Annotated in this window: 96 protein-coding genes and 3 pseudogenes (2 of these 99 running past the window's edge); 58 read left to right on the top strand and 41 right to left on the bottom strand. The window is 71.7% G+C overall.

All coding sequences use genetic code 11. The features are described 5' to 3' along the window. Window positions 1-524, top strand: partial view of a UDP-N-acetylmuramate dehydrogenase gene (locus tag ACLQ27_RS10500; protein ID WP_425866516.1) — the 3' portion only. Its footprint begins 559 nt before the window's first position; only the last 524 of its 1,083 coding nucleotides appear in the window; its start codon lies off the left edge, out of view; the stop codon is at window positions 522-524. A 99-nt stretch (window positions 525-623) separates the two neighbouring features. Here ACLQ27_RS10500 and ACLQ27_RS10495 read toward each other — a convergent pair whose 3' ends face one another. Beyond that, a complete protein-coding gene (locus tag ACLQ27_RS10495) occupies window positions 624-1,424 on the bottom strand; it encodes a class I SAM-dependent methyltransferase (RefSeq protein ID WP_234582338.1) in 801 nt (266 codons plus the stop codon). Between the two features lie 16 nt (window positions 1,425-1,440). Continuing rightward, on the bottom strand, window positions 1,441-2,205 hold the full coding sequence (locus ACLQ27_RS10490; RefSeq protein WP_357494720.1) for an SDR family oxidoreductase: 765 nt from the start codon (window positions 2,203-2,205) through the stop codon (window positions 1,441-1,443). A 207-nt stretch (window positions 2,206-2,412) separates the two neighbouring features. Here ACLQ27_RS10490 and mshA point away from each other — a divergent pair, with 207 nt between their 5' ends. The 3 genes and pseudogenes from mshA to ACLQ27_RS10475 all read left to right on the top strand — a co-directional run. Next, window positions 2,413-3,777 carry a D-inositol-3-phosphate glycosyltransferase gene (gene mshA, locus ACLQ27_RS10485; protein ID WP_425866514.1) on the top strand — a complete coding sequence of 455 codons (1,365 nt, stop codon included), beginning with the start codon at window positions 2,413-2,415 and terminating at the stop codon, window positions 3,775-3,777. A gap of 213 nt (window positions 3,778-3,990) precedes the next feature. After that, the gene (locus tag ACLQ27_RS10480; protein ID WP_425866512.1) at window positions 3,991-4,512 is read left to right on the top strand and encodes a YbjN domain-containing protein; all 522 of its coding nucleotides are present in this window, start codon (window positions 3,991-3,993) and stop codon (window positions 4,510-4,512) included. A 1,043-nt stretch (window positions 4,513-5,555) separates the two neighbouring features. Further along, a pseudogene (locus tag ACLQ27_RS10475) lies at window positions 5,556-5,981 on the top strand (hypothetical protein); the annotation flags it as partial. A 370-nt stretch (window positions 5,982-6,351) separates the two neighbouring features. Here the strand turns inward: ACLQ27_RS10475 and ACLQ27_RS10470 are convergent. Then, window positions 6,352-7,641, bottom strand: coding sequence for an MFS transporter (locus ACLQ27_RS10470; protein WP_425866511.1), 1,290 nt, complete (start codon window positions 7,639-7,641; stop codon window positions 6,352-6,354). 149 nt (window positions 7,642-7,790) lie between these two features. Next, window positions 7,791-9,074, bottom strand: coding sequence for an MDR family MFS transporter (locus ACLQ27_RS10465; RefSeq protein WP_357494712.1), 1,284 nt, complete (start codon window positions 9,072-9,074; stop codon window positions 7,791-7,793). Window positions 9,075-9,227: 153 nt separating this feature from the next. Here ACLQ27_RS10465 and ACLQ27_RS10460 point away from each other — a divergent pair, with 153 nt between their 5' ends. Next, the gene (locus tag ACLQ27_RS10460) at window positions 9,228-9,995 is read left to right on the top strand and encodes a phosphoglyceromutase (RefSeq protein WP_007465667.1); all 768 of its coding nucleotides are present in this window, start codon (window positions 9,228-9,230) and stop codon (window positions 9,993-9,995) included. 50 nt (window positions 9,996-10,045) lie between these two features. On the opposite strand, the gene phoU is transcribed toward ACLQ27_RS10460, so the two are convergent. After that, the gene (phoU, locus tag ACLQ27_RS10455; RefSeq protein ID WP_234582346.1) at window positions 10,046-10,699 is read right to left on the bottom strand and encodes a phosphate signaling complex protein PhoU; all 654 of its coding nucleotides are present in this window, start codon (window positions 10,697-10,699) and stop codon (window positions 10,046-10,048) included. Between the two features lie 224 nt (window positions 10,700-10,923). On the opposite strand from phoU, the gene ACLQ27_RS10450 reads away from it, so the two are divergent. Together ACLQ27_RS10450 and ACLQ27_RS10445 are read left to right on the top strand one after the other, a co-directional pair. Beyond that, window positions 10,924-12,183, top strand: coding sequence for a sensor histidine kinase (locus ACLQ27_RS10450; protein WP_425866826.1), 1,260 nt, complete (start codon window positions 10,924-10,926; stop codon window positions 12,181-12,183). A gap of 23 nt (window positions 12,184-12,206) precedes the next feature. Next, entirely contained in the window at window positions 12,207-12,890 is a 684-nt protein-coding gene (locus ACLQ27_RS10445) for a response regulator transcription factor (RefSeq protein WP_139587906.1), read from the top strand. A gap of 62 nt (window positions 12,891-12,952) precedes the next feature. Here the strand turns inward: ACLQ27_RS10445 and ACLQ27_RS10440 are convergent, their stop codons facing one another. Next, complete coding sequence (locus tag ACLQ27_RS10440; RefSeq protein WP_425866508.1) at window positions 12,953-13,606, bottom strand: NADPH-dependent F420 reductase; 654 nt, start codon at window positions 13,604-13,606, stop codon at window positions 12,953-12,955. A gap of 444 nt (window positions 13,607-14,050) precedes the next feature. Here ACLQ27_RS10440 and ACLQ27_RS10435 point away from each other — a divergent pair, with 444 nt between their 5' ends. After that, complete coding sequence (locus ACLQ27_RS10435; protein WP_425866506.1) at window positions 14,051-14,629, top strand: TetR/AcrR family transcriptional regulator; 579 nt, start codon at window positions 14,051-14,053, stop codon at window positions 14,627-14,629. A gap of 12 nt (window positions 14,630-14,641) precedes the next feature. Here the strand turns inward: ACLQ27_RS10435 and ACLQ27_RS10430 are convergent, their stop codons facing one another. Genes ACLQ27_RS10430 through ACLQ27_RS10420 form a run of 3 tightly spaced genes read right to left on the bottom strand, consistent with a single transcriptional unit; the run spans window position 14,642 to window position 16,054 of the window. Further along, window positions 14,642-15,022 (bottom strand): type II toxin-antitoxin system death-on-curing family toxin, encoded by a 381-nt coding sequence (locus ACLQ27_RS10430; protein ID WP_357494703.1) that lies wholly within the window; start codon window positions 15,020-15,022, stop codon window positions 14,642-14,644. Next, complete coding sequence (locus ACLQ27_RS10425; protein WP_074314830.1) at window positions 15,022-15,222, bottom strand: hypothetical protein; 201 nt, start codon at window positions 15,220-15,222, stop codon at window positions 15,022-15,024. The genes ACLQ27_RS10430 and ACLQ27_RS10425 overlap by 1 nt, the downstream gene beginning before the upstream one ends. Before the next feature lie 34 nt (window positions 15,223-15,256). Beyond that, complete coding sequence (locus ACLQ27_RS10420; RefSeq protein WP_357494969.1) at window positions 15,257-16,054, bottom strand: hypothetical protein; 798 nt, start codon at window positions 16,052-16,054, stop codon at window positions 15,257-15,259. An 80-nt stretch (window positions 16,055-16,134) separates the two neighbouring features. Here ACLQ27_RS10420 and ACLQ27_RS10415 point away from each other — a divergent pair, with 80 nt between their 5' ends. Together ACLQ27_RS10415 and ACLQ27_RS10410 are read left to right on the top strand one after the other, a co-directional pair. Continuing rightward, window positions 16,135-17,079: a Ppx/GppA phosphatase family protein gene (locus ACLQ27_RS10415; protein WP_234582352.1), complete on the top strand. Its 945-nt coding sequence runs from the start codon at window positions 16,135-16,137 to the stop codon at window positions 17,077-17,079. Between the two features lie 76 nt (window positions 17,080-17,155). Beyond that, complete coding sequence (locus ACLQ27_RS10410) at window positions 17,156-17,962, top strand: sugar phosphate isomerase/epimerase family protein (RefSeq protein ID WP_234582353.1); 807 nt, start codon at window positions 17,156-17,158, stop codon at window positions 17,960-17,962. A gap of 18 nt (window positions 17,963-17,980) precedes the next feature. Here ACLQ27_RS10410 and ACLQ27_RS10405 read toward each other — a convergent pair whose 3' ends face one another. Genes ACLQ27_RS10405 through ACLQ27_RS10395 form a run of 3 tightly spaced genes read right to left on the bottom strand, consistent with a single transcriptional unit; the run spans window position 17,981 to window position 20,112 of the window. After that, complete coding sequence (locus ACLQ27_RS10405; RefSeq protein WP_234582354.1) at window positions 17,981-18,568, bottom strand: CGNR zinc finger domain-containing protein; 588 nt, start codon at window positions 18,566-18,568, stop codon at window positions 17,981-17,983. A gap of 19 nt (window positions 18,569-18,587) precedes the next feature. Continuing rightward, window positions 18,588-19,754: a glutathionylspermidine synthase family protein gene (locus ACLQ27_RS10400; RefSeq protein ID WP_357575039.1), complete on the bottom strand. Its 1,167-nt coding sequence runs from the start codon at window positions 19,752-19,754 to the stop codon at window positions 18,588-18,590. 1 nt (window position 19,755) lies between these two features. After that, the gene (locus tag ACLQ27_RS10395) at window positions 19,756-20,112 is read right to left on the bottom strand and encodes a hypothetical protein (protein WP_234582356.1); all 357 of its coding nucleotides are present in this window, start codon (window positions 20,110-20,112) and stop codon (window positions 19,756-19,758) included. Here ACLQ27_RS10395 and ACLQ27_RS10390 point away from each other — a divergent pair. From ACLQ27_RS10390 to ACLQ27_RS10375, 4 genes are all read left to right on the top strand, one after another. Further along, window positions 20,111-21,031, top strand: a complete 921-nt coding sequence (locus tag ACLQ27_RS10390; RefSeq protein WP_234582357.1) for a proline dehydrogenase family protein — start codon at window positions 20,111-20,113, stop codon at window positions 21,029-21,031. The genes ACLQ27_RS10395 and ACLQ27_RS10390 overlap by 2 nt on opposite strands. 42 nt (window positions 21,032-21,073) lie before the next feature. Further along, window positions 21,074-21,874 carry an alpha/beta fold hydrolase gene (locus ACLQ27_RS10385; RefSeq protein WP_425866502.1) on the top strand — a complete coding sequence of 267 codons (801 nt, stop codon included), beginning with the start codon at window positions 21,074-21,076 and terminating at the stop codon, window positions 21,872-21,874. After that, entirely contained in the window at window positions 21,867-22,442 is a 576-nt protein-coding gene (locus ACLQ27_RS10380; protein WP_425866500.1) for a TetR/AcrR family transcriptional regulator, read from the top strand. Before ACLQ27_RS10385 ends, ACLQ27_RS10380 begins: the two co-directional genes overlap by 8 nt. A gap of 62 nt (window positions 22,443-22,504) precedes the next feature. Next, complete coding sequence (locus tag ACLQ27_RS10375; RefSeq protein WP_425866498.1) at window positions 22,505-23,794, top strand: hypothetical protein; 1,290 nt, start codon at window positions 22,505-22,507, stop codon at window positions 23,792-23,794. 142 nt (window positions 23,795-23,936) lie between these two features. Here the strand turns inward: ACLQ27_RS10375 and ACLQ27_RS10370 are convergent, their stop codons facing one another. Continuing rightward, window positions 23,937-28,457 carry a LamG-like jellyroll fold domain-containing protein gene (locus tag ACLQ27_RS10370; RefSeq protein WP_425866497.1) on the bottom strand — a complete coding sequence of 1,507 codons (4,521 nt, stop codon included), beginning with the start codon at window positions 28,455-28,457 and terminating at the stop codon, window positions 23,937-23,939. A 427-nt stretch (window positions 28,458-28,884) separates the two neighbouring features. Between ACLQ27_RS10370 and ACLQ27_RS10365 the strand changes: the two genes are divergently transcribed. The 9 genes and pseudogenes from ACLQ27_RS10365 to ACLQ27_RS10325 all read left to right on the top strand — a co-directional run bounded on the left by ACLQ27_RS10365 (window position 28,885) and on the right by ACLQ27_RS10325 (window position 42,903). Then, window positions 28,885-35,715, top strand: a complete 6,831-nt coding sequence (locus tag ACLQ27_RS10365; RefSeq protein ID WP_425866495.1) for a polymorphic toxin-type HINT domain-containing protein — start codon at window positions 28,885-28,887, stop codon at window positions 35,713-35,715. Beyond that, complete coding sequence (locus tag ACLQ27_RS10360; RefSeq protein ID WP_357494687.1) at window positions 35,709-36,101, top strand: DUF6188 family protein; 393 nt, start codon at window positions 35,709-35,711, stop codon at window positions 36,099-36,101. The genes ACLQ27_RS10365 and ACLQ27_RS10360 overlap by 7 nt, the downstream gene beginning before the upstream one ends. A 164-nt stretch (window positions 36,102-36,265) precedes the next feature. Then, window positions 36,266-37,648, top strand: coding sequence for an efflux RND transporter periplasmic adaptor subunit (locus ACLQ27_RS10355; protein WP_425866492.1), 1,383 nt, complete (start codon window positions 36,266-36,268; stop codon window positions 37,646-37,648). Then, window positions 37,645-38,484: pseudogene (locus tag ACLQ27_RS10350) on the top strand (ABC transporter ATP-binding protein); the annotation flags it as partial. The gene ACLQ27_RS10355 and the pseudogene ACLQ27_RS10350, both read left to right, overlap by 4 nt. A 116-nt stretch (window positions 38,485-38,600) precedes the next feature. After that, window positions 38,601-39,785 (top strand): ABC transporter permease, encoded by a 1,185-nt coding sequence (locus ACLQ27_RS10345; protein WP_357494683.1) that lies wholly within the window; start codon window positions 38,601-38,603, stop codon window positions 39,783-39,785. 200 nt (window positions 39,786-39,985) lie between these two features. After that, a complete protein-coding gene (locus tag ACLQ27_RS10340; protein ID WP_007465625.1) occupies window positions 39,986-40,195 on the top strand; it encodes a helix-turn-helix domain-containing protein in 210 nt (69 codons plus the stop codon). 214 nt (window positions 40,196-40,409) lie between these two features. Beyond that, window positions 40,410-40,511: a 30S ribosomal protein bS22 gene (locus ACLQ27_RS10335; protein ID WP_007465623.1), complete on the top strand. Its 102-nt coding sequence runs from the start codon at window positions 40,410-40,412 to the stop codon at window positions 40,509-40,511. A 122-nt stretch (window positions 40,512-40,633) separates the two neighbouring features. Beyond that, the gene (locus ACLQ27_RS10330; RefSeq protein ID WP_425866490.1) at window positions 40,634-41,707 is read left to right on the top strand and encodes an NAD-dependent epimerase/dehydratase family protein; all 1,074 of its coding nucleotides are present in this window, start codon (window positions 40,634-40,636) and stop codon (window positions 41,705-41,707) included. 338 nt (window positions 41,708-42,045) lie between these two features. Continuing rightward, entirely contained in the window at window positions 42,046-42,903 is an 858-nt protein-coding gene (locus ACLQ27_RS10325) for a lysophospholipid acyltransferase family protein (RefSeq protein WP_425866823.1), read from the top strand. Between the two features lies 1 nt (window position 42,904). Here the strand turns inward: ACLQ27_RS10325 and ACLQ27_RS10320 are convergent, their stop codons facing one another. The 3 genes from ACLQ27_RS10320 to ACLQ27_RS10310 form a co-directional block, all read right to left on the bottom strand. Continuing rightward, window positions 42,905-43,780, bottom strand: coding sequence for an HAD family hydrolase (locus ACLQ27_RS10320; protein WP_357494679.1), 876 nt, complete (start codon window positions 43,778-43,780; stop codon window positions 42,905-42,907). Between the two features lie 134 nt (window positions 43,781-43,914). Beyond that, complete coding sequence (locus ACLQ27_RS10315; RefSeq protein ID WP_425866488.1) at window positions 43,915-44,802, bottom strand: DUF5667 domain-containing protein; 888 nt, start codon at window positions 44,800-44,802, stop codon at window positions 43,915-43,917. A 281-nt stretch (window positions 44,803-45,083) separates the two neighbouring features. Further along, complete coding sequence (locus ACLQ27_RS10310) at window positions 45,084-46,040, bottom strand: ECF subfamily RNA polymerase sigma factor, BldN family (protein ID WP_234582369.1); 957 nt, start codon at window positions 46,038-46,040, stop codon at window positions 45,084-45,086. A 575-nt stretch (window positions 46,041-46,615) separates the two neighbouring features. Here ACLQ27_RS10310 and ACLQ27_RS10305 point away from each other — a divergent pair. The 3 genes from ACLQ27_RS10305 to ACLQ27_RS10295 are packed head-to-tail and all read left to right on the top strand — an operon-like array spanning window position 46,616 to window position 49,153. Further along, window positions 46,616-48,223 carry an AMP-binding protein gene (locus tag ACLQ27_RS10305; protein WP_425866486.1) on the top strand — a complete coding sequence of 536 codons (1,608 nt, stop codon included), beginning with the start codon at window positions 46,616-46,618 and terminating at the stop codon, window positions 48,221-48,223. Next, a complete protein-coding gene (locus ACLQ27_RS10300) occupies window positions 48,213-48,467 on the top strand; it encodes a glutaredoxin family protein (protein ID WP_234582371.1) in 255 nt (84 codons plus the stop codon). Before ACLQ27_RS10305 ends, ACLQ27_RS10300 begins: the two co-directional genes overlap by 11 nt. Before the next feature lie 20 nt (window positions 48,468-48,487). After that, window positions 48,488-49,153: an HAD family hydrolase gene (locus ACLQ27_RS10295; RefSeq protein ID WP_357575985.1), complete on the top strand. Its 666-nt coding sequence runs from the start codon at window positions 48,488-48,490 to the stop codon at window positions 49,151-49,153. Here ACLQ27_RS10295 and ACLQ27_RS10290 read toward each other — a convergent pair. Next, window positions 49,134-49,787, bottom strand: coding sequence for a response regulator transcription factor (locus ACLQ27_RS10290; protein ID WP_357494671.1), 654 nt, complete (start codon window positions 49,785-49,787; stop codon window positions 49,134-49,136). The two genes, ACLQ27_RS10295 and ACLQ27_RS10290, sit on opposite strands and share 20 nt — an antisense overlap. 40 nt (window positions 49,788-49,827) lie before the next feature. Beyond that, complete coding sequence (locus tag ACLQ27_RS10285) at window positions 49,828-51,123, bottom strand: sensor histidine kinase (protein WP_425866484.1); 1,296 nt, start codon at window positions 51,121-51,123, stop codon at window positions 49,828-49,830. Between the two features lie 386 nt (window positions 51,124-51,509). Here ACLQ27_RS10285 and ACLQ27_RS10280 point away from each other — a divergent pair, with 386 nt between their 5' ends. From ACLQ27_RS10280 to hemB, 5 genes are read left to right on the top strand one after another with little or no spacing between them, the layout of a single operon-like run. Beyond that, on the top strand, window positions 51,510-52,280 hold the full coding sequence (locus tag ACLQ27_RS10280) for a redox-sensing transcriptional repressor Rex (RefSeq protein WP_234582375.1): 771 nt from the start codon (window positions 51,510-51,512) through the stop codon (window positions 52,278-52,280). Then, window positions 52,277-53,653, top strand: a complete 1,377-nt coding sequence (locus ACLQ27_RS10275) for a glutamyl-tRNA reductase (RefSeq protein WP_234582376.1) — start codon at window positions 52,277-52,279, stop codon at window positions 53,651-53,653. The genes ACLQ27_RS10280 and ACLQ27_RS10275 overlap by 4 nt, the downstream gene beginning before the upstream one ends. After that, a complete protein-coding gene (gene hemC, locus ACLQ27_RS10270; protein WP_234582377.1) occupies window positions 53,650-54,618 on the top strand; it encodes a hydroxymethylbilane synthase in 969 nt (322 codons plus the stop codon). Before ACLQ27_RS10275 ends, hemC begins: the two co-directional genes overlap by 4 nt. Then, the gene (locus ACLQ27_RS10265) at window positions 54,615-56,195 is read left to right on the top strand and encodes a uroporphyrinogen-III synthase (RefSeq protein ID WP_357494666.1); all 1,581 of its coding nucleotides are present in this window, start codon (window positions 54,615-54,617) and stop codon (window positions 56,193-56,195) included. The genes hemC and ACLQ27_RS10265 overlap by 4 nt, the downstream gene beginning before the upstream one ends. Window positions 56,196-56,217: 22 nt before the next feature. Further along, window positions 56,218-57,201 (top strand): porphobilinogen synthase, encoded by a 984-nt coding sequence (gene hemB, locus ACLQ27_RS10260; RefSeq protein ID WP_425866481.1) that lies wholly within the window; start codon window positions 56,218-56,220, stop codon window positions 57,199-57,201. Here the strand turns inward: hemB and ACLQ27_RS10255 are convergent. Both ACLQ27_RS10255 and ACLQ27_RS10250 read right to left on the bottom strand, forming a co-directional pair. Further along, window positions 57,152-58,678, bottom strand: coding sequence for a DHA2 family efflux MFS transporter permease subunit (locus tag ACLQ27_RS10255; RefSeq protein WP_425866479.1), 1,527 nt, complete (start codon window positions 58,676-58,678; stop codon window positions 57,152-57,154). The two genes, hemB and ACLQ27_RS10255, sit on opposite strands and share 50 nt — an antisense overlap. A gap of 9 nt (window positions 58,679-58,687) precedes the next feature. Beyond that, window positions 58,688-59,263 carry an NADPH-dependent FMN reductase gene (locus ACLQ27_RS10250; protein ID WP_425866477.1) on the bottom strand — a complete coding sequence of 192 codons (576 nt, stop codon included), beginning with the start codon at window positions 59,261-59,263 and terminating at the stop codon, window positions 58,688-58,690. A 56-nt stretch (window positions 59,264-59,319) separates the two neighbouring features. On the opposite strand from ACLQ27_RS10250, the gene ACLQ27_RS10245 reads away from it, so the two are divergent. Together ACLQ27_RS10245 and ACLQ27_RS10240 are read left to right on the top strand one after the other, a co-directional pair. After that, window positions 59,320-59,667, top strand: coding sequence for a MerR family transcriptional regulator (locus tag ACLQ27_RS10245; protein WP_425866475.1), 348 nt, complete (start codon window positions 59,320-59,322; stop codon window positions 59,665-59,667). 477 nt (window positions 59,668-60,144) lie between these two features. Continuing rightward, window positions 60,145-60,648 carry a helix-turn-helix domain-containing protein gene (locus tag ACLQ27_RS10240; RefSeq protein WP_234582383.1) on the top strand — a complete coding sequence of 168 codons (504 nt, stop codon included), beginning with the start codon at window positions 60,145-60,147 and terminating at the stop codon, window positions 60,646-60,648. Between the two features lie 57 nt (window positions 60,649-60,705). Here ACLQ27_RS10240 and ACLQ27_RS10235 read toward each other — a convergent pair whose 3' ends face one another. The 3 genes and pseudogenes from ACLQ27_RS10235 to ACLQ27_RS10225 all read right to left on the bottom strand — a co-directional run bounded on the left by ACLQ27_RS10235 (window position 60,706) and on the right by ACLQ27_RS10225 (window position 66,604). Beyond that, window positions 60,706-63,984, bottom strand: coding sequence for a lamin tail domain-containing protein (locus ACLQ27_RS10235; protein WP_425866473.1), 3,279 nt, complete (start codon window positions 63,982-63,984; stop codon window positions 60,706-60,708). Between the two features lie 92 nt (window positions 63,985-64,076). Beyond that, window positions 64,077-65,093, bottom strand: coding sequence for a GNAT family N-acetyltransferase (locus ACLQ27_RS10230; RefSeq protein WP_357494966.1), 1,017 nt, complete (start codon window positions 65,091-65,093; stop codon window positions 64,077-64,079). Between the two features lie 72 nt (window positions 65,094-65,165). Further along, window positions 65,166-66,604, bottom strand: a pseudogene (locus ACLQ27_RS10225) (lytic transglycosylase domain-containing protein). Between the two features lie 282 nt (window positions 66,605-66,886). On the opposite strand from ACLQ27_RS10225, the gene ACLQ27_RS10220 reads away from it, so the two are divergent. Together ACLQ27_RS10220 and ACLQ27_RS10215 are read left to right on the top strand one after the other, a co-directional pair. After that, complete coding sequence (locus ACLQ27_RS10220) at window positions 66,887-67,099, top strand: FmdB family zinc ribbon protein (RefSeq protein WP_234582386.1); 213 nt, start codon at window positions 66,887-66,889, stop codon at window positions 67,097-67,099. 151 nt (window positions 67,100-67,250) lie between these two features. Further along, entirely contained in the window at window positions 67,251-70,097 is a 2,847-nt protein-coding gene (locus ACLQ27_RS10215) for an ATP-binding protein (RefSeq protein ID WP_357494655.1), read from the top strand. Between the two features lie 88 nt (window positions 70,098-70,185). Here ACLQ27_RS10215 and ACLQ27_RS10210 read toward each other — a convergent pair whose 3' ends face one another. After that, the gene (locus tag ACLQ27_RS10210) at window positions 70,186-70,722 is read right to left on the bottom strand and encodes a phospholipase (protein ID WP_425866470.1); all 537 of its coding nucleotides are present in this window, start codon (window positions 70,720-70,722) and stop codon (window positions 70,186-70,188) included. A 178-nt stretch (window positions 70,723-70,900) separates the two neighbouring features. After that, complete coding sequence (locus tag ACLQ27_RS10205; protein ID WP_357575994.1) at window positions 70,901-72,550, bottom strand: glycoside hydrolase family 10 protein; 1,650 nt, start codon at window positions 72,548-72,550, stop codon at window positions 70,901-70,903. 196 nt (window positions 72,551-72,746) lie between these two features. Between ACLQ27_RS10205 and ACLQ27_RS10200 the strand changes: the two genes are divergently transcribed. Next, window positions 72,747-74,243: an amino acid permease gene (locus tag ACLQ27_RS10200; protein ID WP_357494649.1), complete on the top strand. Its 1,497-nt coding sequence runs from the start codon at window positions 72,747-72,749 to the stop codon at window positions 74,241-74,243. Between the two features lie 42 nt (window positions 74,244-74,285). Here the strand turns inward: ACLQ27_RS10200 and ACLQ27_RS10195 are convergent, their stop codons facing one another. Genes ACLQ27_RS10195 through ACLQ27_RS10175 form a run of 5 tightly spaced genes read right to left on the bottom strand, consistent with a single transcriptional unit; the run spans window position 74,286 to window position 80,051 of the window. Continuing rightward, window positions 74,286-75,311 carry a glycoside hydrolase family 43 protein gene (locus tag ACLQ27_RS10195; protein ID WP_425866468.1) on the bottom strand — a complete coding sequence of 342 codons (1,026 nt, stop codon included), beginning with the start codon at window positions 75,309-75,311 and terminating at the stop codon, window positions 74,286-74,288. Next, window positions 75,308-76,165 (bottom strand): carbohydrate ABC transporter permease, encoded by an 858-nt coding sequence (locus ACLQ27_RS10190; RefSeq protein ID WP_425866466.1) that lies wholly within the window; start codon window positions 76,163-76,165, stop codon window positions 75,308-75,310. Before ACLQ27_RS10190 ends, ACLQ27_RS10195 begins: the two co-directional genes overlap by 4 nt. Window positions 76,166-76,175: 10 nt before the next feature. Further along, on the bottom strand, window positions 76,176-77,141 hold the full coding sequence (locus ACLQ27_RS10185; protein WP_357494643.1) for a carbohydrate ABC transporter permease: 966 nt from the start codon (window positions 77,139-77,141) through the stop codon (window positions 76,176-76,178). 6 nt (window positions 77,142-77,147) lie between these two features. Continuing rightward, window positions 77,148-78,476 carry an ABC transporter substrate-binding protein gene (locus tag ACLQ27_RS10180; protein ID WP_357494641.1) on the bottom strand — a complete coding sequence of 443 codons (1,329 nt, stop codon included), beginning with the start codon at window positions 78,474-78,476 and terminating at the stop codon, window positions 77,148-77,150. Window positions 78,477-78,536: 60 nt separating this feature from the next. Beyond that, the gene (locus ACLQ27_RS10175; protein ID WP_425866463.1) at window positions 78,537-80,051 is read right to left on the bottom strand and encodes an alpha-N-arabinofuranosidase; all 1,515 of its coding nucleotides are present in this window, start codon (window positions 80,049-80,051) and stop codon (window positions 78,537-78,539) included. A gap of 147 nt (window positions 80,052-80,198) precedes the next feature. Between ACLQ27_RS10175 and ACLQ27_RS10170 the strand changes: the two genes are divergently transcribed. Continuing rightward, the gene (locus ACLQ27_RS10170; RefSeq protein WP_425866461.1) at window positions 80,199-81,206 is read left to right on the top strand and encodes a LacI family DNA-binding transcriptional regulator; all 1,008 of its coding nucleotides are present in this window, start codon (window positions 80,199-80,201) and stop codon (window positions 81,204-81,206) included. 30 nt (window positions 81,207-81,236) lie between these two features. Here the strand turns inward: ACLQ27_RS10170 and ACLQ27_RS10165 are convergent, their stop codons facing one another. The 3 genes from ACLQ27_RS10165 to ACLQ27_RS10155 all read right to left on the bottom strand — a co-directional run bounded on the left by ACLQ27_RS10165 (window position 81,237) and on the right by ACLQ27_RS10155 (window position 84,168). Further along, complete coding sequence (locus ACLQ27_RS10165) at window positions 81,237-81,962, bottom strand: methyltransferase domain-containing protein (protein ID WP_357494635.1); 726 nt, start codon at window positions 81,960-81,962, stop codon at window positions 81,237-81,239. Between the two features lie 221 nt (window positions 81,963-82,183). Further along, a complete protein-coding gene (locus tag ACLQ27_RS10160) occupies window positions 82,184-82,492 on the bottom strand; it encodes a hypothetical protein (RefSeq protein ID WP_234582398.1) in 309 nt (102 codons plus the stop codon). A 38-nt stretch (window positions 82,493-82,530) separates the two neighbouring features. Further along, complete coding sequence (locus ACLQ27_RS10155; protein ID WP_425866459.1) at window positions 82,531-84,168, bottom strand: ABC-F family ATP-binding cassette domain-containing protein; 1,638 nt, start codon at window positions 84,166-84,168, stop codon at window positions 82,531-82,533. A gap of 62 nt (window positions 84,169-84,230) precedes the next feature. Here ACLQ27_RS10155 and ACLQ27_RS10150 point away from each other — a divergent pair, with 62 nt between their 5' ends. The 3 genes from ACLQ27_RS10150 (at window position 84,231) to ACLQ27_RS10140 (ending at window position 85,835) form a co-directional block, all read left to right on the top strand. Continuing rightward, window positions 84,231-85,001: an ROK family protein gene (locus ACLQ27_RS10150; RefSeq protein ID WP_357494631.1), complete on the top strand. Its 771-nt coding sequence runs from the start codon at window positions 84,231-84,233 to the stop codon at window positions 84,999-85,001. 89 nt (window positions 85,002-85,090) lie between these two features. Continuing rightward, a complete protein-coding gene (locus ACLQ27_RS10145; protein WP_357494629.1) occupies window positions 85,091-85,459 on the top strand; it encodes a tetratricopeptide repeat protein in 369 nt (122 codons plus the stop codon). Window positions 85,460-85,580: 121 nt separating this feature from the next. Next, window positions 85,581-85,835 (top strand): Smr/MutS family protein, encoded by a 255-nt coding sequence (locus tag ACLQ27_RS10140; protein ID WP_088987488.1) that lies wholly within the window; start codon window positions 85,581-85,583, stop codon window positions 85,833-85,835. Between the two features lie 25 nt (window positions 85,836-85,860). Here ACLQ27_RS10140 and ACLQ27_RS10135 read toward each other — a convergent pair whose 3' ends face one another. Both ACLQ27_RS10135 and ACLQ27_RS10130 read right to left on the bottom strand, forming a co-directional pair. Further along, on the bottom strand, window positions 85,861-86,439 hold the full coding sequence (locus ACLQ27_RS10135; protein WP_425866456.1) for an AAA family ATPase: 579 nt from the start codon (window positions 86,437-86,439) through the stop codon (window positions 85,861-85,863). 99 nt (window positions 86,440-86,538) lie between these two features. Next, entirely contained in the window at window positions 86,539-87,762 is a 1,224-nt protein-coding gene (locus ACLQ27_RS10130) for a helix-turn-helix domain-containing protein (RefSeq protein ID WP_425866454.1), read from the bottom strand. A gap of 276 nt (window positions 87,763-88,038) precedes the next feature. Here ACLQ27_RS10130 and ACLQ27_RS10125 point away from each other — a divergent pair, with 276 nt between their 5' ends. Next, on the top strand, window positions 88,039-88,287 hold the full coding sequence (locus tag ACLQ27_RS10125; protein ID WP_357494617.1) for a hypothetical protein: 249 nt from the start codon (window positions 88,039-88,041) through the stop codon (window positions 88,285-88,287). Between the two features lie 54 nt (window positions 88,288-88,341). On the opposite strand, the gene ACLQ27_RS10120 is transcribed toward ACLQ27_RS10125, so the two are convergent. Both ACLQ27_RS10120 and ACLQ27_RS10115 read right to left on the bottom strand, forming a co-directional pair. Then, window positions 88,342-88,683: a hypothetical protein gene (locus ACLQ27_RS10120; RefSeq protein WP_234582410.1), complete on the bottom strand. Its 342-nt coding sequence runs from the start codon at window positions 88,681-88,683 to the stop codon at window positions 88,342-88,344. Continuing rightward, the gene (locus ACLQ27_RS10115) at window positions 88,683-89,498 is read right to left on the bottom strand and encodes a hypothetical protein (protein WP_425866451.1); all 816 of its coding nucleotides are present in this window, start codon (window positions 89,496-89,498) and stop codon (window positions 88,683-88,685) included. Before ACLQ27_RS10115 ends, ACLQ27_RS10120 begins: the two co-directional genes overlap by 1 nt. Before the next feature lie 279 nt (window positions 89,499-89,777). Between ACLQ27_RS10115 and ACLQ27_RS10110 the strand changes: the two genes are divergently transcribed. Further along, on the top strand, window positions 89,778-90,797 hold the full coding sequence (locus ACLQ27_RS10110; protein ID WP_357494962.1) for a hypothetical protein: 1,020 nt from the start codon (window positions 89,778-89,780) through the stop codon (window positions 90,795-90,797). A gap of 41 nt (window positions 90,798-90,838) precedes the next feature. Further along, on the top strand, window positions 90,839-91,780 hold the full coding sequence (locus ACLQ27_RS10105; protein ID WP_234582412.1) for a threonine/serine dehydratase: 942 nt from the start codon (window positions 90,839-90,841) through the stop codon (window positions 91,778-91,780). A 93-nt stretch (window positions 91,781-91,873) separates the two neighbouring features. Here the strand turns inward: ACLQ27_RS10105 and ACLQ27_RS10100 are convergent, their stop codons facing one another. Next, complete coding sequence (locus ACLQ27_RS10100; RefSeq protein ID WP_425866449.1) at window positions 91,874-94,294, bottom strand: M28 family peptidase; 2,421 nt, start codon at window positions 94,292-94,294, stop codon at window positions 91,874-91,876. Window positions 94,295-94,622: 328 nt separating this feature from the next. On the opposite strand from ACLQ27_RS10100, the gene ACLQ27_RS10095 reads away from it, so the two are divergent. From ACLQ27_RS10095 to ACLQ27_RS10065, 7 genes are all read left to right on the top strand, one after another. Continuing rightward, window positions 94,623-95,822, top strand: coding sequence for a PP2C family protein-serine/threonine phosphatase (locus tag ACLQ27_RS10095; RefSeq protein WP_357494609.1), 1,200 nt, complete (start codon window positions 94,623-94,625; stop codon window positions 95,820-95,822). Then, the gene (locus ACLQ27_RS10090; RefSeq protein ID WP_425866447.1) at window positions 95,819-97,552 is read left to right on the top strand and encodes a sensor histidine kinase; all 1,734 of its coding nucleotides are present in this window, start codon (window positions 95,819-95,821) and stop codon (window positions 97,550-97,552) included. Before ACLQ27_RS10095 ends, ACLQ27_RS10090 begins: the two co-directional genes overlap by 4 nt. Next, window positions 97,549-98,001: a response regulator gene (locus ACLQ27_RS10085; RefSeq protein ID WP_234582416.1), complete on the top strand. Its 453-nt coding sequence runs from the start codon at window positions 97,549-97,551 to the stop codon at window positions 97,999-98,001. The genes ACLQ27_RS10090 and ACLQ27_RS10085 overlap by 4 nt, the downstream gene beginning before the upstream one ends. Further along, window positions 97,994-98,803, top strand: a complete 810-nt coding sequence (locus ACLQ27_RS10080; protein WP_425866445.1) for an inositol monophosphatase family protein — start codon at window positions 97,994-97,996, stop codon at window positions 98,801-98,803. Before ACLQ27_RS10085 ends, ACLQ27_RS10080 begins: the two co-directional genes overlap by 8 nt. Before the next feature lie 190 nt (window positions 98,804-98,993). Further along, window positions 98,994-100,007, top strand: a complete 1,014-nt coding sequence (locus ACLQ27_RS10075) for a coiled-coil domain-containing protein (protein ID WP_234582418.1) — start codon at window positions 98,994-98,996, stop codon at window positions 100,005-100,007. Window positions 100,008-100,043: 36 nt separating this feature from the next. Further along, window positions 100,044-101,606, top strand: a complete 1,563-nt coding sequence (locus ACLQ27_RS10070) for a fused MFS/spermidine synthase (RefSeq protein WP_357494604.1) — start codon at window positions 100,044-100,046, stop codon at window positions 101,604-101,606. Window positions 101,607-101,677: 71 nt separating this feature from the next. Beyond that, window positions 101,678-103,321: a serine/threonine-protein kinase gene (locus ACLQ27_RS10065; RefSeq protein ID WP_357494602.1), complete on the top strand. Its 1,644-nt coding sequence runs from the start codon at window positions 101,678-101,680 to the stop codon at window positions 103,319-103,321. Between the two features lie 39 nt (window positions 103,322-103,360). Here the strand turns inward: ACLQ27_RS10065 and ACLQ27_RS10060 are convergent, their stop codons facing one another. Both ACLQ27_RS10060 and ACLQ27_RS10055 read right to left on the bottom strand, forming a co-directional pair. Continuing rightward, window positions 103,361-104,029: a potassium channel family protein gene (locus tag ACLQ27_RS10060; RefSeq protein WP_357494600.1), complete on the bottom strand. Its 669-nt coding sequence runs from the start codon at window positions 104,027-104,029 to the stop codon at window positions 103,361-103,363. Window positions 104,030-104,046: 17 nt separating this feature from the next. Next, window positions 104,047-105,381, bottom strand: a complete 1,335-nt coding sequence (locus tag ACLQ27_RS10055; RefSeq protein ID WP_357494598.1) for a TrkH family potassium uptake protein — start codon at window positions 105,379-105,381, stop codon at window positions 104,047-104,049. A gap of 142 nt (window positions 105,382-105,523) precedes the next feature. Between ACLQ27_RS10055 and ACLQ27_RS10050 the strand changes: the two genes are divergently transcribed. The 7 genes from ACLQ27_RS10050 (at window position 105,524) to ACLQ27_RS10020 (ending at window position 111,796) form a co-directional block, all read left to right on the top strand. Continuing rightward, window positions 105,524-106,636, top strand: a complete 1,113-nt coding sequence (locus ACLQ27_RS10050; RefSeq protein WP_357494596.1) for a glycerophosphodiester phosphodiesterase — start codon at window positions 105,524-105,526, stop codon at window positions 106,634-106,636. Window positions 106,637-106,722: 86 nt separating this feature from the next. Beyond that, entirely contained in the window at window positions 106,723-106,911 is a 189-nt protein-coding gene (locus tag ACLQ27_RS10045; protein WP_425866441.1) for a hypothetical protein, read from the top strand. Window positions 106,912-107,134: 223 nt separating this feature from the next. After that, on the top strand, window positions 107,135-108,334 hold the full coding sequence (locus ACLQ27_RS10040; protein WP_234582424.1) for a substrate-binding domain-containing protein: 1,200 nt from the start codon (window positions 107,135-107,137) through the stop codon (window positions 108,332-108,334). Between the two features lie 3 nt (window positions 108,335-108,337). Beyond that, complete coding sequence (locus ACLQ27_RS10035) at window positions 108,338-109,081, top strand: ABC transporter ATP-binding protein (RefSeq protein ID WP_139586386.1); 744 nt, start codon at window positions 108,338-108,340, stop codon at window positions 109,079-109,081. After that, window positions 109,081-109,803, top strand: coding sequence for an ABC transporter ATP-binding protein (locus tag ACLQ27_RS10030; protein ID WP_234582437.1), 723 nt, complete (start codon window positions 109,081-109,083; stop codon window positions 109,801-109,803). Before ACLQ27_RS10035 ends, ACLQ27_RS10030 begins: the two co-directional genes overlap by 1 nt. After that, on the top strand, window positions 109,800-110,690 hold the full coding sequence (locus ACLQ27_RS10025) for a branched-chain amino acid ABC transporter permease (RefSeq protein ID WP_234582425.1): 891 nt from the start codon (window positions 109,800-109,802) through the stop codon (window positions 110,688-110,690). The genes ACLQ27_RS10030 and ACLQ27_RS10025 overlap by 4 nt, the downstream gene beginning before the upstream one ends. Continuing rightward, window positions 110,687-111,796, top strand: a complete 1,110-nt coding sequence (locus ACLQ27_RS10020; RefSeq protein ID WP_357494593.1) for a branched-chain amino acid ABC transporter permease — start codon at window positions 110,687-110,689, stop codon at window positions 111,794-111,796. Before ACLQ27_RS10025 ends, ACLQ27_RS10020 begins: the two co-directional genes overlap by 4 nt. 126 nt (window positions 111,797-111,922) lie before the next feature. Here ACLQ27_RS10020 and ACLQ27_RS10015 read toward each other — a convergent pair whose 3' ends face one another. Next, entirely contained in the window at window positions 111,923-112,741 is an 819-nt protein-coding gene (locus ACLQ27_RS10015; RefSeq protein WP_357494589.1) for a hypothetical protein, read from the bottom strand. Between the two features lie 142 nt (window positions 112,742-112,883). Here ACLQ27_RS10015 and ACLQ27_RS10010 point away from each other — a divergent pair, with 142 nt between their 5' ends. After that, window positions 112,884-114,479: the 5' portion of a BTAD domain-containing putative transcriptional regulator gene (locus ACLQ27_RS10010; protein WP_357576012.1), read on the top strand. 138 nt of this gene lie beyond the right edge of the window; 1,596 of the gene's 1,734 nt are visible here — the first part of the coding sequence; its start codon is at window positions 112,884-112,886; the stop codon falls past the right edge of the window.

The following is a 114,479-nucleotide window of genomic DNA, read 5'->3' as shown; positions in this document are numbered from 1 at the left end:
CGGTCGACTTCCGGCTCACCCGCTCGCCGCTGTCCGGCCCGGTGCGCTACGCCGAGCTGGCCCGGGCGCTCGGAGTCGAGGTGGGCGAGCGGGTGCCACTGGCCGACGCGCGGGCTGCGGTGCTGCGGCTGCGCGCGGGCAAGGGCATGGTGCTCGACGCCGCCGATCCCGACACCCGCTCGGTCGGCTCCTTCTTCACCAACCCGGTGCTCGACCGGGCGACGTACGAGCAGCTCCTGGAACGCTCCACCGACCTGGGCGAGCCCCCGTCCTGGCCCGGGGCGGACGGCCTGGTCAAGGTGAGCGCGGCCTGGCTGATCGACAAGGCCGGCTTCACCAAGGGCCACCCCGGCGAGGGTGGGGTGGCCATCTCCAGCAAGCACACCCTGGCCCTGACCAACCGCAGCGGCACCGCCAGGACCAGCGACCTGCTGGCTCTCGCCGGCACCATCCGCGACACCGTGCACAACCGCCTCGGCGTAACCCTGCACCCCGAGCCGGTCCTGATCAACTGCGCCCTGTAACCCCCCACCCCCCACACCGCTCCGCGATCTTGCAGTTTCTGTCGTGGCATAACGGATGTAATCGGGCAAAACGGCGACCGAAAGTGCAAGATCGCGGGGTCAGGGGTGCGTGCGCGGGAGGGGCCAGGAGAGGGTCAGCTCGCCGTGCCGCCAGCGGTGCGGGCCGTCGCGCACGGGCCAGCCGTCGTCCCGCAGCCTGCCCACGGCCCGCAACCAGCGCTGGCGGGGGCCGAAGGTGGCGTACGGGGCTGCGGCCTGCCAGGCGTCGTCCAGGGCCCGGATCAGGTCGTGCACCGCCTCACCCGGGACGTTGCGGTGGATCAGCGCCTTGGGCAGCCGCTCGGCCAACTCGGCGGGACTCCCCAGCGTGGTGAGCTTCGCGGCCAGGGTCAACGTCCGCGGCCCGTCCGCGTCGACCAGCAGCCAGCTCGCCAGCCGGCCCAGCTCGTCGCAGGTGCCCTCGACGAGCGCCCCACCCGGAGCGAGCGCTGCGGTCATCGTGCGCCAGGCGTCGGCCACCTCGCTCTCGTCGTACTGGCGCAGGACGTTGAACGCGCGGACCAGCACCGGCCGGAGCCCGGCCAACTCGAAACCACCCCGGGCGAAGGTCAGGCCCGGCGGGTCGGCGGCCGGGGTCGCGGCGGCCACCCGCGCCGGGTCGATCTCCAGCCCGACCAGGCGTACGTCCCGACGGACCCCGGCGGCCAGCCGGGCCCGCAACTCCACGGCGGTCACCGGCGTGGCGCCGTACCCGAGGTCCACCACCAGCGGATCGACCGCCGCCCGCAGCCGGTCGGCGCAGGTAGCGACGATCCAGTTGTCCACCCGGCGCAGCCGGTTCGGGTTGGTCGTGCCCCGGGTGACCACGCCGAGCGGCCGGCGTCGTGGAGCCCCGCTCATGGGTCCGGTCCCCGACTCAGGAGACCCGGTGCACCTTGTGCTGCGCCGCCTGCGCCCGCGGCCGGACCACCAGTCGGTCGATGTTGACGTGTTCGGGGCGGGTGGCGCACCAGGCGATGCAGTCGGCGACGTCCTCGGCGACCAGCGGCCCCGGCACCCCGGCGTAGACGGCGGCCGCCCGATCGGCGTCGCCCTCGAAGCGGACCAGCCCGAACTCCTCGGTCTTCACCATTCCGGGGTCGATCTCGATGACCCGCAGCGGCCTGCCGCACAGCTCCAGGCGGAGCGTGCCGGCGATGGCGGTCTGCGCGTGCTTCGCCGCGGTGTAGCCGCCGCCGCCCTCGTACACGGTCAGGCCGGCGGTGGAGGAGACCACCACGATGGTGCCGGAACCGGACGCCTCCAGCGCCGGCAGCAGCGCCTGGGTGACCCGCAGGGTGCCGAGCACGTTCACGTCGTACATCCACTGCCAGTCGGCTACCGAGCCGGACTCCACCGGGTCCAGCCCGCGCGCTCCGCCTGCGTTGTTCACCAGGAGGGTGACCGGCCCGGGCGCACCGGCGGCGGCCTCGGCCAACCCGGCCACCGACTCGTCCGAGGTGACGTCGCAGGTCACCGCGGTGGCCTGCCCGCCGGCGGCGGTGATCTCGGCGACCAGGCCGGCGAGCCGTTCGGCGCGGCGGGCGGCGGCGAGCACGTGGAAACCCTCGGCGGCGAGCCGGCGGGCGGTGGCTGCTCCGATCCCGCTGGACGCTCCGGTGACGATGGCGACAGAGGTCATCTCGTCATTGTCGCCCCGGTCGTCCGAAGCCCTGCGATCGGGCACGGGGCTCCGTCGCGCGGGCCGCCGGTTGATGAGGTCCGTCACCCCGGCCGGCCGCGCCGACGCATTTCCGTAGCCCGATGGGGAAGATGACATCCGGCGTACAGGTTGACCGAGAAGCGCCGGTCGTGCGAGACGGCATTAACCGTGACTGAAGGAGCGGACGTGGCGGAACTGCACACCGGTGTCGGTCGTCAGCGAGGTGCCCGACCGTGGCCCCGGCCCCGCCGCATCGCCACCCTGTCGGTGCACACCTCTCCGCTGCACCAGCCCGGCACGGGCGACGCCGGCGGGATGAACGTCTACATCCTGGAGGTCGCCCGGCGGCTCGCCGAGGCCGACGTCGAGGTGGAGATCTTCACCCGGGCCACCTCGGGTGATCTCCCCCCGGTGGTCGAGATGGCCCCCGGCGTGCAGGTCCGGCACATCACCTCCGGTCCCCTGGAAGGGCTGACCAAGGAGGAGCTGCCCGGCCAGCTCTGCGCCTTCACCGCCGGGGTGCTGCGTGCCGAGGCGTCCCGCCCACCCGGGCACTACGACCTGATCCACTCCCACTACTGGTTGTCGGGGCAGGTCGGTTGGCTGGCCAAGGAGCGCTGGGGAGTGCCGCTCGTGCACACCGCGCACACCCTGGCGAAGGTCAAGAACGCCCAGCTCGCCGCCGACGACCGACCGGAACCGAAGGCTCGGGTGATCGGCGAGGAGCAGGTCGTCGCCGAGGCCGACCGGCTGGTCGCCAACACCAGGGTGGAGGCCCGCGACCTCGTCGAGCGGTACGACGCCGCCCCCGACCAGGTTTCCGTCGTACAGCCGGGCGTCGACCTGGCCCGGTTCCGGCCCGCGTCGGGCGACCGGTTCGTGGCCGCCCGCGCCGCCCGCCGCCGGCTGGGTCTGCCGGTCGACGGGTACGTGGTGGCCTTCGTCGGTCGGATCCAACCACTCAAGGCGCCGGACGTGCTCATCCGCGCGATCGCCGCATTGCGTCAGCGTGATCCGGTCCTGGCCGACGAGGTGACAGTGGTGATCTGCGGCGGGCCCAGCGGCAGTGGGCTGGACCGGCCGACCGCCCTGATCGAGTTGGCCGCGACGCTCGGAGTCGCCGACCGGGTCCGTTTCCTGCCGCCGCGCACCGGCGACGACCTGCCGGCCCTGTACCGGGCCGCCGATCTGGTCGCGGTGCCGTCGCACAACGAATCCTTCGGGCTCGTCGCCCTGGAGGCGCAGGCCTGCGGTACGCCGGTGCTGGCCGCCGCCGTCGGCGGGTTGGTCACGGCCGTGCGCGACCACGCCAGTGGGGTGCTCATCGACGGGCACGACCCGGTGGACTGGGCCCGCGCCCTGGGCCGCCTCCTGCCGGACCGTGCCCTGCGGGCCAGGTTGTCCCGCGGCGCCGCGCAGCACGCCCGGCACTTCTCCTGGGACCGCACGGTCTCGGGCCTGCTCGACGTCTACGGCGAGGCGATCGCCGCCCGCCGGGCCCGCCTCGCCGCCGACCTGGCCGGAGGCCCAGCCCTCTCCTGCTCCTGGTGACGCCGCCCCGACCGCTCCGGTGGTGACCCGCGCGCCGACCGTGCCGGTAGTGACTCGCGCCCCCCCTGCCGGTGGTGACGCACGCGTCGGTCGGGCCGGTGTGTGACCGAGGGCCGCTCGGGCGGGTGGTGATGCTGCGCCGACTGTGGCGGTGGTGACCGTGGGCCGGTCGTCAGCGGGTGCGTGGGCCGGGTCGGTCGTAGAGTGGGTCCGGTGAGCCCGAAGAGCGATCTTGCGACCCTGATCGAGTCGGTCTGTGCCGAACGTGAGCTGGCCTGGGAGTCGACCGGCCCCGGCTCGTACGCGGTCACCCTGCCGGGCAGCCACAAGCTCAAGACGATCTGCAACCTGATCATCGGTGAGCACGCGCTGCGGATCGAGGCGTTCGTGATGCGCCAGCCCGACGAGCGGCGCGAGGAGCTGTGGGCCTGGCTGTTGCAGCGCAACGCCCGGATGTACGGGGTCTCGTTCTCCACCGACGCGGTCGGAGACGTGTACCTGACCGGGCGGGTCAACCCGGCCGGTGTGGACGCGGACGAGCTGGACCGGCTGCTCGGTTCGGTGCTGACCTACTCCGACGAGTCCTTCGACATCATGCTGGAGATCGGCTTCGGCAGCTCGATCCGGCGCGAGTACGAGTGGCGGGTCAAGCGCGGCGAGTCGACAGCGAACCTCGCCGCCTTCGCCCACCTCTTCGAGCCGTCCGGCGCGGGGCCCGACACCGACCCCGTCTGACGGCCGCCGGCCCGTCCACGCCTGGCCTGCGAGCGCATCGCAGAACCATGATCACGCTCGAGCGGGGAAGTAGTGGCCTCGCTCATGCACCGATGCCACTCGATCCTGGATCCAGCGCGATCATGGCGCGGGTCCAACGCGATCATGACGCGGCGGCGCCGCCGATGCGCGGCGCGTCGGCCTGCGCTGTGGTCTGACCGCTTCGGTTCGAGCCGGTTCGTCGCTGGAGGTTCGGACTGCTCCTGACGGGTATGCCGCACCGCGCGGTGCGGCAGAGGGACCCCCGCGCGCCGATGACGGAGTGTCGAGGAGCGGAGCGTTTCATGGCTCAGCGGAACAGCTCAGGTCGCGGCGGGACTGCGACCAGGACCAAACGGCAGGCCGGCAACCAGAGCCCGGCTACTCCCGGGGTCTCCGAGTCGGAGATCTCCCGGATGCGGGTGGACGACATCCGCGGGCAGTTGCGCAAACGCGGGGTCTCTGGGATCTCCGCGTTGCGCAAGCCTGACCTGGTGAAACAGTTGGTGCGCTCGATGCGTTCCGACGCCGGTGGGGCGGGACGACGCAGCACCGGACCGGCAGGTCGGGCCGCCGGCACCAGGGCGTCGGCCGGTCGGGCCGCCGCGACGAAGAAGTCGGCGTCGCGGGCCGCACCGAGTCGCGCGAAGGCGGCGCCCGCGAACAAGAGCGCTCCCGCGAAGCGGGCCGCGGCGAAGAAGACGACAGCGGCGAAGAGGACGAGCGCCGCGAAGAAGACGACGGCTGCGAAGCGGACCAGCGCCGCGAGCAGGTCGACCGCGGCGAAGCGGACGACCAGCGCACGGACGTCGACGGCGGCCCGTAAGACGGCCGCGGCGAAGAAGACGACAGCGGCCAGGTCGACCGCCGCACGCAGGACGTCGACGACCGCGCGTACCGCGCCAGCGCGAAAGGCGCCCGCGAAGAAGGCGCCGTCGCGACCGGCCGCCAAGCGGGCCACTGCGAAGGCCGCGCCGGCGAAGCGGGCGGCACCGGCCAAGCGGGCCACGGCGAAGCGGGCGGCGCCGGCGAAGCGGGCCACGGCCAGCCGACCGTCGACCGGTGGCACGACGGCCGGTGGGATCCGGACCGGACGGGGCAGCGGACGGTCGGTCCGCAGCTCGCAGGTGATCTCGTCGACGGCCGACCGGCCGGAGCGGCCGGGGCGGAGCCTGATCACCGCGAATCACGAGGTGATCCGACGTTGGGCGATGGAGCGCGGCGCGAAGCCGGCGACCATCGCGGGCACCGAGCGGGACGGTCGGGCCGGAGTGTTGACCTTCAACATCCCCGGATACCGGGAAAGTAGCCGGATTCGCGAGATCACCTGGGATGACTGGTTCTACACGTTCGATCTGCGCCGGCTCAACCTGATCTATCAGGAGCAGATGCGTGACGGCCGGCAGAGCAACTTCTTCCGGACGGAGTCACCCGATCGTGAGGACGGCTGAGGTGTTTGCGGGAATGCCCGACGGGTACCCGGCTGTTGCCAGAGACCGAGGCGCGAGCTGGGGATACTCGTCAGTTGTGACCGGCGAGACAGCCCATCTGGGTTGAATCCAGAATCCGGCCGAACTAGCTTTATTGCACCGCGCCACGCTTGGAAACGTTCGGGGGAGCGGCGGATCGATCAGATCCGCGCACCAGGCGAGGTGCGAGGGGACGGGTGGATCAACCGTTGGGGGACGGTGCCCACCTGTTTGGACCGGCGGCGCGAGCGGGCGATGCTTACGGGGGTGAGTGTTGCCCGCCGCCGCCGGCCCCACCGGCGAGCGCCCACCGTGACCTTCGGGTCATGGTGGGCGCTTTGCCGTCGGACGGTCAGCCGGTCTGGACGCGGTCCCCGCGCGGCGCCGGCTCCCGGTCGGCGGCCCGGCGCAACGTGTCGACGTGCCGGTCGCGGGGCGGCCCGGCCAGCAGGTGCCCCAGCGCGGCCAGCAGGCCCAGCCCGCCCACGATCAGCCAGTGCCGGTCGCCGAGGTGCTGCAAGCTCACCCCGCCCAGTGTGGGTGCGACGAACGCCGCGGCCGGGAACGTCAGGTAGAAGACCGACTGGTACCGCGCGCGCAGCTGCGGTGGTGCCAGGTCCGCGTTGATCTGCGCGTTGGGCGGCGCGGCGAGCATCGAACCGACCGTCCAGACCACCGCCGCGCCGAGGTAGACGCCAAGGCCGTCGGCGACGGTGAGCACGCCGAAGCCGACCGCCAGCAGGGCCGTGGAGACGGCCAGTACGACGTCCTTGCGGTGCCTGTCGATCAGTCGGGGCACGAACAGTTGCCCCAGCACGATCAGCGCGCCCCCGAGTGCCACCACCACCCCGTACGCGGACGGTCCCAGACCGTCGGCGCGCATCGCCAGCGGCATGATCGTCGACGTCTGCAGGGTGAGGACGGCCAGCACGAAGGTGAGCCCGACGAAGATCAGGAAGTTCCGGTCGGTGAGCGCGGTGTGCAGCCCCTGTCGACGGGAGCGGCCGACCCCCTGCTGGTCAGCGGGTGGGAGGGGCGTGGCCGGGCCGGCCCGGCGCAGGGTCTCCGGCACCTTCCAGGCGATGACGGCGGCAGCGGTCAGCGTGGCGGCGGCGTCGACCAGGAACAGCGCGGTGAAGCTCGCCTCGGCAAGCACCCCGGCGAGCAGCGACGCGACGGCCATGCCCAGGTTGAACGCCCAGAACTGGAGGTTGAACGCGCGTGAGCGGCGTTGCGCGGGCACCACGTCGACGATCGCCGCCACGAAGGCGGGGCTGGGCATCGAGTGCACCACGCCGACCAGCGCAGACAGCGCCGCGATCAGCAGCAGGGGCCGGCTGAAGGCCAGTGCCACCATCAGGGCGGCGGTGGCCAGGTGGGCGGCGAGCAGGGTGGCCCGGCGACCCCACCGGTCGGCCAGTACCCCGCCGAGCAGCGCGCCGGCCGCCCCGCCGGCCCCGTACGCCCCGACCACGGTGCCGGCCACCGATTCGCTGGCTCCCCGGGCGTCGGTGAGGTAGAGCGACAGGAAGAGCATGGCGAACGCGCCGGCGCGGTTGATCAGCAATCCCGCCCAGAGGTACCAGAAGGTGGCGGGTAGGCCGCCCGCGGTGTCGTGCCACCAGCGCCGCAGGGCGTGCATCCGGCCTCCCGACAGTTCAGTTTCTTAACCGTTTCTCCTGGACGGTAGGAAGTCGGGCCGGGTTGCGCCAGTCGGTTTCCTGATCATGAGCCGTTCGTCTCAGCGGTCACACCGGGCTCAGGCTGTCACCTCAGCGGTCACGCCGGGGCTCAGGCTGTCGCCTCGGCGGGCTGCGCCGTTGCGGCGCGAGTGCCGACCGGCGTGGACGCTTCGGCGGCGTGGCGTAGCGCGACGGCACGCCGCTCCCGGGCGGGACCGGACGCGAGGTGGGCCACCGCCGTCAGCACGCCGATCACGGCGCAGCCGAACCAGAGCGCGGCGTTGCCGACGTGCTCGCGCACCAGGCCGCCGAGGATCGGCGCGCTCGCCCCGGCGATCTGCCAGGAGAGCCCGAACACGCCCTGGTAGCGACCGCGCAGCTCGGCCGGGGAGAGCTCGGCGATCAGCGTGGAGTTGGAGGGCGAGTTCAGCATCTCGCCGACCGTCCAGATCAGCACCGTCAGCCCGTAGAACCAGGCGCTGCCGGCGAACGCGGTCAGCCCGAACCCCACACCCATCACCACGGCGGCGAGGGCGAGCACCTGCGAGCGGTTCCGACCCCGGATCAGTCGGGGCACGAAGAGTTGGCCGACGACGATGAGCAGGCCGTTGAGCGCGATCACCGAGCCGTAGGTGGCCGGGCTCAGGCCGGAGTCGCCCATGGCGATCGGCAGCATCGAGATGTGCTGGAGGAAGACCATCGCGGCGAACAGGTTCAGAGCCACGAAGCCGAGGTAGACCCGGTCGCTGAGGATGGTGCGCAGCGCGCCGCGCGGGGCCGTGGTCGCCGCGACGGTGAATCCGCCGTGGCGCGTCTCCGGCACCCGGACGAAGATGATCAGCGCGGTGATCAGCATCGTGCCCGCGTCGACCACGAACAGCAGCAGGTAGTCGGCCTGAGCGGCGAGACCGGCGAGGATGGCGGCGCAGGCGAAGCCCAGGTTGATGGCCCAGTAGTTGAGCGAGAAGGCGCGCAGGCGGTCCTTGGCCGGCACCACGTCGATCATCATGGCGCCGAACGCCGGCCGGGCCGCCTCGGCGAACATGCCCAGCAGCAGCGCACCCAGCGCCACCGCCCAGAGGTCACGGGCCAGCCCGAGGGCGAGCATCATGGCCGCCGCGCCGACATGCGCGGTGAGCAGCGTCGGTCGGCGACCCCACCGGTCGGCCAGGGTGCCGCCGGCGGTGGTGCCGACCGCGCCGCCGACACCCCACAGGCCGAGCACCAGGCCGGCCTGGGAGGGGGAGAAGCCGCGTTCCTGGGTCAGGTAGATGGCGAGGAAGACGAGGACGAACGAGCCGAGCCGGTTGATCAGGGTGCCCGACCACAGGTACCAGAAGGTGGCCGGCAGGCCGCCGGTGGTGTCCCGGAACCAGCTCCGCATCGTCCGCACGTGGTGCCCCCGCTTGCAAGTAATGACCGATGTGACTACAGCGCCTTACAACCCTAGTGGCGGCCGGATTCGCAGGTCATCCGCTTTTTCACGTGGTGGTCGTCACGACGGGTGCCCGCGTGTCCGGTACGGGGTTGAGGCAGGATGATCGGCATGACTGCGAGCGAGGGGCCCACCGTCGGGACGCTGGTCCTGCTGCGGCACGGCGAAAGTGACTGGAACGCCAAGAACCTCTTCACCGGCTGGGTGGACGTCGACCTGACCGAGAAGGGCGAGGGCGAGGCGCGGCGCGGCGGCGAGCTGCTGCGCGAGCACAGCCTGCTGCCGGACGTCGTGCACACCAGCGTGATGCGCCGGGCGATCCGCACCGCCGAGTTGGCGCTGAACGCCGCCGACCGGCACTGGATCGCGGTGCGCCGGTCGTGGCGGCTCAACGAGCGGCACTACGGCGCCCTACAGGGCAAGAACAAGAAGCAGACCCTTGACGAGTACGGCGAGGAGCAGTTCATGCTCTGGCGCCGCTCGTACGACACGCCGCCGCCGCCGATCGCGGACGACGACGAGTGGTCGCAGGTGGGCGACCCGCGCTACGCGCTGCTGCCGACCGAGCTGATGCCGCGTACCGAGTGCCTCAAGGACGTCGTCGAGCGGATGCTGCCCTACTGGTACGACTCGATCGTGCCGGACATCCTGGCCGGCCGGACGGTGCTGGTGGCGGCGCACGGCAACTCGCTGCGCGCCCTGGTCAAGCACCTCGACCAGATCTCCGACGAGGCGATCGCCAAGCTGAACATCCCGACCGGCATCCCGCTGCGCTACGACCTCGACCCGCAGCTGCGCCCGCTCACCCTGGGCGGCACCTACCTCGACCCGACGGCAGCGAAGGAAGCCGCCGCCGCGGTCGCCAACCAGGGCCGCTGAGCACAGGAAAAGGGGCCCCCGCGCGGTGCGGGGGCCCCTTTTCGTGTACGTCAGCTGGCGGCCGGGCTGTTCTCCCCCGTGATCAGGTAGATCACGTGCTCGCCGGCGTTCACCGCGTGGTCGGCGAAACGCTCGTAGAAGCGGCCCAGCAGGGTGGCGTCGATGGCGGTCTCCACCCCGTACGGCCAGTCGTCGCCGAGCAGCACCGAGAACAGGCTCTTGTGCAGCTCGTCCATGGCGTCGTCGTCCCGGTCCAACTCGCCGGCCAGGTCGACGTCGGGCTTGGCCAGCACCGAACCGATCTTCACCGCCATCCGGTCGGCGATGTCGGCCATCTCGGTGAAGATCGACCGCAGCTCGGCAGGTACGGCGGGCGAGGGGTGCCGCCGCAGCGCCGTCTTCGCCACGTGGTCGGCCAGGTCGCCCATCCGCTCCAGGTCGGCCGCCACGTGCAGCGCGGTGATCATGGCACGCAGGTCGGAGGCGACCGGCGCCTGCCGGGCGAGCAGGTCACACACCCGCTCCTCGACGTGCCGGTAGAGGTCGTCGATCTCGGCGTCCCGCTCGATGACCGTCTCGGCGGCCTGCCGGTCGGCGGTGAGCAGGGCCCGGGTGGCCTGGCGCATGGCAGCGCGGACGCCCTCCGCCATGTCCACCAGCAGTTGGCTGACGATCTGGAGGTCGGCCCGGAACTCGTCGCGCATCATCACGTCCTGTGGTCGGTCGCCGCCGGCGGGTGCCGGCGCAGGGGTTGAGCAGGTGCGACGCCAACGGTAGGGCGGCTGAACGGATCCCGGATGAACGACGGTGAACGACGCCAGACGTGGGGGTGAACACTTTCCGAAGTGCGGGTGGTTCGTCCCGTTCTGTGTGGTAGCCAGGTTAACAATGACCCTACGATCGCCGGGTGGAGTGGGCGGTGGCGGTCGTGGTGGCCGTGGCGTTGGCGACCGGACTGGTCGTCGGCCTCCTGCTGCCCCGGTTCCTGCCGGCGCGCGGTCGCTCCACGTCGACGGGCAGCGCGAGCTCCCGCTGGAGCAGGGGGAGGCCCGCGATAGCCGACGAGCAGCAGGCCGGGCTCGGCCGCCGGACGATCGATTCGCTCCGGGCCGGTGTCGTGGTACTGGACGACGACGACGTCCCCGTGCTGATCAACCCGGCCGCCCGTGCGATGGGTCTGCTGCGTACCGGCAGCACCCCGGGCTCGATCGCCGCGCACCCGTTGATCCGTACGCTCGCCGGCCAGGTGCGGCGCACCGGCGTGCGGCGCGAGATCGAGCTGGACCTGCCGCGGGGTCGCGACAGCGCGGGGGAGAACCCGCTGGGCGTGCACCTGCGGGCCATGGGCCTCGGGAACGGCTTCATCGCCGTGGAGGCGGTCGACGTGACCGAGTCGCACCGGCTGACCCGGGTCCGACGTGACTTCGTGGCGAACGTGAGCCACGAGCTCAAGACCCCGATCGGCGCGCTCCAACTGCTCGCCGAGGCGCTGCTGGACGCCACCGAGCCGGCCGACGCCGCGGTGCCCGACCTCTCCGAGGATCTGGTCGCCGCCCGCCGGTTCGCCGAACGGATCCAGCACGAGTCGACCCGGCTGGGCCGGCTGGTGCAGGAGTTGCTGGAGCTGACCCGGCTCCAGGGCGCCGAACCGCAGCCGCCACCGGAGCCCGTCGCGCTCGACTGGGTGATCGCCGAGGTGGTCGACCGCACCCGCACGACGGCTGCCGCCCGGGGGGTCGAGGTGACTGTCGACGGCGAGCGCGGTCTCACCGCGTACGGCAGCGACAGTCAGCTCGCCACGGCGGTGGCGAACCTGGTGGAGAACGCCATCAACTACTCGGGCGAGGACACCACGGTGCGGGTCACCCTCCGCGGTGACGGCGAACATGTCGAGGTCGCGGTCGCTGACCAGGGCATCGGCATCGCCCCGACGGACGTGGACCGGATCTTCGAGCGGTTCTACCGGGCCGACCAGGCCCGCTCGCGTTCGACAGGTGGCACCGGGCTCGGCCTGGCCATCGTGAAACACATCGCGAGCAACCATGGCGGTCGGGTGGAGGTGTCGAGCACTCTTGGGGGTGGATCGACGTTCACCCTACGGTTGCCCGCCAGTCCACCTGACGACCTGCTGGCGACACTGCCGCCGGTTGGGATCGAGGCCGGTCCGGCCGAGCTACGGCAGGTCTGACAGCAATGGAAAGGAAATCCCCGTTGAGCCGCGTTCTGGTGGTCGAGGACGAGGAGTCGTTCTCCGACGCCCTGTCGTACATGCTCCGTAAGGAGGGCTTCGAGGTTTCGGTCGCCGCGACCGGTACCGATGCCCTCACCGAGTTCGACCGAACCGGCGCCGACATCGTGCTGCTCGACCTGATGTTGCCCGAGATGTCCGGGACCGAGGTGTGCCGGCAGCTCCGGCAGCGCTCGGCCGTGCCGATCATCATGGTCACCGCGCGGGACAGCGAGATCGACAAGGTGGTCGGCCTGGAGATCGGCGCCGACGACTACGTCACCAAGCCGTACTCTCCCCGGGAGCTGGTCGCGCGGATCCGCGCGGTGCTGCGCCGGCAGAGCCCGGAGGTGGCCGACGCGGGCGCCCCGACGCTGGCCGCCGGCCCGGTCCGGATGGACATCGAGCGGCACGTGGTGACCGTCGAGGGCGGGGCCGTGCAGCTGCCGCTCAAGGAGTTCGAGTTGCTGGAGCTGCTGCTGCGCAACGCGGGCCGGGTGCTGACCCGCGGTCAGCTCATCGACCGGGTCTGGGGCGCCGACTACGTGGGCGACACCAAGACGCTTGACGTGCACGTCAAGCGGCTGCGCTCCAAGATCGAGCCGGAGCCGTCGGCGCCGCGCTTCATCGTCACGGTGCGGGGCCTGGGGTACAAGTTCGAGCCGTGATCGGCCGATCCGAAGGGGGCCCACGCTCGGCGTGGGCCCCCTTTCGGCAGGTCCGGGTCCGTTCAGCGGACGATCTTGATGTTGAAGTTGGCGGTGTCGAGCCGGCCGTAGAGCCGCAACCAGAGCGGCATGAGCATCTCGGTGCCCCGGGCGGTGGAGAGGTCGCCGAGGTCGATCACGTCGGTGTGGCCGAAGTTGACGAGCAGCCCGGTGACGATCCGCTTGGCCTCCGCGTCGTCGCCGGAGACGAAGACCGTGTGCGCGCCGTCGGCGAGCTGGCGCGGGCGCACCATCAGCTCGGCGGTCAGCGTGTTGAGCGACTTGACCACCCTGGCCTGCGGGAACTCCCGCTGGATCTGCTCGGCGAGGGAGTTGGTGTCCTGCACCGTCAGGGTGGGTGGGAAGCCCGCACTGAAGTCGAGCGGGTTGGCGATGTCGAGCAGGACCTTGCCAGCCAGGTTCGCCGCGCCGGCCGCGGTGAGCGCCGGCAGGGAGCCGCTGCCACTGGTGGCGTTGACCACCAGTTCGGCGTCCGCGGCCGCATCCGCGTGGGTCGCCAGGCCCACCTCGGGGTGCTCGGCGGTCCAGGCGGCGTAGTCGCCGGCCAGGGTGGTCGCGACGTCGCGGGTGCCGATGGTGACCTGGTGGCCCAACTCCGCCGCGCGGGCGCTGATGGTCCTGCCGACCGAGCCGGTGCCGAGAACTGCGATGCGCATGTCGATCGATCCTCCACTCGGGCGCGGTGGCCTCGCGCCGACTGCCGGTAGGCTAACAGACAGGTCTGTCTACTGCTGCCCCTCGGGAGGCGACAGGGCAGGTGTCTCTCATTGCCTGTAGAGCTGCCCCAGAAATGGGGCGGCCGGGCGCGGCCGAACGTGGGCTGGGCGGGGGGCCGGGCGCGGCCGGGCGCGGGCCGAACGTGGGCTGGGCGGGGGCCGGACGCGGGCTGGGCGAGGGCCGGACGCGAGGCCGGGCGCGGGGGCGAACGCGGCGCGGCACCGGTGGCTCACTCCGACGGCTCCTCCCATTGGCGCCGCCCCGCACATGGGGCAGCTCGACAGGAGTCGACGACACCACCGGGCCCTGCCGCGGGACGACGTGCGGCAGCAGACGGAGCTGTCTGTAGAATCGGCCGTCACCAGCACGTCGAGGGAGTGCCGATGCCTGCCCACCGCACGCCGGCCGGCTCGGCCCGGGACCGGATCCTGGAGACCGCGTTCCGGCTCTTCTACGCCCATGGTCCGCGCGGTGTGGGGGTGGACACGGTCATCGCCGAGTCGGGCGTGGCGAAGGCGACGCTCTACAAGCACTTCCCGCGCAAGGACGACCTGGTGCTGGCGTACCTCGACCGCGTCGACCAGGCGTGGTTCGGTGCGCTGCGCGCCGCCGCCCGGGATGCCGGCGACGAGCCGCGCGACCAGTTGGTCGGGATGTTCGACGCGCTCGCCAGCGCCTGCCGGCGGGACGGCTACCACGGTTGCGCGTTCATCAACACGGCCGCCGAGTCGCCGGCCGGCGGCCCGGTGCACGCCCGGACGATCGAGCACAAGACGGTGGTCCGGGCCTGGGTGACGGAGCTGGCCCGGCAGGCCGGCGCGGCCGAGCCGGAGCTGCTCGCCCGGCAGCTCACCCTGCTGCTCGACGGCGGGCTCGCCAGTGGTGTGCTGGACGGCGACCCGGCGATCGCCGACGCGGCCCGCCGCAGCGCCCGCACCCTCGTCGACGCGGCACTGCGCTGACGGGCGCTCAGCTCAGAACAGCTTGCGCAGCGCCGTCGCGATGTCGGCCACCTCGGTCAGGCGGCTCTCCGCCACGCTGATGACCAGGTCGTACGCGATGTCCTGGTCGGTCTCGTCGAGCTGGGCGATGGTGACGGCGCGGTTCTGGAGCAGGAAGGCGATCGTCACGATCCAACTGATCCGCTTGTTGCCGTCCACGAACGGATGGTTGTTGGCCAGCGAGTGCAGCAGCGCCGCCGCCTTGGTCCACGGGTCGGGGTAGGCGTCCTCGCCGAACACACTGGTCTTCGGTCGAGCCACCGCCGACTCCACCAGGCCGGCGTCCCTGATCCCGACACCGAGCTTGCGGGCGATGGCGGCCACGTCGGCGAGGGTGGGATAGCGGACCGTCATCACTCCGCCAGGCGGGCGAGCAGTGTGGCGTGACGTTCAATGATCTCGTCGGCCAGGTCGCCGAACTCCTTGGCGTTCCGCCGTGCGAGGTAGTCGTCGATGGCGGTTACCACGACGGCGTGCATGGATCGGGCTTCCTCGTCCGCGACAAGACGGAGTCGACGTTCGCGTTCGTCGTCCAGCCGGAGGGTCATCGCCATGCTCAGATGGTAGCAAGTGTGCTACCAAGATCGGCTAGAGATTGTCGGCGGGGTGCGGGGCGACCAGGCCCTGCTGCACCCGGGCCGCGCACAGCTCGGCCAGCCGCTCGTACGCGGCCGCGCCGATCAGCGCGGTCAGCTCCGGCCCGTACGACAGGTACATCGGCTCGGCGCCCACGTGGGCGTCCGTCGAGGAGGTGCACCACCAGTCCAGATCGTGCCCGCCGGCGCCCCAGCCGCGCCTGTCGAACTCGGACAGCGTGGAGACCAGCACCTTGGAGTTGTCGGGTCGCTTGACCCAGTCCTGGTCCCGCCGGATCGGCAGCTGCCAGCAGACGTCCGGCTTGTATTCCAGCGGGTGCACCCCGTCGCGCAGCGCCTGGGCGTGCAGCGCGCACCCTCCACCGCCGGCGAAGTCGGCGTCGTTGAGGAAGACGCACGGCCCGTCGGCGCCCTGGGTGGCGGTGCGGCGGGCCGGGTTCTTGCCGTCGATCGTGTCCTCGTCGGTCCAGTTCTTGAAACCGCGCCGGTAGTGCTGCCAGGTCGACGGGGTGAGCTGTTTGACGGCGTTGCGGACACGCTTTTCGTCGTCCGAGTCGGTGAAGAACGCCCCGTGCGAGCAGCAGCCGTCGGCGGACCGACCGGCGATGATGCCGTGGCAACCGCGACCGAAGATGCAGGTCCAGCGGGAGAGCAGCCAGGTCAGGTCGGCCCGGATCAGGTGGGTCTCGTCGGCCGGGTCGGCGAACTCGATCCACTCCCGGGGAAAGTCCAGCGGCACCTCGCGGCTGCGCGGGTCGCCCGGGTCGTCCACCAGCACGCGGAGCTCCATCGTCACTCGGACCAGCGTACGCGCGGTGCCGTCCGTGGGCCGACGAGCCGCACGAACGTGTTGCACCTAGGGTCTTCACCATGCGACTGGGTGTCCTCGACGTCGGATCCAACACGGTGCACCTGCTGGTGGTCGACGCGCACCACGGCGCGCACCCCTGGCCGGCGCACTCGGAGAAGGTCGTCCTGCGTCTCGCCGAGCAGATCGGCCCGGACGGCGCGTTGACCGAGGCCGGCTCGGACAGCCTGGTCAAGGCGGTCGGCATGGCCAAGGCGGCGGCCACCGGGTTGGAGGCGGACGACCTGATCGCGTTCGCCACGTCCGCCGTCCGCGACGCCACCAACGCGGCCGACGTGCTCGCCCGGGTCCGCGACGAGACAGGCGTACGCCTGGAGGTGCTCTCCGGCGCGGACGAGGCGCGGATGACGTTCCTGGCGGTGCGGCGCTGGTTCGGCTGGTCGGCGGGGCGTCTGCTGGTGCTCGACATCGGTGGCGGCTCCCTGGAGATCGCCGCCGGCATCGACGAGGACCCGGACGTCGCGATCTCGCTGCCGCTCGGCGCCGGCCGGCTGACCCGGGAGCGGCTGCGGGTCGACCCGGACAGCGCGACGCCGCCGTCCGCCGAGACCGTCGACAAGCTGCGGGAGTACGTGGACGGGCGGCTGGACAAGGTCGTCGACCAGCTGACCGAGGTGGGCTGGGGTCGGGCGGTGGCCACCTCGAAGACGTTCCGCACCCTGGCCCGACTGGCCGGCGCGGCGCCGTCCGGGGCCGGGCTCTGGACGCGGCGCAGCCTGACCCGTGGCGGTCTGCGGCAGGTCATCGGCTTCATCCGGCACATTCCACCGACCCAGTTGATGGAGCTGGAGGGGGTCAGCGCCGGTCGGGCCCACCAGTTGCTGGCGGGCGCGGTGGTCGCCGAGGCGGTGATGCGCCGGCTCGACCTGGACACGCTGGACATCTGCCCGTGGGCCCTGCGGGAGGGGGTCATCCTCCGTCGACTCGATCAACTGGAGCCGATCTGACCAGGGTGCCGGGTTACGAGTGGTTTGCCAGTGCTCGTCCTGATGGCCCCGCGACAGCCGGGCTACGCTGGCTGATGTGACTTCCCGCGTTCCGGTGCTCCTGTCCAGCTCGTCGGTCTTCCCCGAGCCGACCGCGGCGGCGTTCCAACTGGCCGCGGCGCTCGGCTACGACGGCGTCGAGGTGATGGTCTGGACCGACGTCGTCAGCCAGGACGCGGGCGCGCTGCGCGGCCTTTCGGCGCACTACGACGTGCCGGTGCTGTCGGTGCACGCGCCCTGCCTGCTGGTCACCCAGCGGGTGTGGAGCCCCGACCCGTGGCAGCGACTGCGCCGGGCCGCCGAGCTGGCCGAGACGCTGGGAGCGCCGACGGTGGTGGTGCACCCGCCGTTCTCCTGGCAGCGGGACTACGCGCGCAACTTCGCCGAGGGGCTGGCCACTGTCGCGGACCGGTTCAACGGCCTGCGCTTCGCGGTGGAGAACATGTACCCGGTGCGGATGGCGGGTCGGCAGTTCGTCCCGTACGTCCCCGGGTGGGATCCCACCGACACCGGCTACCCGTCGTACACGCTGGATCTGTCGCACTGCGCGGCCTCGCACAGCGACCCGCTGGAGATGGCCGACCGGATGGGCGCGGGTCTGGCCCACGTGCACCTCGGCGACGGCACCGGCGAGGGCCGCGACGAGCATCTGGTGCCCGGACGCGGCACCCAGCCCTGCGGGGAGCTGCTCTCCTCGCTGGCGGCGCGGGGCTTCACCGGCTCGGTGGCCGTCGAGGTGGCGACCCGGGGCGCGAAGAGCCGCGCGGTGCGCGAGGCGGACCTGCGCGCCGCGCTGGAGTTCGCCCGCCAGCACCTGCCCGCCCAGTCACCTGTCGACGTCTGACCCCGCCCGGGCCCGGCGTCAGCTGACCGGGGTCAGCGACTCGGTGGTCGAGGTCGGCTGCGGGGCGACCGGCAGCTGCTCACCGATGGCGGCCCGCTTGCGGGCCCGGTGTGCCGCCACGTGCGAGCGGGTGGCGCAGCGCTCCGAGCAGAACCGCCGGCAGCAGTTGGACGACGTGTCCAGGTAGACGTTGCCGCACCGCTCGTCGGCGCACACCCCGAAGCGGGCGCTGCCGTACTCGCAGAGCCAGACCGACAGCCCCCAGACCGCGCCGGCCAGGTATTCGGCGCTGACCGATGCGCCCCGGCTGGTCACGTGCATGTGCCAGTCGCTGGAGTCGTGCCCGGAGATGCGCGGCTGGACCGGGAACGCCTCGAGCAGCGCGTTCAGCTCGGTCACCGCCTGGGCGTCGCGCCCCGAGGTGCCGTACTCGAAGACGTCGCGGAGCCGCTTCTGCGCCCGCCGGAAGATCGCGACGTCACGATCGGCGACCTCGTCGCGCATCCAGGCGTTGTCGTCGGGGAAGAGGGCCCGCAGGTCGTCGAGGTCGTCCAGGCGGGCGTTGACCAGGTCAACGCCGGTCCGGGCGTACGCGTCGAAGTTCACGCCCCCAACGGTAGACGACTCACGGGGTGCGCGCCGCGTCGATGTAGTGCGGCAGGAACCGCGCGTAACCGTCGGTGATCAGACTCGCGCTCTCCCGGACGCCCACCCCGGCCGACTCGCCGTCGACGATCCAGCTGCCCAGCACCACCCGATTGCCGGCGAACTGCGGCAGCGCCCGGAACTCCTGGTAGCACCAGCCCTCGTCGCCGTAGATCCCCGGATTGGTGATCTCCTCGGCGGCGGTCACGATGCGTACCGAGCCGCCCTCCCGGCCGAGCAGCGGCTTGGCCACGTACTCGGGCATGCCCCGCGGCGAGTCGAGGTACGCCGGGAGCAGGTACTCGTGGTCGGGGTACAACTCCCAGAGGATCGCGAGCAGCGCCTTGTTGGACAGCAGCAGCTTCCACGCCGGCTCGATCCAGGTGGTCGGGGTGCCCGGGGCCAGGGCGGGCGGCCCGTACGGCTCGGCCAGCATCCACTCCCAGGGGTAGAGCTTGAAGCAGGTGGTCACCGGGCGGTCGGCGGCGTCGACGAAGCGCCGGCCGTCCCAGCCGATCTCCTGGATGGGTTGCAGCTCGACGCTCAGGCCGGCCTGCCGGGCGGTCTCGGCGAGGTAGCCGGCCGTCATGTGGTCCTCGCCCGACTCCTCCTCGTTCGACCAGAGCACGTGCACCACTGGGTCGTGCAGCCCAGCGCCGATCTTGGCCCAGGCACCGACCAGTCGCTCGTGCAGGCTGTTCCACTGGTCCAGCTCGGGGCGAGTCTGCTCCAGCCAGTACCACTGGATGATGCTCGCCTCGACAAGCGCCGTAGGTGTGTCGGCGTTGTACTCCAGCATCTTCGGCGGCCAGGTGCCGTCGTACGCCAGGTCGAAGCGCCCGTAGAGGGTGGGTGGCGCCTCGCGCAGCGACCGGGCCACCGCGTCGGCCGCCCAGGCGGGAATGCCGAACTCGGCGTACCGGCGCTGCGCCACCACGTGCTCGGCGGCGGCCACCGACATCCGGTGCAGCTCCTCCGTGGCCTCCTCCAGCCGCAGCACCTCGTCGAGGTCGAAGGCGTACGCGGCGGTCTCGTCCCAGTACGACATGATCCCGCCGTCGGGCAGCTCGGTGTCGACGTAGACCAGCCCCTGCGCGCGGATGGTGGCGTCCCAGTCGGGCCGGGGTGGCACGGATTCGCGGCGCACGTCAGCCGCCGCAGGAGGCGAGGTGGGTGCCGAATCCGCCGCGCTCGGGCAGGGCGGCCGTCGTCGGCTCTCCGGCGGTCCGCCCCGCGGCGGGCGCGGTGACCCGCATCGCCAGCGCGACCGTGTCGCCGCCGCCGACCGGCCCGAGGGCACAGTCGTCATCGTCGTCGTCCGAGGTCATGTTGCAGCCGGAGAGGGCGAGCGCGAGAGCGGTGAGCGCGCCGAGCTGCACGGAGGCCGACCGGAGTCGGCGGCGGGGGCGTTGGTCCACGGCATCGTTGTAGTCGATCGACGCCAGTACCGCAGCCCCGGCCGCCCCTCGGCGGGGGTCCTGGCAGGGGCGATACGCTCGGCTCATGCTCCGTTCCGTCATCCTCGCCGCCTCCCGGTCATCCCAGGTCGAGCGGCTCGTCGCGACCGCCCCGTACACCCGGGACGTCGTTCGCCGGTTCGTCGCCGGCGCCGCCACCGACGACGCGTTGCGCGCGACCCGCGGGCTCGTCGACGACGGTCTGGCCGTCACCCTCGACCATCTGGGCGAGGACACCGTCACCCCCGAGCAGGCCACGGCCACCCGGGACGAGTATCTGAAGCTGCTGAAGATGCTCTCCGGGGCCGGGCTGACGCCGGCCGCCGAGGTGAGCGTGAAGCTCTCCGCGCTCGGCCAGATGTTCGACGAGCAGTTGGCGTACGACAACGTGCGGGCGATCTGCGCGGCCGCCGACGCGGCGGGCACCACCGTCACCCTGGACATGGAGGACCACACCACCACCGACTCGACGTTGGAGGTGCTGGCCAAGCTGCGCAAGGACTTCCCGTCGACAGGCGCGGTGCTCCAGGCGTACCTGCGGCGGACCGAGTCGGACTGCCGGGAGTTGTCCTCCGCCGGGTCGCGGGTGCGTCTGTGCAAGGGCGCGTACCGGGAGCCGGAGTCGGTGGCGTACCAGTCGGCCCGCGAGGTGGACAAGTCCTACGTCCGCTGCCTCAACATCCTGATGTCCGGCGACGGCTACCCGATGCTGGCGACCCACGACCCGCGGATGATCGCGATCGGCGAGGACCGGGCACGCTGGTTCGACCGGGGGCCGGATCGCTTCGAGTTCCAGATGCTCTACGGCATCCGGCCCGAGGAGCAGGCCCGGCTGGCCGGCGAGGGCTACACGGTGCGCACCTACGTGCCGTACGGCGACGAGTGGTACGGCTACCTGATGCGTCGGCTCGCCGAGCGTCCGGCGAACCTGGTCTTCTTCGGCCGGGCCCTGATCTCCAAGAAGTAGGAGCCGCTTGACGCGCTTGGCTAATTGCCTTAGCTTCAAGCTATGACAGTTAGCCAGGTGCGGCGCGACGGCGGACACATCGCGTACGAGGTGCACGGCGACGGCCCGCCCGTCGTCCTCGCCCACGGCATGGGCGAGAACAGGGCGAGCTTCCGACACCTCGTGCCGCTGCTCGTGGCCGCCGGTCACCGGGTCGCCTCGGTCGACGTACGCGGGCACGGGGAGTCCAGCGTCGGCTGGCCCACGTACGCCCCGGCGGAGGTCGGCGCCGACCTGCTGGCCGTCGTCCGTGACCTCGACGCCGGGCCGGCCGTGCTGGTCGGCAGCTCGTCCGCCGCCGCGTTGGTGGTCTTCGCCGCGACCGACGCGCCCGAGCTGGTCTCCGGCATCGTGCAGATCGGCGCGTTCGTCGGTCAGCCCAAACTCAACCCGCTGCTGCGGCTGGCGATGGGAGCCGTGCTGCGCAGTCCACGACTGTTCGGGATGTTCCACAACACGCTCTTCCCCGTGCACCGGCCGGCCGACGACGCGGCGTACCGTCGGTCGATGGTGGCCAACCTGCGCGAGCCCGGCCGGATGGCCGCGACCCGCGGTGTGATCGCGCCGGTCGAGCCGCACTGGACCGCCCGCGCGCCGCAGGTACGCCAACCGGTGCTGGTGCTGATGGGCGCGAAGGACCCGGACTTCCCCGACCCGGGGGCCGAGGCGAGGGCGGCCCGCCGGCTGTTCCGCGTCGCCGAGGCCCGGATGATCGAGGAGGCCGGGCACTACCCGCACGCCGACCGGCCGCGGGCCACCGCCGACGAGCTGGTGGGCTTCCTGGCGGTGTGTGCCGGTGCCTAGGGCCGGGCTCAACCAGCAGACAGTGGTGCGCGAGGCCGCCCGGCTGGCCGACGAGGTCGGCTACCACCAGCTCACCCTCGCCGCGCTCGCCAGCCGGCTCGGAGTCGCGCTGCCCAGCCTCTACAAGCACATCAAAGGGGCGGACGCGCTGAGCCAGAAGCTCGCCGCGCTGGCCAGCGCCGAGCTGGCCACCGAGCTGACCACGGCGGCCGCCGGCCGCTCGGGTGGGGACGCGCTGCGGGCGATGGCGGACGCCTACCGCGCGTACGCCCACCGGCACCCCGGGCGCTACCCCGCCACCCAGCGGGTGCCCGACCCGTCCGACCCGGAACACGTCGAGGCGGGCGAACGCGCGGTAGGCGCCATCTTCGCGGTGCTGCGCGGCTACGGACTCACCGGCGACGACGCGGTGGACGCGACCCGGGCGCTGCGCAGCGCCCTGCACGGTTTCGTCGCCCTGGAGGCCGCCGGTGGCTTCGGCCTGCCGCGCGAGGTCGACAGGTCGTACCACCAGTTGGTCGCCGGCCTGGACACCGCATTCCGCTCCTGGCCGGCTCGGGGAGCCTGACCCGGTCCGATCGGCCCGGGTCGGCCTCGCCCGATCCGCCCTTTGGTCGTACCCTTCGGCGGGTGACTGACGGGGTGCAGCAGCCGGCACCGCGGCGGCTCTGGCCGCTGTGGACCGTGCTCGTCGTGATGGTCCTGCTGCTGGGCTGCGGCCTTCCGGCGGCGTTGATCGTCGGTGCGGTCCGCGAGGCCGGCGGCCGGGCCACGATCAGCCGGGCCGGCGCCGCCGCGACCGACGACCCGGCCACCGCCGTCGCCCGTGCTCTGTCCGACCGGATGACAGCGCAACTCCAGCGGCAGTCCACGGCGCTGCTCGGCGGCGACCGGGCCGGCTTCCTCGCCGTCGCCGACCCCGCCGCGCATTCCGACCTGCGCCGTCGCTTCGCCGCGCTGCGCGCCCTGAAGGTGACGGTGTGGCGGGCCGAGCCGAGCGGCCTGCCCGTACCTGTCGTCGGTAAGCCGGGCGAGTGGCGGCTCCTGGTGCGCTTCCAATACTGCTTCGTCGCGCCCGGCTGCCGACCGAGCCCCGTGCTGATCGGCACCCGCTGGCGGGAGAACGGCGACCAGCCCCGACTGATCGCGCTGGAGGAGTCGAAGTCCGCCGAGACCGGCACCCGACCATGGGAGATCAGCGAGCTGGCCGTGGCGGTCGGCGCCCGGACCATCGTCGCCACCACGCCGGCGCTGCGCGGCAAACTGGCCGGCCTGCTGACCCAGGCGGAGGCCGCCGCCGCTGTCGCCGACACCTACGCGGTGACCGGCTCGCGGCCGGACCGCTACCGGGTCTTCTACGCCGGTCGGACGGAGTGGCAGCGCTGGTACGGCGGCGGACGCCCACAGTGGACCGGCGGCTACGCGGTGACCGTGGGCGGCGGCCACCACGAGGTGGTGCTCAATGCCGACGGATTGACCAGCAGCGGCACCGACGACCTGCTCCGGCACGAGCTGACCCACGCCGCCTCGCTGCCGGAGCGCGGCTACCCGGGCAAGACGACCTGGTGGCTCGTCGAGGGGCTGGCCGAGTTCGCCGGCTCGGGCGGCCAGCCGGTCGACAGGTACGAGGGGCTCGCCGAGGTGCGCAAGCTGGTCCGGGGCGGTTGGGACGGCCGGCTGGAGGGCGTCACGCCCGCCGACGACGCGCCCGCCGAGCGGGTCGGTGGCAGCTACGGCGTCGGCTACCTCGCGGTCCGCCACCTCGTCGACAGGTTCGGACCGGAGCGGCTGCTCGCCTTCTTCAAGGCTGTGGTGCACGAGCGCAAGACCGCCGACGTCGCCGCCGAGCAGGCGTTCGGCGAGCAGTGGTCGACACTGCACGACGAGTGCGTCGCGTACGTCCGCGCCACCAGCGCCTGAAAGGCTGCCGGTGGCCAGGGACCCGGTCACCAGCACGTGGCGCGGCGTGCCCGGCTGACCTGTTCCCGGGGACTGGCGGGCGGCTGGGCGCCCGGACGGCGGCGGGCGGGCCCCGGAGGAGCCGCCCGCCGCCGTGCTCAGCTCACCAGGCGGAGGAGATCTGGCTACGGGCGCCGAGCATGCCACCCGCGATTCCCGGATACATCCACAGGATCCCGGTCGAGTTCTCCCGGGCGATCACGTCCGCCTTGCCGTCCCGGTTGAAGTCGGTCAGACCGAAGGAGGTGTAGCCGGCCCAGCCGATACCGACCTGGGTGATCGTGTCCGGTCCCAAGTCGTAGAGCTTCAGCAGGCCCGTGCTCGCCTGCCGAGCGTAGATGTCCGGCGTGGCGTCCCCGACGACGTTGGCGACGCCGAACCCGGTGAAGTCGGTGCTCCAGCCGTTGCCGATGTCCGCTCGCGTGCCACCGCCGCCCTTGAGGTCACCCGGGTAGACCCACAGGTCGTTCGTCGATCCAGCGGTGAAGATGTCCTGGTAGCCGTCCCGGTTGTAGTCGCCCACGCCGAACGGGCGGTAGTTGCACCACTGGATCCCCAGGAAGGTGGGGGTGGGACTCAGGTCGTCCGCCGTGCCCAGGAAGACCTTGAGCTCGCAACTGACGTTGTCCCTGGCCACGATGTCCTGGTACCCGTCATGGTCCCAGTCGGCGATGCCGAAGGCGGTGAACTGGTTCCACCCGTTCGAGACCAGGCGCGGCTTGGACAGCTGCTCGGAGCGCGGCGGGGAGCCATCGTTCGGCGGGGTCAGCTTCCGGTACTTCCACAGGTTGCCGTCCACATCGCTGGCGTAGATCTCGGTTTCCAACTGACCGGTGCCGGGTGGGGTCCACGTGGTCGCCCCGACCGGCGTGAGGGAGCCGTTCTTGGCGCTGTTGCTCGCCCCGACCTGGGTGGGGGTGAGGGCCCGCTTCCACACCTGGAGGTTGCTGAGCATCCCGGCGTAGTGCGCGGTCGCCACGCCCTGGTACTTGTAGCGGCCGACCACGAACTTGCCGGTGCTCGGCCACGTGGGCGTCGCGGTGTACTGGGCGTTGCCCTTCAGGACTCCGTTGACATAAAGCGAGATGATCCTCGTGTCGGCGTTGTAGCTGGCCACCAGGTGCGTCCACACACCCAACGCCGTCCCGGCCGGCGTCACCACCTGGGTGTACGACCAACCGCTGTCCGCGTTGCCCAGGCCGAACCGCCAGGTGTTGTCGCTCGCGTTGTTCCAGAGCAGGAAGCGCGACGCGTTCGCTCCGTCCTCGCTGGCGATGACGCCACCGGCCGCCGTCGGCTTGGCCCAGACCGAGAGGGTGAACGACTTGCTCGTGTCGATCAGCCGCTCGGGACTGGTCAGTGCCGTCTTGTTGGTGTAATCGACCTGGGTCGCGGTGGAGTCGGTGTTCAGCACGACGACCTGCGGGAACAGCTCACCCTGACGCCACTTCGCGCTCACGCCGGGCTTGGTCGGCGAAGGTTCGGTCACCTCGACCCCGAGCGACTTGCCGCCGGAGATGTCGGTGGCCGTGCTGAGCACCCCGTCTCCCGCTTCGTCGAACTTGTCGTCGAACTGCCAGGTGTGATCGGAGGTGATCAGCGTCTGCTTGGGCTGGGCGGTGATGGTGGCGCTGCCGGCCTGGAGGTTGGTGACCAGCCAGGCCGTGGTGGCCGCACCGGCACCGACGGTCCACAGGTCGGGGGTGCCGTCACGGTTGATGTCCCCGGCGCGCAGGCTGAGCGCGACACCGGTGTTCCAGCCGCCGGCCGCGAGGGTACGCGCGGTGTAGGTGAGCTGGCCGGTGTCCTCGTTGTAGGCCAGGTCGGACCACAGGTAGAGTGCGCCGGTGGTCCGGTTCCGGAGGAACATCGCCGTGCCGGTACCGGTCTGGGCGGTGGCGATGGTCCAGTTGTTCCAGTCCGCGCCGCCGGTCGGGGTCGCCGCACCGGTCGAGGTCGCTCCGAAGAACAGGCTGGTCCCCGGGAAGCTGGGGTAGTAGGTGAGCTGGTAGCCGTTGGTGGCGTCCCCACTGGTACCGATCAGGTCCGGGAAGCCCGACCCGGTGCCCCGAGCCTCACCGGCGTTGGCCAGCTGGATCGGCGACCGGCCGTACTCGTCGAGGAGGTACTCGCTCATCAGGCTGGTCTGAACGCCGCCGCGCTCCGGCATCAGGACGGAACCGTCGCCGTTGCCGGCGAAGATGCCCCCGCCGCCGGCGTTGGTCCCCGTGGGGTAGTAGACCAGCACGTCCTGGAGGCCGCCGCCGGTGAATCGACCGGTGATGACCTGGCCTCCGTTGAAGTCGGTGGGTGAGTTGTTGCCGGTGACGCCGTTACCTCGCGCGCCCATGTTGCTGATGCTCGGGTTGAGCCCGGCTGAACCGCTGTTCTCCGCCAGCCACAGGCCGGCCGTGAGGTTGTTGACCGAGCCGACGGTGAGCAGGTCGGCCCAGCCGTCACCGGTCAGGTCGCCGTCCGGTGCGATGGTGGTCGGCGGGTCGGCGTTGAACGGCAGCGTCGCGGTCTCGCCGAAGTTCTTGCCTGCCGCGGTCACGCTGGTCACGGAGATCGTGTTGGTGAAGCGGGTGGGCGTGACCTGGATGTTGGCGTTGCCACTCGCGTCGGGGGTGACGGCCTGCGGGGGTGCCGCATTGAGCTGGTAGACGTAGCTGGTGGGGGCGGTGCCGCTGGACGGCGCCTTGACCGGGATGGTGATCGGCTGCCCGATGGTCGCCGGTTGGGTCAGTTCGGGGATGTTGGGCGGCCCGGCCCGGGTGGCGTCGAAGGCGAACCGGCAGGTGGTCGACCAGTTGCTGGCGGTGCGGAAGTCGGTCGTCTGCACTTTCCAGGCGAAGGTCGCGAACTTGCTCGTACCCGCGACGGCCGCCAGTGTGGCTCGGGGCACGATGAACACCGCCGTGGTGCCGGAGGAGTACGTGAGCAGGCTCGGGTTGGTGCTGGCGATGGCCGTCTGAGCGGGATCGCCGTCCTTCCACACCTTGAAGGTGACCCCGAGGGTGCCCTTGTCGGCATCCGAGACCGGCGCGTACAGCGACACCGCCGTGTCACCGACCACCGTGGGGTTGGCGGCGGTGCACGCGGTGGTCGGGGAGGTGCTGAGGCCGGTCGGCGCGGCGGGCGCGTGGTTGTACCGGATAGTCAGGGTAGGGCTGGTCTCGAGGAATTCCTTCCAGCTCTGGGCGTCGCTGGCCTCGTTGGCGGCGACCATCCACAGGGTGCGCGTCGACTTCTTGGCGCTGACGTCGGCCCTGATCTGGTTGGTGATGTCGAAGGAGACGCCGGCGGCGTCGCAGCCGCTGTAGCCGTACGCGAAGCTCTTGCTCGCGATGGCGCTGCCCTTGCTCACCCCCTCCCAGTAGTTCCAGGTGGCGTTGCCAGAGGTCAGTGTGGTGCTGGGACCGTAGATGTTGACCGTCTTGTCGGTGCAGCTCCACGAGCGGGTGTTCGTAATCTTGAAGACGGCGTCCGCGATCTCGGCACCGGCCAGGGTGCTGTAGGGCACCGGGAAGTTGATCAGGGTGTTCGACCGCTGGCTGCCCGAGTTGCCGACCTGCATCCGGCCGATGGGGTCCGGGGTGTTCTTCCAGTAGTTGGTCGACTGGTGCTGATAGGAGATCGAGGCCCAGCCGCTCATCTTGGGGCCGACGGGCGTCCAGTTGAACGTGGGGTCGATGTAGAGCGGATAGACCGCGGTCGGGTCGGTCAGCAACGCCCGGTCGGGGGTGAGTCGCAGGTTCCCGGCGGCGATCCGCACACCGATCGGGGCCGTCCGCGCACCACGGCCCGGTCCGCCGGGGGTCGACGCGGCAGCCCGCTCGTTCGTACCCGTCTTGGCGTTCGCGCCCGGGGCGGAGTCCCACATGGCCGGGGCGGAAGCGGTGAGCACCGTGCGGCCACCCCGGTCCCGGCCGGTGATGTTGCCGACTGGGTCGGCCGCCAGGGTGACGCCCTTCGTCACGGTGGCGAGGTCGAGTGCGGCGAGCCGAGGGTCTGCGGCCGCCTGTCGGTTCTTGACCACGAAGACGTGCGAGAAGGAGCCCTCACCGCTGACCCGGACGGTCAGGTCGACCCCGGGCAGCACCTCGGCGTAGGTGGCGGTGGGCCCGGACAGGGTCGGCGCCGGCAGGGTCAGCGGGGCGGTCACCGACAGTGCGCGGTCGCCGCTGGTCATCTCCGCGAGCGGGCCAGTGCCGCCAGCGGAGACACGGATCGGATTGGTGGTGACGGCGGCGCTGATGCTGCCGTCAGCGTTGCGGACCAGCGTCGGATCGAGGTCCTTCCAGGCGCCGTTCACCCTGGTCCGGGTGGGTACGGCGGACTGGGTCAGCTCCATCGTCCCGTCCGGGCGGGCGGTGAAGGTGGCGGTCGACGTGCCGGCGCCGGTGGCCTCGACCGGCTTGCCGGTCCGCCTCGCCTCGACCAGCGCCCGATCGACGCTGAGTGATCCGCTGGCAGGCGCAGGTGCGGGTTTGCCTGGCGCGGCGGCTGCCGGTGCGGCGGGCAGGATGGCGGCCGTGGTGGCCAGGACCATGCTGGCCGCGACGCCTGTCGTGAGCCTGCGTCTGGCGGTAGGTGTCCTCGGTGGAGGACCGATTTTGAGCATGATGCGCTTACTCCCCCGTGAGTCTGGCCGGCGGTCGCGGAACACGTCCGTTGGGCGGCAACAGTGAAGCAGCACTTCCGGCCTTCGTGGAACGCCGGTTGTCACATGGGGTTGTCCTTTTCGAACTCACTGCGATGGATTTGCCGACCGCCATCAGAGGTCATCGTTATCGTCTCGTTACCTTCGGGTCGATCCAACGTGAAACATTGATCGCGCCACGGGGGTGTGCGACCGAACACCCTGCGTGGCTTTTCTGGCAACGCGCAGAGGTGAGGATCGAATGGTCGGGTACGGGGGATTACGACTGCACACACGTCCCAGACGTCTGGTAGCACTGGCCACGGCGGCGTCCCTGGTGGCGAGCCTGTTGGCCGGGGCGCCGGCGGCGGCGAAACCGGAAGACGGCGGGGTGTCCAAGCTGCCGCCCATGTCGCCCGGGCGATCGGTGACCGGCGTCAAGCCACTGCCCACGAGCTTCGTGACACCACCCGACCAGGCGAAGTCGACCTACCGGCCGTCGCGCACGGCGTGGCCGAAGGCCGCGTCGGCAACGGTCGAGCTGACCGCGACGACCTCCGCGGCCCGCGCCGCCGCGCCGGCGAAGGCACGCGCCGCGGGTACCCCGATCTGGGTGACACCGGTCGCCAAGGGCGGCCGCTACGCCGGTCCGCAGCAGATGCGGGTGGGGATCGCGGACCGCGCTGCCACCGAGGCGGCCGGCGTGGACGGCGTCCTGCTCTCGGTGACGCCGTCGTCGACCGGACGCGCCACCGGCGCGGTACGGGTCGGCGTCGACTACGCCGAGTTCGCGGAGGCGTACGGCGGCAACTACGGTTCCCGCCTGCGACTCGTGCAGCTGCCGGCGTGCGCGCTCACCACACCGGGGCTCGCCGCCTGCCGGACGCCCATCCCGCTGGCCTCAACCAACGACGCGGCGGCCAACTCGGTGTCGGCGGAGGTCCCGCTGACGACCGCCGCCGCCGACAGCCGGTCGGCCGGGTCGGCGATGGTGCTCGCCACCGTCGCCGGTGTCGGCGATGAGGGTGGCAAGGGTGGCACCTACGCCGCGACCGACCTGAAGCCGTCCGGCTCCTGGACCGCGGGCGGTAGCACCGGCTCGTTCAGCTACTCGTACCCCCTTGCCGTGCCGCCGACTCGGTCGAAGCTCGTGCCGCAACTGGCCCTCTCCTACGACTCCGCGGGGGTCGATGGTCAGACCTCGGCGACCAACGCGCAGGCGTCCTGGGTGGGCGACGGCTGGACCACCCCGAAGTCGTACGTCGAGCAGACCTTCGTCTCCTGCTCCGACGACCCGGGCGGTAGTCCATCCCCGGTCAAGACGAACGACCGTTGCTACGCCGGTCCGATCCTCACCATCGCCCTGAACGGATCGTCGAGTTCGCTCATCTGGGACTCCGGCAAGGACACCTGGAAGGTGCAGAACGACACCGGCGCCGTGGTCACCCGGGTGATGAACTCGGGTAACGGCAGTGGCACCAAGGACACCGACTACTGGCGGGTCACCGAGCGGGACGGCACGGTCTACGAGTTCGGCCGCAACCGTCTGCCGGGGTGGACGACCAACAAGCCGGAGACCAAGTCGGTCGACTACGTTCCGGTCTACTCGGCGCACTCCGGGGACCCCTGCTACAACTCGGCGGGCTTCAGCTCCTCGGTCTGCACCATGGCGTACCGGTGGAACCTCGACTACGTCAAGGACGTCCACGGCAACGCGATGGCCTACTACTACAACCAGGCCACCAACTACTACGGCCGCAACGAGGGCGCCACCGATGTGCCGTACATCCGGGACAGCAACCTCGCCCGGATCGACTACGGCTTCCGCGACAACGGCGCGTACGGCGTGATCCCCAACCAGGTGGTCTTCAACAGCGACGACCGCTGCCTGTCCGGCACCTGCAAGCCGCTGAACGACTCGACCAAGGCCAACTGGCCGGACGTGCCGTTCGACCTCGTCTGCAACTCCGGTACGGACTGCAAGGCCTGGAGCCCGTCCTTCTTCTCCACCGTGCGGCTGACCTCCATCGAGACCCAGCAGTACGACACCAGCAGCACCCCGTACAAGAAGGTCGACTCCTACGCCCTGACCCACACCATGCCGGCGACCGGGGACGGCACCGCGCCGACGCTGTGGCTGACCTCGATCACCCGCACCGGGCACGACACCACCTCGGGCGGCTCCACCAGCGCCATCGCCCTGCCCTCGGTGTCGTTCACCGGCATCAAGCTGCCCAACCGCGTCGACGTCACCGGCGGCTACCCCTCGTTCTACCGGCAGCGCATCGCGACGATCACCACCGAGACCGGCTCGGTGATCTCGCCCAGCTACGAGCTGCCGCAGCCCTGCAGCGCGCCGGTGACGGTCAGCCCCGCGTCCAACGGCAAGTCCTGCTACCCCGTCTACTGGACGCCGGAGGGGGTGCCGAACCAGATCCTGGACTGGTTCCACAAGTACGCGGTCACCCGGGTCACCGCCACCGACCCCACCGGGGGTGCGCCGGCCACCTCGACCAGTTACGAGTACGTCGGCAACGCCGCATGGCACTACGACGACAACGAGGTGGTCAAGGCCAAGTACCGAACCTACGGACAGTTCCGTGGCTACGGCAAGGTCCGGGTCCGCAACGGTGACGGCGTCAACGACCCGCGCACGCTGGCGGACACGACCTACTACCGCGGCATGAGCAGGAACAACAACACCACCGTCGTCAACGTCACCGACAGCGCCGGTGGCACGCACGAGGATGTCGACCAGCTCGCCGGCCGCCCGCTGGAGGCCACCACCTACCTGGGCGACGGCGGCCCGGTCGACAGCTCGACCGTCACGTCCTACTGGGTGTCCGGCGCGACCGCGACCCGCACCCGCACCGGGCTGCCGGCTCTGACCGCGACGTTCGCCGCGCCGGTGCAGACCTGGCGGCGTCAGGCGGTCACCACCGGCGCCACCACCACCTGGCGGTACAGCCAGACCGACATGTCGTACGACGCGTCGACGAGCTCCCCGACGTTCGGGCTGTTGCAGCACTCGTACGACCACACCGTTCCGGCGGACCCGAAGTACGACCGCTGCACCAGCACCAGCTACGCCCCGGTGAACACCGGTCTCAACCTGGTCGGCCTGACCAGCCAGGTGGAGACCGTGTCGGTGGCCTGCGGTGGCTTCACCGCCGGCTCGCCGACCTCGGTGCCGGGCAGCACCAACACGCTGAGCGCCCCGGCCACGGTCAACCGGCCTGCGCAGGTGGTGTCACACGTCCGCACCTTCTACGACGACACGACCTTCGCGACCACGTTTCCGCAGGCCGCCCCGACCAGGGGCAACGTGACAATGGTCCGCAAGGCGTCCGACTGGGCCTCCGGCGGCTACACCTACCAGACGACGGACCGGGCCGAGTTCGACGCGTACGGCCGCGCCACCGGCAGCTGGGACGGTAACGGCAACAAGGCCACCACCACCTACACGGACAACGCCACCGGTCTGACCACCGGCATGACCCTGCAGAACGCCGAGGGCCACGCCACCACCACGACCATGACCACGCTACGGAATCTGCCCACGAGCAGCACCGACGCCAACGGCGTGGTCACCAGCACCCAGTACGACGCGCTCGGCCGCCTGACGGCGGCGTGGGTGGCGTCCCGGCCCACCAGCGCTCCGGCGAACGTGAAGCACAGCTACACGGTGTCCAAGACCGGGCCGACCGCCACGACGACCGAGACGCTCAACAAGAACAACGGGTACCGCACCTCGACCACCATCTACGACGCCCAGTACCGGGTGCGGCAGACCCAGTCGGTCACGAACACGGGTGGCCGGATGGTCACCGACTCGTTCTACGACAGCCGGGGATGGGTGCGCGCGACCTACAACGGCTGGTGGGATGCCGCCACCACGCCGAACACCACTCCGGTCTACACCGACAGCCTTGTGAAGAAGGCCCTGAACCAGACCTTCAACACCTACGACGGGCTCGGCCGGGTCATCCTGGCCGAGAACGCCCGCGACGGGGTGGTCAAGTCGTCGACCAGGACGGTGTACAACGGCGACCGCACGACGGTCATCCCGCCGACCGGCGGCACCGTCACCGCGACGGTCAGCGACCCGATGGGCCGGTTGGAGGAGCAGCTCCAGTACATCGCGGCCCCGACGCTTGTCTCGCCGAGCAACCCGTTCACCGGCGTCTACCGCCTGACCGGCGGCACCACGGTGGCCACCAGGTACGGCTACGACAGCCACGACAACCAGTCCACCCTGACCGACACCGCGGGCAACGTCTGGACCAGCGGGTTCAACCTGCTGGGACAGGTGGTCAGCAAGGATGACCCGGACGCCGGGACCAGCACCACCCGCTACGACGGTGCGGGCAACGTCGTCGAGTCGACGGACGGCCGGGGCAAGACCGTGTCGTACACCTTCGACAAGATCAATCGTCGTACCGGCAGCTTCGCCGCCGCGGTCACGGCGCAGTCGGCCAGCAACCAGCTGGGCGCCTGGGTGTACGACAACGACAACACCGCCGTGGCGATGACGAACCCGGTCGGCAAGCTGACCACGGCGACCGCCTTCCGCAACGGCGCCGCGTACAGCACCCAGTGGACCGGCTTCGACGCCTTCGGCAACTCCAAGGGCGAGACGATCACCATCCCCGCCGCAGAGGGGGCGCTCGGCAACACGTACGGCTTCGGGCACACCTACTCGGCCACCATCGGAATCCCTCTCGCCGACACCTACCCGGCCCGGGGAAACCTGCCTGCCGAAACCGTGTTGCGTGGCTACACCGGAGTGCTGGACCTGCCGACCACCGTCGGCGGCCTCGCCGGCTACAGCCAGTCCGCCGACTACGACGCCTGGGGCCGGATCACCCGCAACGTCGTCGGCTCCCCGACGAGCCTGGCCTCGATCGTCAACGTCTACGACGACCACGACGGGCGACGCAAGCAACAACTGGTGACCAAGACGACGACCACCACGACGAACGTCGACAAGCAGGACTACGAGTACGACCTGTACGGCAACATCACCAAGACGGTCAACACCCGCTACGAGCCGTCGACGGTGTCCGAGACGGAGTGCTACCGGTACGACGCGCTGCGGCGGCTGACCAAGGCATGGACGGCGAAGGACGACTGCGCGGTCACTCCGACCGTCGGTAACCGGGCCATGGTCGGCAGCGGCATCGGCGCCACCAGCGCCTACTGGACCGAGTGGGACGTCGACTCGCTCGGCAACCGGAAGAGCCAGACGCAGTACTCGCCGACCGGTGGGACCGACACCACCACCACCTACGCCTACGACGGCAACGGCAAGGGTCAGCCGCACACGTTGACGGGTACGACCACCTCCGGTGGCCTCACCGGCACCACCTCGTACGCCTACGACGACGCGGGCAACATGACCACCCGCAAGGCCGGGCAGGGCACCCAGACCCTGAACTGGGACGACACCGGCGAGTTGACGTCGGTGACCGGTGGCACGGACGGGAACAGCTCGTTCCTGTACGACGCCGACGGCAACCTGCTGATCCAGAAGGACCCGGGGGTCACCACCCTCTACCTGCCCGGTCAGCAGATCACCCTCAACACCAGCACCCAGGCGTTGAGCGGCACCCGCTACTACCCGCTGCCGAGCGGCGCGATGGCCTACCGCACGGGCAGTGGCAGCGCTTACGGGTTCACCATTCCGGACCACCAGGGCACGCCCAGCCTGTACCTGAACAACACGGCACAGATGCCCACCTGGCGGCAGTACACCCCGTACGGCGCGCCCCGCGGCGCCACCGTGACGGCACCGGACAACCGTGGCTTCCTCAACCAGCCACTCAACACGAACACCGGCTTGACCCAGGTCAGCGCACGGAACTACGACCCGACCATCGGTCGGTTCGTCTCGGTGGATCCGTTGCAGGACCCGGCCGATCCCCAGCAGTGGAACGGCTACTCCTACGCGAACAACTCCCCGGTCACGATGAGCGACCCGGACGGCCTGATCCCGGCCGACTGCATGGAGTACGACTGCTACGGCTATGATTCGCGGCCCCTCAAGGATGGCGACGGCCGTGGTGCCGGTGGTTGCCCGGGCGGCTGTGGCACCGAGGCGAACAAGGACTGGGGCAAGAAGAACGGCAAGTCGACCACCAGGAACCGGAAGCGGGAGCATCCCCGAGTCCTCGGACATGTGATCGTGGTGCCCGAAACAGTGCCGCTGGAGGAGTTCACCCGCCTCTGGAACGAACAGCGTGCCGCGAAGTTCGGCGCGTCAGCATTCTCCAACGACGAGCTGGTGCGGAACGACGAACGCGAACTCGCCATGAACATCTGTCACGAGATGGGACGGCCGGGCGGCTGCAACGAGTGGATCGAACAGCTCTGGAGCGGCCACTTCGACTTCATGGCGGCCAACCTGCCGGCGGACGAGATGTTCCAGAGCGGTGCGCTCGGTGCCTTGGGCACTGCGGGACGTGTGGCGGCACCCGGTGGGCGTCCCGCCGCCCCCGGTGGCTGCAAGAGCTTCAGCGGTGATACCCAGGTTTTGATGGCGGACGGAACCACCAAGGCCATCGACGAGTTGAAGGCTGGGGATGAGGTCATGGCCTCGGACCCGGAGACTGGCGAGCAGGGTCCCCGAGTCATCACTCATGTGTGGGTCCACCAAGACGACCTCATCGAACTCCAACTCGTTGACGCCGCAATCACGACGACCGAGGATCATCCGTTCTGGAACCAGACCGACCAGGAATGGCAGCCGGCCGACAAGCTTGACGCGGGCGATCTCGTGCTGTCGGCGGACGGCCGCACCCGATCCGTCGTTGGCGTCCGTCCGAACACTGTCCACGCAGACCTTGCCTACAACCTCACTGTTGACGGCATCCACACGTACTATGTGCTTGCCGGCAGCGCCTCGGTCCTGGTGCATAACACGGGTGGCGCCTGTGACGTTCCGGACCCTTCGACGGCCGGGAAGCCGCTCGGTCCTCATCGTCCTGCTGGGGTCGGCGACGACTGGACGGCGAGAACCGCTGATAATGGTAAGGGAACTGTTTGGCAGGCTCCCGGGGCAACAGGAAACGCGAAGATGGTTCGCACTATGAACCCGACGGCCATGTATCCGAATGGGTATGTTCGCTTTCATAACGCGCATGGCCAGCCGATCGGGCTCAACGGGAAGCCAGGTTCAAGGGCCGACACCCACATACCAATGAATCCCGACGGCACGTATTCACTCCCGGCTGGATGGTAGAAGTGAATTTGAACGTTGCAGGTCAATCGGTAACCCGTGTCTGCTTCGATGCTGCTCTCACGATTCTTACTAGTGGGGATTGCGAGTTTCGCGTAGAGACCGAATCGGTCATTAGGACGCCGTCTGGTGAAACTGTGCGATTCGACCCGGAGTCTCCGGCTATAGCCGTAATCCACCTGGTGGGCCTGGTGGGCGATAGAGTCACCCTTGCTGAAGTGGGAAGCGGTGGCGATTTACTAGTAACGTTCGAGGGCGGAGCGGAATTGACCGTCTCTCCGGATGCCGAATACGAGGCTTGGGGTCTTGTGGGGCCGAAAGAAAGGCGAGTGACGTGCATGCCTGGCGGTGAGGTAGCGCTTTGGGGCGAACGGCACGAAGCCGAATAGTTCGTGAGCCTGCGGTGTCGTTGTACTGCGGCACCGCAGGTTCGCCCACCTGATTTAGCGCCCAGTCAATACTGCTCAGCCCGTCGCCACTTCGCGCCCACTCCGCAACATTCCCTGTTGGTGCCGCAGTAGGTGCCAGCAATTTGGCCCCGTACGATCGATGGGTGCGCCGCCCCCAGTTGCCGCGGCCCGCAAGCGCCACGCGGCCCCGCCTGCTCACCGCCCTGACCGCCGTCGCCGTCCTCACCGCCACCACCGCCGCGTCCTGCGGCGACAAAGACCCTGACCTCGCGCTGGCATCTGCCGCCCGCAACCCCGTCACCGAGGTGATCGACGCCCCGGCGACGGTGACTGCGCGGGCCGCCGCGACCCTGACCGCGCCCGCCGACGGCACCCTCGCCAGCCTTCGTGTCCAGCCTGGACAGCGGGTGAAGCGCGGCCAGGTGCTCGCCGTGGTCGCGTCCCCGTCGGCCCAGGCCCGGCTGCGCCAGGCCAAGGAGGCGTTGGCCGCCGCCAAGCGCGCCGGTCGGGGTGTCTCCACCGGCAGCCTGACCGGCAGCCGGCGTGCCACCGACAAGGCTGCCGACAAGGCTTTCGACGAAGCCCGCGAGGCCGCCGACAAGATCGCCGACCAACAACTGCGGGACGCGCTGCTGGCCCAGGTGACCTCCGCTCAGGAGCAGTACGCGGCCGCCGCGCGCAGCGCCGATCAGGCCGTGCGCGCCGTACAGCGGGGGATCAGCGGGTTGAACTCCGCCGTCGGCTCGCTCTCCGCGGCGCAACGGCTCCAGGCCCAGCAGGCGTACGACCTGGCGAAGGCGACGGTCGACGCGCTGACCCTGCGCGCCCCGGTCGCCGGGGTGGTGCAGCCCGGCGGCACCCGGGCCGGCGGGGGCGCGAACGGCGGCCTGGCGGGGCTGCTGGAGCAGGCCGGTGGGGCCGGCCTCGACCCGTCCGCGCTGGCCCCCGCGCAGGCCGGCCCGCCGGCCGGAGTGGACGACGCGGTGGCGGTCGGCGGTCAGGTCACCGCCGGCACGCCGGTGCTGACCGTCGTGGACATCGGGCAGCTGGGGCTGCTCGCCGAGGTGGACGAGACCGACGTGCTGCTGGTCAAGGCCGGGGTGACCGCCACCGTCGAGTTGGACGCCGTCGCCGGCGCGAACTACGACGCCACGGTCCGCTCGGTCGACGTGCTCCCCACCAGCTCCGCGCAGGGCGGCGTCACCTATCGGGTACGCCTCACGCTGGGTCCCGGGAAGCTGGCCGAGGATGCGCCGGCCCCGACGCCCCGCCCCGGCATGAACGCGATCGTGCACCTGCGCGTACGCGAGGCCGCCGACGCGGTGACCGTCCCCGCTTCGGCGGTCTTCTCCGCCGACGGGCGGGACACGGTCTGGGTGGTCCGCGACGGCAAGGCCGACCGGGCGCCGGTGACCGTGGGCGTCCAGGGGGCCGACCTGGTGCAGATCCTCAACGGCGTCCAGGACGGCGACCGGATCGTGGTGCGCGGCACCGACCAGGTGCGCGACGGCCAGGAGGTCCGGTGACCGACACCCCGCCGGCCATCGAGGCGGTGGACGTGTCGCGGACGTACCAGCTGGACGGGGTGTCGGTGGAGGCGCTGCGCGGGGTGTCGCTGACCGTGCAGCCCGGGGACTACGTGGCGCTGGTCGGGCCGTCCGGCTCCGGCAAGTCGACGCTCATGCACCTGTTGGGCGGGCTCGACCGACCGACCGGCGGCCGGTTGGTCATCGGCGGGCGGGACGTCAACGCCCTCACCCCGCCGGAGATGGCCGCCCTGCGCAACGAGACGATCGGGTTCGTCTTCCAGGCGTTCCATTTGCTGCCGCGTACCTCGGCGGTGGAGAACGTGGCGTTGCCCCTGGTCTACCGGGGCGTGTCGGCCCGGCAGCGCCGCGAGCGGGCGGCGGCGATGCTGGGCCGGGTCGGTCTCGGGCACCGGCTGGACCACCGGCCCAACCAGATGTCCGGTGGCGAGCAGCAGCGTGTGGCCATCGCCCGCGCCCTGGTCACCGAGCCGACGGTGCTGCTGGCCGACGAGCCGACCGGCAATCTGGACAGTGTGACCGGCGCTGCGGTCCTGGAGCTGCTGGAGCGGTTGAACGCGGAATCCGGGGTGGCGCTGGTGATGGTCACCCACGACCAGGAGGTGGCGGCTCGGGCCGCCCGCCGGATCACCATGCGCGACGGTGTGGTGGTGGCGGACAGCGCCACCGCACCTCATGATCGACCGCTGTCCGTCGATCACGGTCGACCTGAGACACTGGTCCCCGCTCCCAGCGCGGAGCCCCGGTCCGTGTCCGGAAGCGGCCCGGGGCACCCGTCCGGTGGCTCTGGTGGCGCCGCCGGAGCCACCGGGCGCCTTCCGCGCGAGCCCGGCCCGCGCCGCGGGGGGACCGACATGCACGAGCCCGGCCCGCGCCGTGCCGAAGCCGGAACGCGTGAGGCCGGCCCGGGCGAGCCCGGGGACGGTGCGGCGTGAGGGTCGCCGAGGCGTGGCGGGTCGCGCTGGACGCGCTCCGGGCCAACCGGCTGCGCAGCTCGCTCACCATGCTCGGCGTGATCATCGGGGTGGCCTCGGTGGTGCTGCTGGTGGCCATCGGCACCGGCACCAAGCAGAAGGTCGAGCAGCAGGTCGAAGGGCTCGGCTCCAACCTGCTGCTTGTCGTCCCCGGCAAGATCGAGGTGGGCACCGCGCCGGTCGTGTCGCCGTTGACGCTCAAGGACGTGGACGCGGTCTCCCGGGTCGTCGGCGATCCCGAGCGGGTCGCGGTCACCGTCGCCTCCGGGGCGACCGCACGGGCCGGCGCCCGCTCCGACTTCACGACCGTCCAGGGCGTGCTGGAGACCACCCCTGCGGTGTTCACCCGGTCGCTGGCCCGAGGTCGCTACCTCACCGGCACGGACGTGGACACCAGCCGGCGGGTCGCGGTCCTCGGTGACTCGGTGGCCCGCGCGTTGTTCCCCGACCGGGATCCCCTGGGTCAGCAGGTGACCCTCGCCGGGGTGCGGTTCCGGGTCATCGGCGTCTTCGCGCCCCTCGGGCAGAGCCTCGGCGTCGACCGGGACGACGAGGTGCACGTACCGGTCACCGCGGCGCAGCGCCTGTGGGGCACCCAGCGGGTGGACGGCATCGCGGTGAAGGCGCCCGACCGGGAGCGCATCGACGAGCTGGGTGAGCGCATCGTCGCCGAGCTGAACCGCCGCCACCCGGACACCGAGTTCAGCGCGGTCACGCAGCAGCAGATCCTCGGTGTGCTCGGCGACATCCTCGGCGTCCTCACCGGCGTACTCGCCGCCATCGCCGGCATCTCGCTGCTCGTCGGCGGCGTCGGCGTCTCCAACATCATGCTGGTGAGCGTCCGGGAGCGGACCCGGGAGATCGGGCTGCGCAAGGCCGTCGGCGCCCGACCCCGTGACATCGGCGTGCAGTTCCTGCTGGAGGCGGTGCTGCTGACCACCATCGGCGGGCTGACCGGGATGGCGCTGGGCGTGGGTACGGCCCTGCTGGTGGACGCGTTGTCGCCGATCCCGGCGGCGATCACCTGGTGGTCGTTGGCGCTCGCCTTCGGGGTGTCGGCGGCGGTGGGGATCGTCTTCGGGGTCGTTCCCGCGCAGCGCGCCGGCCGACTCGACCCGGTGGTGGCGCTGCGCGCCGAGTGACCAACCGGACGGTGGACGCAGCCGGGGAGATAACGGCAGGCCGGATCGGGTGAACCGACGATCCAGGCATGATCAGTTGTACGAAGGGATCGCGCCGGTCACAGCCGCCCCGCTACCGTACTGGTAACACGCGCGTCGCCGCCCGGCCCGGAGCATCCGTCGGGTTGGCACGCGCCGGGCATGGGATGGGTCGGTGAGCCATGGCCGGGTCGCAGTCCGATGGACGGCTGTCGGAGGTCAAGTTCCTGACCGTCGCGGAGGTGGCGACGGTCATGCGGGTGTCGAAGATGACTGTCTATCGCCTCGTGCACAGCGGTGAGCTCACCGCCGTCCGGGTGGGGCGGTCGTTCCGGGTGCCCGAGCACGCGGTGCACGAATATCTGCGGGGCGCGTTTCAGGAGACCGCCTGAGCCACCGGTCCGCCGATCGAGTGCCACGTAGGCGGCTTGGACGGGGGCGCGTTGGTCCTGCTGACGCTCTCCGGCTACCCTGGAGCCCGACCGAGACCCCACCGGTGCGCCCCGCCGCCCAGACTGGTCCGGTCCGTTGTCCGCATGCGGTCGCCGTCGCCACCTGCGTGGTGTCATCCGGTCCGCCCCGCACGTTGTATCGAAAGGCTGTCGTATGGGCTCGGTGGTCAAGAAGCGCCGTAAGCGCATGGCTAAGAAGAAGCACCGCAAGCTGCTGCGCAAGACCCGCGTCCAGCGTCGCCGTCTCGGCAAGTGATCGTCGCCGGGCGCTGAGCCCGGCGTTCGGCCTCACTTGCCAAACTGTCGACCCCCGGAGGCTCAGGTGATCAGGCCGTGGTCGTCCCGGCTCGGTCCCTCCTGTCGGCGTAGGTGCGTCAGATGACCCCCGGAAGCACTTCAGGTGCTCCGGGGGTCGTCGTCGTCACCGGGGTCGGTAGGTACCTGGGCGCGCACGTGGCGGCCCGGCTGGCCGCCGACCCCCGCATCGAGCGGGTCATCGGCGTGGACGCCCCGGAGCCGGGCGCCGAGTTCACCGACCTGCTGGACCGGGTCGAGCGGATTCGCGTCGACCCGGGGTCGCTCGGCGGGCTCCTCGCCGACCTGGACGTCGACGCGGTGGTCCACCTCGCGTTGGTCAGCGCCCCCGACCAGCAGCACGGCGGCCGGTCGGCCATGAAGGACCAGAACGTCATCGGCACCATGCAACTGCTCGCCGCCTGCCAACGGGCGCCCCGTCTGCGCAAGCTCGTGGTCCGGTCGTCGACCGCCGCGTACGGGGTGTCGTTCCGCGATCCGGCGGTGTTCACCGAGGAGACCGAGCCGCGCGAGGTGCCACGCGGCGGTTTCGGCCGCGACATCCTCGACGTCGAGGGGTACGTTCGCGGCTTCCGCCGCCGCCGGCCCGACGTGACCGCGACGGTGCTGCGCTTCGCTCCGTTCATCGGTTCGACAGCCGACACGACGTTGACGTGCTACTTCGCGCAGCCGTTCGTGCCAACCGTCTTCGGCCGCGATCCCCGACTGCAGTTCCTGCACTTCGACGACGCGTTGGAGGTGCTGCACCGGTCGATCGTGGAGGATCACCCGGGCACCTACAACGTCGCCGGTCCGGGGGTGCTGTCGCTGTCCCAGGCGATCCGGCGGGCCGGTCGGGTGGCCGTGCCGGTGCTGGAGCCAGGGCTCTCGGGCGCCGCGGCGCTGGCCCGCACCATGGGGTTCGGCCGCTACGGCCTGGACCAGGTCGATCTTTTCGTGCACGGGCGGGTCGTCGACACCACGCGCCTTGAGCAGGAGTACGGCTTCACACCCCGCTCCACCGCCGCCGCGTTCGACGACTTCATCCGCGCCCACCACGGTGGGGCGGTCCTCAGCCGGGGTCAGTTGGCCGCCGCCGAGCAGTTGGTCCTGGACGGCATCCGGCAGGTCCGTGCCGCGGTGCGGGAGCGGTCATGACCGGGCCGGCGCAGGGCCGCGAGCCGGCGGGCATGGGGCCGTTCGACGTACCGCCGGGGCCGCCCGTGCCGGACGCGGAGCCGGCGCGGCGCAACGGTCACCGACCGGCGAGCCGGCTCGCGCCGGCCGGGACGCCTGGCGACGAGGTCGACACCGCGACCGACGACCCGGCGACGCCGAGCGACAGCCCTGCCGGCGACGAGGTCGACCCGGCGACCGACGGCCCGGCGACGCCGAGCGACAACCCTGCCGGCGACGAGGTCGACACCGCGACCGACGAGCCGGCGAGCGGGGGCGTCGCGCCCACCGGAGGCGGGGCGCGCGGCACCGGTTCGGCGGTGCCGGATCGGCCCGGGGACCAGTGGGACCGCAGGGTCGCGAACGGGCTGGCGTTCCTGCGGCGGCGGCTGGCCGGCGACTACGAGGTCGACGAGTTCGGGTTCGACCCGGAGCTGACCGACGCGGTCTTCCACCCGCTGCTGCGGCTGCTCTACCGGGACTGGTTCCGAACCGAGGTCAGCGGGGTCGAGCACGTCCCCGTCCACGGGCCCGCCCTGGTGGTCGGCAACCACTCCGGCACCGTGGCCCTGGACGCGCTGATCCTCTCGGCGGCGTTGCACGACAAGCACCCCGCCCACCGCTACCTGCGCCTGCTCGGCGCCGACCTGGTCTTCCGCATGCCTGTGGTGTCGGAGATCGCCCGCAAGACCGGCGGCACGGTGGCCTGCAACCCGGACGCCGAGCGGCTGCTCAGCGGCGGTGACCTGGTCGGTGTGTTCCCCGAGGGGTTCAAGGGCATCGGCAAGCTCTACGCCGACCGCTACAAGCTGCAACGGTTCGGCCGGGGCGGCTTCGTCTCGGCGGCGCTGCGCACCGGCACGCCTATCGTTCCGGTCGCCATCGTCGGTGGCGAGGAGATCTACCCGATGCTCGCCGACATCAAGCCCCTCGCGCGGCTGCTGAAGCTGCCGTATTTCCCGGTCACGCCGACCTTCCCCTGGCTCGGGCCGCTCGGCATGGTGCCGTTGCCCAGCAAGTGGCTGATCCAGTTCTGCCCGCCGATCCCCACCGCGCACCTGACCGACTCGGCGGACGATCCGCTGGTGGTCTTCAACCTCGCCGACCAGGTGCGCGAGACCATCCAGCAGACCCTGCACTCGCTGCTGGAACGGCGACCCGACCCCTTCGGCCCCTGAGTCAGCCGGCGCGACGGCGGCGCTGCAACGCCAGGCCGGCGGTGACCGCGCCGGCGACCAGGCCGGCTGCCGCCGTCGACGGTACGGCGATCTTGACGGCTCGGCGGCCGGTGCGGAAGTCCCGCACCTCCCAGCCGTGCTGCCGGGCCTGCCGTAGCAGGGTGCCATCGGGGTTTACCGCGACCGCCCGGCCCACCGAGCTGAGCAGCGGCAGGTCGTTGGCCGAGTCGCTGTAGGCCGCGCAGCGGCTCAGGTCGAGCCCTTCCACGGCGGCGAGCTGGGTGACCGCCTCGGCCTTCGCCGGCCCGTGCATGAGATCGCCCACCAACCGCCCGGTGTACGCCCCGGCCCGCACCTCGGCCACCGTGCCGATCGCGCCCGTCAGGCCAAGGCGGGTGGCGATCACCCGGCCGATCTCCACCGGGGCGGCGCTGACCAGCCACACGCGCTGGCCGGCGTCCAGGTGGCGTTGGGCGAGCTGCCGGGTGCCGGCCCAGATCCGGGGTGCCATCAGCTCGTCGAAGATCTCCTCCGAGAGGCGCTCCACGTCGTCCACCCGCCACCCCTCGACGAAGGCGAGCGCGGCCTCCTTCGCCTGGGACATGTCCCCGGCGTGCTCGCGGGCGAGCAGCCGGAACCGGAGCTGCTGCCAGGCGAAGCGGGCCAGGTCGGCGGTCGTGAAGTAGTTCCGGGCGGCGAGCCCGCGGGCGAACCAGTAGATCGACGCGCCCTGCATCATCGTGTTGTCGACGTCGAAGAACGCGGCGGCACCCGGGTCCGGTGCGGGTGGGGTCACCGGCGCCAGCGCGGTCTCCGCCCACCCGGCGGTGTGACCGTCGGCGTCGGTGCTGACCGTCACCTTACGGCTGCGCGCCACGGGACTCCCTCCTGATCAGGTACGACTGATGCCTCCAGCGAGGGTAGCCGGAGCGCACGGTCGACCGGCCGGACCACAGGGAACTGTGGCCCGGCCGGTCGGACGTGCGGTATGGCGGTGCCGGGGCTGGCGGGTCAGCGCTCGCCGGGGCAGGTGGTCGGGGTGGGCCCGAGCGCGTCGCTGCCGGTCGGTGCCGGCAGGCCGCAGGCGATCGCCGCGCGTACCGAGTCCGAGCGCTCACGGATGCTGTCCAGCAGGGCCAGCGACCTCCGGGTCCGTTCGCGGTCGGCCCGGCTGGCGCCGTCGAGCAGGTTGGTCACCGCCCGGCGCTGGCTGGCGACGAACGTGTTGACGGTGTCCAGGCTGGCCGGCTCGGCCCGCTGCACTGCGGCGGCGGTGAGCAGGCGAATGCCCTGCCGGGTGTCGGCGTCCATGTCGTCGAGGACGGCGCTGTAGCCGATGCGGTCGCCGCGCAGCTCGGCTGCCTCGCCGAGTCTGGTCCGGGCGAAGTCCAGGAACAGTTGGCCGCGGCTGATGTCCGAGCTGGCCAGGGCGAGCTGGGCCCGCTCGGTGGAGCGCTTCATGCCGTACAGCGCGTCGCCGGGAACGGCGTTCTCGCTGGCGGCGGAGATCCCGGAGACGGCGATGGCGCCGGCGGCGATGCCGACCAGGATCGCGCCCCGGGCGCGGGCCCGCCGGGCGGTGACGGCGGGCAGCAGGGAGCCGCGGCTCGTCGCCGCAGCCCGTGGGGCAGCCGGCTCGGTGGTCGCCGGCGGGGTGCCCATCCCCTCGCGCTCGGCGGTGGCGAGCAGCATCGCTCGCAGGCCGGTGCGGAAGTTGGGGTTCACCTCGGCGGTGGGGGGATCGACGCTGAGTCGCTGGCCCACTGCGACGAGCGGAGCCAGTTGGCTGTCCACTCGGGACCGCACGTGGTGCCGCCGGCCGCCGTTGGCCTCGTCGAGAAGCTGCGCGAAGCGCTCGGCACGCCGGCGGGAGAAGAGGATGTCGTCCACCGCAGGCACCTCCTCTCGCTGGTCACGGCCGGTCGGCCGCCATCGTTGCCAGCGACCGGGCGGCAAAGTGACACCACGGAGGTGAGGTGCCGTCCGGCGTGCCGGTCGGACCTCGGTGCCCCGGGCCTGCCGGGACAACCACCGGTCGCACCCGGAGAAACGCGGCGGACCGGGCACGGGTTACGGGCCTGGCGGGGCCGAAATCACAGAAAGTGATCGCCATCACCGGGTCTCGGCAGCCCTGAGCTGCCGAGACATTGATCGACGCCGGTCGGCCCCGCCGCCGAGAATCACGGCTGGAAGCCGTCGGGCAGCAGCCGTGCCAGCGCGCGAACGGCCCGGTACTGCAGGGCCTTGATGGCACCCTCGTTCTTGCCCATCGCGCGGGCGGTCTCGGCGACCGAGAAGCCCTGGAGGAACCGGAGCACGATGCACTCCTGCTGCTCCGGGTTGAGCTGCTTGACGGCGGTGAGCAGGGCGACGTTGGTGATGTGTTCGACCACCGCGGCTTCCGGGCTGCCCTCCGGGCCCCGGTCCTCGCGGTCGGCGTCGAGCACGTCGCCGGTGGTGACCTCCAGGCGGTACCGGCCGGACTTGAAGTGGTCCGCGACCAGGTTGCGGGCGATCGTCACCAGCCAGGCGCCGAGATCGCGGCCCTGCCAGGTGAAGCTGCCGATCCGCTTGAGAGCGCGCAGGAACGTGTCCGAGGTGAGGTCCTCGGCGAGCTGGCGGTTGCCGACCCGGAAGTAGACGAACCGGAAGACGGTGTCGACGTACCTGTCGTAGATCAGGCCGAACGCCTCGGACTCGCCAGCCTGCGCCCGCTCGACCAGGGTCCAGACCTCGGTGGCCGGGTCGGACGGGTCCGGGCGGCTGGGGAAACCGGTCGGGGTGGTCGGGGTGGCGGCGGCCGGGACCGCCGGGATCACCGCCGTCTCGCCAGCCGTCGGATCGGTGGCCGCCGCCGGCGCGTCGCCGACCCGACGGCCCTGGGAGGGCATTGTCGGTCGGGCTGGTGCCGCGACACGGCCACCGGTCGGCATCGCGTTGGCACCCGGGGCCGCCGGTCTCGGTGGTGGCTCGTTGGTGTGCGGGCGGTTGCGGGTCCGCTGGGCCGCGTTGTCGCCGCGCATCGCGGCGTGCGGGTCGCCCAGCGGCGCGCGGGCCGCCTGTCGTTCGTTGAGCGGGGAGCGGGGTGTCTGGCCAGTCAGGCCGACCGGGCGTTCCGCGTATCCGAAGGTGGTCACCGCGCCGCCCCCGTCCCGTTGGTAGCCGGCCGGGCCGGTTTACGGGTCGTTGGTGCGGACCGACCGGGCAACCGGTCGGGCAGGACGGTTCCGGGGTGTGCCGACGGGCGGCAGTTCCCCTTGAGGTGCTGGTCCAATGCGCTCACAGGCACGGGGGCCTCCTCGGGCTGAGGGGTGTCGACTCACGGCAAATGGGGTGAGCCGACCCGAGTGATAATAGGGCCAACGTCACCCGCGCGTGGCAAGTCCGTTACACAGGGCGGAAGTATTTCCCGCTGTGTCGCACCGATGGCGGACCGGTTGTCCGTCGTGTGCGTTTGACTTTGGCCCGGGCCGGTGGTCCTGGGTGGATCCCCAGGTCGGGGGCAATGTGGCCGGTCGGCTGCGCCGCCCCGGCCGGTCGCCGCGTGGGCCGGGTCGAGGCATCCGTCCGACCCGTCGCCCGTCCCATCGGCCGGACTCGATCGGAGCATCGACGGCACGGTGAGTGTCCCGTTGACGGGACGCTCGGCGATCCTGGGGGCCCGACCGTCGGGCGTGGCCTGTCGATCGCCGCTGTGCCAGACTCGACCACCGTGCAGGACTTCTCGGCAGACCCCGCGCCGAACCTCGCCGACCGGGTCCAGCGGGCGGCTCTCGACAACGGTGACCGGCCCGCGCTGTACTGGCGGGACGGGCGCGTCACCTGGTCCGAACTGGACGCCGCCGTGACCGCCGCCGCGCACGGCCTGGCCGCCGCCGCGCCGGCCACCGACCCGGGTGGCACGCCGCCGCGGGTCGCGATCGCGCTGCACAACACCCCCGACTTCGTGATCGGCTGGCTCGGGGCGCTGCGGGCCGGTCTGGTCGCCGTCCCGGTCAACCCCGGCTTCACCGCCCCGGAGCTGCGGCACGTACTGGCCGACTCGGGCGCGTCGCTGCTCATCGGCACCGAGCGGGTCCGCCGCCTGGTCGCCGAGGTGGCCGCCGACCTGCCCGCGCTCACCGCCGTGCACGACACGCCGCCGACCGCCGAGTTGCCCGATCCACGCCCCCGCCCGCGCCGAGGCGGCGACGACCTGGCCGTACTGCTCTACACGTCCGGCACCGAGGGCCGTCCGAAGGGCGCGATGCTCTCCCACCGTGCGCTGCTGGCCAACCACGAACAGGTCGCGGAGATCGAGCCGCCGGTCGTCGGGCCGACGGACACTGTTCTGCTCGGGTTGCCGCTGTTCCACGCGTACGGGCTCAACTCGGGGCTCGGCGCCGTCGTCTACCACGGCGCCACCGGCGTGCTGCTCGACGAGCCCGGGCCCACGGCGGGGCTCGCCGAGATCGCCCGGCACCGGGTCAGCGTGCTGGTCGGCGTACCGTCGATGTTCCTGGCCTGGGCCGGCGCCGACGCGGTCCGCGCGGCGACCGCGTCGGTGCGGGTGGCGGTGTGCGGCGCGGCGCCGCTGGAGCCAACTGTCGCGGCGCGCTTCACCGAGGCCACCGGCCAGCAGGTGCATGTCGGGTACGGCCTCACCGAGACCGCGCCGGTGCTCACCTCCACCCTGGTCGGTCCGGTGGTCAAGCCCGGCTCGATCGGCCGGCCGCTGCCCGGCCTGCAGCTGCGCCTGGTCGGCGCGACCGGGGAGGACCTGTGGCGCGACGGCCAGGCGGTCCCCGACGACGACCCGGACGAGCTGGACATCTCCGACGTCGCCCCGGGCACCGACCCGGGGCAGATCGTCGTTCGCGGGCCCAATCTCTTCGACGGCTACTGGCCCGACGGCCGCGACGGCCCGGACGACGACGGCTGGTGGGGCACCGGCGACATCGCGTACGCCGACGAGGACGGTGACCTCTTCCTGGTCGACCGGCTCGGGGAGTTGATCCTGGTCAACGGGTTCAACGTGTATCCCCACGAGGTCGAGCTGGTGCTCGCCGGGCACCCCGGGGTGGTCGAGTCGGCGGTACTGGGTGTGCCGCACCCGCGGACCGGCGAGACTGTGCGGGCGTACGTGGTGCCGGTGCAGGGCCGACCGGTGACCAGCGAGGAGTTGCTCGCCCACTGCGCGCGCAACCTGGCCCGGTTCAAGTGCCCGACCGCTGTCGAGTTCGTCGACACCCTGCCGCACTCGGCGATCGGCAAGGTACGCAAGACCCAGCTCCGGTCGGCGACGCCGACCGACCGCACGGAGGTAACCGATGGCCAGTGACGCCCGACTCGCCCTGATCACCCGACCCGGCTGCCACCTGTGCGACGACGCCAAGGCGGCGCTCGACCGGGTGGTCGCGGTGACCGGCGACAAGTGGGTCGAGTGGGACGTCACCGGCGACGAGGGGCTGGAACGGGAGTACGGCGACCGCCTGCCGGTGGTGCTGCTCGACGGCAAGGAGCACGGCTACTGGCGGGTGGAGGAGGACCGGCTGCTGCGGGACCTGACCACCCCGCAGCTCTGAGTGGCACCTATGGTGCTGTGATGACCCCTGCGCGCTCCCACCTGGTCTGGGACTGGAACGGCACCCTGCTCAACGACCTCAGCCTGGTGGTGGCCGCCACCAACGCCGCGTTCGCCAGTGTGGGCGGGCCGACGGTCACCCTCGACGAGCACCGGACGCGGTTCCGCCGGCCGATCGCCGACTACTACGCCGAGGTGCTCGGTCAGGCTGTCGACGACGACGCGTTCGGCCGCCTCGACCGGATCTTCCACGACGCGTACCGCAGCGGCCTGACGACCTGCGAGCTGGCGGCCGACGCGCAGTCCGCGATGGCCGCCTGGGAGGGCAGTCAGAGTCTGCTGTCCATGTGGTTCCACGAGGAGCTGGTGCCCACCGTGCACACGTACGGGCTGACCGGCCATTTCACCCGCGTCGACGGCCTGCGGGCCACTGTCGGCGGCGACCGCAAGGCCGAGTCGCTTCAGCGGCACCTGGCCGAGCTGGGCGTGGACGGCGGCGCGGTGGTGCTGATCGGCGACTCCATCGACGACGCGGACGCGGCCCTCGCGGTGGGCGGGCGGGCGGTGCTCTACACCGGCGGCTTCACCGACCCGGCCCGGCTGCGCGCCTCCGGCCACCCGGTCGCCGACACCCTCACCGACGCGGTGGCCCTGGCCGCCCGGGAGGTCAGTTCCGCAGGTAGGTGAGGACGGCCAGCACCCGCCGGTGCTGCTCGGTGTCCGGCGGGAGCGTGAGCTTGGTGAAGATGTTGCGCACGTGCTTCTCCACCGCGCCGTCGCTGACCACCAGGGCGCGGGCGATGGCCGTGTTCGACCGGCCCTCGGCCATCAGGGCGAGCACCTCGCGCTCGCGGGGGGTCAGCTCACTGAGCGGGTCGTCGCGGCGGCGTCGGGCGAAGAGCTGGCCGACCACGTCCGGGTCGAGCACCGTGCCGCCGGCCGCCACCCTGCGCAGCGCGTCCAGGAACTCGTCGATCGCGGCGACCCGGTCCTTGAGCAGGTAGCCGATACCACCGCCGGCGCCGCCGGTGGTGGCCAGCAGATCATCGGCGTACGAGACCTCGACGTACTGGGAGAGCACCAGGATCGGCGTACGCGGCACCAGCCGGCGTGCCTCCACCGCCGCCCGCAGACCCTCGTCGGTGTGCGACGGCGGCATCCGGACGTCGACGATCGACACGTCCGGCCGGTGCTCCACCACCGCCTCGACCAGCGCGTCGCCGTCCCCGACGGCGGCCACCACCTGGTGTCCGCTCTCGGTCAGCAGCCGCACCAGCCCCTCCCGGAGCAGGACGGCGTCGTCCGCGATCACGATGCGCATGGCTGTGGTGTCTACCACGTCCGGCCCCGTTCCCGTTGGTTCACAGCGGAAGCTCCGCACGGATCTCGGTGGGCCCGCCGCTCGGGCTCACCACCGCCAGCTCCCCGCCTGCCGCCCGGACCCGGTCGGCGATGCCGGCCAGCCCGTGGCCCTTGGCGATGTGGGCGCCGCCCTGCCCGTCGTCGCCCACCCGCACCTGGAGCTGGGTGTCCTGGCGGGTCACGGCGACCACTGCCTCGGTGGCCCGGCTGTGCTTGGCGATGTTGGTCAACGCCTCGGCCACCACGAAGTACGCGGTGTTCTCCACCGCCGGATCGAGCCGTCCGCCCGGCGTGCCGAGCTGCCGGTCCGCCTGAAGCTCGATCGGGATGAGCCCGCGCCCGGCGAGCGCGGCCAGGGCGCTGGGCAGGCCCCTGTCGACCAGGATCGGCGGGGCGATGCCCCGGGACAGCGCCCGCAGCTCGGCCAGCGTCTCCCGGGTCTGGGTCACCGCCTCGTCGATGGTCCGCCCGGCGGCCTCCGGGTCGGAGGCGAGCTGCATCCGGGCCCGGCTGAGGTCCATCGCGAGCCGGACGAGGCGCTGCTGGGGGCCGTCGTGGATGTCGCGTTCGAGCCGGCGCAGCGCGGACGCCTCGGCGGACACGGCGGCCCGCTTCTGCTCCTCCAGCACGGTGATCCGGTCCCGCATCTCGGCCACCCCGGTCAGCAGGGCCTTGGCGAAGCTGGCCTGGAGCAGCGCGCAGCCCCGGACCACGATCGGCAGCGTGATCAGGAAGAACACCCCGATCGCGGTGGTCACCCCGATCCGGGCCGTGGTCGAGTCGCCCAGGCCGAGCAGTTGGGCCAGGTCGCTGTCGTCCGCGCCGTGCGGCAGCGTCCAGTCGTACACCCAGTAGAGGGAGCCGGCGGCTGCGGCGATCCACCAGGCCACCGCCAGCACGAAGGTGACCAGCGCCACGATCATCCGCAGGATGCCGTGTGCCAGATCGAGCCAGGACTGGGCGTCGCGCATCGGCAGGAAGATCCGCCGCCAGGCGTTCGCGCCCGCCTCCGGCATCCGGTAGTGCGGCCGGATCCGGGGTTGTCCCAGCACGGCGGGCAGCCGCAGTCGTTCAATGTCGGCAAGCCCCCGGGCCGCGTACAGGGTGCCGCTGAGGATCGGCAGGCCGATCACGGTGACCACCAGGCCGACACCGGCCACGAGGCCCGCGAGGAGGACGACGAAGCTGGCCACCGCGAGGGGGAGGCCGAGCAGCACGTACCCGGAGTCGACGAAGAGCTGGCGGGGGATGCTCGGTGCCAGCGTCGGATGGTCGCTGGCGGCAACGGCGGTCATAGCCCAAAGGCTAGGCATGGGGGCTCGGCGTCCCCATCCCGAAGCCCCGCCTCTCCCCCGTAGTGCTGTCCCTACCGCCGCCCCTGTGACCAGGCCCTACCACCGCCGGGACCGGCCGACGCGGGATTGGTCAGAGAAGTCGGGATTGAGCAATAATCGCCAGGGGTGGCGGGCGCGCAGGGCCGCTCAATCGATCTTGTGGAATGGAGGGGCTGGTGGGGTCGCGTCCCGGAGCGACAAGATCGCGATTTGTGCACGTCTTCACAAGCGCCTACTCTGTAGTTCCGACGCGCCCTGCTAGCACAGCCGGCAACCTCGGTCGCCAGCGGGAGTCCATAAGCGGCCGACCAGCGGAGTTGGCCGAGGATCGCACCGCACGGAGTCTCATGAGTCAGCACCGTCACCCAGGTGCGCCCGGCCGCGCCGGTGCCGTACCGGCGCTCCCGGATCTTCCCGAGGCGACCGTCGCTCGGCTCCCGGAATACCTGCGCGCGCTGCACAACCTCGCCGACGCCGGGCACGAGACGATCTCCAGCGAGGGTCTCTCGGCCGCCGCCGGGGTCAACTCCGCCAAGCTCCGCAAGGACCTCTCCCACCTCGGCTCGTACGGCACCCGTGGCGTCGGCTACGACGTCGCGTTGCTGATCGAGCAGATCGAGTACGTGCTCGGGCTCACTCAGCGTCGCGCTGTCGCCCTGGTCGGCGTGGGTAATCTCGGTCACGCTCTGGCCGGCTACGACGGCTTCGCCAGCCGCGGCTTCCGGATCGCCGCACTGCTGGACGCCGATCCCTCCCGGGTCGGCGAAGAGATCAACGGCCTGGTTGTCCGGCATGTCGACGAGTTGCCGGCGGTCGCCACGGAGGAATCCATCGCGATCGGCGTGATCGCCACTCCGGCCGCTGCAGCCCAGCGGGTCGCCGATCAGCTGGTCGCGGTCGGCGTGACGAGCATCCTCAACTTCGCGCCGTGCGTACTCTCTGTTCCGGAGGGGGTCGACGTGCGCAAGGTCGACCTCGCCATCGAGCTGCAGATTCTGTCCTTCCACGAGCACCGCAAGGCGTCGCTGACCGCGCTGCCCGCCACCGGCGGGTCCGCTCTCACGGCCCTGCCCGGCGGGCTCGCGGCCACCGACACCCAGGAGGCGATCGGCACGTGAAACTGCTCGTCGTCGGCGCGTCCTACCGGACCGCCCCGGTCGCCACGCTGGAGCAGCTGGCCGTGCCCCCCGCCGACCTCACCCGCACCCTGGACCGCCTGGTCGCCCAGCCGTACGTGAGCGAGGCGGTGCTCGTCTCCACCTGCAACCGGGTGGAGGTCTACGCCGCCGTGTCCGGATTCCACGGCGGGCTCGGTGACATCTGCGCCGTCCTGGCCGAGCAGGCCGACAGCTCGCCGGCGGCGCTCGCCAGCCACCTCTACGTGCACTACGACACCGCCGCCGTGGACCACGTCTTCCGGGTCGCCAGCGGACTGGACTCGATGGTCGTGGGCGAAGCGCAGATCCTCGGCCAGCTGCGTGACGCGTACCACTGGGCCACCGGGGCCGACTCGGCCGGCCGCCTGCTGCACGAGCTGATGCAGCAGGCGCTGCGCGTCGGCAAGCGGGCCCACGCCGAGACCGGCATCGACCGGGCCGGCCAGAGCGTCGTCACCGCCGCGCTTGAGCTGGCCGCCGGGCACCTCGACGGCAACCTCGCCGGCCACCCGGCCCTGGTGATCGGGGCCGGCGCGATGGGGTCGCTCGGGGTGGCCACGCTGTCCCGGCAGGGCGCCGGGCCGCTCACGGTCACCAACCGGGGCATCGACCGGGCCGTCCGGCTCGCCGAGTCGTACGGGGCGGACGCCGCGCCGATGACCGAGCTGGCCGCCACGCTCTCCACAGTGGACATCGTAGTGGCCGCCACCGCGTCCACTGAACCGGTCCTCACCCGCGCGGTGGTCGGTGCCGCGCTCGCCGAGCGGAGCCCCGCGCGGGGCCCGCTGGTCCTGCTCGACCTGGCCGTCCCGCGCGATGTCGAGGAGGGCGTCGCCGACCTGCCCGGCGTCGAGGTGATCGACATCGACCGGATGGCGACGCTGCTCGCCGACGGTCCGGCCGCGGCGGACGCCGCCGCCGTCGAGCGGATCGTGCTCGGCGAGGTGGAGGGCTTCCTCACCTGGCTGCGCGGCGCCGACGTGGCGCCCACCGTGGCGGCGCTGCGCGGGCGTGCCGACGACGTCGTCACCGCTGAGCTGCGTCGGCTGGCCCAGCGCCGTCCCGACCTCGGCGACGACCTGCGGGCCGAGGTGGCCCGTACGGTGCACCGCGTGGTGCAGCGGCTGCTGCACCAGCCCACCGTCAAGGTCCGCCAGCTCGCGGCCGAGCCCGGTGGCGACCAGTACGCGGCTCTGCTGCGCGAGCTGTTCGACCTCCAGGTGCCGCAGACCTCGCCGGTGGACACCGTCCCCGACGTGCTGACCCCCACCAACGCCCCGGTGACCGGCACCGACGCCACCGAGCAGATCCCGCCCACCGGAGGTGCGCGATGACCGCCCCCCTGCGCCTCGGCACCCGGGGCAGCGCCCTGGCGATGGCCCAGTCCGGCCACGTCGCCGAGGCGTTGACCGCCGCCACCGGCCGCCCGGTCGAGCTCGTCGAGGTGGTCACCGCCGGCGACCGCTCCAGCGCTCCGGTGCACCGGCTCGGCGTCGGGGTGTTCGTCTCCGCGCTGCGGGACGCGCTGACCGCCCGGACGATCGACTTCGCCGTGCACTCCTACAAGGATCTGCCGACGGCCGGCGCCGCCGGGCTGCACATCGCCGCCGTGCCGGCCCGACAGGACCCGCGCGACGCGCTGATCGCCCAGGGCGGGCGGACGCTCGCCGAGCTGCCGCCCGGCGCCACAGTTGGCACCGGCGCACTGCGCCGCATCGCCCAGCTGCACGCCCTCGGGCTGCAACTGGAGGTCACCCCGATCCGCGGCAACATCGACACCCGCCTGGCGCGGGTGCTCGGCCCCGAGGCCGACCTCGACGCGATCGTGCTGGCCCGGGCCGGACTGGCCCGGATCGGCCGGACCGACGCGATCACCGAGACGCTCGACCCGATGCTCATGCTGCCCGCGCCCGCCCAGGGCGCGCTGGCCGTGGAGTGCCGGGTCGACGACCAGGAACTGGTCGAGCTGCTCGGTACGCTCGACCACGCACCGTCGCGCGCCGCGGTCACCGCGGAGCGCGCGTTGCTGGCAACCCTGGAGGCCGGGTGCAGCGCACCCGTCGCCGCCTATGCGGAACTCGCCGAAGGTGACGCCGGCGATGAGATCTACCTGCGCGGGGCGGTGATCAGCCCGGACGGCACTCGTGACCTCCGGCTGTCCCGCACCGGAACGCCCGCCGACGCTGCGGAGATCGGTAAGGCACTCGCCGCCGAACTCCTCGAACTCGGCGCCGACTCGATCCTCGGCCACGAAGGACACACCGGCCCGGGGACCCAGCAATTTGGGAGCACAGAATGACCCGCACCCGTAAGCCCGTCGGCCGTATCGCGTTCGTCGGGGCTGGCCCCGGTGACCCGGGCCTGCTGACCCGTCGGGCGCACGACGCCCTGGTCGACGCCGACCAGGTGATCTACGACCGGGGAGTCCCCGAGTCGCTGCTCGCCGTCGTCCGCGCCGAGGCCAGAGAGGACGCCGAGTTCACCCCGGCCGAAGGTGCGCCGGGGGACGTGGCGAAGGTGCTGATCTCCGCCGCCCGGTCCGGGCTGAACGCGGTGCACCTGGTTGCCGGTGACCCGTTCGGCCACGACTCGGTGGTCAAGGAGGTGCAGGCGGTGGCCCGCACCGCCGCCCACTTCGAGGTGGTGCCGGGTGTCGGCCAGGCCGAGGGCGTCGCCACCTACGCGGGGGTCCCGCTGCCGGGTGTGCGTACCGCTGCCGACGTCGAGGACGTCAGCACGCTGGACTTCGAGGCGCTGGCCGCGGCCGTCGGCCGGGGTTCGCTCGCGCTCGCGGTGGACGCCGGTGACCTCGCCGCCGTCCGGGACGGCCTGCTGGCCGCCGGGGTCGACGGCACCACAGGCGTCGGGGTGACCGGCGACGGCACCGGCGAGACCCAGTACACGACCACGTCGACCGTGGACAGCTTCGTGGCCGCCGCGCTCGGCTTCACCGGCCGGGTGGTGCTCACCATCGGCGCGGGTGTGGGCCAGCGCGACAAGATGAGCTGGTGGGAGAACCGCCCGCTGTACGGCTGGAAGGTGCTGGTGCCCCGCACCAAGGAGCAGGCCGGCGCGATGAGCGCCCGGCTGCGGGCGTACGGGGCGATCCCGTGCGAGGTGCCGACCATCGCTGTCGAGCCGCCGCGCACCCCGGCCCAGATGGAGCGGGCCGTCAAGGGCCTGGTCGACGGCCGGTACGCCTGGGTGATCTTCACCTCGGTGAACGCGGTCCGCGCGGTCTGGGAGAAGTTCGCCGAGCACGGCCTGGACGCCCGGCACTTCGGCGGCGTCAAGATCGCCTGCATCGGCGAGGCGACCGCTGACGCGGTCCGCGCGTTCGGCATCCAGCCGGAGCTGATCCCCGCCGGGGAGCAGTCCTCCGAGGGGCTGCTTGCCGAGTTCTCGCCGCACGACGAGATCCTCGACCCGGTCGGCCGGGTGCTGCTGCCGCGCGCCGATATCGCCACCGAGACGCTCGCCGCCGGGCTCACCGAGCGCGGCTGGGAGGTCGACGACGTGACCGCGTACCGGACGGTGCGGGCCGCGCCGCCGCCCGCCGAGATCCGCGACGCGATCAAGTCGGGCGGGTTCGACGCGGTCCTCTTCACGTCTTCTTCCACTGTGCGGAACCTGGTCGGCATCGCCGGGAAGCCGCACGCGCGGACGGTTGTTGCCGTGATTGGGCCCAAGACGGCGGAGACCGCGACGGAGTTCGGCCTTCGGGTCGACGTCCAGCCACCGCACGCCTCGGTGCCCGACCTGGTGGAGGCGCTCGCCGCCTACGCCGTCGAGTTGCGCGAGAAGCTGGCCGCCATGCCGGCCAAGCAGCGCCGTGGCTCGAAGGTGCAGGGGCCGACCGCCCTCCGCTTCCGGTAGTCGTCTCCAGGAGGGCCCTTTCATGTCGTACCCCGAGATCCGGCCCCGCCGCCTGCGCCGCACCCCGGCGATCCGCCGGCTGGTGTCCGAGACCAGGGTCGACCCGGCCGAGCTGGTCGTGCCGATGTTCGTCAAGGAAGGGCTGACCGAGCCTCACGCAATCGGGTCGCTCCCGGGGGTGCTTCAGCACTCCCGGGACTCCCTGCGCAAGGCGGCCACCGAGGCGGTCCAGGCCGGCGTCGGCGGGATCATGCTCTTCGGGGTGCCGGAGCGGCGTGACCCGACCGGGTCCGGTGGCCTCGACCCGAACGGCATCCTGAACGTCGCCATCCGCGACGTGGTGTCCGAGGTGGGCGACAGCACTGTCGTGATGAGCGACCTGTGCCTGGACGAGTTCACCTCGCACGGGCACTGCGGCGTGCTCACCGCGGACGGTGAGGTGGACAACGACGCGACCCTGGCCGCGTACGCCGAGATGGCGGTTGCCCAGGCCGAAGCCGGGGTGCACATGGTCGGGCCGTCCGGGATGATGGACGGCCAGGTCGGCGTGGCCCGCCGGGCGCTCGACGCCGCCGGCCACCAGGATGTGGCGGTGCTGGCGTACGCCGCGAAGTACGCCTCGGCGTTCTACGGCCCGTTCCGGGAGGCGGTGGAGTCGGCGCTGGAGGGCGACCGGCGCACCTACCAGCAGGACCCGGCCAATCTGCGCGAGTCGCTGCGCGAGGTGGCGCTCGACGTCGCCGAGGGCGCCGACCTGGTGATGGTCAAGCCGGCGCTGCCGTACCTCGACGTGGTGTCGGCGGTGCGGGCCGCGGTGGACGTCCCGGTCGCCGCCTACCAGGTCTCCGGGGAGTACGCGATGGTCGAGGCAGCCGCCGCGAACGGCTGGATCGACCGGGAGCGGGTCATGCTGGAGACGCTCACCTCGATCAAGCGGGCCGGCGCGCAGATCATCCTCACCTACTGGGCGGTCGAAGCCGCCGGTCTGCTCCGCCAGCGCTACTGACCGGGTCCGGGGGTCCCGTCGGGGTGGCCACCTCGTCGGCGCCCGCGACGGCGGCCGGGAGCCTCCGGCTGGTCAGCCAGGCGAGCGCCAACAGCACGGCCGACACCGCAAGCGCGAGTTGGGTGGCCTGCGCCAGTTCCGGCGCGAGGTCGAGCCGGCTGGCCGGGCCGAGCCGGTTGGCTGCCGTGATGCCCCCGCCGCCCAGGGTCGGGGCGAGCCGGTCCGCCAGCCAGGACAGGGCGGCGGCGATCAGTGCCGTGCCGGCCGCGACCGAGGTGTGCGACACGGTGGTGAGCAGCGTGGAGCCGGACGGCAGGTCGTCGGGCGGAAGCGACCGGCTGGCCGCTGTCATCGTCGGCATCAGGGTCGCACCCATGCCCAGGCCGATGACCGCACCCAGCGTGGCCAGCAGCGGGTACGACGTGTCGGCGTCGAGCACCAGCACCCGGGCCACAGTGCCGGCCACTGCCATGGCGATGCCGAGCCCGACGACCCGCCGCGCCGAGACGCGATCGACGAGCCGGGTCGCGACCTGGAGCATCAGACCGGTGGTCAGCGCCTGCGGGATGCCGATCACCCCGGCCAGGGTGGCCGAGTCACCGCGTACCACCTGCACGTAGGCCGGGATGATCAGGAACGAGCCGAAGTATCCGGCGGCGAAGAACGCCACAGTCGCCGCGCCGGGGGTCATCCCCGGCGCGCGCAGCACGGCCAGGCGCAGCAGCGGCTGCCGTACCCGGCCGGCCCGCCAGGCGAAGGTGACCACCAGCATCGCGCCGAGCACGAGCGGCAGCAGCACGGACGCGGTGACGACCCCGCCCCGCTCGCCGGTGACGCTGAGCCCGTAGACCGCCAGTGCCAGACCGGGGCAGAGCAGCAGCAGCCCGAGGACGTCCAGCCGGACCGGTGCTCGTCGCGGGTCGGCGACCGGCAGTACCGATCGGCCGAGCACCATCGCCAACAGTCCCACCGGCAGGTTGATCCAGAAGATCCACCGCCAGGACGCGTGATCGAGCAGCAGCCCACCCAGCACCGGCCCGATCAGGGGCCCGACCAGCACAGGAAGGCCGAGCAGGCTCATCATCCGTCCGCGCCGCCCCGGCGGCACCGCGGCGAGCGCGACGGCCATCCCGACCGGGTTGAGCAGTCCGCCGCCGAGCCCCTGGAGCACCCGGAACGCGATGAGCGACCCGACGCTCCAGGCGGCACCGGCCAGCACGGAGCCGACGGTGAACAGCAGCAGCGCGGTCAGGTAGGTGCGGCGGGCGCCGAAGCGGCCGATCGCCCAGGCGGCGGTGGGCATCACGGCAACCAGGGCGAGCGCATATCCGCTGGTGACCCAGCCGATCGTGGTGAGGTCGGTGTCGAGGTCGTCGACCAGTCTCGGCAGGGCCACCACGGTGACCGTGGTATCGATCACCGCGAGCAGACCACCCAGGGTCAGGTACCAGCCGAGCCGTCGCGCGGACGCATCCATGTCGGCGGCTCAGGGCCGGACCTGGCGGGCGGCGCGCAACGCCTCGGCCCACCAGGCCAGCTCGCTCAGCGTGGCGTCGGCAGCCTGCCGCAGCGGCTCGTCGTCGACCAGCCGACCGGCGACGTCGAGTCGCTCCCAGGGAGCCCGGAGCACCACCCCGGAGCGGGTCGTGGCGGCCTGCACCTCGGCGAAGACCAGCCGGAGCTGCTCGACCGCGCGGATGCCGCCGGAGCCCGCGCCGTACGACACGAAGGCCACCGGCTTGCGGGCCCACTCCCGGTAGTGCCAGTCGATGGCGTTCTTCAGGGCGGCCGGGAAGCTGTGGTTGTACTCGGGTGTCACCACCACGAACGCGTCGGCGGAAGCCAACCGGGCACTGATCGGGCTGGCCGAATTGCCCCCGGGAGGGGTGTCGGCGAAGGGCAGCGCCACCTCGGCGAGGTCCACGAGGTCCAGGTCGAGGTCCGTACGGCGGCTCCCGTGGGCGACGAACCAGTCGGCGATCGAGCGGCCCACCCGAGGTTGCCGGACGCTCCCGACGAGCACGGCGACGGTCGGCGGTGCGGTGTCCTCTTGCGTAGTCATGCCTCGGACGCTAGGACTTGAACTAATGGTGAAGTCAAGGCGGCGGGGGAGTGGCGATGGGCACGTTGACGGTCGGCGAGGTGGCCCGCGACAGCGGGGTCAGCGGTTCCGCCGTGCGGTTCTACGAGCGGCAGGGCCTGATCACGGCTGCCCGCACCGGCGGCAACCAGCGGCGCTTCGACGCCGACGCGGCCTGCCGGATCAGGGTGGCGCGGGTGGCCCAGCGCGTCGGCCTGACCGTCAACGAGATCCGCGACCTGCTCGCGGCCCTGCCACCCGACCCCCAACTGGCCGACTGGGAGGGCCTGCACGATCGGCTGACCGCCGAGGCCGAGCGGCGCATCCGCGACCTGCACGCGGCACTGGACGACATCGGCTCCGGCCGCCGCCTCTGCGACCTCTGACCTCGACCGTCCGCAGTCCGCAGTCCGCAGTCCGCTGATCGTCGCCCGCGCGCAGTGACGATCAGGGCAGGTGCCCCGGCTGGTCAACCACGGCCATCCGGATGACGGCGGCGAGCAGCTCACCGGCACGGGCCCAAGCCCCAAGGCCCACGGCAAGGCCCACGGCCCACCGCCCACGGCAAGGCCCACGGCCCACCGCCCACGGCAAGGCCCACGGCCCACGGCCCCACGGCAAGGCCCACGGCCCACGGCCCACGGCAAGGCCCACGGCCCACGGCCCACGGCAAGGCCCACGGCCCACCTTGACGTCCTTTGCTCTGCTTCAGCGGAGGCAACACTGAGAGCCTCCCACTGTCGCCTCCGTTGAAGCAGAGCAAAGGATGCGTGCGGGGTGCGGCGAGTCCCTGAGCCGGCCAGCTTTCCACAGGGTTATCCACAGGGGTTGAGAGGCAGGCCTCGGCCGAGAATGGTTGTCGGATGGCCTCCGCACTCGTTCCTCCTTCGCCACCCGGCCCGACCGTCGGGCGGTTTCCCATCACCGGCCTGGTCCGGCGGGCCCGTCGGATGAAGGGGTTGGGGCAACGCCAGATGGCCCGCTTCGCCAAGGTCTCACCGTCGACCGTGGGCAAGGTCGAGGCCGGCAGCCTGATACCGAGTCTGGCGGTGCTGGAGCGCCTACTCGGCGCGGCCGGGCTCTATCTGGTGGTGGTTGACCAGGAGGGCCGGGTGATTCAACCGATGGTCGACCGCGACGACGTTCACGACGGCGCCGGACGCCGCTACCCCGCCCACCTCGATACGATCCTCGATCCTGAGCCGGGGGAGTGGTGGGGGGACATCTACGGCCTGGCACGGCCACCGGAGACCTACCACCGCAGCTCGGCGGACCGCGAGGCGCGACGCCGACGCAGCCAGTGGGAGGTGCGGGTCGCGCAGCATCGGCACCTGCCACCGCCCCCGATCATCGATGAATACTACTGACACCGCGAACGGCCCACCCTCCGGGGAAACCGGAGGGTGGGCCGTCAGTGCCGTCGTTCAGTCGTCGTTGGTGATCGTGCCGGTCGCCAGGGGGTCGGCCAGCCGCAGGCCGGGCACCCCGGCCACCAGCAGGGTCAACTTCTCGTCCGACTCGCGCCGCCGGTCACCCCGCACGGTGACCGGGAAAGCCACCGAGGTGTCACCGGCGGCCAGCACCTTGCAGCCGGCGTACGGCTCGAAGTCCGAGCCCGCCTGCGCCGTGAGGCCGACGGTCGCGGCGCAGAGCAGCACCGGCTGGGACAGCGGACGGGACACGGTCGCCGTGAAGGTGAGCTGACGGGTGCCCTGGTCGCCCTCGACCACCGACGTGTCGGCGACGGTCAACGACGCCCGGGACCGGAAACGGGCCACCTGCGGGTCGTGGTCGCTGGAGCCCCGTGACCCGTCACCAGTGAACTCCGCCGGCCAGTCGGCGTTGACGTGCGCGGCCCGCACCTGCACCAGGTCACCGTAGAGCGCGTCGTTGACGAACAGGTGGTCGAGCGTCTGCGCCTGCCCCTCGAAGCTGTACGAGTAGGCCGACGCGGGCACCTGCGCGACGAGGGTGTCCCACAGGTTGTGCAGGCCGGCCTCGTAGAGCGGGGCGAGCTGGTCCGACGGCGTCGGCTGCGCGGCGGTGGCGATGGGATCGTCCGGGCGGGGGAAGACGTTCAGGTCCCCGCCGTAGACCACCCGGGCGCTCCGATCGGACGCCTCGATCGCGGTGACGATCGCCGCGCCGTACGTCGCCTGCTCCCGCCGCTGCCCGATCCGGCCGTCCGGGCCGGAGGAGTAGTGGTTGCTCAGCGCGTACAGGGTGAACCGCTCGGCCGCACCGGGCGCCGCGGCGACCGTGAACTTGCCCAGCTGGGGTGCCCGGGTGAAGACGTTGTTGCCGTCCTTGCCGGTGGAGGTGTCCACATCGGCCGGCAGTACCGCGTTGAGGGCCTTCGGGTTCTGCACGTCGGCGTTGCCCGGCAGTCCGGGGGCCCGGTACTGGACGGTCGGTGCCGAGCCGAGCAGCGGGTCGTTCGCCGTCGCGGCCGCCAACGACAGCCGGTCCGTGCGGTACAGGAACGCGGCGGTGATACCGCGGGCGTCCGCGCCGGTCCGGTCATAGGTCGCGGCGTACGCCGGCCCGCCGGCCGCCGCCACCGCGAGCGCCAACTCCTGGATGCTGTCCGGAGCGCCGTCGGCGTTGTTGGTGTCGCCGCAGGCCAGCGTCGCACCGGAGACCGTGCAGATGTCCTGGTCCTCGGCCTCCTGCACCAGGATCAGATCCGGCGCGTGCAGATCGGAGACGATCTGGTCGGCGAGCGACGTCAGGTGCTCCCGGTAGTCCGCCTCGCTGCTCGGCACGTAGTCGAACGGCGGGCTGACGCCCGGGCAGCCGGAGTTGCCGGCGAAGTCGCAGCCGTCGAACGGGTCGTCGCGGTAGTCGTACAGGTTCTCCACGTTGTACGTGGCGACCGCTACCTCCTGGGAACGGTCGGCCGGCTTCGGCGGGTTGTTCTTCGACGGGTCGGCCCCGGCGTCGAACTCGGCCCGCTCGACCTGCACGCCGTACTTCTCGAACGAGTAGTAGACGCCGCCCACCGCGTCCGCGCGCAGGGTGTCGAAGGTGTGCGCCGGCGGGAGCAGCGCGGTGCTGTCCCCGGCGGTGCCCTTCACGCCCATGCTGCCGAGCAGCACGCGCTGACCGTTGCCGTCGTCGAAGCGGCGGCTCGGGTCGTTGTCCAGCGGGTGGGAGTCCCGGAAGACGCGTCGGGCGTACGGGTCGGCGCGGTCGAGCAGCGGGTCGTCCCGGTCGACGACCCACAGTTCCGCGTCCGCCGTGGACGAGAAGACATCGCGACCGCTCACCGCGCCGCTGCCCGCGCGTACGCGCAGCCGGGCGCCCTCGTGCCGCTCCCACCAGCGCTGCGCCTCGGTCAGCTCGACCGGCGGCACCGCGTCGGTCACCGCGACAGTCGTGTCCACGTCCAGGCCGGTGGCGATCCGGCGGACCAGCGACGCGCCCGAGAGCTGGGTGAGGTTGTAGTACTCCGACACGCGGGCCCGGAGCACCACCTCGTCGCCGACCGTCGGCACGTAGCCGCCGATCAGCGAGGTGAACGTGCCCATGAACACGAAGACGCCGTCGGAGCTCGTCGGGTCACCGTCGGTGTCACCGCTGCGGCTCTGCAGGAAGAACCCGTTCTGCTCCGCACCGGCCGCCGTCCGGGCGAGCGTCAACTGGGTGATCACGCCCCGGACGTCGTACATCGTGCTGCTGGTGCCGTTGCCGCTCGCCGGTGCGAGCGGCGACCGGTCGGCCGGGCCAGACTCGGCGTCGGTGGTCGGACCCTGCACCTCGCCGACGGTCAGCTCCCGGGTGACCTGCACGGCCAGCGCGCAGGTGGCGGTGCCACCGCCCGCGTCGGTAGTGGTCACGGTGACGGTGTACGCCCCGGCGGTGAGGTCGGCGCTCGCGCTGATCGTGGCGCGGGCGGTGCCGCCCACCTGATCGGCCGGGGTGAACGCGGTACGGGTGATCGAGCCGGAGGCGGGGCTCGGGCTGATCGCGGTCACCGCCAGGTCGACGATCGTGTCGTCGGGGTCGACGGCGGTCACCTCGCGGCTCGCGGCCGTCCCGGCGGCGGTGACCAGCGGCCCACCACAGGTCAGTGTGGCCGGCGCATCGACCGGGCCGCCGCCGTCCACGGTGTGCGAGCCGAGCCCGTCGAAGGTGTCGACGGGCAGACCGGTCCACTGCGCGGCCGGGTCGAACGCGTCCGACGGGTCGGTGTCGCCCGACGTCACCGTAGGCAGCCGGCGCAGCGTGTTGTCCGCCGTACTGGTCGCGCCCGTGCCCCACTCGGCGCCCGGGTCGACGCCCACCTGGCCGATCGAGTCGAGCACCGTGGCGCCCCGGCGCAGCACTATCGCGTCGTCGCCGTTGAACAGGCTCGCGCCGGTGGTCTGGTCGGCCTGGGCGAGGATGGCCGCCCCGGCCGAGGCGCTGGCGAACACGAACGCGTCCCCGGCGGCCACGGTCCCGGCCAGCGCGATGCTCGTCGGGGTGGTGGAGCCGTTGAAGTAGAGCTGGAGCTGGTAGCCGCCCGCGGTGAGGTCGACGGCGGCGCCGGTGCCGTTGAACAGCTCGATCGCCTTGTTGTTCGACGAGCCTTCGACGTACTCCGAGATGAACAGGTCGGTGGGCGCGGCGCTGGCCGCGGTGGGTGCGACGCCGAGAGCCGTGACGGTCACTGCGGCGGTGGCGATCGCGAGCGCGGCTGTCGTGCGGCGCGGGCGCATAGGGCCTCCACGATGGGTGGATGGGAGTCAACGCACGTTAAGGTGCGTAACCGTCCATCGTCCATCCCCCACCGGACAGTTTCGTGAATTCCTCAGCGCGGCGGGTCGATGCGGTGCACCAGCTCGGCGACGTCGACGCTGTATTCGCACCAGTCCCGGTCGGGCCGGTAGCCCAGCTCCGCGTTGACCTTGAGCATCGCCTCGTTGGCCTGGGCGTTCCAGGTCTGCACCTCGGCCAGCTCCGGCTCGGCGGAACGCAGCTCCAGCAGCATCCGCGCCTTGATCGCCCGGTCGATGCCGTAACCCCGGTGGTCCTGCGCGACGATCGTGTCGTACTGGTCGGCGCGGGTCGGGTGCTGCGCCGGCACCACGACCTCGGTCAGGCCGGCCACCTCACCACTCTGCTCGTGCCGGGCCAGGACGATGTACGGCTTCATGCCCCGCCGGTGCAGGGTGTCCAGGCTGTCCCGCAACCGCTCCGGGTCATACGAGCTGGGACGCAGCTCGCCGTCGTCGACGTCGCGCACCTCGGCCTTGGCCCGCGCGTACGACTCGATCAGGTCGTCCGGTGGCCCACCGGGGTAGAACTCCAGGTGGTAGCCCGCGCCGATCCCGGTGGCCATCTCGGCCAGCTCGGCCCAGTCCACCGAGGTCAGGTCGAGAACGCTGCGCGTCTCCACGTACTCCCGGGTGAAGCCGAGCGACTCGTAGAAGCCCACCGCCGGCGTGTCGCCGACCACCTCGACCCCGATCGACTGGAAACCCTCCTGGTAGACGCGGCGGGCGGCGCGCAGCACCAGCTCGCGGCCGAGGCCGTTGCGTCGGACGGAGGGATGCACCAGCACCTCGAGCACCCCGATGTCGCCGAGGAGCAGCACGTGGACCTGCCCGAGGACGGCGCCCGTCTCACCGGGAGCGGTCGGCTCGGCCTGAGCGAGCCAGGAGATCCGCCGCTCACCGGGCATCACCTCGCCGAGATACTCCCGCAGGGAGGTCTCCCGCCACGGCGGGTCCTGCGGCAGATCGGCCGCCAGCACCGCGTTCAGCGTTGTCAGCAGCGACGCGATCTCGGCGGACGACGCGGTCCTGGGGTCCCACTCGCGCACCATCACCCGTCTAGCTTGCCGCTAACGGCTGCTCGGGGGAAGTGTCCAGTTCTCCAATGTACGCGGACGATCACATCACGTGCGGCTGGCCCGTCCGTACCGGTCAGCGGTGTCGTAGACGGCCTTGGCGTACTGGCGCACGTCGTTGTACGACAGGATCGCGTTCCACCAGTCGCCCGGGATGCTGAGGTTGCGGCCGCCCTTGCACAGGTAGTTGCCGGCCGCCAGAGCGGCGTCATCCAGGTCGTGCGGGTCCTTGACGCCATCCTGGTCGGCGTCCGCGCCGATCTCCTGCCAGGTCGTCGGGATGAACTGCATCGGCCCGATCGCGCGGTCGAACGTGCTGTCCTTGTCGAGGACGCCGCGGTCGGTGTCGATGATCCGCATCCGGCCGCCGTTCCCGTCCAACGGCAGCCCGATGATCTGGGGCAGCGCCTTGCCGTCCGCCCCCAACCGCGCGCCGTTGGCCGAGCCGTGCCCGGACTCGACCTGGCCGATCGCGGCCAACGTCGTCCAGCTCAGCGCGCAGCTGCGGTTGGTCTGGGCGAGCATCACCTCGGCGTACCCGTACGCCTGCACCGCGGTCGCGGGAATGTTGACCTTGGCGGCGACCTGTTGCGCCCAGGCGGCCAGGGAGTCCGAGGGACGGCCGCCGGCCGTCGGACCGACGGCCGGCCCGGTCGGCATGCCGCCGCTGGGGAACGCTCCGGTGGGGAGCGGCGCGGTCGGCATCGGCCCGGTGGGCAGGGGACCGGTGGGCAGCGGGTCGAGGGGCACCGCCGGCGGCAGGGCCACGGTCGGCGCGGCCGTGACGTCGGCCACCGGTCGGGATCCCCGGATGGTCGCCGGGACGAGCAACGCCCCCGCCGCGGCGGTCGCGGCCACCAGGACCAGCAGGAAGACTCCCGGGACGGTAAGTCGTCCGCTGGGCCGGCGGGCCCAGGCGCGGGTCGCCCGGGCGGCGGTCACCGCGGCCTGACGTGGCGGTGGCACCCGTACGGCGTGCGCGAACGGCACCCGCCGCCGACGGCCACGTTCGGGCACCGGCACCACGGCGACACCGTCCACCTTGGTCGCCGTCACGTCGGTGGCTGTCGCGCCCGCCGCTGTCGCGGTGTCGACCTTCGCGCCGTCGGTCTTCGCGGTGTCGACCTTCGCGCCGTCGGTCTTCGCGGTGTCGACCTTCGCGCCGTCGGTCTTCGCGGTGTCGGTCTTCGCGTCGTCGGTCTTCGCGGTGTCGGTCTTCGCGCCGTCGACCTTCGCGCTCTCGGCCTCCGCGGTGTCCGCTCGCGGGTTGTCGGTCTTCGGGGCTCCGATGCTGTCGGCCTTCGCGGTGTCGCCCTCGGCGTCGTCGCGCGTCGGGCTCTCGGCCTTCGCGTCGTCGGCCTCCGCGCCGGCGCGGCCGGCTTCGGCGCTGCCGGCGGCGGCTGCGGTTGGGGCGTCGGGGTCGGTGGTGTCCGAAGAGGGCTTCGCGGGGGCGAGGTCGCCGGTGGCGGTGGCCCCCAACTGGTCACCGGTCGGGGTATCGACGTTCGGGGAAAGGGGTGCGTCGGTGGTCACGGACGTCGCGGGAGTCTTGGCCTTCGCGTCGGTCGTGCCGCCGCGAAGCCAGGGCCGGCGGGGGCGGGGCACGGCTGCGGGCGCCGGATCCGGTGCGGCGCCCGACTCGGCCAGCGGCCCGTCCAGCGGCGCGGCCGGCCGAAGCGGTTGCACACGCGTTTTGTCCTCGCCGTCCACCACCCGTCGAGTATCACTCATGTCCCCGGCGAGCGTCAGGCCCACGTACCCTGATCGCCATGCCCCGGTACGAGTTCCGCTGCCGCGCATGCGGCGACACTTTCGAGGTCAACCGTCCGATGGCGGAGGCCGGCGCCCCGGCCACCTGCCCGCAGGGTCATGCCGACACGGTCAAGCTGCTCTCGGCGGTGTCGGTCACCGGTCGGGGCGCTGGTGGCGCGCAAGCTCCCGCTGGTGGCGGTGGCTGTTGCGGTGGTGCCTGCGGCTGCTGAGCTGGCGTTCCGGTGGCCGGCCGGTGGCTGGCCTTGCCGGGAGCGGGTTCGAGTGGCACCTTGAGGCGGCACGTGCCCGGCCGTTCTCACGATGCGTGACCGCTCGGAGTCAGGCAGCATGAACCCGACGTCACGGGCGGAGGTTCCACGCATGTCGCCACGGATCCAGCTCCCGAGCGGTTGGGTGACCTTCGTGTTCACCGACATCGAGGGCTCGACCCGGCTGGCTCAACTGCTCGGCGCGGACTACCGCCCGGTGCTCGCCGAGCACCGCCGGTTGCTGCGCCGCACCCTGGCCGCCACCGGTGGCGCGGAGCTGCTGACCGAGGGCGACTCGTTCTTCCTGGCCTTCGACGACGCGGCGGCGGCGCTGACCGCCTGCCTGACCGCCCAGCGGGCGTTGGCGAGCCACGACTGGCCCACCGAGGAGGCCGCGCCCCGGGTGCGGATGGGCTTGCACACCGGTTACGCCGAGCCCCGCGACGGCGAGTACGCGAGCCCCGAGGTGCACCGGGCCGCCCGGGTGGCCGCCGCCGCGCACGGCGGTCAGGTGCTCTGTTCGGCGTCCACCGCCCGTCGGGCCGATCCGCTGCCCCCGGGCGCCACCCTGCTGGACCTGGGCCTGCACCGGTTGCGTGGCTTCGACGACCGGGAGCGGCTGTTCCAACTGGTCGCGCCCGGCCTGGAACGGCAGTTCCCCCGCCCCCGCACCGCCGACGCGGTGGCGCACAACCTGCCGACCCAGGTGACCTCGTTCGTCGGGCGGGAGGTTGAGCGGGCCGAGCTGGGCCGGTTGGTCGAGCGGCACCGACTGGTCACCGTGCTGGGCGCGGGTGGCGCGGGGAAGACCCGGCTCGCCGTGGAGTTGGCCGGTAGCGTCGTCGAGGCGTACCCGGACGGGGTCTGGTTCGTCGACATCGCCGCGGTGACCGACCCGGGGTTGGTGGCGTTCGCCATCGCCGCGGTGCTCGGGCTGCGGCCCGAGCCGGGCCGCCCGATGCTGGACACCCTCGTCGAGTACGCGGCCGCCCGCCGGATGCTTGTCGTGCTGGACACCTGCGACACACAACCGGCCGCCTGCGGCGAGGTCATCTCACGGCTGCTCTCCGGCGGGGGCGGGGTGCGGGTGGTGGCGACCAGCCGCGAGTCGTTCAGCCTGCCCGGCGAGGTGGTCTGGCGGATCCCGCCGCTCTCGGTCGATCCCCGTCCGGACGGCGTGGAGAGCGACGCGGTCGCGCTGCTGCTGGACCGTACGGCGGCGGCCCGTGGCGGTCGGCGGCCCGATCCGTCCGAGTCGGCCGACCTGCGGCGGGTGGTGCAGCGGCTGGACGGGCTGCCACTCGCCATCGAGTTGGCGGCCGCCCGGCTGCGGGTGCTCTCGGTGGGTCAGCTGGCCGAGCGGTTGGACGACGTCCTCGGCACGTTGGACGCCGGCCGGGAGGATCCGGATCCGCCGCCGGTGGAGCGGGGCTGGTCCGGCAACCAACAGGACACCGTGGACCTCGTGGCAGCGGCGATCGGGACACCGCCGCCCACCCCGGCGAGCAGGGCCGTGCAGCGTTCGGCCACCGAACGACATCTGACCATGCAGGCGACCGTCACCTGGTCGTACCGCACGTTGGGGCCCCGGGCCGCGCGGCTGTTGCGCTGGCTGGCGGTCTTCGCGGGGCCGGTGGATCTGCCGACGGTGGAGTGGCTGCTCGGCGACGACCCGCTGGATCCACTGTCGGTGCTGGTCGACAAGTCGATGGTGTTGGCCGAGCCGCGCGCCGCCGGCAGTTCGTACCGGATGCTCGACCCGATTCGGGCGTACGCGGCGCGACGGCTGGCCGAGGCGGGTGAGGAGCAGGCTGCCCGGGACCGGCACGTGGCCTGGTCGGCGCACGCGCTGGAGCGGGCCCACCTGGGGCCGGACGGCCGGCCGGTGACGTTGTCGCTCTACACCCTCGACCCGCTGGCCGACGAGCTGCGGTCCGCGTTGCGCTGGTGTGCCACCGGCGGCAGCGCCCGTGCCGGTCTCCGCCTGGCCGGTGGACTGGACCAGTGGTGGCGCGAGCGCGGGCTGGCCCGGGAGGGCCGGCTCTGGCTTTTCCGGCTGTACGGACGGATCGCCGAGACCGGCGAGCGGATCCCGGAAGCGGAGCTGGCGGCGGCGTACCACATGCATTCCCTGCACGCCGGCGCCGACGGCGAGTTCGCGGAGGAGCTGCGCTACTCGCAGCGGGCGGAGGCGGCCGCCCGGCAGGCCGGCGACGCCGGGCTGCTGGCCCGGGTGCTCGCCGGCCGGGCCGCGCCGTTGGTGGACATGGGCCAGTTCTTCGAGGCCGAGCGGGTCTGTCGGGAGGTCATCGACTGGGCCCACGGGCAGGACGTGGTCGGCGAGGCGCTGTTCGCCGTGTTCAGCCTGGCCGAGCTGCTGTGGCGGCGCGGCGCGCTGGAGGAGGCGGCGGAGCTGCTGGGAGCGGCGCGTCCGGTGGAGGCCGCCCGGCCGGTCGAGCGGGGCCGGCGTTCGGTGGACATGCTGCTCGGGATGGTCGCGCTGGCCCGGGGCGACGTGATCGCCGCGCACGAGCACCTGCTGGTGGCGTTGCGCTCACGGATGGGGCACGGCTACCACGGCCGGGCCTGCGACACGCTCAACGCGATCGCGGTGCGTTGCGCTCTCGGTGGCGACCGGTTGACGGCCGCCCGGCTGTTCGGGGCGGCCCAGGCCACCCGGGCGAGCATGCGAGCGACACCGGGCATCTACGGCGGCTACTGGGCCGACCAGCAGGCGGAGCTGCGGGCGATGGCGGGCGACGCGGCGTTCGACGACGCGTACGGGGAGGGCGCCGAGATGGGCCTGGACGAGGCCGTGGCGCTGGCGCTGGACGTGGAACACCCGGACCTGGCGGCGGATTCGACCCGCTTCAGCACCGACCTGTCCCAACACGCGCCGGCCCCGCACCCGGCGGACCCCAACCGCCACCATCCGGCAACCCGAACGGAACGCGCCTGACCTCCCACCGTTGACCATGAAGTTGTTGCCGCGACACGCCGGGCGGACGGGCAACAACTTCATGATCAACGCGACGGGTGGGGTGGGGTTAGCGGGTTGCGGCCTTGGCCTCGGCTTGGGCCTTAATGCGGGCGGCTCGGTCGATGTCGGCCTGCTGGACGGCTGCCACCGAGCCGAAGATGTGCACCGCCTGGTAGTACGTCCAGGCCAGGCTGTAGCAGGCCGGGCGGACGACAGTGTTGTACGTGACGCAGACCCGCTTCAGGTCCGCGTAGAAGGCGTTGTCCAGGCGGGACTTGTTGGTGGAGAACTGGCCGACCGCCTTGTAGTTGCGGTAGCCGAAGTCGTGCCGGTAGCAGCTCAGGTTGAAGGTGAACCCGAGCGGGTTGTCCGGGCTGGACGAGCAGTAGTCGGTGGACCAGTCGAAGTTGTACTCGGTCCAGGGGGCCCGGTTGACGCGGGCGCTGTTCCAGGAGTTGTAGCTGGACGCGCTGGTCTGGGTCCAGCTCGACAGCACGGACAGTCGCTCCGCGGGGGTGACGGCGGCGGCGGGGGAGGCGACGGCGAGGGTGGCGAGCAGCGCGAGCGCGCCCGAGGCGAACAGGGTGGCGAGACGTCGGGGCACGGTTTACCTCCGCGGGGTGAGCGGTGGGACGGAAGTTACCGGCGGGTTACCGGATGTCGATGAGTGTCGATCAGCTGATCAACTGGGCGGTATGTGCGCCGCCAACTATTGGTGACATGCGTTCAAACAGACGAATGCCCCGGGTGCGCGAGGCACCCGGGGCATTCCGCGGAACGGGTCAGTGCAGCAGGAACGCCGGCGGGCTGGCCGGGCTCTCGTTGGCGGTACGGTCCAGCGCCGTCACCCGGTAGGTGTACCGGTGGCCGGGCTCGGCCGTCGTGTCCACCCAGGACTGGACGCCGCCGGGGGTGGCCCGGACGGTGTCGACGAGGTGCGTGGCGTCCGCCGTGGCGCACCGCCCGGGCAGGGTGGTGCCGTCGAAGCGGTAGATCGCGTACGACGTGGCCGTGCCCAGCGGGCCCACGCCGTCGGCGGGCTGGCGCCAGGTCAGCCGCACCCCGTCGGCTTCCCGGGCGACCCTGGTGACCACCGGGAGGAGCAACGGCTTCGCCGGCAGGTGTGGCATGGCCGGCACGAGGGCCGGGCGGGAGTAGTGCTCGGCCGCGTAGATGTCGGTGGCGCCGAGCCGGTTGGCCCGCACCTGGACGGCCGAGAAGTGCACGTTGCCCTGCACCTCGGGGTACGACCGGTTGAGCGTGAGGTGGTCGGACAGCTCACGCGGGTTCTGCCAGTACGGCCCGTACGCCGGATCGCCGCTCTTGTAGTCGGCCTGGCCGATGTAGAGCTGGACCCGGGTGCCGCGCACGGTCTCGGCCCACCACGGGACCAGCCGCGCGTAGTCGGCTGCCGGGTACTGGCCGATGTACCAGTAGAGCTGCGGCACCACGTAGTCGATCCACTCCTGCTTGACCCACTTGCGGGTGTCGGCGGAGATGATGTCGTACGACTGGCTGCCGGTGGTGTCCGAGCCGAGCGGGTCGGCGCTGGCGTTGCGCCAGATGCCGAACGGGCTGACGCCGAACTTCACCCACGGCTTCGCCGCCTTGATCTTGCCGTTCATCTCCTGGATCAGCAGGTTGATGTTGTCCCGCCGCCAGTCCGCCCGGTCCGTGAAGCCCCGGTTGTACGCCGCGAAGGTGGCATCGTCGGGCACCTGGTAGGTGCCGCTGGGGTAGGGGTAGAAGTAGTCGTCGAAGTGCACGCCGTCGATGTCGTACCGCTTGACCGCGTCCATCATCGCGGTCTGAACGAACTCGCGGACCTCGGGGATGCCGGGGTTGTAGTAGAGCCGGCTGCCGGCCACGCCGGCCGGCGGGTAGGCGAAGGTCCAGTCCGGGTGCTGCCGGGCCGGGTGGCCGGGCGCGAGCTGGCTGAGGTCGGCGCCGGCGCCGCCGGGGGCCGGCATGGAGACGCGGTACGGGTTGAACCAGGCGTGGAACTCCAGGTTGCGCTTGTGCGACTCGGCAACCAGGAAGGCCAGTGGGTCCCAGCCCGGGTCCTGGCCGCGTACGCCGGTCAGGTACTCCGACCACGGCTCGTACGGCGAGGGCCAGAGCGCGTCGGCGGTCGGTCGGACCTGCACGACTACGGCGTTGTGGTTCAGCCGTTCGGCGAGGTCGAGCAGTTCCCGGTATTCGGCCTGCTGGGCGGCGACCCGGTCCGGGCTGGTCTGGGACGCCTTGCTGGGCCAGTCGATGTTGACCACCGACGAGATCCACATCGCCCGGAACTGTCGCTTGGGGGTGGCCGGGTTGGTGACGCAGGTCGGGGTGGTGGGGGTGGTGGTGGCGTTCGCGGGGGTGGCGGCGGCGAGTGAGCCGAGCAGAACCGCGGCCAGACCGGCGGCTGCGAGTCGGGTTGCTTTCATGCGGTATGTCCCTTCATTGGGGCTCCCGTGCACTGTGGGTGCGGCAAGATTCGCCGCTGCCTATCTGCGTACAGAAGGAAATTTTCACAATCGCGTCGCCACCGCAAGTATTCGTGGTTGACCATTCCTCCGGCTGGGTAGCACGGCGGTCACCGGCCGCTGCGGTGGTGGCCGCGCGGTGGGGAGGGGTGAGCGCATGTCCGTGCTGCGAACCAAACCAATCAAGGACGTCATAGCCCAGGGCGACGCCGACGGCAGCGACGGCCAGCTCGGGCTCAAGCGGCGGCTCGGCGCTGTCGACCTCACCGGCTTCGGCATCGGCATCGTGATCGGCACGGGCATCTTCACGCTCACCGGGATCGAGGCCCGCGACAGCGCCGGTCCGGGCGTGGTGATCTCCTTCGCCATCGCCGGCGTGGTCGCCCTGCTCGCCGCCCTCTGCTACGCCGAGCTGGCCTCCAGCGTGCCGACCGCCGGCAGCGCCTACACCTACGCGTACGCCACGATGGGCGAGATCGTCGCCTGGATCATCGGGTGGGACCTGCTGCTGGAGTTCGCGCTCGGCGCGGCGGTGGTGGCCCGCGGCTGGTCCGGCTACCTCGCCGAGCTGCTCGACCTGCCGACCCGGTGGTTCGGTGAGGAGGGCAGCATTGTCAACATCGGCGCGATCGCCATCGTGCTGATCCTCGGCGTCGTGGCGATCGTCGGCATCCGGGAGTCCGCCCGGGTCACCAACCTGCTGGTGCTGGTCAAGGTGGCGATCTGCGTGTTCGTGGTGGTCGCCGGCCTGTTCTTCGTCAAGGCGGCCAACCTCAGCCCGTTCATCCCGCCGGCCGAGCCCGCCGGCAGCGGTGACGACGGCATCAAGCAGCCTGTCACGCAGGCGCTCTTCGGGTTGGAGCCGTCGGTCTTCGGCTTCGTCGGGGTGCTCAGCGCCGCCGCGGTGGTCTTCTTCGCGTACACCGGCTTCGAGGCCGTCGCCAACCTGGGCGAGGAGACGCGCAAGCCCAAGCGGGACCTCACCCTGGGCCTGCTCGGCACGCTGCTGATCTCCACAGTGCTCTACATCGGCGTCTCGCTTGTGGTCGTCGGGATGGTGCCCTATACCGAGATCGACCGGGGTGCCCCGATCGCCTCGGCGTTCGAGTCGGTGGGTGCCGGCTGGGCGGCGACGCTCGTCTCCATCGCCGCGGTCGCCGGCCTGACCAGCGTCATCCTGGTCGACCTGGTGGCGATGGGCCGGATCGGCTTCGCCATCGCCCGGGACGGCCTGATCCCGCCCTCGATCGCGGCAGTGCACCCGCGCTGGGGCACCCCGTACCGGATCTCGGCGATCATGACGGTGGCGGTCGCGTTGCTGGCCGGCTTCCTGCCGCTGTCCGCGCTTGCCGACCTGGTCAGCATCGGCGCGCTCTGCGCGTTCGTGCTGGTCTCGATCGCGGTGCCGATCCTGCGCCGCAAGCGCCCCGACCTGGAGCGGCCGTTCCGGGTGCCGTTCTCCCCGGTGCTGCCGGTCGTCTCGGCGCTGGCCTGCTTCTACCTGATGCTTAACCTGTCGGTGGAGACGTGGCTGCGGTTCCTGGCCTGGATGCTGCTCGGCGGCATCATCTACTTCGGCTACGGCTACCGCCGCAACCGGCTGGCCCAGCACGAACCGGCGGTCGCCCCGACGCCACGCGAACCGAGCGCCTGACCGATGTGCGGAGGGGCCGAGCGCCCCTCCGCACTCGTCAGCTCAGGGGCGGGTCTGCGGCGTGGCCGTCGGACCCTTGACGACAGGCTTGCCGTCGACCCAGGTCACCTCGTCGAGCCACACCTGACGGCCGGGGTCGGTGCTGCCCTCCTGGCCCGGAGGCCAGGCGTGGTACAGCAGCCAGGTGCGGCCGTCCTTGACCACCATCGATGCGTGGCCCGGGCCGGAGGCGGCCTCGTTGCTCTTCAGGATCGGGTTCTCGGCTGCCTTCACGCACGGGCCGGTCGGGCCCTCGCAGACCGCGTAGCCCTCGGCGTACTCGGCCCGGTCGTAGGCGTTGGCGGCGAAGAACAGGAGCAGCCGACCGTCCTGGCGGTGGAAGAACGGCCCCTCGATCAGGGTGCCCTCCCACGGCTCGGTCTGCTTGAGCAGCTTCGTCGGCTCACCGACGAGGGCCAGGCCGTCGTCGGCGAGGCGCTGCGACCAGATCCAGGTGTCCACCCCGATCGCGTTGCCGTCGTTCTTCCACAGCAGCCAGAGACTGCCGTCGGTGTCCCGGTACGGGCTGGCGTCGATCGCCCCGCCCAGGTCGGCCTGGCAGATCAGTGGGCCTTTCGCGTCGTCGGCGTACGGCCCCTGCGGCGCGCTGGCCACCGCCCGCCCGACGCACTGCCGGCCGGACTCCCGCCCGGCGACCGTGTAGTAGAGCAGGAACCGGTCCGGTGCCAGCTGGATCGCCTCCGGCGCCCAGGTCTTGCCGGGGTCCGCCCAGTCCGGCAGCGTCGGCAGGGCGTCCTCCGCCTCGGTCCAGTCGACCAGGTTCGACGAGGTGCGCACCGGGACGTTGTGGCCCTGCGAGTTGGTGTGGAACAGGTACCAGGTGTCGCCCACCTGGATCGCCTGCGGGTCCGGGGCGTCGGTGCTGACGACCGGGTTGGTGAACATCCTCGGGCCACTCCCGTTGCTCGTGTAGGTGGTCTCGTCGCCGTCGGAACAGCCCGTGACGAGCAGCGCGGCGGCGAGAGTGATCGCCGCCGCGCCACGTCGCCGGGTGGTCGAGCGCGTCATCCCTTGAGGCCGCTACGGGAGACGCCCTGGATGATGTGCCGCTGCGCGAGCACGAAGAGGATCAGCACCGGCAGGCTGGCCAGCACCGCGCCCGCCATGATCACCGGGTAGTCGGTGACGTACGAGCCCTGGAGCAGGCCCAGGCCCGGCGGGAGCGTCAACTTCTCCGGGCTGAACAGCACGAAGATCGGCCACAGGAAGTCGTTCCAGTTGGTCAGGAACGACAGCACGGCCAGGGTGGCCAGCGCCGGCTTGGACAGCGGCAGCACCACCTTGACGAAGATCTGCCACTGGTTGGCGCCGTCGAGGGTAGCGGCCTCCTCCAGCTCGTTCGGCAGCGAGAGGAAGAACTGCCGCAGGAAGAACACCCCGAACGCGCTGGCCGCGCCGGGCACCACCACCACGGCGAGGGTGTCGATCCAGTTGAGCTGGTCGACGATCAGGAAGTTCGGGATGATCAGCGAGGTCGGCGGGATGAACAGCGTCCCGACGATCAGCGCGAAGGTCACCCCGCGTCCACGGAACCGCAGCCGGGCCAGGGAGTACGCGGCCATCGAGGCCGTCACCAGCACCAGCAGCGAGTGCAGCGTGGCCGCCACCATGCTGTTGAGGAACCAGCGCAGCACCGGGTTCGCCGAGTTGTTGATGATCTGCTCGTAGCCGTACCCGGCGAGGGGGTCCGGCAGCCAGCTCGGCGGGATCTGCTGGGCGGCGGTGTAGGTCTTCAGCGAGGTGATGACCATCCACACCAGCGGGGTCAGGAAGATCAGGGTAAGCGCGACCAGGGTGGCGTAGAAGACGACCCGGCGCAGCCCGGGGGCGGAGCCGTTGGTGGTCGGCGTGGGCGTCGTCATGGCGGTCCCCTCAGTCTTCCCGGTAGCGGAAGAGGCGGAAGTTGGCGATGCTCACGACTGCCAGCAGCAGGGCGAACACGATGCTCATCGCGGCGGCGCGACCGGCGTCGTTGTCCCGCAGGCCCTCCTCGACGATGAACCACACCACCGTGCGGGTCTCCGTGCCCGGCGCTCCCTGGGTGATCAGGAACGACTGGCCGAACATGTTCGCCGAGGCGAGCACCGTCGTGGTGATCACGAAGAGCAGCACCGGCCGCAGTCCGGGCAGTGTCACGTTGCGGAACCGCTGCCACGCGTTGGCACCGTCCATCCGGGCCGCCTCGTACAGCTCCGGCGAGATGTCCTGCAGACCGGCCAGGTAGATCACCGCGTTGAAGCCGGAGGTCCACCAGACGGTCACCCCGACCAGCGAGATCCACGCCCACGGCATGTTGGTCACCCACGGGGTGTCCGACGGCAGGCCGACGACTCCGAGGAGCCGGTTGACCAGGCCCAGGTTGGCGTCGAGCAGGAATCGCCAGAGCAGGCCGATCACCGCCACGCCCAGCACGTACGGGGCGAAGTAGATCGCCCGGAAGAAGGTGCGGCCCGGGAAGGAGCGGTTCAACAGCAGAGCCAACCCCAGCGGTACGACCACCAGCAGCGGCACCGACAGCACCGTGAAGATCGCGGTGGCCCGGACGCTCTCCCACCAGTCGCCGTAGACGGCGGAGTCGCTGGAGAACAGCTCCGTGTAGTTGTCCAACCCGACGAAGGGTCGGTTGGGCAGCTGGAAGTCCCACTGGTGCACGCTCAGCCAGAGGCCGAGGATGATCGGCAGCAGGCCGAAGACCCCGAACAGGACCAGGTACGGGGCGAGGAACAGGTATGGCGTCGCCCGTCCGGTCCGGCCCGCCGAGGCGCCCCGGCGGACTGCGTTGGCCGCCGGGGGCGGCGCGTCACCGCGCGCCGCCCCGACCTCGATCACGTCCGCCACGGGTTATCAGCTCCCGTACTTCTTGCGGTTGTCCTCGAGCTGCTTGTTGGCCTTGGACACGCCGTCGTCGAGCGCCTGCTTGGGCGACTTCTTGCCCAGCGCGGCCTCGTTGAACGAGTTGTAGAAGGTCGTCATGACCTCGCCCAGGCCCGGTGCCGCCGGCGGGAAGGCCGCGTACTCCAGCTCGGGGGCGAGCGACGAGATCTCCGGCAGCGCCTTGAACTCGGCGCCCTCACGGACCTCCTTGCGGGCCGGGATCTGCCCGCCCTTGGCCCAGTCCAGCGAGTGCTGGCTCAGCCAGTTGATGAAGACCTTCGCCCCGGAGACCTTGTTGGCGTCGTTGGCCCGCTGCTTGACGATGGTGAAGTTGTGCGAGTTGGCCCAGGCGGACGGCTTGCTGCCGATCTGGGGGAGCGGGGCGACACCCCACTGGACCTCGGGGCTCTTCTTGAGGTCGTTGATCTGCCAGATGCCGTTCCAGGTGAAGGCGTTCTTGCCGCTCTTGAACGCCAGGTAGTCGGCGTCCTGTCCGACGTTGGCCGGCGAGTAGCCCTGCTTGATCATGTCGACCAGCCAGGTGCACGCCTCGACCGCCGGGTCGGTGTTGAACGTCGCCTTGGCGACCTCGGCGTCGAAGAGGGTGGCGCCCCACTGGTTGAGCAGGGAGTAGAACGTCATGCCGCCGGTGAACTGGAACGGGCTGACCCAGAAGCCCTGCACTCCGGCCTTCTTCAGCTCGGCCAGGGCAGCCGTGTAGTCGTCCTTCGTCGCCGGCGGCTTGTTCGGGTCGAGGCCGGCCTTCTGCATGACGGCCTTGTTGTAGTAGAAGCCCAGCGGGTGCATGTCCAGTGGGATGCCGTACCGCTTGTTGTTGTAGATCCCGCCCTTCCAGACGGTCGGGGCGAAGTCGCCCTCGGAGAGTTCCAGGTTCTTGGCCACGTCGTCCAGCTCGGTGATCACGCCACGAGCGGCGAAGGTGGCGAGCTGGTCCATGTGCATGACCGCGATGTCCGGACCGTTGCCGCTGGAGGCCGCACCCGGGAGCTTGTTGTAGTAGTCCTCCCACTGGTACGTGGCCACCGACACCGCGATGTTCTTGTGCTCGGTGTTGAACTGGTTGACCAGCGCCTTGAAGATGTCGCCGTCGCCGCCGGTGAACCCGTTCCACAGCTTCAGGTCGACCTTCGGGCCGGTGTACTCCTTGCCGCCGTTACCGGCGGCCGGCCCGGAGGTGCTGTCGCCGCCGCCGCAGCCGGCGAGGGTCAGCGAGGCCGCGGCACCGATTCCGAGACCGAGGCCGAGCAGGCGTCGCCGGCTCATGTCGTTCTGGATCATGCTGTATCTCTCCTTGGAGGGGGACGGGATGAATTGTGCCTGCTCAGAACCGGTACGACATCAGACGCCGGTCGGGCCGAAGCGCAGCACGCTCCACGACACGGCGGGCAGACGCACAGTGCACCGGCCGCCGTCGGGGGTGGGGGTGGGCAGTTCCCGCGGCGTCACCCGGTCGGGCTCGGCCTCGGTGTTCGTCGCCGACGGGTCGGACCCGGCGGCGATGCTCTGGAAGGAGTAACCGGACAGTCCTGGCAGGCCGCGCAGGTCGATGTCCACTGCGAGGTCCGTCGTGTCACGGTTCGTCGCGAAGACGGTCAGCTCGCCGGTCTCCTCGTCGTGCACGGCGACCGTGTCGAGCACCGGCACGTCCCCGTACTTCTTCGTGTCGTAGCGCGGCGACACCGGCTCGGTGCGCAGCACGGTGCCCCGGGCGTACCGGGCGGTCAGCGCGAACGGGTGGAAGATGCTCTGCCGCCAGGCGGGGCCGCCGTTGCGGGTGCGGATCGGCGCGATCACGTTGGCCAACTGGGCCTGGGCGGCGACCCCGACCCGGTCGGCGTGCCGGAGCAGGGTGATCAGCAGGTCACCGACCACCACCGCGTCCGCCGCCGTGAAGTCGTCCTCGATCAGCGCGGGCGCCTCGACCCAGCCACGCCGGTCCAGGTCGGCCTGGAGGCGGGACTCGTACCAGACGTTCCACTCGTCGAACGAGATCTTCAGCTTGCGCTTCTGCCGCTGCCTGGCGGCCACGTGGTCGGCGGTCGCCACGACCTCGGTGATGAAGTTGTCCATGTCGACGGCCGACGCCAGGATGCTCGCCTGGTCGCCGTCGGACGGGTCGTAGTAGGTGTGCGCCGAGATGTAGTCGACGTGCTCGTAGGTGTGCTCCAGCACTGTCGCCTCCCACGCGGCGAACGTGGGCATCCGCCGGTTGGAGCTGCCGCAGGCGACCAGGCTGATCGACGGGTCGATCATCTTCATCGCGCGGGCCGCCTCGGCGGCCAGCCGCCCGTACTCGTCGGCGGTCTTGTGGCCGACCTGCCACGGGCCGTCCATCTCGTTGCCCAGGCACCACAACCGCACGCCGTACGGGTCCTCCGCGCCGTGCTTGCGCCGCAGGTCGGAGAGCTCGGTCCCGCCCGGGTGGTTCGCGTACTCCAGCAGGTCGAGCGCCTCCTGGACACCCCGGGTGCCCAGGTTGACAGCCATCATCGGCTCGACACCTGCCTCGGCGGCCCAGGTCATGAACTCGTCAAGCCCGAACGCGTTGGTCTCGATCGTCTTCCACGCCAGGTCGAGCCGGCGCGGCCGGTCACCGACCGGGCCGATGCCGTCCTCCCACCGGTAGCCGGAGACGAAGTTGCCGCCCGGGTAGCGGACCACCGAGACGCCCAGCTCGCGGGTCAGGTCCAGCACGTCGCGCCGCAGGCCGCGGGAGTCGGCGTTGGGGTGGCCGGGCTCGTAGATGCCGCCGTAGACGCACCGCCCCATGTGCTCGACGAACGAGCCGAAGAGACGTCGGTCGGCCGGCCCGATCGAGAAGGCCGGGTCGATCGTCAGCTGCGCGGTCCGCAAGGGGATGCCACCTTTCCTCAGTGCCGGAACCGGGTGACCGCAGTCACCGCCCACCCGGCGTCCCTCGTTTCTACAACGTTGTAGGCAACGTTGTAAAGAGCTGCTGACGAGGTATGGTGCGCTGGGTTACATCGGGGAGGTTGCGGCGTGCGACACAGGCTCAAGGACGTGGCCGAACGGGCGGGCGTCTCGGTGAAGACCGTCTCCAACGTGGTGAACGGCTACGTGCACGTACGTCCGGACACCCGGGCCCGGGTCGAGGAGGCCATCGCCGAACTGAACTACCGGCCCAACCTCTCCGCCCGTCACCTGCGCAAGGGGCGTACCGGGGTGATCGCCCTGGCGGTGCCGGAACTGGACATCCCGTACTTCGCGGAACTCGCCCGCTACGTGGTCACCGCCGCCGCCGACTACGGCTGGACGGTGCTCATCGACCAGACCGGCGGCCGGCGCGAGCAGGAGCGGGTGGTCGCCTCCGGCATCACCGACCACCTGATCGACGGGCTGATCTTCAGCCCGCTGGCGCTCACCGCCGAGGACCTGGCCGGCCTGGACGGCACCCCGATGGTGCTGCTCGGCGAGCGCGTCGACCACGGCCCCGCCGACCGCGTGGTGATCGACAACGTGACCGCCGCCCGCGAGATCACCAACCACCTGATCCAGCTCGGCCACCGTCGGATCGCGGCCATCGGCTCGCAGCGCACCGACGAGGGCGCCAGCGCCCGCCTGCGCCTGGCCGGCTACGCCGAGGCGTTGCGCGCCGCCGGCCTGCCCTACGACGAAACCCTCGTGGCGCCCGCGCCGGCCTGGCACCGCGCCGACGGCGCGGCCGCGATGCGCGGCCTGCTCACCGCCGGTGTACGCCCCGACGCCGTCTTCTGCTTCAACGACACGCTCGCCCTGGGCGCCCTGCGTGCCCTGCACGAGGCCGGCCTGCGGGTGCCCGGGGACGTGGCGGTGGTCGGCTTCGACGACATCGAGGACGGCAGGTTCTCGATCCCGACCCTGAGCACTGTCGCTCCGGACAAGGAGCGGATCGCCCAACTGGCCGTCGAACTCCTGGCCCACCGCCTGGACGGCGACCGCGCCGCCCCGGCGAAGGAGCTCTCCGCCCCCTACCGCCTGGAGATCCGCGAGTCCACCCAGGCCCCGTAATCCGGCACCGGGTTCGCCGTCTGCCGGTGCTCAGTCGAAGAAGCGGGCCAGGTGGGACGGGGGTGCCGGGTCGGCCTCCGGAGGCAGGGGGGTCAGGTCGGCGAAGATCGAGGCGCCGTCGCAGCCCGCGTGCAGCGGATACCAGCGCGGGGTGCCCGGCGGTCGGAGCTGGCAGATCCCCTTGAACGTCTGCACGTCCATCAGCCGGACGTGCGTCGGGTCGGCGACCGCGTTCACGTGCCCCCACCAGGGGCTCATCACGTGCAGGACGCCACCCGGACGCAGTACGCGGTGGCACTCGTCCACCAGCGGCAGGAAGTCGATCAGGTGCTCCAGGATGTGCACCGCGAAGAGGACGTCCACCGACTTGTCCGCCAGCGGCAGCGAGCCGGACAGATCCGCGACCGCGTCCACCCCCGGCGCCGGGTAGATGTCCAACCCCAGGTTGCTCGACCACTGCTTGGTCGGCCCGCACCCCAGGTCCACCACCACCGGCTCCCGGCCACCGACGCCGACGCGGCACCAGACGCCGTAGACGCCGGCCAGCCGCCCCACCAGGTCGCGGACCAGCCGCAGCTCGGCGGGCTCGGCCACCTCCCCGGTGAGATGGGCGACCCCCCGGTCGAAGCGCACCTCGACCGCCAGAGCGCGCAGGCGGTCGTCGTGCCGGACCTGGTCCGCCCACGCCTGCGCGAGGGATTCGTCGATCAACCGCAGCCGGTCGGCCGAGGGCGGAGTCTGTGCCAAAGCGACCATTCGGGCCACCTCCCGCCGCGCGTTACCCGCCCACGCGCCCGGTATTCCCGTTTCCACCGTTTCGTGATTGCCCGGCTGTCGGCTGGCGTGTCGGCCGTCCGAGGCACCTCCCGGTCGAGGGTGATGACTGGGCGGCATCAAGATGCCGCCCAGTCATCACGCTCATCGGAGGGTGGCCTCGCGGAGTGGGGCCGCGCCGATCCAGGCGTCCGCGACGGCGGTCAGCCGGACAGGGTGCGACGGCTGCCGCGCATCCGCTGGCGGGGCTGCGGGGCGGCGGGCTTCGGCCGCTTCAGGTGGTAGCGGTGCAACTCGTTGTTGCCGGGCAGGGACGGGTCCTCGCTCATCGCGACCAGTTCCCAGCCCTGGTCGCCGGCCCGGTTCAGGTGAGCCAACGCGGTGTCGCCGTACGGCGTCACGTCGACCATCGAGCCGTCCGGGCCGTACCAGACGAAGACGACCTCCCAGCCGAGGTCGTTGGTCGCCGCCTGGCGGCGGCGGACCAGCAGGGCGTACTCCCACTTGAGCATGGCGTCATTCTCACCCCGGCCCGGCCCTTCGGCACGGATCAATCCTCGGCGATCCGTCCGGCGTCGACCCGCAGCCGACGGTTCGTCTCGATGGCGGCCAGCATCCGCCGGTCGTGGGTGACCAGCAGCAGCGTGCCCGGGTAGCTGGCCAGCGCCGATTCGAGCTGCTCGATGGCGGGCAGGTCGAGGTGGTTGGTGGGCTCGTCGAGCACCAGCAGGTTGACCCCGCGCCCCTGGAGCAGGGCCAGCGCCGCTCGGGTCCGCTCGCCGGGAGAGAGGGTCGCCGCCGGCCGCGGCACGTGCGCCGCCCGCAGCCCGAACTTGGCCAGCAGGGTCCGCGCGTCCGCCGGCGTCAGGTGCGGTACGGCCGCGTGGAACGCGTCGATCAACGGAGCGTCACCGAGGAACAGCCCCCGGGCCTGGTCCACCTCGCCGATGACCACTCCCGGCCCGAGCGAGGCGGTGCCCTCGTCCAGCGGCAGCCGCCCGAGCAGCGCGGCCAGCAGGGTCGACTTGCCCGAACCGTTCGCACCGGTCACCGCGACCCGGTCCGCCCAGTCGATCTGGAGGTCCACCGGCCCGAGGGTGAAGCCTCCCCGGCGTACCACCGCATGTCGCAGCGTGGCCACGACGGCGCCGGCGCGGGGCGCGGCAGCGATCTCCATCCGCAGCTCCCACTCCTTGCGGGGCTCCTCGACCACGTCGAGTCGTTCGATCAGCCGTTCGGTCTGCTTGGCCTTGGCGGCCTGCTTCTCGCTCGACTCGCTGCGGAACTTACGGCCGATCTTGTCGTTGTCGGTGGCCTTGCGGCGGGCGTTCTTCACGCCCTTCTCCATCCAGCCACGCTGGGTGCGGGCCCGCGCCTCCAGGCCGGCCTTCGTGTCGGCGTACTCCTCGAAGTCGGCTCGGGCGTGCCGCCGCGCCACCTCGCGCTCCTCCAGGTAGGCCGCGTAGCCGCCGCCGAAGTGATTGACCTGCTGCTGCGGCAGGTCCAGCTCCAGCACCCGGGTCACCGTGCGGGTGAGGAACTCCCGGTCGTGGCTGACCAGCACCGTGCCGGCGCGCAACCCGGTGACGAACTCCTCCAGCCGCTCCAGGCCGGCCAGGTCCAGGTCGTTGGTCGGCTCGTCGAGCAGGAACACGTCGTACCGGCTCAACAGCAGCGACGCCAGCCCGGCGCGGGCCGCCTGACCGCCGGACAGCCCGGTCGTCGGGTGGTCCAGGTCGACCGCGAGGCCCAGGTCGGCGCTCACCTGCTCGGCGCGCTCGTCCAGGTCCGCGCCGCCGAGGGCGAGCCAGCGCTCCAACGCGTCGGCGTACGCGTCGTCCGCGCCCGCCGTCCCGGCGGTCAGCGCCTCGGTGGCCGCGTCCAGCGCCGCCTGCGCGGCGGTCACCCCGGTCCGGCGGGCCAGAAAGTCGCGTACCGTCTCGCCCGGTCGCCGTTCCGGCTCCTGCGGCAGGTGCCCGACGCTCGCGGTGGGCGGGCTTAGTCGCACACTGCCGGCCTCGACCGGCAACAATCCGGCGAGGGTACGCAGCAGCGTCGACTTGCCGGCCCCGTTCGGCCCGACCAGGCCGACCACGTCGCCCGGGGCGACGACCAGGTCCAGCCCGGAGAAGAGTGGGCGGTCCCCGTGCCCGGCGGCCAGGTCCTTGACGATCATCGTGGCGCTCATCAGGACGGCAGCCTATCCGGCTGCCCGCATAAGAGCCGACGGCAGCGGGCAGACTCAACGACGTGGTGACCACTCTGGCGATCGACTGCGGTGGCGGGGGCATCAAGGCGTCGGTCCTCGACGAGGCCGGCACGATGCGCGCCCGGCCGCTGCGGGTGCCGACCCCGTACCCGCTGCCGCCCGCGCTCTTCGTCCAGACCCTGCTGGAGCTGGGCGGGCGACTGCCCACGGCGGACCGGCTGACGGTCGGCGTACCCGGGATGATCCGGCACGGCGTGGTGGTGGCCACCCCGCACTACGTCACCCGCAGCGGCCCCCGCTCCCGCGTCGACCCGGACCTGCTTGCCGAGTGGTCCGGCTGGGACGCGCGGGGCGCGCTGGCCGACGCGTTCGGGGTGCCCGCGCTGGTGCTCAACGACGCCGAGGTGCACGGGGCGGGTGTGGTTGCCGGTACCGGCTGCGAACTGGTGTTGACCCTGGGAACAGGGCTGGGGAGCGCCCTCTTCGACGGCGGCGTGCTCGCGCCGCACCTGGAGCTGTCGCACGCGCCGGTGCGCTGGGGCACCACGTACGACACGTACGTGGGGGAGCCGGAGCGTCGGCGGCTCGGCGACGCCTTCTGGTCCCGGCGGATCCGCCAGGTGGTGGACGGGCTGCGCCCGGTGTTCCGGTGGGACCGGCTCTACCTGGGAGGGGGCAACTCCCGGCTGATCCGGCCCGAGCAGCTGGCCCGGATGGGCGACGATGTGGTGGTGGTGCCGAACACGGCCGGGATCGTGGGCGGCGTCCGCGCCTGGGAGCTGGCCGCCGGCCGCCGGGACGCCCGCACCTGACCCGATTTCGACACGGGGAACAGTCGCCAAACGCCCAGTGTTGTGCCAGCGTCGGAACAGGTGACGGCGCGACCCGAGGAGGTGGGCAGATGGATCTTCTGGCGGACTACCGGCGGGCGACCATGTTCTTCGAGACCGGTGACCCGAGCGGAGCGGCCCGACTGCTGGAACCGATCGTCGACGCCGAACCCGGCAACGCGGCTGTCCGGCAGCTGCTGGCCCGGGCGTACTTCCAGTCGGCCCAGCTCAACCGGGCCGAGGAGCAGCTGCGCGAGCTGGTCGAGCGGGACCCCAGCGACCACTACGCGCACCACGTGCTCGGGCGGACGCTGGAGCGGCTGAACCGGCACACCGACGCGCTGCGGCACCTGCGGATCGCCGCGGCGATGTACGCGGCCAACGACGACTACCGGATCGCGCTGCAGCGGGTGGAGACCCGGGTGGGCGGCACGCGCTGAGCGCAGAACTGGTGACGAGCACGGGGCGGTCCTACGGGCCGCCCCTTCGTCGTCCGGCGGGCGGGCCGACGGGCGTGCCTAGGATGGCGGACATGGGACCTGACCGGCCGGGGGCTGCGGCATGAAGCTCAAGCTGGACCTGCACGACATCTTCAACAAGGGCCAGGACATCGACCGCGCGCTGCGCGGGATCATGGACGAGGCGGTGGCGAAGAAGGCCACCCTCGTGGAGATCATCCCGGGCAAGGGGTCGGGGCAGCTCAAGAAGCGGGTGCTGCGGTTCCTCGACCAGAAGGACGTCAAACAGCTCTACCACCGGGTGGAGAAGGACTCGAAGAACTTCGGCCGCCTCTTCGTCCACTTCCGCTGGAAGTAGCTCAAGCCGCTGGAGGCAGCCACAGTCACGACCTGCTGGGCTGAGCCTGCTTCAGCGGGCCGCGCAGCCAGCTATCGGCGGCGGCGTGACTGCGAAGGCGCACCACGGGAAGGTCCGGACGCCGGGCCGCCAGCGCCGCGATGCGCGCGGCCGTCTGTGAATGTGTGTTCCACGCCCAGCGGACGATGTGCTCGGGGTCGGTGAACAGGGTCCAGAGCGGCGGTTCGACGTTACCGTTCCAGAGCCGCCGGCGTCGAAGACGGCGGACGACGGTCCGCCGGACGACCTGGCGCATAACGGTGATCTTCGGCAGATCCAGCCACACCAGCAGGTCCGCGAGATCGGCGAGGTGGGCGCGAACCGCCTCGTACTGCCACTCGGTCACCCAGGAGGGGCCTGCACTGAAGTGCCGTACGTCTTCTTCGAAGGAGGGACGTCTGGTCCACGAAGGTCCGTGAAAGAGGCCGTCGATCTCCACGTGTGGCACCTGCAACGAGATGGCAATGCGGGAGGCGAGGGTCGTCTTTCCGGCGCCCGAGGTCCCGGCGACCAGGACGCGGCGGGGACGGCGCGGCAGGGGATCAGTGGCGTCCAGGTGCGGCATGACGGTGAGGGTAGTTCGACCGGATCAGCGACCCGTATCGCTGGACGCCTTGGTGCTTGATGAACAAGAACGCTGCGTCAGCCCCATCGACGGGTGTGGCTACCGAATGGCGTTCAGCGCGTCTCGGAAGTCGGCGGTGGCCTGCTCGTGGGGGAAGCGACGCTGAAGTTCGACGTCAACTTCGCCGGCGACGAGCAGCAGCGAGGGCAGGGACCGCCGAGTAGCGGCGAACGCCGCCACCCCCTCCTCGACGGCCCGATCCAGCTCGCCAGCGCGCAGGGCTGTGGCGGCGAGAGTGAGTCTGGCTTCGGCCATCCGCATGGGTGACCGCTCGATGCCGTCCGATCCGGTGCCGAGGCGCAGAACCTCGTTGGCGTAGTGCTCGGCGAGAGCGTCGTGTTCGGCGAGGCGGTAGGCGTCCATCGCGTAGAACAGCCATTTGCCAGGATCGACCTCGAAGTGGTTGTCGGGCCGGTCTGGCGCACCGAGGTCGTCGAGGAGCCGCCGACCTCGATCGAGCGCCGCCCGCGCGCCCTGAAGGTCGCCGAGTCGTGCCAGCGCTTTGGCTTCCTGCGCGATCAGTTGCACCCCCACCCGCTGCCGGCCGGCCGCTTCCTGCCCAGCTCGGGCGGCAGTCAACGCTGCCTCGTGCCGGGACTGGGTGAGTGCGAACCAGGCCGTCATCTCCCACGCCCAGCCGGTGATGCCGGCGTGACCGGCTTCCTCGCCGAGCTGACGGGCGGCAGTGCGGGTGGCCTCGGCGCTGGCGCGTTTGCCGAGGTCGTATTCGACACAGCCGATCAGCAGCGCCAGCCAGCCTGCGCACACCAGCAGTTCGCGGTGCTGCCGTAGCCCGGTGGGGCGCTGCAGCAGTCGGGCGACCTCGCGCAGCCAACCCTGACCTTCGGCGCGGAGTTCCCCGGCGTCGCGCCACCCGTACTGGCAGCACAACTCGGTTACGGTCGCCCGCAACGTTTCGATGGTGGCGGGGGCGGTGTCGCTGGCGTGCATTCGATGTAGCAGCTCGACGGTCTCCGACGGCCGGGTGTCGGAGGCGGCGGCGATATCCAGGGCGGCGCAGGCGATCAGCTCCCCACGAGCGGCCAGGACGTCGTCGATCCGGCGGGCCAGATCCTCACCCGGTCGGCGACGGCCGTTCTCGAGGCGGGAGAGGTGCCCCTTGTCGGCGGGCAGCAGCTCCGAGAGAGCGGCCAGGCTGAGGCCGCGAGCTTCCCGCGCTGTCCGCATTCGGGCGCCGAATGTTGGCATGTCTCGCCTCCCGCCGGAGTTGCCGGGTTGCCGATGCGGGTTGGCAACGCGCAACCCGTCGACCGATGTGAGCGTACCGCCGCAGGGTGTATCGGACGAGCACGCGCAGTGACCGGCGGGAGGCGTGGTGGCGGTTCGGGAGCGGTTCAAACGCTGGTGGAGCAGACGGAATCAGGTCCAGTTGGACAAGACCGGCGCAGCGACCTGCTATCCACAGCGGTCCGGCGCGCATGAAATCACGGCGCGGGACGGCAACCACGACGGTGGGCGGGCGGCTCTGTGATGGCCGGAGAGTGGGAGACGGCGCGGGCCAATCGGGCTGAACGGTCGGTGTCAGCGCTCGATCGCCGGATGGACGGGGAGCACCTGCCGCGCCGGCCGCAGTGGCACTGTCAGACGTGTGCGGCAGACACGCCCTGGCCGTGCCATCCGGCGCGGGTACGCCTGGCCGAGGCGTACGGGTGTGACCGCATCGGCCTTTCCATCTACGTCAGTGGGCTGCTCTTCGTCGTCGTCGTGGAGCTGCCCGAGGTGGCGCCGGCCGAGTTGTACGAGCGGTTCGTGGCCTGGACGCGCTGATGGGCGGCGTCCACCCAGGCGACGGGTCATGTCCTACTCCGACTGGGCGCACTGTCACAGGCTGGCGGTGAGGAGGCCGCACGCGGCCAGCGGTAGCACCGCGCTGAGGGTGCCCACCAGGGCCGACGAGCGATTCCGCGTACGGGGGACCAGCACTGCTAGCGTCACCAGGCTGACCAGCAGCGCGAGGAACATCGCCGGCAGGGCGACGTAAAGCCCGAACAGCAGCATCCGGGACCGTTCCGAGTCGCACACCTCCCCGCAGCCCGCCGGAACCGAGCCGGAGAGCGTGCCGAGGAACAGGCCGAACGCCACGACGATGGCCAGATACCAGCCGATCATCACCAGGAACGCGGCCCTGCTGCTGACGTCGGGACGTGGCGGCGACAGGGCCATCAGCCGCCGGGCCGACCGGACGGCGGCGTTGGTGCCACGGTGACGAGCCGGGCCGTCGGCTTCAGGTTGGCGCAGAGTGCCCGGGGGAAGGTGATCGCTGCCTTGCGGACCGCGTCGCACCCACCCGACGTGGTCCGGGCGACGATCGACCATCCGGCCGGCTCGTTCCGCAGGAAGTAGCGCCGTACGGCGGTGTTCACCTCGCACCCCGGGCGCGGCTCGACGCCGCACGACGTCGGGTCGTCCGGCACCGTCATGACCAGCCAGTTCCCGTCGCAGGCTTCGACGTGACCCTGCGAGTGGCGGGACACGTCCATCCCCCGTACGGCTGCACGCGTCCAGGTCGGGTCGCAGCGATCCTTGGGTGGGTTACAGCCCAGGTTCTCGTCGCAGCGGTTGTAGGCGCCGTTCTTCAGCGCCCACGTCTTTTGGTTGAGCGACAGCGGGCGGTCGCCGATCGGCTCCTCCGACGTGAGGGTCACCTCGGCGGGCTCGAAGGTCGGACAGGCGCCAACGATGGCGGACCCGGCCGAATCCTGCACGATGTCGGCGAAGATGACGCCGTTCTCCTCGGTCTGGTTGTCGACCCGCACGTTGCGGGAGCAACCATCGCCACCAGCGAGCGCCTCGACCTGCACGGTCACCGCCCGGGCACCCGGACCGGGCGTCACGCCGCTCACCTCGGCCTGGTAGGTGCTCCACGCGGCGGACGCGCTGGGTGCGGCGGCTCCGGGCCGTGTCTGCGGCGCCGCGCAGGCAGCCACTCCCGGCAGCACGGCAGTCAGCAGGCAGAGAACGGTGGTGAGCCGGCGCATGGGTGGCATTCTGCCCGGCCGTGCCACGTCCCGCGGCCCCGGTTGAGCGATCGACTCCAGGTCGGCGAGCTGGCGCCGATCACCTCGTGACGAGGAGGGCGCACGCGGCCAGCGGCGCCACCGCGGACAGCGTGCCCACGACGAGGGACGAACGGATCCGTGCTGGCATCGCCGGCTCGACCGGACCACGTCCGCGCGGAGTGGGTGGCTACTAGGTTTCGAAACATGTCATCTGGACCTTCGCGCCACCGCCCCGGAGTTGGTTGGCTGGTCCGCCGGTTGCCGACCCGGGCGGTCGAGGCGGCGTCCCACCTCCAGGCCTTCGTGCTCTCCGGTGTGGTCACCGTGCTGGCCCTGCGGGCGTACCTGGAGGCCACCGACTATCCGCAGCTCGGCGGCGGCGGGCTGCACATCGCGCACGTGCTCTGGGGCGGCCTGCTGCTCGCGGTCGGCCTGGGGATCCCGCTGATCTTCCTGGGCGAGGGGGCGCGCACCGCAGGGGCCATCGTCGGCGGCGTCGGGTTCGGCCTGTTCATCGACGAGGTGGGCAAGTTCGTCACCACCGGCACCGACTACTTCTACGCCCCGGCTGCCGCCATCATCTACGTCGCGTTCGCCCTGCTCGTCCTGCTCACCCAGGCGGTACGTGGGCGTACCGGTCGATCGGAGTTGACCCCGGCCGAGCGTACGGCCAACGCGCTTGACGTGGTGCTCAGCGGTCAGCCCGCCGGGTTGACCGACAGGCGTCGGGCGGAGGTACGGCGTCTCCTGCGGGGCGCGGGGCCGGCCGTCGAGGCGGCCGTGGAGCAGTTGCTGGACGCGATGCCGCGGCGTGAGCCGCCGCCGGCCCGGTTCTGGCAGCGGGCGGCGGACCTGGCCCGGCGTCTCGGTGCCTGGGCGACCCGGCAGCGCTGGCTGGTCTGGCTGGGTGTGGTCTACCTGGTGGTGGAGCCGTTGGTTGTCGTGGTGGCGGTGCTGCTGGACGGCGTGACCGGGGAGCTGGACCAGGAGCGCGAGTGGGGGGCGGTGCTCGGCGTCACCGCCACCGCGCTGGTCACGGCGGTGCTCAGTCTGCGGGCGGCGTGGCTGCTGCGCTCGAACCGGATCGAGGCGTTCCGGTTCTTCAAGCTCGCGCTGCTGGTCAACCTGCTGTTCGGGCAGGTCTTCAACTTCACGGTCAACCAGTTCAACGCGGTAGCCGTGGTCGCGATCGACCTGGCCCTGCTGGGGGTGGTGACCGCCGAGCACCGCCGGTTGCGGCGCGCAGCCGACAGGGGTGACCCCGTTGACGCTCCATAGGATGGCTCACCGACCACGGTCCCAGTGAGAGGGCGTTTCCGATGGTGAACAGAAGCGACGTCGAGGCCGCTGCCGCGCTGGTTGCCGGGCGGGTCCGCGAAACTCCGGTCATCGCTGTCGATGGTGCTGACCTGGGCGTGCCCGGCCAGCTCAGCCTCAAGTTGGAGCTGCACCAGCACACCGGCTCGTTCAAGCCGCGTGGCGCGTTCAACCGGATGCTCCAGGGGCCGCTGCCGTCGGCCGGGGTGATCGCCGCCTCCGGTGGCAACCACGGGCTCGCGGTGGCGTACGCGGCCCGGTCGCTGGGCGTGACGGCGGAGGTTTTCGTGCCGGTGACCTCGTCGCCGGTGAAGGTGCAGCGGCTGGCCGGGCTGGGCGCGCAGGTGCGGCAGGTGGGCCAGCACTACGCCGAGGCCCTGGCGGCGAGCACCGAGCGGGCGCGGGAGACCGGCGCGTTGGTCGTGCACGCGTACGACCAACCGGAGGTGGTGGCCGGTCAGGGCACCGTCGGGCGGGAGTTGGAGGCGCAGCTCGACGGGGTCGACACGGTGCTGGTGGCGGTCGGCGGTGGTGGACTGGTGTCCGGCATCGCGAGCTGGTTCGACGGGTCGGTGCGGGTCGTCGCCGTCGAACCCGAGCAGATCCCCACCCTGCACTCCGCGCTCAAGGCGGGCCGGCCGGTGGACATCGAGGTCGGCGGCGTCGCCACGGACTCGCTGGGCGCCCGCCGGATCGGCGACATCGCGTTCGACACCGCCCGCCGGACCGGTGTGGTCTCCGTGCTGGTCAGCGACGAGGACCTGGTGCGGGCGCGTCGACTGCTCTGGTCGGAGCTGCGGGTCGCCGCCGAGTTCGGTGGTGCCGCGGCGCTGGCCGCGCTGGTCGGTGGCGCGTACGTGCCGCAGGCGGGGGAGCGGGTGGCGGTGATCGTCTGCGGCGGCAACACCGACCCCAGTGACCTGGGTCCGGCCGCGCCGCACTGACCGGGCGCCGTAGGTGGGTGGTGCGTCCGCGGGTGCAGAGCAAGGGCCGCGGGTCCGGCGGGGAGCACCCCCGCCGGACCATGAGCCGTCCCGTCAGAGGGGATACGTGCGGGCGACCGCCAGCATCTCGGAGCTGTGCGATCCGACCACGCCGACGGCCGGCGGCCGGGGCCGGAAGCCGGGCAGCGCGTCCAGCCCGTCACTGGCGTCCATCGCCCGCAGCGCCACCTGCGCGGCGATCGGCCGCAGCGTCAACGTGACCTCGACGCCCTCCGCCGGCGGGGCGTGGAAGACCAGTCCGAAGCCCCACCTGCCCGCGCGGGGCTCCACCGGCACCTGACGGCCGGCCACCTCGGCGCGCAACACGGTGGCGGTCGCCGTGTCGACGTGCAGGGTGGCGAGCCGGACCGCCCGCTGCGGGGTGAGCCGCAGCCGCAGCGTGCGCTCACCGCCGGCGCTGGTGTCGGCGAGCACATCGAGCTTCGGCGCCGGCAGGTTCGCCGCCTGCGCCGGGCCGGCCCGCAGCTCACCGTCGCCCAGGCCGGGGAAGTCGTCCGCAACGCTGGCCACCCCGTCCACGTAGCCGTCCGTCCACGGCTGTGGGTCGCTCTCGCGGCTCAGCCAGCGGGCCTGCCCGGTTCCCGCTTCCAGGGCGTACATCAGGTGGGTGGGCGCGGGGTGGGCGGCGTCGAAGCGGTCCACGGCCAGCCCGACCCCGGCGAGCACCACCGCCGCCAGGGCGGCGGCCCCGGCCGGCAGCACCGCGAGTCGTCGGGCCCGCAGCGCCACCAGGCCGCGCTGCCCGCCGGCCTGCGGGTGCAGCAGGTCGACCACCGGCAGCGCGGCCAGGCCGAGCAGCACCGCGACCAGCGCGGCCACCCCACCCATCGCCATGCCCAACGCGGGGAAGAGCAGCACCACTGTCGGCAGCAGGATCACCACGCCGACCGTGGCGGCGGCCGTCACCGCCACCACCGGCCACGGCCCGGTCTGCCGGGTCCGCAGCGCGACCAGCCCGCCGAGGGCGCCGGCCAGGGCCGGCAGAGTGGTGAGGTACGCCCCGCCGGGCACCGCCACGGCGAGCAGCACCCCGAGCAGCGCCAGCCAGGCCAGCCCGCCGACGGCGAGCGCGGCCGGGCCGATCCGGCGGCGGACCAGCGCATACCAGGTGAACAGGATGGCGGCGGCGAGCGCCAGCACGGCCAACCGGTACCAGATCGGCCGGTACGGGTCGAGCAGTTCCGCGTACCCCGGACGGATCGCGGTGATCGCCAGCCAGAGCAGTTGGGCGGCGACGGGCGCGACCACGATCGGCACGAGAGCGAGGCCGAAGCCGGCGGCCAACCGTCCGGTGCTGGCCCGGCCGCTGCGGCGGGTCAGCCAGCCCAGCGCCGCGACCGCGAGCACCGCGAGCACTGCCAGCGGCAGGACGAGCCAGCCGGGGTAGCGGACCAGCCCGCCCGGAACGGGAAAGTAGGTGGCGTCGTACCCGGAGCGCAGGTCGGTGAGGTCGGTGCGGCCGAACTCCCGGGCCAGGCCCAGCGCGTTGTCCCCGTGCTGCTGAAGGCTGCTCCGGTCCATCGCGGCCGGGGTGTCCAGCGGCGTGTGGTAGATCGCGCCGCCGTCGATGTAAGCCGAGTTCAGCCCGACGAACTTCTGGTCCAGGAAGGCGGTGAAGTCGGTGTCGTTGGGCAGCGCCCGGTAGATCTCCACCGCGAACGAGGTGCCGACCGGGTGCGGGGCGGCCCGGCCGAAGACGTCCACCAGCTTCGCGTTGTTCTTCGACGTCTCGAACATGATCACCGGACCGGTGGAGCCACGCGCCTCGAGGTTGAGCACCACGCCGCCGTCGGCGGCGAGCGGGTGGCTCGCGGCGAACGCCGCCGCGCCGCAGAGACACGCCTCCTCGGCGTCGGTCAGCACGAAGACGATGTCGTTGCGGGGTCGGGGGCCGGTGCTCAGCGCGCGGGCCACCTCCAGGATGGCCGAGGTGCCGGCCGCGTCGTCGTTGCCGCCGGGCCCGGTCTGCACCGAGTCGTAGTGGGCGACCAGGAACACCCGTCCCGTCGGGTCGGTGCCGGGCAGTCGGGCCACGACGTTGCGCACCCGGGCCACCGTCGCCCCGCCGGCCGCCCCACTGAGCTGACCGGCCTCTGGCGCGACGGTGTCCTGCACCGCCGTCTCCAGGCCCAGGCCGCGCAACTGCTGCTCGACGTGCGCGCGAACCTGGTCGTTGGCCGGGCTCCCGGCGACGTGCGACCGGGCCGCGATCACCTGGACGTCCTCGTACGCCCGGGTGGCGCTGAACTCGCCGGCCGGCGCGTCCGCCGGCCTCGGCGTCGGGGTGCGCAGGTCGAGCAGACTGCCGGCGCCGACGGCCGCCAGCGCGACAAGCGCCGCCGCGGCGGCCAGCAGCCGCCGGCGCGGTCGGGTCAGCGCACGGCCGGCCGGGGGTACGCCCGGATTCGGCCGGAGCGGTACGCCCGCCGTGACGGGGGTGGGGGGTGCGCCCATCCGAACTCCTCGAAGGTGGTGGGGCCTGGGGTGGCACTATCCTGCCCTCCGGTGGCCGGGGACGGGATGGCCGGGCGTCCACCGATCTCCCGCCCGTCGGCGGGGTCGCTCGGCCACCCGGGCACCGACCGGCTGCCCGGTTTGTCCCACGGCGGGCAGTGATCCGGCCCATCCCCGCCCGTGCCGCGCCCATCGTGTTGTGTGCGACCGTTGTCTAATACAGGATCAGCAGGGCACTCGGAAGGAGCCCGACATCACCAGCGAACTCCCGCGTCTCGCGGCGGTGACCCGGCCGCACCGGGGAGGCGGCCTGGCCGCGTCCCCCGTTGTGCCGTACCCGCACGGTGGCCTGTCGCGGCACGGCAACGTGCCGCCCGGCGAGCGGTTGCGGGTGCTGCTGGTGGAGGACGACGAAGGCGACGCCTTCCTGGTCGGTGAGCTGCTCGCCGAGACGAACTCGATGATCGACCTGGTGGTCGCGACCAGCCTCAGCGAGGCGCGGCAGCGGATCACCGGCGTGGACTGCGTGCTGCTCGACCTGGGTCTGCCCGACGCGCAGGGGCTCGACGGGCTGCGCCAGGTGCTGGAGATGTCCAGCGGGGCCGCCGTCTGCGTGCTGACCGGCCGCTCGGACGAGCACCTGGGCATCGTGGCGGTCGCCGAGGGCGCACAGGACTACCTGGTCAAGGGTCAGGTCGACGGGGTGCTGCTGACGCGGGCCCTGCGTTACGCGGTCGAGCGTAAGCGCGCCGACGTGAACGCCCGCCGGCTCCGTGAGGTCGAGTTGCGTCAGGCCGAGTCGGCGCGACTCGAACGCGGCCTGCTGCCCCAACCGCTGATGACCACCGACCAGGTGGCGGTGCACACCTTCTACCGGCCGGGTCGGCACGCCGCGCTGATCGGCGGGGACTTCTTCGACGTGGTGCAGACCCGTCCGGACCGTCTCGACCTGATCGTCGGGGACGTCTGCGGGCACGGGGTGGACGAGGCCGCGCTCGGTGTGGAACTGCGGGTGGCGTGGCGGGCCCTGGTGCTCGCCGGGGTGCCGGACGACGAGGTGCTGCCCGCACTGGAGCAGGTGCTGATGAGTGAGCGCCGACTTCAGGAGATCTTCGCGACGGTGGCCACCACCCGACTCGACCTGGACGCCAATCGGGCCACCGTCCGACTCGCCGGGCATCCGCCGCCGCTGCTGCTCTCCGGTGGCCGGGTCGTCCCGGTGCCCGCGCCCGGCGGCCTGCTGCTGGGCGTACGACCTCGCCGGCCGATCGCTTACGACCTGGAGTTCGACACCGATGACTGGTCCCTGTTGATGTACACCGATGGCCTGATCGAGGGGCGGGTGGGCGCCGGCAACGAACGGCTCGACGTGCCGGGCCTGAGTGGGCTGCTCGACGAGCCGGCCAACCGGGAGGTGTCGCTGCCCGAGCTGCCGGCCTGGCTGGTCGGTCGGGCCGAGCAGATCAACGGCGGCCCGCTCGCCGACGACGTGGCCATGCTGCTGGTCAGCCGGGGTGGTGGCCGGTGAAGCCGGTGAGCGGCGGCTGGAGTCTGCGCCGCCGGGTCATCACGCTGCTCACCATCGTGGGCGTGCTGCTGATCGGCCTGGCCACCGCGGAGGCGGCGATGGCCGCCCGCAACCGCACCCAGATCGACGCCATCCTGAACCAGACCGGCCCGCTGCGGGTGCAGTCGCAGGAACTGCTGAACGCGGTGCTCGACCAGGAGACGGCGGTTCGCGGGTACGCGGTCAGCGGTGACCCGGCCGACCTGGGTCCGTACCAGGCTGGGCTCGACCAGGAGAAGGCCACCATCGCCGCGATGCGAGGGCTGCTCGACGACTACCCGCAGATCGGCCAGGAGCTGCGGGTCGTCGAGGAGACGGCCGAGCAGTGGCGCGAGAGCGTGGCCGAGCCGGTCATCGCCACTACCGAACAGGATGGCACCCGCGCCGGCCAGGCGTTGGTCACCGAGCAGGCACGGCAGCGGTTCGACGAGGTGCGTTCGGCGGTCGGCGACCTCCAGGAGGAGATCCTGGCCGCCCGCGAGAAGTCCGCCGCGAACGTCCGCAACAGCAGCAACCTGCTGGTCCTCCTGTTGATCATCGCGGCCCTGGTGGTGGTCGTGGCCGGCGCGGTGCTGCTGCTCTCGCTGGACCGGATGGTGATCCGGCCGCTGACCGGGCTGGCCACCCAGGTCCGCGAGGTCGCCGAGGGCGACTACCAGCACCGCATCGCCACCGTCGGCCCACCGGAGTTCATCCGGCTCGGCGACGACGTGGACGCGATGCGCCAGAAGATCGCCTCCGACCTGGCCGAGGTGCGCGAGGCCCGCGAGCGCATCGAGTGGGTCAACAGCCAGCTCCAGAAGCAGGCCGAGGAGCTCACCCGGTCCAACCGTGACCTGGAGCAGTTCGCGTACGTGGCCTCGCACGACCTGCAGGAGCCGCTGCGCAAGGTGGCCAGCTTCTGCCAGCTGCTCCAGCGCCGCTACGCCGGGCAGCTCGACGAGCGGGCCGACCAGTACATCGCCTTCGCGGTGGACGGCGCGCAGCGGATGCAGCGCCTGATCAACGACCTGCTCGCGTTCTCCCGGATCGGCCGGCTCACCACAGGCTTCGTCGACGTCGACCTCAACAAGGTGATGGGCGACGTGGCCGGCCAGACCGAGGCGGCCCGGCAGTACGCCGACGCCGAGCTGACCTGGACCGAGCTGCCGGTGATCCGTGGCGAGGAGCCGCTGCTCACCAACCTGCTGGCCAACCTGGTCAGCAACTCGATCAAGTTCCGCCGTCCCGACGCGCCGGCGAAGGTGCACATCTCGGCTCGGCTGCTCGGGGCCGAGTGGGAGATCAGCTGCCAGGACAACGGCATCGGCATCGAGCCGGAGTTCGCCGACAAGATCTTCGTGATCTTCCAGCGGTTGCACTCGAAGGACGCGTACCCGGGCACCGGCATCGGGTTGGCGATCGTCAAGAAGATCGTGGAATATCACGGCGGCCGGGTCTGGGTGGACACCGACGTACCGGAGGGCACTGCCATCCGGTTCACCCTCCCGGCACGCCCCCAGGACGTGGAGGCGGCTGCCGCCGCCGACCCCGCCGAGCAGCCGCAGCCGGCGACGGCGGAGGGCACGACGCCCGCGGACGAGGCGTCGTCCGCGCTGCCGGAGCATTCCGCCGGGGCGGACCAGCCGGACCGGGCCGACGGGCCGCCGGAAAGCGGTAGAACGGGTGACATGAGGGAGACGGTGGGATGACCGCGCCGGCGGATGGCAAGAGCCCGATCGAGGTCCTGCTCGTGGAGGACGATCCGGGTGACGTGTTGATGACCCAGGAGGCGTTCGAGGAGCACAAGCTGCGCAACCGGCTGACCGTCGTCTCCGACGGCGCCGAGGCGCTCGCCTACCTGCGCCGGGAGGGGCAGTACGCCGACGCGGTGGCGCCCGACCTGATCCTGCTCGACCTCAACCTGCCCCGCCGCGACGGCCGGGAGGTGCTTGAGGAGATCAAGAAGGACGACGAGCTGCGCCGGATCCCGGTGGTCGTGCTCACCACCTCCCAGGCCGACGAGGACATCCTGCGCAGTTACCAGCTGCACGCCAACGCCTACGTGACCAAGCCGGTGGACTTCGAGCGCTTCATCTCCGTGGTCCGGCAGATCGACGAGTTCTTCGTCAGCGTGGTCAAGCTGCCGCCTCGTGGCTGACACCCTGCTCGACGACGTCGGTGACCTGCTCGTGGAGGCCGCCGACCAGGTCGTGCTGCCGCTGTTCCGCAAGCTCGACGACGCCGACGTGTCGGAGAAGGCGCCCGGCGAGGTGGTCACCGTCGCCGACCGCCGCGCCGAAGAGTTGATCTCCGCTGGGCTGCACAGGCTGCGGCCGGGCTCGACTGTCGTGGGTGAGGAGGGCGTCGCCGACGATCCGGGGCTGCTGCGGCACCTGCGCGACAGCGGGGACGTGTGGCTGGTCGACCCGGTCGACGGCACCGCCAACTTCGCCGCCGGCCGCAGACCGTTCGCCCTGATGGTGGCCCTGCTGACCGACGGCCGCCCGACCGCCGGGTGGATTCTCGACCCGCTGGCCGGGACGCTGGCCGCCGGTCGGGTCGACGAGGGCACCCTGCTCAACGGCCAGCCGGTCGACGCCGCCGACGCGGTGCCGCCACTGGGCGAGCTGCGTGGCGCGGCGATGACGCGGTTCCTGCCGGCGGAGGCCCGCGACCGAGTCCGCGCCGGCGGTCGGCGGCTCGGCGAGCTGCTGCCCGGCCAGCACTGTGCCGGCCGGGAATACCTGGACATCCTCACCGGCGAGCAGCAGTTCACCCTCTTCTGGCGCACCCTGCCGTGGGACCACGCGCCGGGTGTCCTGCTGGTCCGCGCCGCGGGTGGTGTGGCCCGCCGGTTCGACGGCGTCGACTACCACCCGGCCGACGAGGGCCGAGGGCTGCTCGTCGCTGCCAACGAACAGGTCTGGACCGAGGTGCACGACGCCCTGCTCGGCTCCTGATCCGCCCTGCGCTACGAGGGCAGCACGCTGCGTCGACACTGGGGCCGGCGGGCGGTCACGGGGCTGGTCACCGGCGCGCGTTCCGGTATCGTGACCGGCGGTCTCCGCCAGCAGGCCGCCGACCGGCGCCGGCGGGGACGCCGCCGCGCAGAGTTCACCGGGGGCCGGCGGTCGACGGAAGGACGCTGTCGTGCCCAGGACCAGGCTCAGTCAGCGGCGCGTTCGCCGCGTACTGCTCCCTCTGCTCGCCGCCGTGGCGCTGGTGCTCGCGGGCGGGTTGCCCGCGTACGCGGAGCCCGGTGAGGGCGGCACCAAGAAGTTGCAGGACGCGCTGGAGTTGACCGCCAAGGGTCACATCGAGGCCAAGGCCAAGCTGGACAACTCCAAGCGCCGCCAGACGGCGTTGACCGGCGAGTTGAAGGCCGTCGAGGTTCGGCTGGTCGGGCTCACCGCCCAGGTCGGCGAGGTGGCCGCGCAGTCGTACCGGGCGGGTCGGCTCACCCCGACGGCGATGCTGCTCAACACCGCCACGCCGCAGGCGTTCCTGCAACGCGCCGCCGACCTCGACCTGATGGCCCAGCGGGACAGCAAGCGGCTGCGTGATCTCACCGAGGCGAAGCAGCAGGCCCAGCAGGCCAAGATCGCCATCGACACCGAGGTCCGCGAGCAGCAGAAGCAGCTCGCCGTGATGGCGAAGAAGAAGAAGGAGGCCGAGGCGGCTCTCGCCGAGGTCAGCTCGGGCAGCAGCAACGGTTTCAGCGGCGGCAGCTCCACGTCCGCGAAGCCCGCGCCGCGCAACTCCGACGGGTCCTGGCCGTCGGAGTCCTGCTCGGTGAAGGACCCGACGACCTCGGGTTGCATCACCCCGCGCACCCTCAACGCCCTGAAGCAGACCCAGGCCGCCGGCTACAAGCGGTACGTCTCCTGCAAGCGTGAGGGCGGCGGCGGCGAACACCCGAAGGGGCGGGCCTGCGACTTCTCGGCCGCCGCGGGCGGCTTCGAGGACAAGAACGCGACAGGCGGCGACAAGGCGTACGGGGACAGCCTGGCCGCCTGGCACGTGCGCAACGCCGACCGACTGGGTGTGCTCTACGTGATCTGGTACCGGCAGATCTGGCATCCGGGCACCGGGTGGCGGTCGTACAGCGGTAGCGGCAGCCCGGCCGCCAGCCACACGAACCATGTTCATCTCTCGATGTACTGACCCGGGACGCCCGCTTCGCTGCGTACCATCGCGACGATGAGCTCCCCATCGTCCGACGTCGCGACCACGCCGGTTTCCTCGGACCCGTCCGTGCCGGTCACCGGCCGGGCGCTGCCGGGCGGCCTGGCCGCCTTCCTGGTCTTCTTCGCAAGCGGCGCCGTTCTGGTGCTGGAGACTGTCGCGCTGCGACTGGTCGGCCCGTACGTCGGGGTGACCCTCCAGGTGACCAGCTCGGTCATCGGCATCGCGCTGGCCGCGATCGCGTACGGGGCGTGGGCCGGCGGCTGGCTCGCCGACCGGCGTGACCCGCGCGGACTGCTGGCGCCCGCGCTGGTGCTGGCCGGCATCGCCACCGCCGTGACCCTGCCCGTGGTGCGCTACGCCGGGGAGGTCCTGCGGGGCGGGGCGGCCAGCGCCATCCTGCTGCTGGTGGCGCTCGCCGTGTTCGTGCCGGCGGCGCTGTTGGCCGCGGTCACCCCGCTGGTGGTCAAGCTCCAACTCGCCGACCTGCGTCGTACCGGTCAGGTGGTCGGCCGGCTCTCCGGCATCGGCACCCTGGGCGGGATCACCGCCACCCTGCTCACCGGGTTCGTGCTGGTCGCCGCCCTGCCCAGCACCGTCATCCTGCTGTCGTTGGCGGTGGCGCTCGGGCTGGCCGGCATCGGCCTGGGGTGGTATCTGCGGCGGCAGGCGGGCACCGACCTGCCCGGTCCGGCCCGTACCCGGGCCGCGCTGGCCGTGCTCGGCCTGCTCGGGGCGGGACTGTCCACCGTCGCGCCGAACCCGTGCGACATCGAGACCGCGTACCACTGCGCCCGGGTCACCACGGACCCGCACCGGCCCAGCGGCCGGACGCTGCTGCTCAACTCGGCCCAGCACTCGTACGTCGACCTGGCCGACCCGAAGCACCTGGAGTACGCGTACACCAAGTGGATCGGCGCGGCCGCCGACGTGGTCGCGCCGGCCGGGCAGCGGTTGGACGCGCTGCACCTGGGCGGCGGCGGGTTCACCGTGCCGACGTACCTGAGCGCCACCCGACCGGGCACCGACAACGTGGTGTTCGAGATCGACGGCGGGCTCGTCGAGCTGGGCGAGCGGGAACTGGGCGTACGCCCGGGGCCGGGCCTGCGGACGGTGGTGGGCGACGCCCGGATGCTCGTCGCCGGCGAACCGGCGGACAGCCGCGACCTGGTCGTCGGCGACGCGTTCGGCCACCTGGTGGTGCCCTGGCACCTGTCGACCCGGGAGATGGCCGCCGAGATCCGGCGGGTGACCCGCCCCGGCGGCGTGTACGTGCAGAACGTCATCGACTACCCGCCGCTGCGGTTCATCCGCGCCGAACTGGCCACGGTGGCCGCCGAGTTCACCCACGTCGCGTTGATCGCCCCACCGGAGGCGCTCGCCGAGGAACGGGGCAGCAACTTTCTCATCGTCGGCTCCGACGCGCCACTGCCGCTGGCCGCCGTCCGCGCCCGCCTCGACGAGGTCGACCGGAGCGTCAGTCTGCTCTCCGGCACGGATCTCACGGATTTCGTCGGCGAGGCGATGGTGCTGACCGACGACTACGCCCCGGTGGACCAACTGCTGGCGACCGCCTGAACGGGTGATATTCCTGACCGATTCCGATCCTTCAGGTGTAGCCCGTTCTCCTGCGGGCAACATCGGCCACCATGGGCGGTGGGGACCGGAACGGTGCGCAACTCCTCGATGAGCGGTACCGGCTCATCGAGCAGCTCGGCGCGGGCGGCATGTCCGTGGTCTGGCGCGGTTACGACGAGGTGCTGGGTCGCCAGGTCGCGGTGAAGGTGCTGGCCTCGCGGCTGGCCAGCGACCGGGCCTTCCGGCACCGGATCCGCGTCGAGGCGCAGGCCGCCGCGCGGCTCTGCCACCCCAACATCACCAACGTGTACGACTACGGCGAGTCCCACCAGGTCGGCCTCACCGTGCCGTACGTGGTGATGGAGCTTGTCGACGGCGGTTCGCTGGCCGGTCGACTGGGCCGGGAGATGCGGCTGCCGTGGCGGGAGGCGGTGACCATCGGCGCGGAGGTCAGCTCGGCGCTGGCCACCGCGCACGCTCGTGGGGTCGTGCACCGCGACGTCACCCCGGGCAACGTCATGCTCACCTCGACCGGGGTGAAGGTGGTCGACTTCGGTATCTCCGCGCTGGTCGGGGAGAGCGAGAAGGGGCCGGACGGCGCGCTCCTCGGCACGCCCGCGTACCTCGCGCCGGAGCGGCTGGACAACGGCCAGGTCTCCCCGGCCACCGACGTGTACGCCGTGGGGCTGCTGCTCTACCGGATGCTCACCGGCCGGCTGCCCTGGGAGGCGAACACGACCACGCAGATGCTGCGTGCGCACATGTACAGCGACCCGGACCCGATGCCGGCGGTGCCCGGGCTGCCCGACGCGGTGACCGACCTGGTGCGGCGCTGCCTGGCCAAGCGCCCCGCCGACCGGCCGAGCACCGCCGAGCTGGCCCGCACCCTGGCCGAGGCGGCCGGCATGCTGGCGGCGGTGCCGGTGTCACCGGCCGGCGGTCCGCTGGATCCCGCCGCGCTGGCCAACGCCGGCACCACGATCCTGCCCTGGTCGGCCGAGACGGACGCGCTGCCGCTGTCGCGTACCCGGCGCAGCCGCGACCGACGGGTGAGCCGGCGGCGGCGGGTGGAGGCCGGGGTGGCAGCCGTCGGGCTCATCGCGGTCACCGGGGCGATGTGGGGCTTCACCTCCCGCAGCCCGGCCAGCGGCGAGGACCGGCCCACCACCGAGGCGCGGATGGGCCTGCCCGAGCCGGCGCCCTGCGAGGTGGCGTACGCGCTGCGCACCGACTCCGGCAAGGACTTCACCGCCGAGCTCACCCTTACCAACACCGGTGACCACGAGCTGCGGGACTGGACGATGAACTTCACGTTCCCCGGGCAGCAGACGGTGACGAAGGCGGAGCCCGCCCCGGTGCAGCAGCAGGGCGGCACTGTGCAGATCCGACCCGCGGCACAGCGGACGACTCTGGCGCCGGGCGCGGCCGAGAAGCTCACCCTCGCCGGGACGTACAGCGGGGCCAATCCGCTGCCGGTGGAGTTCCGGCTCGGTGACGCCACCTGCGGCGTACGCGTCTCCGGGGTGGCCGGGACGACCCCGTCCACGGCCCCGCCGGCCAAGCCGGCCCCGACGAAGGCGCCGACCAGGAAGACGACGAAGACCACCACGAAGGTCGCTCCCAAGGCGCCGGCGCCGAAAGCACCGCAGAAGGAGAAGGCGAAGCCGCCGAAGCCCGCGACCGCGAAGGGGCCGGGTGGTCCGGGAAAAGGGTGAAGGTGCCTAAGGGGCACGCTCGTCACCCGCGGTGAGGCGTCAGCGTCGCCCCGCGAACCGCTGCACCTGGTCGATCCCACCCTCCACGACCAGCACCCCGCCCTGCGGCAGTTCGGTGTCGTCCGAGGCGTACCGGAAGCGTTCACCCGGCACCTTCGCGCCGATCACCCGGACCCCGTAGCGCTCCTCCGGGCGCAGGTCGAGCAGGGTGCGACCGGCCAGCGACTGCGGCACGCGGACGGTGGCGATCGCGAAGTCGTCGTCGAACTCGATGAAGTCGAGCAGCCGGCTGACGATCAGGTGGGCCACCCGGTCCCCGGTCTCGGCCTCCGGAAAGATCACGTGGTGCGCGCCCACCGACGACAGGATCTTGGCGTGCTTCTGCGAGGTGGCGCGGGCCCAGATCTGCGGCAGACCCAGCTCGACCAGCGCCAGCACGGTGAGCACGCTCGCCTCCACCGAGGCCCCGATGGCCACCACGGCCCGGTCGAAGCTGGTGACGCCGAGCTGCCGCAGGGCGCCCTCCTCGGTCGCGTCCGCCTGGACCACCCGGTCAAGTTGGGTCGAGAAGCGCTGCACCTGATCCGGGTCGCGGTCGATGGCCAGCACCTCACGGTCCATCCGGGTGAGAGCGCCAGCCAGGTGGCACCCGAACCGGCCCAGCCCGATCACCACGATGCCGCTGCCGTCCGATCGTCTCGCCGACACCTCGACCCTCCTTCTCGTCAGCCGACAATTGGTTGTTCCTGGGGATAGCGGTAGAGCCTGCGGCGGGTGTTCAGCGCGATCGCCGACCCGAGGGTGAGCGGCCCGACCCGGCCGATGAACATCAGCACCGTCAACACCACCTGGCCGCTGGCCGGCAGCTCGCTGGCCAGGCCGATGGTCAGCCCGGTGGTGCTGAACGCGGAGGTGACCTCGAACAGGGCGGCGATGAACCGCACGCCCTCGGTGAGCAGCAACAGCAGCATCGTTCCGGCGGTGACCAGCGCGACGCTGATCAGGGCCACGGTGACGGCCTGCCGCTGACTGGCGGTGGCCACCCGGCGGTGCCCGACCGTCACGTCGGGCTCGCCGCGCAGCTCCGCCCAAATGGTGAACGCCAGCAGGAAGAACGTGGACACCTTGATGCCACCGGCCGTGCTGGCGCTACCGCCGCCGATGAACATCAACACGATCAGCAGCGGGTAGCTCTCCTCCTGCAGGTCCTGGATGTTCAGCACGCTGAAACCACCGGTGCGGCTCAACGCGATCTGGGTGAACGACGCGAGCACCTTGCCCTCGGCGTCGTACAGGCCGATGGTGCTGACGTTGGTCCACTCGGCGGCGAGCAGGCCGGCGACCCCGAGCAGCACCAACGCCACGCTGCCCCAGATGGTCAGCTTGGTGGCCACCGCCCAACGCGCCGGCCGGCGCCACTCGCGTACGGCCTCGAACAGGGCCGGGAACCCGAGCCCGCCGACGATGGCACCGAACGCCAGCGGCAGCGACACCCACGGATCGCGGTCGAACGCCAGCAGCCCGTCCGAGTAGAGCGCGAATCCGCCGTTGTTGAACGCCTGGATGGCATGGAACACGCCGGACCAGAGGGCCCGACCGGGTGTGTAGTCGTACGCCCACCAGAGCCGGCCGGCGACCAGCGCGGTCATCACCGCCTCACACGCGAAGACGGTCACCGCGATCCGGCGCAGCAGCCGGGCCACGTCACCGACCCCGAACTCCGCCGTCTCGGCCTGCACCAGCAGCCGGTTGCGCAGCCCGAGCTGGCGCGAGACGACGAGGATGACAAGCGCCGCGACGGTGAGGATGCCCAGGCCGCCGAGCTGGGTGAGCAGGGTGATCACCACCAGACCCCCGCCGGACCAGTAGTTGGGGGTGTCGGTGACGGCCATGCCGGTGACGGACACCGCCGAGGTGGCGGTGAACAGGGCGGTGACCAGGGGCGGACGTTGGTGCTGGACGGTCGACCAGCGCGTCAGCAGCAGCGCGGTGCCGAGCATGATCGGCACCAGGAACCCCAGCGGCACCAGCCGCACGGGGTTGCGGAGTAACCGGCGCACCAGACAATCTTCCTTTTCCGGGTGGCCGCCCGAGTGGGAACGCCCATTCCGGAGATTCACCTGCCGGCCAGTCATCGACCAACTCCCGGTCAATCGCGGGCGGTCTGCTGTCTGCGACAACCCTCGATGACAGGAGACGGCGTTGCGACGTACCCTCTCGATCTTCGGCGTGGCCGGCGCGCTGCTCGCCGCCGCCGTGGCCGTGCCCACCATGGCCGCCGCCGACCCCTCGACCGGGGCGGACCGCGTTCGAGGCACCGACCGGCCGATCGTCATCGGTCACCGGGGCGCCAGCGGCTACCGTCCGGAGCACACCCTGGAGGCGTACCGGCTGGCGATCCGGATGGGCGCCGACTACGTCGAGCCGGACCTGGTGTCCACCTCCGACGGTGTCCTGGTCGCCCGGCACGAGAACGAGATCTCCGGCACCACCGACGTGTCGACGCACCCGGAGTTCGCCGCCCGCAAGGCGACGAAGACCATCGACGGTGTCGCCGTTACCGGCTGGTTCACCGAGGACTTCACCCTGGCCGAGCTCAAGACGCTGCGGGCCAAGGAGCGGCTGCCGCAGGTCCGCGTGGCGAACACCGCCTTCGACGGCCGCTTCGAGGTACCCACCCTCCAGGAGGTCATCGACCTCGCTCGCACCGAGGGGCGGGCACGGGGCCGCACCATCGGCATCTACCCGGAGACCAAGCACCCGAGCTACTTCACGTCGATCGGCCTGCCGCTGGAGGAGCCGCTGCTCGCGGTGCTGCGGCGGAACAAACTGGACCGGAAGAACTCGCCGGTCTTCATCCAGTCGTTCGAGACGGCCAACCTGCGCCGGCTGAGCCGGATGACCGACGTGAAGCTCGTCCAGCTGCTCGACGCGACAGGCCGCCCGTACGACTTCACCGTCGCCGGCGACACCCGCAGCTACCAGGACCTCGCCACGGCGGCCGGCCTGAAGTGGATCGCCGGCTATGCCGACGGCATCGGGGCGAACAAGAACCTGATCGTGCCCCGCGACGCCGCCGGCAAGCTGCTCGCCCCGACGAACGTGGTGCGCGACGCGCACCGCGAGCGGCTGCTCGTGCACGCCTGGACGTTCCGCGCGGAGAACCAGTTCCTCCCCGTGGACTTCCGGATCGGCACCGACCCGAACGCGCGCGGCGACATCACGTCCGAGTACGAACTCTTCCTCGGCCTGGGTCTGGACGGCGTGTTCAGCGACCACCCGGACACCGCCGTCGCCGCCCGCGCAGGCCTCTGACCCAGTCCGAGCCGCGAGACCACCCGCAAGATCGTGCTCGATCCAGGATGTAGTGGCCTCGCCGCGCCCCGGAGGCCACTACATCCATGATCGAGCACGATCTCGACGGGGCGAAGCGCGGCACGAGACGGCAACATCAGGGAAATTGCTGTCTCGGGGCCGGCGGAGGCAGCAACATCAGGGAAGTTGCGACGATCTTCGCCTGCTCGACCATCGAGGGGCGGCGGGTCGGCGGCGGTGCCCGCAGCCGGCGGACCACGGCGGCCTGCGGCTGACGGCGGATGGCGGATAGCGGATGGCTCAGGGCGACACACCCGTCGATCCATTTGCGGCGCTTGCGGCCATCGGGAGGCCGGCGCGGAGGGTGGTAGTGCGGTCCGCTGTTACCCCGGGCCACCCCCTTCCGGTTACTTGTGTGTTTCCGCCACATAGCCCGTGGGTGACGTCACTTCTAGCGTGAGCCGACAACACAGCATCCTGTCCTCACCTGGAGTCGCGATGACGGTCCGGCACACGCGGCGGGCGTTCCTCTCCGCCGCCACGATGATGGCTGCGGCGCTCGCCGCAACGGCCTGCGGTAGCCCGCAGGACACCGCCACCGGCGGCGGCGACAACGCCGCCCCGGTCAAGGTCGGCCTGGTGTACTCCCAGTCGGGAGCCCTGGCCAGCTACGGAAAGCAGTACGTCGAGGGGTTCAAGGCGGGGCTGGACTTCGCCACCAAGGGCACCGGCAAGGTGGGTGACCGGAAGATCGAGCTGACCGAGGTCGACGACGCCGGTGACCCGGCCAAGGCGGTCTCCGCCGCGAAGGACCTGATCGGCAAGGGTACGAAGATCATTGCCGGCTCGACCGCGTCCGGTGTGGCGCTCCAGGTCGCGCCGATCGCGGCGCAGAACAAGGTTCTCTTCATCTCCGGCCCGGCCGCGACCGACGCGGTGACCGGGGCCAACAAGTACACGTTCCGTTCGGGCCGGCAGTCCTACCAGGACGTGGTGACCGCCAAGTCGTTCATCGGCGACCCGGCCGGCAAGAAGGTGGTGGTCTTCGCCCAGGACGGCGCGTTCGGCGACGCCAACGAGGCGGCCGTCAAGGCGGTCATCGGTAGCGCGGGCGCCACCGTGAGCAGCGTCCGGGCCCCGGCCAGCGCCACCGAGTTCACGCCGTTCGCCAGCCAGATCAAGGCCGCCAAGCCGGATCTGCTCTTCGTGGCCTGGGCCGGCACGACCGCACCGGCCATGTGGCAGACGCTCGACCAGCAGGGAGTGCTCTCCTCCACCACTGTCGTCACCGGGCTGGACATCCGGGCCTCCTGGCCGACCTTCGGCGCGGCCGGCGCGAAGATCTCCTTCCTGTCGCACTACTTCGACGGTGCGTCCGACACCGAGGCCAGCAAGGCCCTCAAGGCGAAGGTCAGCACCATCGACCTGTTCCACCCGGACGGCTTCGCCGCCGCCCAGATGGTGGTCCGCGCCGCGCAGGAGGGTGGGGACGACGTCGACAAGATGGTCACCGCGCTGGAGGGCTGGAGCTTCGACGGGGTCAAGGGCAAGATGACCATCCGGGCCGCCGACCACGCGCTGCTCCAGCCGATGTTCCAGGCCAAGCTGACCGGCAGCGGCACCGCCTTCACGGCGACCGCGCAGAAGAGCCTCACCGGTGACGAGACCGCGCCGCCGGCCGTGGCGATGAAGGGCTGAGAAATGCTCGCCACCCGCGGTCTGACCTGGCGGATCGGTGAGGTCGCCATCGTCGACAGCGTCTACCTCGATCTGGCGCCCGGGGAGTTCCTGGGCGTGATCGGGCCGAACGGCGCCGGCAAGACGTCACTGTTCAACCTGATCACCGGCCTGCGCCGGGCCACTGAGGGTCGGATCACCCTGGACGGGCAGGACATCGGTGGGCTTGCGCCGCACCGGCGGGCCCGCCTCGGTCTGGGCCGTACCTTCCAGGCGTCGTCGGTCTTCGGCTCGCTCAGCGTGCGGGAGAACGTCCGGCTCGCCGTGCAGGCGCACCGCGGGGGCTCGATGGCGCTGTGGCGGCGGGCGGCGGCCGACCGGGAGGTCGCCGCCGCCGCCGACGCGGCGCTCGACCGGGTCGGCCTCGCCCACCGGGGTACGGCGCTGGCCGGCACCCTGGCGCACGGCGAGAAGCGCAAGCTGGAGATTGCTCTGCTGCTCGCCGGTGAACCGCGGGTGATGCTGCTCGACGAGCCGATGGCCGGCGTCAGCGCCGAGGACGTGCCCGAACTGGTCGCCGTCATCAAGTCGTTGACCGGGGACAGCGGCCGGGCGGTGCTGATGGTCGAACACCACATGGACGTGATCCTGGAGCTGGCCGACCGGATCGCCGTCATGCACCACGGCGCGCTGCTGGCCTGCGACACCCCGGAGACGGTGATGGCCAACCCCACGGTGCAAGAGGCGTATCTCGGGGAGTCGCTCTGATGGAACCGATTCTCACCGTGGAGGACCTGTCGGTCCGGATCTCCGGGCTGCACATCCTCCAGGGCGTGTCCTTCACCGTCGCCCCGACCGGGGTGACAGTCCTGCTCGGCCGCAACGGGGTCGGCAAGACCACCACGTTGCGCGCGATCGTCGGTCTCACCCCGCCCGCCGGCGAGGTCCGCGGCACGATCCGGATGGGCGCGCAGAGTCTGCTGGCCCGGCCCACGCACCGGCTGGTCCGCGGTGGGCTCGGCTACGTGCCCGAGGACCGCTGCGTGTTCGCCGGCCTCACCGTCGCGGAGAACCTGCGGCTCGCCGAGCGGCGGGGCACCACTCCGGCGTACGACAAGGTCTTCGCGCTCTTTCCGGAGCTGGACCGGCGCGGACGCCAACGGGCGGGTTCGCTCTCCGGCGGGCAGCAGCAGATGCTCGCGATCGGGCGGGTGCTGCTCAACGACAACCGGCTGCTGCTGGTCGACGAGCCGACCAAGGGGTTGGCGCCGAAGGTGGTGACCGAGGTGGCCGAGGTGTTGGAACGGGTCGCGGAGTCGGTGCCGGTGCTGCTCGTGGAGCAGAACCTGGCGGTCGTACGCCGGCTGGCCCGCGACGCGGTGGTGCTCTCCGCCGGCCGGGTCGCCTGGACCGGCAACGCGCAGGACCTGCTGCTGGAGACCGCGCTGACGAAGTCGCTGCTGGGTGTGGGCGCGGAGGTCAGGGCATGAGCACGGTGATCCTGTTGACGTTGACCGGGCTGGGCCTGGCGGCGCTGTACTTCCTGGTCGCGTCCGGCCTGTCCCTGGTCTTCGGCCTGGCCGACGTGCTCAACTTCGCGCACGGGCTGTTCCTGGGCGTCGGCGCGTACGGCACCTGGTGGGCGGCGGGCAACCTGCCGGGCGCCGGCCCGGACGGGTTCGGCTTCGTGTTCGCTGTCGCCTTCGGGGTGGCCGCCGGCACACTGGTGGCGATCCTGGTCGAGCTGGTGCTGATCCGCCCGCTCTACTCGCGCACCATCGAGCAGGTGCTGGTCACCGTCGGGCTGTCGCTGGCCGGGGTGGCGCTGCTCCAGGCCACCTGGGGTGCGGACGCCCGACCGTTCCCGCGCCCCGACTGGACCCGGCAGGTGACCGGGATCCTCGGCGCGCAGGTGCCCAACGGTGGCCTGCTGCTGATCGTCGCGGCGGTGCTGGTGCTCGGCGCGATCCTGGCGTTCCTGCGCTGGACCCGCTATGGCCTGGTGATCCGGGCCGGAGTGGAGAACCGGGAGATGGTCACCGCGCTCGGCATCGACGTGCGCAAGGCGTTCACCCTGGTCTTCGCGATCGGCGGGGCCGCTGCCGCGCTCGCCGGCGCGCTCGGCGGCGTCTACTTCGGCACCGTCTCGCCCGGACAGGGCGGCTCGCTGCTGATCTTCGCGTTCATCGTGGTGGTGATCGGCGGGATGGGCTCGGTGGTCGGCTCCGCGTACGCGGCGGTCGTGGTCGGGCTGGTGCAGCAGTTCGTCAACTACTACGGCACGTCCGGGCTGGGCGACATCTGCGTGGTCGGCCTGCTGGCCGTGGTGCTGCTGCTGCGCCCGCAGGGCATCGCCGGAAAGGTGGCAACGGCATGACGGTGATCGACGCGCCTCCCGCGCAGGTACCCGACGAACTGACCCCGCAGCGAGGGCGGTGGCACCGGGTCCGCCCGTTCCTGCCACTGGTCGCGCTGGTCGTGATGGCGATCCTGCCGTACTCGACGATCTCCCTGCCGGGGATCTTCGAGGGGCCGGTCAACTCGCCCGGCACCCTGCAACTGCTCGCCATCTGCCTGATCTTCGGCGGGCTGGCGGCCGGGTACGACCTGCTCTTCGGCCGGACCGGGATGCTCTCCTTCGGGCACGCGCTGTACTTCGCCGCAGGTGTCTACGGCACCGACATCCTCGTCACCCGGGCCGGACTGCCGCTGTGGCAGGCGGCGCTGCTGACCGTCACCGGCGGCACGATCCTCGCCGCGCTGCTCGGCGCGGTGGCGCTGCGGACCGTGGGCATCGCGTTCGCCATGGTCACCCTGGCCTTCGCGCAGGTCGGCGCGATCCTGGTGGCCCGGGACTTCGGTGGGCTGACCGGCGGCGAGGAGGGTCTGCCGCTGGACGTGTCCGGGCTGCCCGCCGGGCTGGTGGGGGTGACCAACACGGTCAACCTGTACTGGTTGGCGTTGGCGTACCTGACCCTTGTGGTGTTCGTCGTGCACCGGGTCAGCGGGTCGCCGACCGGGCGGGTGCTCGCCGGGCTGCGCGACGACGAGCGGCGGATCGGTGTGCTCGGGCTGGACCCGTACCGCTACAAGCTGGTGGCGTTCACCCTGGCCGGCGGGCTGGCCTCGGCGGGTGGGGTGGTCTACGTCCTGATCGTCGGCGGTGCGTCACCGCACATCACGTCCTCCGAGCTGACCCTGTCGCTGCTGGTCATGGTGGTGCTCGGCGGGCCGGGCACCCGGTGGGGGCCGGTGCTCGGCGGCGTCCTCTACATGTACCTGGACCACCGGCTCACCGCGTTCGGCACGAGCGACGCGGTCGACAACCTGCCGGCCGTCCTCAGCCACCCGCTGAGCCAGCCCCTGTTCGTCCTGGGCACGGTCTTCATCCTGGCCGTGTACTTCTTCCCCGGAGGCATGACCAGCCTCGCCCCCCGCCTAACCGCCCTGACCAGATCCCTCCGCCCGTCCCCCCGCCGGTGAACCCACCCCGTTGATCATGAAGTTATTGCCACGACACGCCGTCGCGGGTGGCGATAACTTCATGATCGACAGGGTGCGTCACAGGGCGGCGGCCCCCCGTGTGGCCGCCGCCCTCTGTGTCGTTGATCAGCCGTTCAGCAGCTCGTACGCCCCCGCAGGCGCCTTCGTTGCGGCGGCGCCGGTCGGCGCGCTGATCTTCGGCGCGCTGCCGTAGTCGGCGTACTTCACGACGTAGTCGTACGCCTTCGCCTTGCCGGCTGCCGGCATCTTCAACGTCAGCGAGGCCAGGTGCTTGTCCGCGCCGACGACAGCGGTGAACGGCACCTTCTTGGCGGCCTCCCCGAGGGCCGCCGCCTCGCCCTCCTCCAGCGCCTTCGCCGCCTCCGTGTCGCTCACGTCGATGAACCCGGCGTACTGACCGGGGCTCTTCTCCTCGACCGAGGTGGCGGCCTGGATCAGCGGACCGGCGTTGCCCTGGTCCACGCCGTCGTACGTCGGGATGCTCGCGGCGTCGGTCAGCTTCGTGGGGTCGAGCTTCATCCACTTGTCGGGGAACTTCGGCAGTCCGGGACGGCCGCTGAACTTCGCCTTCACCCAGTTCTGGTCCTCGATCACCAGGAACGACATCTTCACCACGATGCCGTCGTCGGGCGGCATGACCATGTTGAGTTCGAATGCCTTCGCCGCCGGGTCGATCCGGCCGTCGATAGTGCTCGACGCGTCCTTGCCGCTGAACCGGAACGCCCCCTCGGTGCCGTCCGGGACGGCGTCGAGGAGCGCCTCCTTCGGGCTGACGCTCGGGCTGGCGGACGGGCTGCTCGGTGGCGCCGCGGCCGGTTCGCTCTTCGACCCGCAACCCGCGAGCAGGGTGGTCGAGGCCAGCACGGCGGCGGCCGTGAAGACCGTCCGTCGGATGGTGCCGGCGGTGCCCGTTGCCTGTGTCATCGCACTTCTCTTTCTCGCTGCCTGGCTTCTGCCGACGACGATGCTGCCGGCCGGCACGGCGGTTCGGCTGCCGATATGCTGCCGTCCGGCTGCCGGGCACTGCCGTCCGGCTGTCCCGGGGGTGTCAGGAGCGGAAACTCGCATGTCAGGCCAACTGCGTTTCGAGATTCTCGGGCCTCAGCGGGCCTGGTACGCCGACCGGGAGATCGACCTCGGTCCGGGCAAGCAGCGCGCGGTGCTCGCCGTACTGCTGCTCTCCGCCGGTCGCCCGGTGTCCACGGGGCAGATCGTCGACGCGGTCTGGCCGGAGGAGCCACCCGCGAACGGCCCCAACGTCGTGCAGAAGTACGTGGCCGGACTGCGTCGGGTGCTGGAACCGGACCGGTCGCCGCGTACGCCGGGACAGGTGCTCAGCCTGACCGACGCCGGCTATCTGCTGCGGGTGAACCCCGAGGCGGTGGACGCGGTCCGCTTCGAACGGGGCGTGCAGGCGGCCCGGCAGCGGCATGCGGCCGGGAGTACCGAGCAGGCGCTGAGTGAGCTGGCCACCGCCCTGGACCTGTGGCAGGGGGAGCCGTTCACCGGCTTCACCGGACCGATCTTCGAGGCGGCCCGGCAGCGGCTGGTGGAGTTGCGGGCCGTCGCGTTGGAGACCCGGGCTGAGCTGACGCTGGACCTCGGCCGGCACCGCGAGACGGTCGGCGAGCTGGTGGAGCTGGTGGCCGAGTTCCCGGTCCGGGAACGGCTGCGACACCAGCTCATGCTCGCGCTCTATCGCAGCGGGCGGCAGGCGGAGGCGCTCGCCGCCTACCGGGAGTTCGGCGACCTGCTCCGCGAGGAGTACGGCATCGAGCCGGGCGAGGTGTTGCAGGAACTCCACCGGCGCATCCTGCGCTCCGATCCGACCCTGTCGGTGGCGAAGCCCTCCACCGAACCGGAGACACCGCCGCCGGTGGCCGCCACGACGCCCGACCCGGAGACACCGCGGCCGGTGGTCGCCACGGCGCCCGAACCGGAGACACCGCGGCCGGTGGTCGCACCCGCCGGTCTCATCCCCACCCAACCGGGACCGGCGGCGCCGGCCGTCGTGTCAGCGCCGCCCCCGTTCTCGCCGCCGCCGCCCCTGCCGCCGCCTCCGTACTCGCCGCCCCCGGCGAGCGGCACGAAACCTCCGCGGCGGCAGGCGCCGCGCTGGGCGAGCAGGACCGTCACGATCCTCGGTACGGTGCTCGTCCTGCTCTCGTTCGGTTGCCTGACCTGGCTGGTGATCCTGGCCTACGCGGGTTGGCGCCGGAGCTGGCGCCTCGCGGTCGCGGGCGTGGGCTACCTCGCGCTGCTCGTCGTCGAGGTGACGATGCTCGACATCGAGAATCCGGACGCCGAGGTGCCCGGGCCGGAGGCGGTGACCTTCCTCGGCCTGGCCCTCATCACCTGGCTCGCCGGGGCGGTGCATGTGGTCCTGCTCAGCCGTGGACTCTGGGAGGCGATCACCGGCAGACCGGACAGCGCCCGGGGTCGCGCCGACGAGGAGCGGCGCATCCGGCGGGAGCACGCCCGCTACCTGCTCTACCACTACCCGGCCGCCCGGGCCGAGCTGGGACTTGGCCGGCCCGACCTACCCGGCACCTTCGACGACGGTGGACTGGTCGACGTCAACGCGGTCCCGGAGCAGGTGCTCACGGCCCTGCCCGGCCTGACGAGCGAGCAGGGCCGGCAGATCGTGGTGGACCGCTGGCTG

The sequence above is a fragment of the Micromonospora sp. DT63 genome, assembly GCF_049841615.1.
Classification (GTDB): domain Bacteria; phylum Actinomycetota; class Actinomycetes; order Mycobacteriales; family Micromonosporaceae; genus Micromonospora.
This window is presented reverse-complemented; position numbering and strand designations above follow the sequence as displayed.

What these genes read in the sequence shown, in the direction of transcription:
- ACLQ27_RS10135 (WP_425866456.1), bottom strand. Translation starts at nt 86,439, where the DNA reads ATGCCGCACCTGGACGCCACTGATCCCCTGCCGCGCCGTCCCCGCCGC.
- ACLQ27_RS10235 (WP_425866473.1), bottom strand. Translation starts at nt 63,984, where the DNA reads ATGCGCCCGCGCCGCACGACAGCCGCGCTCGCGATCGCCACCGCCGCA.
- ACLQ27_RS10200 (WP_357494649.1), top strand. Translation starts at nt 72,747, where the DNA reads ATGTCCGTGCTGCGAACCAAACCAATCAAGGACGTCATAGCCCAGGGC.
- ACLQ27_RS10300 (WP_234582371.1), top strand. Translation starts at nt 48,213, where the DNA reads ATGGCCAGTGACGCCCGACTCGCCCTGATCACCCGACCCGGCTGCCAC.
- ACLQ27_RS10140 (WP_088987488.1), top strand. Translation starts at nt 85,581, where the DNA reads ATGAAGCTCAAGCTGGACCTGCACGACATCTTCAACAAGGGCCAGGAC.
- ACLQ27_RS10035 (WP_139586386.1), top strand. Translation starts at nt 108,338, where the DNA reads ATGCTCGCCACCCGCGGTCTGACCTGGCGGATCGGTGAGGTCGCCATC.
- ACLQ27_RS10085 (WP_234582416.1), top strand. Translation starts at nt 97,549, where the DNA reads ATGACCGCGCCGGCGGATGGCAAGAGCCCGATCGAGGTCCTGCTCGTG.
- ACLQ27_RS10215 (WP_357494655.1), top strand. Translation starts at nt 67,251, where the DNA reads ATGTCGCCACGGATCCAGCTCCCGAGCGGTTGGGTGACCTTCGTGTTC.
- ACLQ27_RS10470 (WP_425866511.1), bottom strand. Translation starts at nt 7,641, where the DNA reads ATGCACGCCCTGCGGCGCTGGTGGCACGACACCGCGGGCGGCCTACCC.
- ACLQ27_RS10495 (WP_234582338.1), bottom strand. Translation starts at nt 1,424, where the DNA reads ATGAGCGGGGCTCCACGACGCCGGCCGCTCGGCGTGGTCACCCGGGGC.
- ACLQ27_RS10440 (WP_425866508.1), bottom strand. Translation starts at nt 13,606, where the DNA reads ATGCGCATCGCAGTTCTCGGCACCGGCTCGGTCGGCAGGACCATCAGC.
- ACLQ27_RS10335 (WP_007465623.1), top strand. Translation starts at nt 40,410, where the DNA reads ATGGGCTCGGTGGTCAAGAAGCGCCGTAAGCGCATGGCTAAGAAGAAG.
- ACLQ27_RS10165 (WP_357494635.1), bottom strand. Translation starts at nt 81,962, where the DNA reads ATGGTCGCTTTGGCACAGACTCCGCCCTCGGCCGACCGGCTGCGGTTG.
- ACLQ27_RS10115 (WP_425866451.1), bottom strand. Translation starts at nt 89,498, where the DNA reads ATGCGCCGGCTCACCACCGTTCTCTGCCTGCTGACTGCCGTGCTGCCG.
- ACLQ27_RS10265 (WP_357494666.1), top strand. Translation starts at nt 54,615, where the DNA reads ATGACCCGCACCCGTAAGCCCGTCGGCCGTATCGCGTTCGTCGGGGCT.
- ACLQ27_RS10100 (WP_425866449.1), bottom strand. Translation starts at nt 94,294, where the DNA reads ATGGGCGCACCCCCCACCCCCGTCACGGCGGGCGTACCGCTCCGGCCG.
- ACLQ27_RS10220 (WP_234582386.1), top strand. Translation starts at nt 66,887, where the DNA reads ATGCCCCGGTACGAGTTCCGCTGCCGCGCATGCGGCGACACTTTCGAG.
- ACLQ27_RS10120 (WP_234582410.1), bottom strand. Translation starts at nt 88,683, where the DNA reads ATGGCCCTGTCGCCGCCACGTCCCGACGTCAGCAGCAGGGCCGCGTTC.
- ACLQ27_RS10190 (WP_425866466.1), bottom strand. Translation starts at nt 76,165, where the DNA reads ATGACGACGCCCACGCCGACCACCAACGGCTCCGCCCCCGGGCTGCGC.
- ACLQ27_RS10045 (WP_425866441.1), top strand. Translation starts at nt 106,723, where the DNA reads ATGATCGAGCACGATCTCGACGGGGCGAAGCGCGGCACGAGACGGCAA.
- ACLQ27_RS10250 (WP_425866477.1), bottom strand. Translation starts at nt 59,263, where the DNA reads ATGACTACGCAAGAGGACACCGCACCGCCGACCGTCGCCGTGCTCGTC.
- ACLQ27_RS10255 (WP_425866479.1), bottom strand. Translation starts at nt 58,678, where the DNA reads ATGGATGCGTCCGCGCGACGGCTCGGCTGGTACCTGACCCTGGGTGGT.
- ACLQ27_RS10395 (WP_234582356.1), bottom strand. Translation starts at nt 20,112, where the DNA reads ATGAGCCGAGCGTATCGCCCCTGCCAGGACCCCCGCCGAGGGGCGGCC.
- ACLQ27_RS10155 (WP_425866459.1), bottom strand. Translation starts at nt 84,168, where the DNA reads ATGAGCGCCACGATGATCGTCAAGGACCTGGCCGCCGGGCACGGGGAC.
- ACLQ27_RS10020 (WP_357494593.1), top strand. Translation starts at nt 110,687, where the DNA reads ATGACGGTGATCGACGCGCCTCCCGCGCAGGTACCCGACGAACTGACC.
- ACLQ27_RS10285 (WP_425866484.1), bottom strand. Translation starts at nt 51,123, where the DNA reads ATGACCGCCGTTGCCGCCAGCGACCATCCGACGCTGGCACCGAGCATC.
- ACLQ27_RS10295 (WP_357575985.1), top strand. Translation starts at nt 48,488, where the DNA reads ATGACCCCTGCGCGCTCCCACCTGGTCTGGGACTGGAACGGCACCCTG.
- ACLQ27_RS10280 (WP_234582375.1), top strand. Translation starts at nt 51,510, where the DNA reads ATGAGTCAGCACCGTCACCCAGGTGCGCCCGGCCGCGCCGGTGCCGTA.
- ACLQ27_RS10340 (WP_007465625.1), top strand. Translation starts at nt 39,986, where the DNA reads ATGGCCGGGTCGCAGTCCGATGGACGGCTGTCGGAGGTCAAGTTCCTG.
- ACLQ27_RS10065 (WP_357494602.1), top strand. Translation starts at nt 101,678, where the DNA reads ATGGGCGGTGGGGACCGGAACGGTGCGCAACTCCTCGATGAGCGGTAC.
- ACLQ27_RS10390 (WP_234582357.1), top strand. Translation starts at nt 20,111, where the DNA reads ATGCTCCGTTCCGTCATCCTCGCCGCCTCCCGGTCATCCCAGGTCGAG.
- ACLQ27_RS10435 (WP_425866506.1), top strand. Translation starts at nt 14,051, where the DNA reads ATGCCTGCCCACCGCACGCCGGCCGGCTCGGCCCGGGACCGGATCCTG.
- ACLQ27_RS10180 (WP_357494641.1), bottom strand. Translation starts at nt 78,476, where the DNA reads ATGATCCAGAACGACATGAGCCGGCGACGCCTGCTCGGCCTCGGTCTC.
- ACLQ27_RS10330 (WP_425866490.1), top strand. Translation starts at nt 40,634, where the DNA reads ATGACCCCCGGAAGCACTTCAGGTGCTCCGGGGGTCGTCGTCGTCACC.
- ACLQ27_RS10145 (WP_357494629.1), top strand. Translation starts at nt 85,091, where the DNA reads ATGGATCTTCTGGCGGACTACCGGCGGGCGACCATGTTCTTCGAGACC.
- ACLQ27_RS10430 (WP_357494703.1), bottom strand. Translation starts at nt 15,022, where the DNA reads ATGACGGTCCGCTATCCCACCCTCGCCGACGTGGCCGCCATCGCCCGC.
- ACLQ27_RS10025 (WP_234582425.1), top strand. Translation starts at nt 109,800, where the DNA reads ATGAGCACGGTGATCCTGTTGACGTTGACCGGGCTGGGCCTGGCGGCG.
- ACLQ27_RS10460 (WP_007465667.1), top strand. Translation starts at nt 9,228, where the DNA reads ATGACTGCGAGCGAGGGGCCCACCGTCGGGACGCTGGTCCTGCTGCGG.
- ACLQ27_RS10205 (WP_357575994.1), bottom strand. Translation starts at nt 72,550, where the DNA reads ATGAAAGCAACCCGACTCGCAGCCGCCGGTCTGGCCGCGGTTCTGCTC.
- ACLQ27_RS10385 (WP_425866502.1), top strand. Translation starts at nt 21,074, where the DNA reads ATGACAGTTAGCCAGGTGCGGCGCGACGGCGGACACATCGCGTACGAG.
- ACLQ27_RS10230 (WP_357494966.1), bottom strand. Translation starts at nt 65,093, where the DNA reads ATGGTGCGCGAGTGGGACCCCAGGACCGCGTCGTCCGCCGAGATCGCG.
- ACLQ27_RS10290 (WP_357494671.1), bottom strand. Translation starts at nt 49,787, where the DNA reads ATGCGCATCGTGATCGCGGACGACGCCGTCCTGCTCCGGGAGGGGCTG.
- ACLQ27_RS10360 (WP_357494687.1), top strand. Translation starts at nt 35,709, where the DNA reads ATGGTAGAAGTGAATTTGAACGTTGCAGGTCAATCGGTAACCCGTGTC.
- hemC (WP_234582377.1), top strand. Translation starts at nt 53,650, where the DNA reads ATGACCGCCCCCCTGCGCCTCGGCACCCGGGGCAGCGCCCTGGCGATG.
- ACLQ27_RS10370 (WP_425866497.1), bottom strand. Translation starts at nt 28,457, where the DNA reads ATGCTCAAAATCGGTCCTCCACCGAGGACACCTACCGCCAGACGCAGG.
- ACLQ27_RS10425 (WP_074314830.1), bottom strand. Translation starts at nt 15,222, where the DNA reads ATGGCGATGACCCTCCGGCTGGACGACGAACGCGAACGTCGACTCCGT.
- ACLQ27_RS10030 (WP_234582437.1), top strand. Translation starts at nt 109,081, where the DNA reads ATGGAACCGATTCTCACCGTGGAGGACCTGTCGGTCCGGATCTCCGGG.
- ACLQ27_RS10105 (WP_234582412.1), top strand. Translation starts at nt 90,839, where the DNA reads ATGGTGAACAGAAGCGACGTCGAGGCCGCTGCCGCGCTGGTTGCCGGG.
- ACLQ27_RS10415 (WP_234582352.1), top strand. Translation starts at nt 16,135, where the DNA reads ATGCGACTGGGTGTCCTCGACGTCGGATCCAACACGGTGCACCTGCTG.
- ACLQ27_RS10420 (WP_357494969.1), bottom strand. Translation starts at nt 16,054, where the DNA reads ATGGAGCTCCGCGTGCTGGTGGACGACCCGGGCGACCCGCGCAGCCGC.
- ACLQ27_RS10040 (WP_234582424.1), top strand. Translation starts at nt 107,135, where the DNA reads ATGACGGTCCGGCACACGCGGCGGGCGTTCCTCTCCGCCGCCACGATG.
- ACLQ27_RS10160 (WP_234582398.1), bottom strand. Translation starts at nt 82,492, where the DNA reads ATGCTCAAGTGGGAGTACGCCCTGCTGGTCCGCCGCCGCCAGGCGGCG.
- ACLQ27_RS10365 (WP_425866495.1), top strand. Translation starts at nt 28,885, where the DNA reads ATGTCGCCCGGGCGATCGGTGACCGGCGTCAAGCCACTGCCCACGAGC.
- phoU (WP_234582346.1), bottom strand. Translation starts at nt 10,699, where the DNA reads ATGCGCGACGAGTTCCGGGCCGACCTCCAGATCGTCAGCCAACTGCTG.
- ACLQ27_RS10015 (WP_357494589.1), bottom strand. Translation starts at nt 112,741, where the DNA reads ATGACACAGGCAACGGGCACCGCCGGCACCATCCGACGGACGGTCTTC.
- ACLQ27_RS10490 (WP_357494720.1), bottom strand. Translation starts at nt 2,205, where the DNA reads ATGACCTCTGTCGCCATCGTCACCGGAGCGTCCAGCGGGATCGGAGCA.
- ACLQ27_RS10245 (WP_425866475.1), top strand. Translation starts at nt 59,320, where the DNA reads ATGGGCACGTTGACGGTCGGCGAGGTGGCCCGCGACAGCGGGGTCAGC.
- ACLQ27_RS10070 (WP_357494604.1), top strand. Translation starts at nt 100,044, where the DNA reads ATGAGCTCCCCATCGTCCGACGTCGCGACCACGCCGGTTTCCTCGGAC.
- ACLQ27_RS10195 (WP_425866468.1), bottom strand. Translation starts at nt 75,311, where the DNA reads ATGACGCGCTCGACCACCCGGCGACGTGGCGCGGCGGCGATCACTCTC.
- hemB (WP_425866481.1), top strand. Translation starts at nt 56,218, where the DNA reads ATGTCGTACCCCGAGATCCGGCCCCGCCGCCTGCGCCGCACCCCGGCG.
- ACLQ27_RS10240 (WP_234582383.1), top strand. Translation starts at nt 60,145, where the DNA reads ATGGCCTCCGCACTCGTTCCTCCTTCGCCACCCGGCCCGACCGTCGGG.